Annotated in this window: 101 protein-coding genes; 63 read left to right on the top strand and 38 right to left on the bottom strand. The window is 42.5% G+C overall.

Translation table 11 applies throughout. The features are described 5' to 3' along the window. Positions 1–102 precede the first annotated feature (102 nt). The 14 genes from Nant_RS18735 (at position 103) to Nant_RS18800 (ending at position 17543) form a co-directional block, all read left to right on the top strand. Complete coding sequence (locus Nant_RS18735; RefSeq protein WP_054343136.1) at positions 103–705, top strand: hypothetical protein; 603 nt, start codon at positions 103–105, stop codon at positions 703–705. A 424-nt stretch (positions 706–1129) separates the two neighbouring features. Next, positions 1130–1768, top strand: a complete 639-nt coding sequence (locus Nant_RS18740) for an XrtA/PEP-CTERM system exopolysaccharide export protein (protein WP_054343137.1) — start codon at positions 1130–1132, stop codon at positions 1766–1768. Between the two features lie 28 nt (positions 1769–1796). Beyond that, complete coding sequence (locus Nant_RS18745) at positions 1797–3380, top strand: XrtA system polysaccharide chain length determinant (protein WP_054343138.1); 1584 nt, start codon at positions 1797–1799, stop codon at positions 3378–3380. Further along, positions 3377–4330 (top strand): XrtA-associated tyrosine autokinase, encoded by a 954-nt coding sequence (locus Nant_RS18750; protein ID WP_054343139.1) that lies wholly within the window; start codon positions 3377–3379, stop codon positions 4328–4330. Before Nant_RS18745 ends, Nant_RS18750 begins: the two co-directional genes overlap by 4 nt. 11 nt (positions 4331–4341) lie before the next feature. Further along, complete coding sequence (locus Nant_RS18755) at positions 4342–5763, top strand: TIGR03016 family PEP-CTERM system-associated outer membrane protein (protein WP_054343140.1); 1422 nt, start codon at positions 4342–4344, stop codon at positions 5761–5763. A gap of 152 nt (positions 5764–5915) precedes the next feature. Next, complete coding sequence (locus tag Nant_RS18760; RefSeq protein ID WP_054343141.1) at positions 5916–6800, top strand: XrtA system polysaccharide deacetylase; 885 nt, start codon at positions 5916–5918, stop codon at positions 6798–6800. A gap of 89 nt (positions 6801–6889) precedes the next feature. Beyond that, positions 6890–7918: a FemAB family XrtA/PEP-CTERM system-associated protein gene (locus Nant_RS18765; RefSeq protein WP_054343142.1), complete on the top strand. Its 1029-nt coding sequence runs from the start codon at positions 6890–6892 to the stop codon at positions 7916–7918. Next, on the top strand, positions 7918–9135 hold the full coding sequence (locus Nant_RS18770; protein ID WP_054343143.1) for a TIGR03087 family PEP-CTERM/XrtA system glycosyltransferase: 1218 nt from the start codon (positions 7918–7920) through the stop codon (positions 9133–9135). Before Nant_RS18765 ends, Nant_RS18770 begins: the two co-directional genes overlap by 1 nt. Next, positions 9135–10697, top strand: coding sequence for an exosortase A (gene xrtA, locus Nant_RS18775; protein WP_054343144.1), 1563 nt, complete (start codon positions 9135–9137; stop codon positions 10695–10697). Before Nant_RS18770 ends, xrtA begins: the two co-directional genes overlap by 1 nt. Beyond that, positions 10694–11845, top strand: a complete 1152-nt coding sequence (locus Nant_RS18780; RefSeq protein ID WP_054343145.1) for a TIGR03088 family PEP-CTERM/XrtA system glycosyltransferase — start codon at positions 10694–10696, stop codon at positions 11843–11845. Before xrtA ends, Nant_RS18780 begins: the two co-directional genes overlap by 4 nt. A 28-nt stretch (positions 11846–11873) precedes the next feature. After that, positions 11874–13775, top strand: a complete 1902-nt coding sequence (locus Nant_RS18785; RefSeq protein WP_054343146.1) for an XrtA/PEP-CTERM system amidotransferase — start codon at positions 11874–11876, stop codon at positions 13773–13775. A gap of 40 nt (positions 13776–13815) precedes the next feature. After that, positions 13816–15021, top strand: a complete 1206-nt coding sequence (locus Nant_RS18790) for a TIGR04063 family PEP-CTERM/XrtA system glycosyltransferase (protein ID WP_054343147.1) — start codon at positions 13816–13818, stop codon at positions 15019–15021. 38 nt (positions 15022–15059) lie between these two features. After that, positions 15060–16247: a glycosyltransferase family 4 protein gene (locus Nant_RS18795; protein WP_076495911.1), complete on the top strand. Its 1188-nt coding sequence runs from the start codon at positions 15060–15062 to the stop codon at positions 16245–16247. Positions 16248–16277: 30 nt separating this feature from the next. Beyond that, positions 16278–17543 carry a putative O-glycosylation ligase, exosortase A system-associated gene (locus Nant_RS18800; protein WP_054343148.1) on the top strand — a complete coding sequence of 422 codons (1266 nt, stop codon included), beginning with the start codon at positions 16278–16280 and terminating at the stop codon, positions 17541–17543. A 95-nt stretch (positions 17544–17638) separates the two neighbouring features. Here Nant_RS18800 and Nant_RS18805 read toward each other — a convergent pair whose 3' ends face one another. Both Nant_RS18805 and Nant_RS18810 read right to left on the bottom strand, forming a co-directional pair. Then, entirely contained in the window at positions 17639–19015 is a 1377-nt protein-coding gene (locus Nant_RS18805; RefSeq protein WP_054343149.1) for a glycosyltransferase, read from the bottom strand. A gap of 18 nt (positions 19016–19033) precedes the next feature. Beyond that, a complete protein-coding gene (locus Nant_RS18810) occupies positions 19034–20251 on the bottom strand; it encodes a glycosyltransferase family 4 protein (RefSeq protein ID WP_054343150.1) in 1218 nt (405 codons plus the stop codon). A gap of 81 nt (positions 20252–20332) precedes the next feature. On the opposite strand from Nant_RS18810, the gene Nant_RS18815 reads away from it, so the two are divergent. After that, positions 20333–21334, top strand: a complete 1002-nt coding sequence (locus tag Nant_RS18815) for a polysaccharide deacetylase family protein (protein WP_076495912.1) — start codon at positions 20333–20335, stop codon at positions 21332–21334. A 2-nt stretch (positions 21335–21336) separates the two neighbouring features. Here the strand turns inward: Nant_RS18815 and Nant_RS18820 are convergent, their stop codons facing one another. The 5 genes from Nant_RS18820 to Nant_RS18840 all read right to left on the bottom strand — a co-directional run bounded on the left by Nant_RS18820 (position 21337) and on the right by Nant_RS18840 (position 28310). Beyond that, positions 21337–22038, bottom strand: coding sequence for a tetratricopeptide repeat protein (locus Nant_RS18820; RefSeq protein ID WP_054343152.1), 702 nt, complete (start codon positions 22036–22038; stop codon positions 21337–21339). A 358-nt stretch (positions 22039–22396) separates the two neighbouring features. Beyond that, positions 22397–24325, bottom strand: a complete 1929-nt coding sequence (locus tag Nant_RS18825) for an acyltransferase family protein (RefSeq protein WP_054343153.1) — start codon at positions 24323–24325, stop codon at positions 22397–22399. A 61-nt stretch (positions 24326–24386) separates the two neighbouring features. Beyond that, positions 24387–25562: a glycosyltransferase gene (locus Nant_RS18830; protein WP_054343154.1), complete on the bottom strand. Its 1176-nt coding sequence runs from the start codon at positions 25560–25562 to the stop codon at positions 24387–24389. A 124-nt stretch (positions 25563–25686) separates the two neighbouring features. Continuing rightward, the gene (locus tag Nant_RS18835; protein ID WP_054343155.1) at positions 25687–26856 is read right to left on the bottom strand and encodes a glycosyltransferase family 4 protein; all 1170 of its coding nucleotides are present in this window, start codon (positions 26854–26856) and stop codon (positions 25687–25689) included. Beyond that, positions 26853–28310 carry a lipopolysaccharide biosynthesis protein gene (locus Nant_RS18840; RefSeq protein WP_143773481.1) on the bottom strand — a complete coding sequence of 486 codons (1458 nt, stop codon included), beginning with the start codon at positions 28308–28310 and terminating at the stop codon, positions 26853–26855. Before Nant_RS18840 ends, Nant_RS18835 begins: the two co-directional genes overlap by 4 nt. Before the next feature lie 629 nt (positions 28311–28939). On the opposite strand from Nant_RS18840, the gene Nant_RS18845 reads away from it, so the two are divergent. From Nant_RS18845 to Nant_RS18865, 5 genes are all read left to right on the top strand, one after another. Next, positions 28940–29908, top strand: coding sequence for a glycosyltransferase family 2 protein (locus tag Nant_RS18845; protein WP_054343157.1), 969 nt, complete (start codon positions 28940–28942; stop codon positions 29906–29908). A gap of 567 nt (positions 29909–30475) precedes the next feature. Beyond that, positions 30476–31285 (top strand): AAC(3) family N-acetyltransferase, encoded by an 810-nt coding sequence (locus Nant_RS18850; protein ID WP_054343158.1) that lies wholly within the window; start codon positions 30476–30478, stop codon positions 31283–31285. 29 nt (positions 31286–31314) lie between these two features. Further along, positions 31315–32478: a YyaL domain-containing protein gene (locus Nant_RS18855; protein WP_054343159.1), complete on the top strand. Its 1164-nt coding sequence runs from the start codon at positions 31315–31317 to the stop codon at positions 32476–32478. 224 nt (positions 32479–32702) lie between these two features. Continuing rightward, a complete protein-coding gene (locus tag Nant_RS18860; RefSeq protein WP_202905038.1) occupies positions 32703–34172 on the top strand; it encodes an MBOAT family O-acyltransferase in 1470 nt (489 codons plus the stop codon). 21 nt (positions 34173–34193) lie between these two features. Beyond that, the gene (locus tag Nant_RS18865; protein ID WP_054343161.1) at positions 34194–35240 is read left to right on the top strand and encodes a hypothetical protein; all 1047 of its coding nucleotides are present in this window, start codon (positions 34194–34196) and stop codon (positions 35238–35240) included. A gap of 136 nt (positions 35241–35376) precedes the next feature. Here the strand turns inward: Nant_RS18865 and Nant_RS18870 are convergent, their stop codons facing one another. Genes Nant_RS18870 through Nant_RS18885 form a run of 4 tightly spaced genes read right to left on the bottom strand, consistent with a single transcriptional unit; the run spans position 35377 to position 40687 of the window. Next, positions 35377–36432 (bottom strand): GNAT family N-acetyltransferase, encoded by a 1056-nt coding sequence (locus tag Nant_RS18870; protein ID WP_054343162.1) that lies wholly within the window; start codon positions 36430–36432, stop codon positions 35377–35379. Further along, positions 36407–37609 carry an aminotransferase class I/II-fold pyridoxal phosphate-dependent enzyme gene (locus Nant_RS18875; RefSeq protein ID WP_054343163.1) on the bottom strand — a complete coding sequence of 401 codons (1203 nt, stop codon included), beginning with the start codon at positions 37607–37609 and terminating at the stop codon, positions 36407–36409. The genes Nant_RS18870 and Nant_RS18875 overlap by 26 nt, the downstream gene beginning before the upstream one ends. 7 nt (positions 37610–37616) lie before the next feature. Next, the gene (locus tag Nant_RS18880) at positions 37617–38789 is read right to left on the bottom strand and encodes a right-handed parallel beta-helix repeat-containing protein (RefSeq protein WP_143773482.1); all 1173 of its coding nucleotides are present in this window, start codon (positions 38787–38789) and stop codon (positions 37617–37619) included. A gap of 5 nt (positions 38790–38794) precedes the next feature. After that, entirely contained in the window at positions 38795–40687 is a 1893-nt protein-coding gene (locus Nant_RS18885; RefSeq protein WP_202905039.1) for an asparagine synthetase B family protein, read from the bottom strand. 209 nt (positions 40688–40896) lie between these two features. Here Nant_RS18885 and Nant_RS18890 point away from each other — a divergent pair, with 209 nt between their 5' ends. From Nant_RS18890 to Nant_RS18900, 3 genes are read left to right on the top strand one after another with little or no spacing between them, the layout of a single operon-like run. Beyond that, the gene (locus Nant_RS18890) at positions 40897–41148 is read left to right on the top strand and encodes an acyl carrier protein (protein WP_054343165.1); all 252 of its coding nucleotides are present in this window, start codon (positions 40897–40899) and stop codon (positions 41146–41148) included. Between the two features lie 17 nt (positions 41149–41165). After that, positions 41166–42983, top strand: coding sequence for a hydrolase 1, exosortase A system-associated (locus tag Nant_RS18895; RefSeq protein WP_054343166.1), 1818 nt, complete (start codon positions 41166–41168; stop codon positions 42981–42983). Continuing rightward, positions 42953–44233, top strand: a complete 1281-nt coding sequence (locus Nant_RS18900; RefSeq protein WP_054343167.1) for a glycosyltransferase — start codon at positions 42953–42955, stop codon at positions 44231–44233. Before Nant_RS18895 ends, Nant_RS18900 begins: the two co-directional genes overlap by 31 nt. A gap of 109 nt (positions 44234–44342) precedes the next feature. Here the strand turns inward: Nant_RS18900 and Nant_RS18905 are convergent, their stop codons facing one another. Further along, positions 44343–45578 (bottom strand): pyridoxal-dependent decarboxylase, exosortase A system-associated, encoded by a 1236-nt coding sequence (locus tag Nant_RS18905; protein ID WP_238377190.1) that lies wholly within the window; start codon positions 45576–45578, stop codon positions 44343–44345. Beyond that, positions 45575–47161 carry an acyl-CoA ligase (AMP-forming), exosortase A system-associated gene (locus Nant_RS18910; RefSeq protein ID WP_054343168.1) on the bottom strand — a complete coding sequence of 529 codons (1587 nt, stop codon included), beginning with the start codon at positions 47159–47161 and terminating at the stop codon, positions 45575–45577. The genes Nant_RS18905 and Nant_RS18910 overlap by 4 nt, the downstream gene beginning before the upstream one ends. 139 nt (positions 47162–47300) lie before the next feature. Here Nant_RS18910 and Nant_RS18915 point away from each other — a divergent pair, with 139 nt between their 5' ends. The 3 genes from Nant_RS18915 to Nant_RS18925 all read left to right on the top strand — a co-directional run bounded on the left by Nant_RS18915 (position 47301) and on the right by Nant_RS18925 (position 52156). Continuing rightward, positions 47301–48077: a S1 family peptidase gene (locus tag Nant_RS18915; protein ID WP_054343169.1), complete on the top strand. Its 777-nt coding sequence runs from the start codon at positions 47301–47303 to the stop codon at positions 48075–48077. A gap of 175 nt (positions 48078–48252) precedes the next feature. After that, entirely contained in the window at positions 48253–51051 is a 2799-nt protein-coding gene (gene prsT, locus Nant_RS18920) for an XrtA/PEP-CTERM system TPR-repeat protein PrsT (RefSeq protein WP_054343170.1), read from the top strand. Positions 51052–51247: 196 nt separating this feature from the next. Continuing rightward, positions 51248–52156, top strand: a complete 909-nt coding sequence (locus tag Nant_RS18925; RefSeq protein WP_054343171.1) for a PEP-CTERM sorting domain-containing protein — start codon at positions 51248–51250, stop codon at positions 52154–52156. 41 nt (positions 52157–52197) lie between these two features. Here the strand turns inward: Nant_RS18925 and Nant_RS18930 are convergent, their stop codons facing one another. Beyond that, complete coding sequence (locus tag Nant_RS18930; protein WP_054343172.1) at positions 52198–53049, bottom strand: ThiF family adenylyltransferase; 852 nt, start codon at positions 53047–53049, stop codon at positions 52198–52200. Between the two features lie 310 nt (positions 53050–53359). On the opposite strand from Nant_RS18930, the gene Nant_RS18935 reads away from it, so the two are divergent. Further along, positions 53360–53887 carry a low molecular weight protein-tyrosine-phosphatase gene (locus Nant_RS18935; protein ID WP_054343173.1) on the top strand — a complete coding sequence of 176 codons (528 nt, stop codon included), beginning with the start codon at positions 53360–53362 and terminating at the stop codon, positions 53885–53887. A 97-nt stretch (positions 53888–53984) separates the two neighbouring features. Further along, positions 53985–54728, top strand: coding sequence for a PEP-CTERM/exosortase system-associated acyltransferase (locus tag Nant_RS18940; RefSeq protein ID WP_054343174.1), 744 nt, complete (start codon positions 53985–53987; stop codon positions 54726–54728). 20 nt (positions 54729–54748) lie between these two features. Here Nant_RS18940 and Nant_RS18945 read toward each other — a convergent pair whose 3' ends face one another. Further along, positions 54749–55144: a VanZ family protein gene (locus tag Nant_RS18945; protein WP_054343175.1), complete on the bottom strand. Its 396-nt coding sequence runs from the start codon at positions 55142–55144 to the stop codon at positions 54749–54751. A 527-nt stretch (positions 55145–55671) separates the two neighbouring features. Here Nant_RS18945 and Nant_RS18950 point away from each other — a divergent pair. Next, the gene (locus Nant_RS18950; RefSeq protein ID WP_054343176.1) at positions 55672–57168 is read left to right on the top strand and encodes a TIGR03013 family XrtA/PEP-CTERM system glycosyltransferase; all 1497 of its coding nucleotides are present in this window, start codon (positions 55672–55674) and stop codon (positions 57166–57168) included. Positions 57169–57255: 87 nt separating this feature from the next. Here Nant_RS18950 and prsR read toward each other — a convergent pair whose 3' ends face one another. Together prsR and prsK are read right to left on the bottom strand one after the other, a co-directional pair. Next, positions 57256–58620, bottom strand: a complete 1365-nt coding sequence (gene prsR, locus Nant_RS18955; RefSeq protein WP_179078905.1) for a PEP-CTERM-box response regulator transcription factor — start codon at positions 58618–58620, stop codon at positions 57256–57258. Positions 58621–58639: 19 nt separating this feature from the next. Continuing rightward, positions 58640–60718, bottom strand: coding sequence for an XrtA/PEP-CTERM system histidine kinase PrsK (gene prsK / locus Nant_RS18960; RefSeq protein WP_054343177.1), 2079 nt, complete (start codon positions 60716–60718; stop codon positions 58640–58642). A 174-nt stretch (positions 60719–60892) separates the two neighbouring features. On the opposite strand from prsK, the gene Nant_RS18965 reads away from it, so the two are divergent. The 5 genes from Nant_RS18965 to Nant_RS18985 all read left to right on the top strand — a co-directional run bounded on the left by Nant_RS18965 (position 60893) and on the right by Nant_RS18985 (position 64360). Next, a complete protein-coding gene (locus tag Nant_RS18965) occupies positions 60893–61165 on the top strand; it encodes an NAD-dependent epimerase/dehydratase family protein (protein WP_054343178.1) in 273 nt (90 codons plus the stop codon). 227 nt (positions 61166–61392) lie between these two features. Then, positions 61393–62025 (top strand): hypothetical protein, encoded by a 633-nt coding sequence (locus tag Nant_RS18970; protein WP_054343179.1) that lies wholly within the window; start codon positions 61393–61395, stop codon positions 62023–62025. Positions 62026–62091: 66 nt separating this feature from the next. Further along, on the top strand, positions 62092–62370 hold the full coding sequence (locus Nant_RS18975; protein ID WP_054343180.1) for a hypothetical protein: 279 nt from the start codon (positions 62092–62094) through the stop codon (positions 62368–62370). Next, the gene (locus Nant_RS18980; RefSeq protein WP_054343181.1) at positions 62367–63272 is read left to right on the top strand and encodes an HprK-related kinase A; all 906 of its coding nucleotides are present in this window, start codon (positions 62367–62369) and stop codon (positions 63270–63272) included. The genes Nant_RS18975 and Nant_RS18980 overlap by 4 nt, the downstream gene beginning before the upstream one ends. Continuing rightward, the gene (locus tag Nant_RS18985; protein WP_054343182.1) at positions 63269–64360 is read left to right on the top strand and encodes a nucleotidyltransferase domain-containing protein; all 1092 of its coding nucleotides are present in this window, start codon (positions 63269–63271) and stop codon (positions 64358–64360) included. Before Nant_RS18980 ends, Nant_RS18985 begins: the two co-directional genes overlap by 4 nt. 169 nt (positions 64361–64529) lie before the next feature. Here Nant_RS18985 and Nant_RS18990 read toward each other — a convergent pair whose 3' ends face one another. Continuing rightward, positions 64530–65399 (bottom strand): ExeA family protein, encoded by an 870-nt coding sequence (locus tag Nant_RS18990; RefSeq protein WP_054343183.1) that lies wholly within the window; start codon positions 65397–65399, stop codon positions 64530–64532. A 274-nt stretch (positions 65400–65673) separates the two neighbouring features. Between Nant_RS18990 and Nant_RS18995 the strand changes: the two genes are divergently transcribed. The 8 genes from Nant_RS18995 to Nant_RS19035 all read left to right on the top strand — a co-directional run bounded on the left by Nant_RS18995 (position 65674) and on the right by Nant_RS19035 (position 72215). After that, complete coding sequence (locus tag Nant_RS18995) at positions 65674–67107, top strand: ExeA family protein (RefSeq protein WP_054343184.1); 1434 nt, start codon at positions 65674–65676, stop codon at positions 67105–67107. Further along, a complete protein-coding gene (locus Nant_RS19000; protein ID WP_082400380.1) occupies positions 67104–68003 on the top strand; it encodes a D-alanyl-D-alanine carboxypeptidase family protein in 900 nt (299 codons plus the stop codon). Before Nant_RS18995 ends, Nant_RS19000 begins: the two co-directional genes overlap by 4 nt. Positions 68004–68078: 75 nt before the next feature. Then, positions 68079–68432 (top strand): hypothetical protein, encoded by a 354-nt coding sequence (locus Nant_RS19005; RefSeq protein WP_054343186.1) that lies wholly within the window; start codon positions 68079–68081, stop codon positions 68430–68432. Positions 68433–68573: 141 nt separating this feature from the next. After that, the gene (locus Nant_RS19010) at positions 68574–69092 is read left to right on the top strand and encodes a DUF411 domain-containing protein (protein WP_054343187.1); all 519 of its coding nucleotides are present in this window, start codon (positions 68574–68576) and stop codon (positions 69090–69092) included. Between the two features lie 233 nt (positions 69093–69325). Next, entirely contained in the window at positions 69326–69904 is a 579-nt protein-coding gene (locus Nant_RS19020) for an anthranilate synthase component II (protein ID WP_054343189.1), read from the top strand. 36 nt (positions 69905–69940) lie between these two features. After that, a complete protein-coding gene (trpD, locus tag Nant_RS19025; RefSeq protein ID WP_054343190.1) occupies positions 69941–70963 on the top strand; it encodes an anthranilate phosphoribosyltransferase in 1023 nt (340 codons plus the stop codon). A gap of 4 nt (positions 70964–70967) precedes the next feature. Beyond that, positions 70968–71780 carry an indole-3-glycerol phosphate synthase TrpC gene (gene trpC / locus Nant_RS19030; RefSeq protein ID WP_054343191.1) on the top strand — a complete coding sequence of 271 codons (813 nt, stop codon included), beginning with the start codon at positions 70968–70970 and terminating at the stop codon, positions 71778–71780. Positions 71781–71798: 18 nt separating this feature from the next. Beyond that, entirely contained in the window at positions 71799–72215 is a 417-nt protein-coding gene (locus Nant_RS19035) for an OsmC family protein (protein ID WP_054343192.1), read from the top strand. A 53-nt stretch (positions 72216–72268) separates the two neighbouring features. On the opposite strand, the gene Nant_RS19040 is transcribed toward Nant_RS19035, so the two are convergent. After that, entirely contained in the window at positions 72269–72553 is a 285-nt protein-coding gene (locus tag Nant_RS19040; protein WP_054343193.1) for a DUF4124 domain-containing protein, read from the bottom strand. Positions 72554–72790: 237 nt separating this feature from the next. On the opposite strand from Nant_RS19040, the gene rpsF reads away from it, so the two are divergent. The 4 genes from rpsF (at position 72791) to dnaB (ending at position 75646) form a co-directional block, all read left to right on the top strand. Beyond that, positions 72791–73243, top strand: coding sequence for a 30S ribosomal protein S6 (gene rpsF, locus Nant_RS19045; protein WP_054343194.1), 453 nt, complete (start codon positions 72791–72793; stop codon positions 73241–73243). A 23-nt stretch (positions 73244–73266) separates the two neighbouring features. Continuing rightward, the gene (gene rpsR / locus Nant_RS19050) at positions 73267–73494 is read left to right on the top strand and encodes a 30S ribosomal protein S18 (protein WP_054343195.1); all 228 of its coding nucleotides are present in this window, start codon (positions 73267–73269) and stop codon (positions 73492–73494) included. Positions 73495–73642: 148 nt separating this feature from the next. Then, positions 73643–74092 carry a 50S ribosomal protein L9 gene (rplI, locus tag Nant_RS19055; protein ID WP_054343196.1) on the top strand — a complete coding sequence of 150 codons (450 nt, stop codon included), beginning with the start codon at positions 73643–73645 and terminating at the stop codon, positions 74090–74092. 168 nt (positions 74093–74260) lie between these two features. Next, on the top strand, positions 74261–75646 hold the full coding sequence (dnaB, locus tag Nant_RS19060) for a replicative DNA helicase (RefSeq protein ID WP_054343197.1): 1386 nt from the start codon (positions 74261–74263) through the stop codon (positions 75644–75646). 146 nt (positions 75647–75792) lie between these two features. Here the strand turns inward: dnaB and Nant_RS19065 are convergent, their stop codons facing one another. Beyond that, positions 75793–76224, bottom strand: a complete 432-nt coding sequence (locus Nant_RS19065; RefSeq protein WP_054343198.1) for an acyl-CoA thioesterase — start codon at positions 76222–76224, stop codon at positions 75793–75795. Between the two features lie 51 nt (positions 76225–76275). Here Nant_RS19065 and Nant_RS19070 point away from each other — a divergent pair, with 51 nt between their 5' ends. Next, a complete protein-coding gene (locus Nant_RS19070; protein WP_082400382.1) occupies positions 76276–76908 on the top strand; it encodes a class I SAM-dependent methyltransferase in 633 nt (210 codons plus the stop codon). A gap of 25 nt (positions 76909–76933) precedes the next feature. On the opposite strand, the gene bioA is transcribed toward Nant_RS19070, so the two are convergent. The 6 genes from bioA to Nant_RS19100 form a co-directional block, all read right to left on the bottom strand. Beyond that, positions 76934–78226: an adenosylmethionine--8-amino-7-oxononanoate transaminase gene (bioA, locus tag Nant_RS19075; RefSeq protein ID WP_054343200.1), complete on the bottom strand. Its 1293-nt coding sequence runs from the start codon at positions 78224–78226 to the stop codon at positions 76934–76936. Between the two features lie 92 nt (positions 78227–78318). Further along, positions 78319–79302, bottom strand: a complete 984-nt coding sequence (locus Nant_RS19080) for an SLAC1 anion channel family protein (RefSeq protein ID WP_054343201.1) — start codon at positions 79300–79302, stop codon at positions 78319–78321. Positions 79303–79395: 93 nt separating this feature from the next. Next, the gene (gene tsaA / locus Nant_RS19085; protein ID WP_054343202.1) at positions 79396–80109 is read right to left on the bottom strand and encodes a tRNA (N6-threonylcarbamoyladenosine(37)-N6)-methyltransferase TrmO; all 714 of its coding nucleotides are present in this window, start codon (positions 80107–80109) and stop codon (positions 79396–79398) included. A gap of 58 nt (positions 80110–80167) precedes the next feature. Then, on the bottom strand, positions 80168–80911 hold the full coding sequence (locus Nant_RS19090) for a sulfite exporter TauE/SafE family protein (RefSeq protein WP_054343203.1): 744 nt from the start codon (positions 80909–80911) through the stop codon (positions 80168–80170). Next, positions 80912–82534, bottom strand: coding sequence for a Na/Pi cotransporter family protein (locus Nant_RS19095; protein WP_054343204.1), 1623 nt, complete (start codon positions 82532–82534; stop codon positions 80912–80914). A 93-nt stretch (positions 82535–82627) separates the two neighbouring features. After that, complete coding sequence (locus Nant_RS19100) at positions 82628–83377, bottom strand: ComF family protein (RefSeq protein WP_054343205.1); 750 nt, start codon at positions 83375–83377, stop codon at positions 82628–82630. A gap of 87 nt (positions 83378–83464) precedes the next feature. On the opposite strand from Nant_RS19100, the gene bioB reads away from it, so the two are divergent. The 7 genes from bioB to Nant_RS19135 all read left to right on the top strand — a co-directional run bounded on the left by bioB (position 83465) and on the right by Nant_RS19135 (position 89620). Next, positions 83465–84508, top strand: a complete 1044-nt coding sequence (gene bioB / locus Nant_RS19105) for a biotin synthase BioB (protein ID WP_054343206.1) — start codon at positions 83465–83467, stop codon at positions 84506–84508. A gap of 121 nt (positions 84509–84629) precedes the next feature. Then, positions 84630–85784, top strand: coding sequence for an 8-amino-7-oxononanoate synthase (gene bioF, locus Nant_RS19110; RefSeq protein WP_054343207.1), 1155 nt, complete (start codon positions 84630–84632; stop codon positions 85782–85784). After that, a complete protein-coding gene (gene bioH / locus Nant_RS19115; RefSeq protein WP_054343208.1) occupies positions 85784–86602 on the top strand; it encodes a pimeloyl-ACP methyl ester esterase BioH in 819 nt (272 codons plus the stop codon). The genes bioF and bioH overlap by 1 nt, the downstream gene beginning before the upstream one ends. Then, the gene (bioC, locus tag Nant_RS19120; RefSeq protein ID WP_054343209.1) at positions 86595–87410 is read left to right on the top strand and encodes a malonyl-ACP O-methyltransferase BioC; all 816 of its coding nucleotides are present in this window, start codon (positions 86595–86597) and stop codon (positions 87408–87410) included. Before bioH ends, bioC begins: the two co-directional genes overlap by 8 nt. Beyond that, entirely contained in the window at positions 87410–88108 is a 699-nt protein-coding gene (gene bioD, locus Nant_RS19125) for a dethiobiotin synthase (RefSeq protein ID WP_054343210.1), read from the top strand. Before bioC ends, bioD begins: the two co-directional genes overlap by 1 nt. 168 nt (positions 88109–88276) lie before the next feature. Beyond that, the gene (locus Nant_RS19130; RefSeq protein WP_054343211.1) at positions 88277–88552 is read left to right on the top strand and encodes a hypothetical protein; all 276 of its coding nucleotides are present in this window, start codon (positions 88277–88279) and stop codon (positions 88550–88552) included. Positions 88553–88690: 138 nt separating this feature from the next. Further along, positions 88691–89620 (top strand): putative metalloprotease CJM1_0395 family protein, encoded by a 930-nt coding sequence (locus Nant_RS19135; protein WP_054343212.1) that lies wholly within the window; start codon positions 88691–88693, stop codon positions 89618–89620. Between the two features lie 69 nt (positions 89621–89689). Here Nant_RS19135 and Nant_RS19140 read toward each other — a convergent pair whose 3' ends face one another. From Nant_RS19140 to Nant_RS19165, 6 genes are all read right to left on the bottom strand, one after another. After that, positions 89690–90493: an alpha/beta fold hydrolase gene (locus Nant_RS19140; protein WP_238377191.1), complete on the bottom strand. Its 804-nt coding sequence runs from the start codon at positions 90491–90493 to the stop codon at positions 89690–89692. A gap of 57 nt (positions 90494–90550) precedes the next feature. Further along, positions 90551–91177 (bottom strand): BamJ family beta-barrel-assembly machinery protein, encoded by a 627-nt coding sequence (locus Nant_RS19145; RefSeq protein ID WP_054343213.1) that lies wholly within the window; start codon positions 91175–91177, stop codon positions 90551–90553. Between the two features lie 44 nt (positions 91178–91221). Next, positions 91222–92064, bottom strand: coding sequence for a M23 family metallopeptidase (locus Nant_RS19150; RefSeq protein ID WP_076495913.1), 843 nt, complete (start codon positions 92062–92064; stop codon positions 91222–91224). Continuing rightward, the gene (gene xseA / locus Nant_RS19155) at positions 92057–93448 is read right to left on the bottom strand and encodes an exodeoxyribonuclease VII large subunit (RefSeq protein WP_054343214.1); all 1392 of its coding nucleotides are present in this window, start codon (positions 93446–93448) and stop codon (positions 92057–92059) included. Before xseA ends, Nant_RS19150 begins: the two co-directional genes overlap by 8 nt. 189 nt (positions 93449–93637) lie before the next feature. Then, positions 93638–94600 carry a TRAP transporter substrate-binding protein gene (locus tag Nant_RS19160; RefSeq protein WP_420798938.1) on the bottom strand — a complete coding sequence of 321 codons (963 nt, stop codon included), beginning with the start codon at positions 94598–94600 and terminating at the stop codon, positions 93638–93640. Positions 94601–94870: 270 nt separating this feature from the next. Next, complete coding sequence (locus tag Nant_RS19165) at positions 94871–95821, bottom strand: MBL fold metallo-hydrolase (protein ID WP_054343215.1); 951 nt, start codon at positions 95819–95821, stop codon at positions 94871–94873. A 135-nt stretch (positions 95822–95956) separates the two neighbouring features. Between Nant_RS19165 and Nant_RS19170 the strand changes: the two genes are divergently transcribed. The 4 genes from Nant_RS19170 (at position 95957) to tadA (ending at position 100775) form a co-directional block, all read left to right on the top strand. Next, positions 95957–96742 carry an IclR family transcriptional regulator domain-containing protein gene (locus Nant_RS19170; RefSeq protein ID WP_162224959.1) on the top strand — a complete coding sequence of 262 codons (786 nt, stop codon included), beginning with the start codon at positions 95957–95959 and terminating at the stop codon, positions 96740–96742. Positions 96743–96971: 229 nt separating this feature from the next. Further along, positions 96972–98441, top strand: coding sequence for an IMP dehydrogenase (gene guaB, locus Nant_RS19175; RefSeq protein ID WP_054343217.1), 1470 nt, complete (start codon positions 96972–96974; stop codon positions 98439–98441). A gap of 93 nt (positions 98442–98534) precedes the next feature. Continuing rightward, on the top strand, positions 98535–100115 hold the full coding sequence (gene guaA, locus Nant_RS19180) for a glutamine-hydrolyzing GMP synthase (protein WP_054343218.1): 1581 nt from the start codon (positions 98535–98537) through the stop codon (positions 100113–100115). Positions 100116–100187: 72 nt separating this feature from the next. Then, positions 100188–100775, top strand: a complete 588-nt coding sequence (gene tadA / locus Nant_RS19185; protein ID WP_425319936.1) for a tRNA adenosine(34) deaminase TadA — start codon at positions 100188–100190, stop codon at positions 100773–100775. A 23-nt stretch (positions 100776–100798) separates the two neighbouring features. Here tadA and mltF read toward each other — a convergent pair whose 3' ends face one another. Next, positions 100799–102280 carry a membrane-bound lytic murein transglycosylase MltF gene (mltF, locus tag Nant_RS19190; RefSeq protein WP_054343219.1) on the bottom strand — a complete coding sequence of 494 codons (1482 nt, stop codon included), beginning with the start codon at positions 102278–102280 and terminating at the stop codon, positions 100799–100801. 95 nt (positions 102281–102375) lie between these two features. Between mltF and purL the strand changes: the two genes are divergently transcribed. Beyond that, complete coding sequence (gene purL, locus Nant_RS19195; RefSeq protein WP_054343220.1) at positions 102376–106278, top strand: phosphoribosylformylglycinamidine synthase; 3903 nt, start codon at positions 102376–102378, stop codon at positions 106276–106278. A 77-nt stretch (positions 106279–106355) separates the two neighbouring features. On the opposite strand, the gene Nant_RS19200 is transcribed toward purL, so the two are convergent. The 5 genes from Nant_RS19200 to Nant_RS19220 all read right to left on the bottom strand — a co-directional run bounded on the left by Nant_RS19200 (position 106356) and on the right by Nant_RS19220 (position 108877). Continuing rightward, entirely contained in the window at positions 106356–106691 is a 336-nt protein-coding gene (locus Nant_RS19200; protein WP_054343221.1) for a rhodanese-like domain-containing protein, read from the bottom strand. Beyond that, positions 106688–107023, bottom strand: coding sequence for a DsrE family protein (locus Nant_RS19205; protein ID WP_238377192.1), 336 nt, complete (start codon positions 107021–107023; stop codon positions 106688–106690). The genes Nant_RS19200 and Nant_RS19205 overlap by 4 nt, the downstream gene beginning before the upstream one ends. Before the next feature lie 223 nt (positions 107024–107246). Continuing rightward, on the bottom strand, positions 107247–107840 hold the full coding sequence (locus Nant_RS19210) for an OmpA family protein (protein ID WP_054343223.1): 594 nt from the start codon (positions 107838–107840) through the stop codon (positions 107247–107249). A 189-nt stretch (positions 107841–108029) separates the two neighbouring features. Continuing rightward, positions 108030–108329, bottom strand: coding sequence for a YciI family protein (locus Nant_RS19215; protein WP_054343224.1), 300 nt, complete (start codon positions 108327–108329; stop codon positions 108030–108032). A gap of 11 nt (positions 108330–108340) precedes the next feature. Beyond that, complete coding sequence (locus Nant_RS19220) at positions 108341–108877, bottom strand: septation protein A (RefSeq protein ID WP_054343225.1); 537 nt, start codon at positions 108875–108877, stop codon at positions 108341–108343. Between the two features lie 75 nt (positions 108878–108952). On the opposite strand from Nant_RS19220, the gene Nant_RS19225 reads away from it, so the two are divergent. The 4 genes from Nant_RS19225 (at position 108953) to rluB (ending at position 111919) form a co-directional block, all read left to right on the top strand. Beyond that, positions 108953–109789 (top strand): PHP domain-containing protein, encoded by an 837-nt coding sequence (locus Nant_RS19225; protein ID WP_076495914.1) that lies wholly within the window; start codon positions 108953–108955, stop codon positions 109787–109789. Between the two features lie 71 nt (positions 109790–109860). Next, on the top strand, positions 109861–110481 hold the full coding sequence (locus Nant_RS19230) for an L-threonylcarbamoyladenylate synthase (protein ID WP_054343226.1): 621 nt from the start codon (positions 109861–109863) through the stop codon (positions 110479–110481). A gap of 107 nt (positions 110482–110588) precedes the next feature. After that, positions 110589–110978 carry an H-NS histone family protein gene (locus Nant_RS19235; RefSeq protein WP_054343227.1) on the top strand — a complete coding sequence of 130 codons (390 nt, stop codon included), beginning with the start codon at positions 110589–110591 and terminating at the stop codon, positions 110976–110978. Between the two features lie 95 nt (positions 110979–111073). Beyond that, on the top strand, positions 111074–111919 hold the full coding sequence (gene rluB, locus Nant_RS19240) for a 23S rRNA pseudouridine(2605) synthase RluB (protein ID WP_054343228.1): 846 nt from the start codon (positions 111074–111076) through the stop codon (positions 111917–111919). The last annotated feature ends 182 nt before the right edge of the window (positions 111920–112101 follow it).

The following is a 112101-nucleotide window of genomic DNA, read 5'->3' on the forward strand; positions in this document are numbered from 1 at the left end:
TATCGTACTGTGTTTGGGTTTTTCGATTTGGCATGTTTTTTTCATAGGATGAAACAAGGTAGTAATCACAGTGATGTTTAATAATAATTTTTAAGAGATAGTATGATCATGAGTATTTGTTATGAAATTAGTAATAATCCATTTTTTTTGTCTCAATACTATAAAATTCGCGAAGATTGTTTTAGGTCTGATTTGTGTTTGAGTGACTTTAATGGATCAAAAGACGAGTACGACATGCTTGGGCAGATTTTGATTATACGTGAAGGCGACTTATGTCTTGGCGGAGCTAGGCTAAATGGAAGAAAGCAAGGGGATACCGTAAGACTCCCGATGGAAAGTGAAACATTTGAACTCAGAGATGTCTGTTCTGATATTTTACTTGATAATAATAGCTACTGTCAGTGGTCGAGACTTGCCATAGATCCAAAATTTAGAAAGCGTGTCAATTTTTCACTATTATGTGAAAAAATGTTGGCAGAGGCTATAAAGCTCGGATATTTATACTCTTTTAATGTGACAGGCTCTGTTCGAACACGATTTTTCCAGAAAATTCATCGAAGCTTAGGCTTTAGTTACCATACTCTTAGTCATGTGGATATCCATGCAGAAGATGGATTTGAAGATCTTCCCCACTTGTTGGGAGTGGCTCGTCTTGATAAAAAACCGGTTTTCTCCTCTGGTCGCCTTGATAAAAGTGTAGCTTGATGGGCAAGTTTTTTATATGGACTCATTATAAAGGGCTAAAAGCCCTTTTTAGTAAGCAAGAAATAAGCTCACCTTGTTTTTTGACGTATATATTGCCTCCTCAGATTAATGGATAATAACTGCTGACTATACTCCCTTGTATTTAGTCAGCGGGAGAGCATCACTATCACTAACAGACCTCCTCTCGTGGTTCCATCATTAATATCGCACTTATTTTCTAAAATCGCCTATAGTAAACATGTCTTTTAAACTTAACGTCCCTTTTTGATCTAAAGAAGAAGGGGCTTTGATAGAAAAGATTAATTTTCTATGGGAATCTATACGTTATGTTAAAGTTTGTGTAAAATTTGGCGGTCTGATGCACTGAATACGATACTGTGTGGTATTGGTCGTGCACTTTATAGAATTTAAGGAGAGCTTTAATATGCTTGTCTTTTCAGGGAATGTTACAAAAAGAATTCTAGTGCTGGGTCTGGCATCAGTAGTTTTAGGTCTCTCCGGATGTTCGAGTACTAATTACCCCCAGGTCTCTGAGGAAGAACGTTTTGTTCAGCCAGATTACAATTATGTGATTGGGGCGGGTGATTCTGTGCAGATTTTTGTATGGGGTAATGCTGAATTATCCACTTCGGTAACGGTTCGCCCGGATGGGAAAATAACGACAAATTTAGTTGAGGATCTGGAAGCCAGTAGTAAAACCTCAACTGAATTGGCAAGAGAAATTGAATCTGTATACTCAGAATATATTAAAAACCCAGTTGTAACAGTCATAGTCAATAATTTTGTTACCATTCCTGATCATCAAATCAGGGTTGTAGGTGCGGGGGCTAGTCCTCTTAAGCTCCCTTATAGTAAACATATGACTTTGTTGGATTTGATGATCGCAATCGGAGGTCTGAATGAGTTTGCGGATGGTAATAAAGCAGTACTTATTAGACGTTTTGATGGTGACCAGAGTACTTATGGTCTGCGCCTCGACAGTCTATTAAAAGACGGTGATATAACTGCCAATTTGGCGCTTAAACCTGGGGATATCGTAATTATCCCAGAAGCGTGGTTCTAGTCTCTAATTAACTTGGCGTGTTTGACCTATGCGTGAAATATTATCTCAACTTTCTGAGTATGTTTGGGGGGTCTGGCGTTTTCGCTGGATCGGTCTTGTTATTATCTGGCTTGTAGCAATGGGAGGTTGGACCTTTGTTTCATTGACGCCAGAAAAGTATCTGGCGACGGCTCGTATAGATGTCGATACTAATACCATATTAAGGCCTTTGCTACGAGGCTTGGCTATTCAGCCTGATGTGGACCAGCGAATAGCCCTCATGAGCAGGACATTACTGAGTCGTCCTAATCTTGAAAAATTGATGCGTATGGCAGATATGGATCTTTATATTAAGACTGAGGCAGGCAAAGACAAGATGCTTGATGAAATCCTCCGCTCCATTACATTATCAGGCGATAGAAGAAATACGTCGTTATACTCAGTCTCCTTTAAGCATGAAAACCGTGATATAGCAAAAAAAGTCGTACAGTCTCTCATTACTATTTTTGTTGAAAGTGCTTTGGGAGATAAGCGAAAAGATAGTTCTGGTGCGCAGGAATTTCTGGATCGCCAAATAGCAGACTATGAGCAAAGGCTTGTTGATGCAGAAAGACGTTTAGCAGATTTCAAGCAGCGTAACGTAGGTGTCTTGCCGGGTGAAACGGGCGGTTATTATACGCGTCTGGAAAGTGAAAAAAGCCAATTGGCTATAGCTCAGTTACAGTTAAAGGAATTAGGTACTCGACGTGATGAACTTAATCGTCAAATAGAGGGTGAGGAACCTGTTTTTTTATCGAGCCAGATAGAAAATTCTCCGGAAATAAGAGCGCTGGAGGGTAGGATTGCCGCTCTGGAAGGCGCGCTGGATGGTTTACTTCTTAAGTATACTAATCGCCACCCTGATGTTGTTCAGGCAAATGGCATGATTAAAGTGCTGCGAGCGCAGAAACGCGATGAAGAAGCCCGTGTGCAAGCGACTATGCCGGAGCAGTTTTCGGGTTTGAGTGATAGTCCTGTGTATCAGCAGATGAGAAGTATGCTGGCTGAAACGGAAGCAACAGAAGCAGAATTACGCACGCGTGTTGAAGAATATCAGAAACGTGTAAATGAGCTTGAAGAGAAGGTTGATAATATTCCTCTGATTGAGAGTGAGTTACAGCAACTTGATCGGGATTATGGCGTTATTTCTGCGCAGCATAAAACTTTGTTAAGTCGGCGTGAGTCAGCTTTAATATCTGAAAACGTTGGATTGCAGGCCAATGATGTTAAATTTCGTGTAATAGATCCTCCTTTTGTACCTCAGAGGCCAAATGAACCGAATAAAGTCTTGATGAATGCAGTGGTGTTTGTACTTGCTATTGGTGTTGGTTTAGGTAGTGCTTTATTGTTGTCACTTTTTCGTCCTGTGATAACCACTCGGGATACTCTGGCTCAAATTACAGGGTTGCCTGTTCTGGGTAGTGTAATGTTAATCAGTTCTCCTTTTGAGAAAAAGCGGGCGTTGATAAATAATCTTATGTTCTTTTCCTTATTTGGTTTCCTGGCTGTGGCCTATGTCGGCGTGTCTGTATTCCATGGGTTGGAGTTCTTTATTACAGGCGTGGAAGACGTATTCAAGGCGGTATTTGTATGAGCATTATAGAAAGAGCCGTAAAAAGACTTGATACGAAAAGTGATTCAGAGAAAAACAATCAAAGCTTAATAAAAGATACTGTTTTTTCAGGCACTCAGTCGTCTGAAAAAGTGACACCAGATGAGGTTGTAGTATCTGAGGTAAAAGACAAAATACTAAAATCTCAGGAAGATGATTCTAGTATTGATAATATGGTTCATATTCCTTTTGCGCGTTTAAGTTCGCTGGGGATGGTAACGCCTAATGCGCCAAGTGCGCCTATCGCTGAAGAGTTCCGTTCCATAAAGCGTCCACTATTACTTAATATTGAAGGGAAAGGCGCGGCGCAGGTCGATCATGCTAACCTCATTATGGTGGCTAGTGCGTTGTCAGGTGAAGGTAAGACATTTTCTGCTATTAACCTTGCTATGAGTATTGCCCTGGAGCAGGGAAAATCAGTTCTTTTTGTGGACGCGGATGTCTCAAAAGCGGCTGCAGGTTCTTTGTTAGGTGTTCCCGATAAAGCGCCGGGTTTAATCGATCTTCTTGAAAATAAAGGGTTGGCTTTTCATGATGTCGTTTTAAAATGTAATATTCCAAACCTTAGGATTTTACCTGCTGGGAACTTACATCAGCGCTCTACCGAATTACTGGCCAGCGATAATATGCGAGCCTTAATGATTGAAATTTCTCAACGATATTCTGACAGGGTGATTATTTTTGATTCGCCACCTCTATTGCTGACAACGGAGTCAAGGGTGCTGTCCAATTTTATGGGGCAGATTGTCTTTATAGTTGCAGCAGAACAGACTTCGCAAGAAGCGGTAGTCGAGGCCTTACAGTACTTGAATAGTGACAGTATTGTGGGGATGGTCTTGAATAAAGTACAACGTCAGACTGTAGGGAAATATGGCTATGGCTATGGCTATGGTGGAAGGCAAAGCGAATCACAAAGCGTCACGCTTGAATAAGGAATAGTTATATGTATCCAAGGAGTAAATCAGTAACGGCATGTCTCTTTCTTGGCCTCTTTGGTGCTGAAAATGTCTTGTCAGCGGATTGGCAGATATCTAAATCTATTACCTTAGCAGAGGTTTTTACAGACAATGTTGATCTTGAACACGACAATAAAAACAGTGAATGGATTACAACGGTAACTCCGAATATTTCGGTGCAAGCGAATGGTGCAAGGGCGAATCTTAGTCTTACCGGTTCATTAGAGGCTAATACCGGCGGCGGTGGATCCAACTCAATTAACCCTCGCTTAGGTGCGAGTGCTGATGCAGAAGTTATTGAAGATTTTGTCTTTATTGATACGTCCGCGAACATTACTCAGAATACTGTTGATGCTTTTAGTCCCAGTGGAGTAGATAGTCTAAACAGTACTGAGAACACAACTAATACTTATAATTATAATATCAGCCCATATTTCACTCAGCGCTTTAAGGGCGCGGCTGAAGTGACCGGTCGCTATACCTATAACTATCAATTGAACAGCAGTGCAGATGTTGACGATAGTAGCAGTCAGGCGGTGATGTTGGGGGTTAATAGTGGGTCTGATTTCACCCAATTTACTTGGGGTAGTACGGTTAATTACAAAGACTCTAATAGTGATACGACTGGTAGTGAGCTGTTATCCGCCGGTGCTAATTTCGGGTATAAACTTAATCGAAGCTGGCAGCTGCAAAGTTCTCTTGGTTATGAATGGAATGAAATCGATACAAACATACGTGATAGTAGTAATGGCACCCAATGGAGTCTTGCTGCTGTATGGACGCCGACAACTAGAACATCATTAAGTATTGGTTATGGTGATCGTTTTTTCGGTAGTACGCCAACATTAGATTTTTCACATCGTAGTCGTAAAAGCGTGTTTACTGCGAGTTATTCCCGCGAGTTAACGGACTCAGCAACATTGCTGAGCCAGCAAGATGCATTTTCGACTACCGATGCGTTTGGTGAGCCTATAGATCCTATAACAGGTGACCCATTGCCTGTTTCAAATTCGACGATCAATGTTACCGATGGCGTTTTTGTTGATGAGCGGTTTGATTTGGCTTATACATTAACGGGTAAACGTAGCACGTTCAGGGTGGGTGGAAGTCATTCAACACAACGTTTTGAAGATGGGCGTAGTGATGAAATTCTTCAAGAATATAATGTGGGCCTTACCCGACAACTTTCTCGTACCTTAGACGCTAATCTGGGTGTTACAGTGAGCCAACAAAGCCGAGAAAGTAGCGAAGATACGACAACAATAAACTATGACTTAGGTGTGACACGTAAGGTGGGCGTTGATGGTAAGTTCAATTTATCTTACAGGCTAATTGATAGTAGTTCTGACGATATAACAAATGATTACCAGGAAAACCGACTGCAATTTTCATATACGATGAGTTTATGATGGCTTGGTAGTACCTTCGGTCGAGATTGATGTCCTGCAAGCAGGAAAGAAAAGAGCTAGGGTACGTAGGGTAAAGGTAAGGCTCTAAAGTCATGTGAGTAATAAAATCCTATAATATTTTCTCAAGTAATCAGTAATGAAGAGTGTAATCTATGCAGAAAACTTCGGGATCCATCGTTAATGCGATGACCGTAGATGTCGAAGATTATTTTCAAGTATCTGCATTTGAAAAACAGATATCGAGAAATGATTGGGCTTCACATTCCAGTAGAGTAGAAGAGAATACGGATCGGATCTTAGCTTTATTTGCTATTTATAATGTTAAAGCTACTTTTTTCACATTAGGTTGGCTGGCGGAACGTTATCCTCAAATGGTGCAGCGTATCGTAGAGCAAGGCCATGAAATAGCAAGCCATGGTTGGGATCATCGGCGTGCGACCAGTCAGAGTAAAGATGAATTCAGGCAAGATATTGTACGTGCAAAAGCAATGCTGGAAGATGTGTCTGGGCAAGTAGTTAAAGGGTATCGAGCGCCCAGTTATTCTATATGTGAAGAAAATTTATGGGCACTGGACATTCTTGCTGACGAAGGGCATTTATATAGTTCGAGCATTGTACCCATTAAACATGATCACTATGGTATGCCAGGTGCTTCACGTTTTGCTTTTATGGCAGCCGATGGGCGACTATTAGAAATTCCTGTGACGACTATTCCTATCTTTAATCGCAATATTAATTGCGGCGGCGGTGGTTGGTTTCGTTTATTTCCATACGCTTTTACTCGCTGGGCTTTGAATCAGGTGAATAATGATGAGGGCATGCCTTGTAATTTTTATTTTCACCCTTGGGAAATAGATCCGCAGCAGCCCAAAATTGCAGATATTTCATTCAAAACACGTTTTAGACATTATTTGAATCTAGATAAAATGCATGGTCGACTAGAAAACGTTTTACAGGATTTCAGATGGGGGAGAATGGATGAGATTTTTCTTGATGAATCTGAATCACGGACAGTTTTGACGAGTTTTAGAAAGTAATTAATTGTCATTAAACTGCTTTAAAGTAGCAACCATGTAAGCAATTTTTAATTAATAGACCCAAAAGTAAACACTGTAATGGAGTACTTATGAATATCAATATCTTCGTCCTAAAGAATCTAGATTCATTAAAATGGGATGCCTATGTTGATAGTAGTAATCAGTCAACTTTTTTTCATCGGGCGGGTTGGAAAGAAGTACTTGAAAAAGCGTTTGGACATAAAGCGCACTTTCTTTATGCAGAAAGAAACGGTCAAATAACAGGTATTCTTCCATTAGCTCAGGTGAAAAGTTTGCTGTTTGGCAATAACTTAGTATCTCTGCCTTTTTGTGTTTACGGTGGAATTGTTGCAGATGATGAAGAGACCGCTGATCTGTTACGAAAAGCAGCGTGTGAACTTGCTACCGAGCTGGGTGTAGATACGCTGGAGTTACGCAATACGGAAGCATCAGGACAGGAGTGGCCTGTAAAGTCTCTTTACTATACGTTTCGAAGAGATATCTCTGAAGATAATGACGTTAATATGTCCGCTATCCCGAGAAAGCGTAGGGCAATGATTCGCGGTGGAATTAAAGCGGGCTTACAGAGTGAAGTCGATGATGGCTGGAAGCGCCTTTATAACGCCTATGCAGAAAGTGTCCGTAATCTGGGGACACCAGTTTTCCCCGCTAAATTTTTCAAAGTTTTAAGAGAAGTATTCAAAGAAGATTGTCGAGTCCTGATGATCACACATGAGGAACAAGATGTTGCCGGTGTGATGAGTTTTTATTTTAAAGATCAGGTGCTGCCCTACTATGCAGGGAGTTATGACTCAGCTAAAACACATAAAGCCCATGATTTCATGTATTGGGAGTTGATGAGACATTCTTGTGATGAAGGGATTAAACTTTTTGATTTTGGCCGAAGTAAAGAAGGTACAGGACCTTTTTCTTTTAAAAAGGGGTGGGGGTTTGAACCCAAAGCGTTACATTATGAATACTTTCTGGTTAAAGCGGATAAAATACCTGAAATAAATCCGTCTAATCCAAAATACAAAATATTTATCGATGTATGGAAAAAGCTGCCTTTACCGATTGCCAATAGACTGGGACCTTTGCTATCCAGGAATTTAGGCTAATGAAACCCAATCTGTTATTTCTTTGCCACCGTATTCCTTATCCTCCTAATAAAGGAGATAAAATACGTGTTTATCATTTATTGAAGTATCTCGCAGATCATTACACGATTTATTTGGGAACATTTATTGATGATCCTAGTGATTGGAAGTATGTGGGGAATGTAGAAGCATTCTGTGCAAAAAGTTGTTTTATAAAACTCGATCCGCTATCAGCAAAAATAAAATGTATAAAAGGATTTTTTACGGGTAAGCCTCTTACACTGCCGTATTACGAAAATCATGAGCTTCAGCAATGGATTAATTCCGTAGTACGCGAGCATCATATTGATAAAGTTCTCGCGGTTTCTGCTGTTATGGCGCAGTTTTTGACGGACCCCTCTCTCGGTCTTAATACAAAAATTATTGATATAGTCGACATAGATTCGGATAAGTGGCAACAGTATTCAGACATGAAAATGTGGCCATTGAGTTGGGTTTATCGCCGGGAAGCAAGAACATTGCTGAGCTACGAAAAACAGGTCGCTGATTTTTTTGATATCAGTTTTTTCGTCTCTTCTGCTGAGGCGGAATTATTTAAGAAAAAAGCACTGGGTTTAGAACATAAAATCACTTTTTATAATAATGGTGTTGACAGTGAGTATTTCACACTATTAAACATATGTTCATCACCGTACCCAAAAAATATTTTACCTATTGTTTTTACCGGCGCAATGGATTATTGGCCAAATATAGATGCGGTCAATTGGTTTGCTAAAAAAGTAATGCCTGAGTTAAAGAAAATTCTTCCTGATATTTGTTTTTATATTGTAGGTAGTAATCCCAGTGAACAGGTTCGTCAATTACAGAAAACAGGTGAAGTTGATGTCATTGGCCGGGTCGAAGATATAAGGCCCTATATTCATCATGCTATGGCATCTGTCGCTCCGATGAGAATAGCACGGGGCATTCAGAATAAAGTGCTTGAAGCGATGGCAATGGAAAAAACTGTTGTAGTTTCCACGATGGGCCTTGAAGGTATTAATGCGGAATCCGGAACAGAGATTATCTTGGCCGATTCTGTAGAAGAATATGTAAAAGAAATAAATGCTATTGTGCAGGGCAAGTACCAATCAATGGGATCAACAGCCCGTAAACGTGTGCAAGCTGATTTTAACTGGAGCGAAACTCTCCCTATCGTAAAAACACTACTTGAGAAAGATTTCGGGGGGAATGTTTAATGACATTGTTAGCTAAGGATCAAGCTATTTCAGCAGAGTACAATCCATGGAAGTATTACCTGCCTCTGGTTATCGTTTATTTATTAGTATTTTCAGCTCTTTTTTATGAAACCGTGTGGTCTATGGTCTCCATCTGGATACGATCTGAGACATTTGCACATGCCTTTTTAATACTTCCTCTATCAATATGGTTGGTGTGGGAGAAGCGCGCATACTTGAGATATGAACAACCTGAATTCTCCTGGTTGGGAATGGTGGCACTGTTTGGAGCTGGTTTTCTATGGCTATTTGGCTACTTGGTGGACGCCTTAGTTGTACAGCAATTTACATGGGTGGCTGCGTTTATTGCGGGTATTTGGGCTATTCTAGGTAATCGAATTGCATGGTTAATCGCATTTCCTCTGGCCTTTTTGTTTTTTCTTGTGCCTGCTGGTGAAGACCTTGTACCGGCGATGATGGAATTTACGGCTGACTTTACAGTAGCCTTGGTTAGACTAACCGGCATTCCGGTCTACAGAGAAGGTTTGTTTTTTACACTGCCCTCTGGAAACTGGTCGGTTGTAGAAGCCTGCAGTGGCATAAGGTATTTAATCGCATCTGTGACGTTAGGCTGTTTGTATGCATATCTGACTTATAGCAGCATGAAAAAACGCCTGATTTTCATTGTAATTTCTATTATTGTCCCCGTTATTGCTAATGGTTTTAGAGCATACATTATCGTTATGTTAGGCCATATGAGTGATATGACGATAGCGACAGGGGTTGATCACTTAATTTACGGTTGGTTGTTTTTTGGACTGGTTATTTTTCTGCTAATCACTATAGGCTCCTGGTTTCGTGATCCTGAAGTCGCTGAAAAACCACCCGTTAAACACATTATCAATATACCTGAAAACCACCATGGTTTTCGTCAGGCTCTGCCTTCAACATTGGCGGCGCTAGCACTTATCGCTATTTGGCCGGTTTTTGCTTACGCAATACAAAATAAAGCAACGCTGCTACCGGCGACTCAGATGTCCGCTATTACAGATGTAAAAAACTGGAAAACAGTAGAGCAGAGTCACTGGGATTGGCAGCCTGTTAGTCCTGGATCGGAGGAACTCAGTCAATATTTTGAGCAGCAGAATGTTCGAGTGGGAATGTATTTGCAGTACTATTTTACTCAGCATCAGGGTGCTGAGCTTATTAATTCGCAAAATTTAATCGTAGACCCTACGCTTAAAGCGTGGCGTGTAGCGGGGCAAAAGCCTGTTAGTATTTCCCTTGGTTCTCATAGGGTTGATGTTGATCAAACCCTGCTAAAAGGCCCGAATAGTACATTGTTAATATGGTCATGGTATCGGGTAGGTGATTATTATACGTCGAACAAATACATTGCCAAATTAATGGAAGGGTTGGCGCGTTTAACATTTGATCGCCAGGATGCCGGAAAAATCACAGTGGCCATTCAGCTTGATAAAGAAGGCCAAGAAGCCGAACGTGCTACCCTTCTACAAAGTTTCCTAACAGGTATTCTACCGGAAATTGAGAATACGGTTGATCATGTGGCGGGTGTTAAGTGAAGCGTAAGCGGCAAGAACCACCGCTTATCATGCATATTATTTATGCATTAGGGACCGGTGGTCTGGAAAATGGGTTAGTTAATATCATTAATCGTATGCCGGCTGATAAATACAGGCATGCGATCATTTGCCTGACTCATGCCACTTCTTTTGCAGACCGTATAACGGCATCTGATGTCACGGTTATCGAGCTGAATAAAAAACCAGGTAATGATTTTAAGGTTCATTGGCAGTTATTAAAAATTCTCTGGCAATTTAAACCTGCGATTGTTCATACGCGTAACCTTGCCGCACTAGAGATGCAGTTACTGACGTTGTTAATCCCGGGTACGAAGCGAGTACATGGTGAACATGGCAGGGATATGTATGATTTGTATGGTGAAAATAAGAAATATAATCGCTTACGTAAAATATTGAGCTATTTCATTCATCGCTATATCGCCGTCAGTCAAGATCTGGAAACCTGGCTAATTAATACCGTTAAAGTTCCAAAGAAAAAAGTGAGACAATTGTATAACGGTGTTGATTTAGAACGTTTTCATCAGGTACCTATGGACCTGAAGCGAGCGGTATTACCACCGGGTTTTGTCCGGGAAGATAGTATTATTATTGGCACGGTTGGCAGAATTGCTGCGGTTAAAGATCAACTGTCTCTGATTAATGCATTTGATATATTGCTTAAAAATCCTACAGTCGATTCCGATCGGCTGCGTCTGATTATCGTCGGTGATGGCCCTCTTTATATTGAGCTGAAAGCGAGGGTCTGTACACTGGGTTTGGAAGACAAGGTATGGATGCCTGGAGATAGAAAAGATATACCGGCATTGCTCCGTTCAATGGATGTGTTTGTTTTACCTTCGTTAGGAGAAGGGATTTCTAATACAATTCTGGAAGCGATGGCCACTGCTCTTCCTGTAGTAGCCACTGATGTTGGCGGAAATTCAGAACTTATCGATCAGCATTCTACCGGTGTGTTAGTACCCGTTAGTGATGCTGAATTGTTAGCTGACGCATTAAATGATTTAGTGAATAACCCAGACAGGTTGCGCACTATGGGCAACGCGGGATTCGAAAAAGTATGCCAGCAGTTTCATTGGGATATAACGGTAGCGAATTATCTGCAGGTTTATGATGAGTTGCTTACATAGATTTTTTATAAAAGGATAGTAGAAATCGATGTGTGGAATTGTTGGAGTATTTGATTTACAGGGGAAAAGAGCGTTTTCTCGTGAATTAATATCACAGATGAATGAAACTCAGCACCACCGCGGCCCGGATGAAGGTGGAATTCATATCGAGCCTGGTGTCGGGTTTGGGCATCGTCGTTTATCGATTATAGATTTGTCGAGTGGGCAGCAGCCGTTGTTCAATGAAGATGGCTCGGTTGTTGTTACCTATAATGGAGAAATATACAATTTCTCAGAGCTTTCTGATGAACTTAAAGCGTGTGGTCACATTTTCAAAACGCACTGTGATACAGAGGTTATTGTGCATGCGTGGGAGGAGTGGGGCGAAGCTTGTGTTGAGCGCTTCAGGGGTATGTTTGCCTTCGCCATCTGGGATAGAAACCAACAAACTCTTTTTCTCGCACGTGATCGCTTGGGTATCAAGCCTCTCTTTTATGCCGTATTGCCAGACAATTCATTTGCGTTTAGTTCAGAACTGAAAGCACTTAAAATACTAGATAACCTGCCGCGTGAAATAGATCCTACCTGTATAGAAGATTATTTCACGTTTGGTTATGTGCCAGAGCCTAAAACGATTTTTAAGAACGTCTATAAGCTTCGCCCCGGGCACACATTACTGATTAAACATGGCGACAGCGTTCCAGAGCCTCAAGAGTATTGGGATATTCCGTTTACGCCGGTCAATTATGTTTCTGAAGCTGCCTTAAAAGAAGAATTAATTCAGCGTATGCGTGAAGCGGTGAATATTCGAATGGTGGCAGAGGTACCTTTAGGCGCCTTTTTGTCGGGAGGTGTCGACTCCAGCGCTATAGTCGCCATGATGGCTCAACAACAGGAAAAACCAGTGCATACCTGTGCGATTGGTTTTGATGTGAAGCAGTTTAATGAAACTGAATTTGCGACGCAGGTCGCCGTGCAATATAAAACCGATCACGTTGAAGAGATTGTCGGAAGTGATGATTTTGATTTGCTGGACACCTTAGCAGATTTGTATGATGAGCCGTATGCGGATAGCTCAGCCATACCCACTTATCGTGTCTGCCAGCTTGCTAAGAAGCACGTCACGGTTGCGTTGTCAGGTGATGGTGGTGATGAACACTTTGCCGGTTATCGTCGTTATCGCTGGCATATGAATGAAGAAAAAATACGACAGATTTTGCCTCTGAGCATCAGAAAGCCTCTTTTCGGTGCGTTAGGTAAACTCTATCCCAAAGCTGATTGGGCGCCACGGGTATTCAGAGCCAAGACTACTTTCCAGGGACTGGCACGCAGTTCAGTCGAAGCGTATTTACATACAGTATCATTGTTATCAGATGAACAGCGGGATTCCCTGTTTAGCGACGAGCTAAAAACAGCGCTAAAAGGTTATAAGTCTATCGAGACGTTTAACTATTATGTGAATAAGTCACCCACAAAAGATCCTTTAGCGCTTATACAATACCTGGATATGAAGACCTATCTGGTCGGTGACATTCTTACTAAAGTAGATCGTGCAAGTATGGCCCATGCACTTGAAGTGCGCGTACCGTTACTGGATCATAAGTTTATTGAATGGGTTTCCGGGTTACCCTCCAACGTCAAACTGAAAGGCCAGGAAGGCAAATACATCCTCAAAAAATCACTTGAGCCTTATCTGCCTAATGATGTTCTGTACCGTCCCAAAATGGGCTTTGGTGTTCCTCTGGCTAAATGGTTCAGAGGTCCCTTAAAAGGGAAAATTCAGCAGAGTCTTCTCGGCGATACGATACGCCGAAGTGGTTTGTTTAATATGAATTATGTCGAAAAAGTAATTACACAGCATCAAAGCGGTGCCAGGGATTACAGTGTGATTATTTGGTCATTGTTGATGTTTAATGCCTTTTTAGAACGTGAGCTTGAAGCCGCCGCTTGATGTAGCGGTTTGTGATGTAGCCATAGGGAATAGTTAACGCGTGAAAATACTACATATTCTAGACCACTCAATTCCGTTGCATAGTGGCTATACATTCAGAACACGTTCTATTTTAAAACAACAGCGTGCACTAGGTTGGGAAACCGTACACGTGACTTCGGGTAAGCACACGGCTGAATCACCATTAACGGAGCAAGTAGAAGAGTTTTTGTTTTATCGGACGCCTCTTCAGCCATCATTGATGGATAAGTTGCCGCTGCTGAATCAACTGGCCATTATTAATCAGTTAACCAAACGGGTCTGTGAAGTCATAGAAGAAACCAAACCGGATATTTTGCATGCGCATTCGCCCGCACTCACGGGAGTAGCCGCGTTAAGAGCAGGACGAAAATACGGCCTGCCGGTTGTTTATGAATGCCGGGGTTTCTGGGAAGACGCAGCGGTTGATCATGGTACTTGTAAAGAAGATGGGGTGCGTTACAAGCTTACCAGAGCGCTCGAGACCTATGTTTTTAAGCATGCCGACGCAGTGACGACCATCTGCGAGGGTTTACGTAAAAATATTTCTGAAAGGGGCATCGGGAATAATAAAATTACCGTAATACCCAATGCTGTTGATGTTGAAAAATTCAGCGTGATTACACACAGTGATGCTGTTTTAGCTGAGCAGTTGAATTTACAAAATAAAAAAGTCTTAGGGTTCATCGGATCATTTTATGCATACGAAGGATTGTTGTTATTACTTGATGCACTCCCCGCGATGATCAGACAAAATTCTGATATCCGATTATTATTAGTCGGTGGCGGGCCGCAAAGTGACATGATTAATAGCAAAATTGAGGCATTAAATCTTCAGGAATATGTGATCACCACAGGCCGGGTGCCACATACAGAAGTACAGTCATACTACAGCTTAGTCGACATATTTATTTATCCACGGCTGGCTATGCGGTTAACTGAGCTGGTAACACCGTTGAAACCGTTAGAAGCGATGGCGCAAGGCAAACTTGTAGTGGCATCAGATGTTGGTGGTCATAAAGAGTTAATCGAAGACGGCGTGACCGGACGTTTATTCAAAGCGGGCGATAAACAAGATTTAGCCCGTGTCGTACTGGAAATGTTGGATCAAACGGATGATTGGCCATCCTACAAGCTACAAGGTAGAAGATATGTAGAGCAGGAGCGTAATTGGCCGGTGAGTGTAAATCGATATTCGAAGGTTTATCCGGCATTAATAAAAAGTTAAGGTTTATAAAACCACATAAATAATAAAGGCTATAGGGATTGAAAATACTAACGATATCAACATTATATCCAAACAATATTGATCATAAACACGGTATTTTTGTTGAAAACAGATTGCGTAAGCTTAGAGAAAGACATCCTGCTATCGAATCTGTTGTTATTGCTCCCGTTCCTTGGTTACCCTCTTTTATAAAAGGAATAGAAGAATATGAAAAATATAGAGGGATTTCAAAAGAAGAAACACGCAATGGCATTAAAATCTACCACCCCAGGTATCTCGTGGTCCCCAAAATAGGCATGTTGTTAACGCCTTTTTTTATGGCGATTTCGTTAGTCTTGGCAGTAAGACAATTAAAAAAAGATGGATTCGTCTTTGATTTAATAGATGGGCATTATTTTTATCCTGATGGTGTAGCCATAGCCATCGCTCATATTTTTCTTAAAATTCCATTTGTTTGTACTGCTCGTGGTACAGATATAAATTTAATACCTAAACAGTATTTACCAAAAAAACTTATTCAGTACGTATTTAGAAAATCTGAACATCTGATGGCAGTGTGCCAGGCATTAAAAGATGAAATGGTAGCAATAGGTGCGGATGAAAATAAAATAACAGTATTGCGTAATGGTATAGATTTAGAAAAATTTAAATTCTCTGATGACAATGAACAAAGCAAACTGAAAGACAAGTATGGATTGACAGGAAAAGTTATCTTGTCAGTTGGCGGATTAGTTGAACGCAAAGGGCATTATTTAGTAATAGAAGCGATCGCTTCTATTGAAGGTGCGACACTTATTATTATTGGTGATGGGGTCGATTTAAAAGATCTAAAGCAACAAGTGACTGACTTGAAATTAGAAGAAAGAGTGATATTTACGGGTGCTTTACAACAAGAGGCACTTATTGAATATTATGGGTTAGCAGATGCGATGGTTTTGGCTTCCAGCAGAGAAGGCTGGGCAAATGTTTTACTTGAATCAATGTCATGTGGTTCTCCTGTTGTTGCAACTAAAGTGTGGGGCACGCCTGAAGTGGTTACTTCAAGGGATGCGGGTATACTTGTAGATAGAAGTGTCGAAAGTATTAGAAGTGCTATCGTAGATATATTTGATACACCGCGTTCTAGAGTTTCGACAAGAAGTCATGCCGAAAAATTTACGTGGGATAGTACCTCTGATGGCCAGTTCGAAATATTTAAAGATAAAATTAATAATAAGTACAGTTAGCCAATAATTTAATAGAGAAACAAAAGTTTAATGCGAGATATACTTGTAACACTTATCGTATTTGGAAGCATTCCATTTATACTCAGGAAACCATACATAGGTATTCTGATGTGGGCATGGCTTAGTTATATGAACCCCCATAGGCTGACCTATGGGTTCGCTTATAATATGCCTTTTTCACAAGTGATTGCCATCGTCTTATTTGTCTCCTTTCTATTTTCAAAAGAAAAAAAATATATTCCTATGGAAGGGATAATCATCATTTGGCTTATGTTTTTAGTGTGGATGTGTTTCACCTCTTTTGTGGCTGTTTATCCAGAATTCGCGACTGATTATTATATCCGGGTTTTGAAAATTCAGGTCCTCACCTTATTAACATTAATGTTAATAACAAATCAGGATAAGGTAAATAAATTAGTATGGGTGATAGCGCTATCAATTGGATTTTATAGTATAAAAGGTGGGTTGTTTACTATTTTATCCGGAGGGTCTTTTAGGGTATGGGGGCCTGCTGGTACCTTTATTGAAGAGAATAATGGGTTGGCATTAGCATCACTAATGGTAATTCCTTTGATGGTCTATTTGCACTCTCTTGTGGATAATAAATGGCTAAAGTATTTTTTAGCAAGCTCATCTGTTTTGAGTTTAGTGTCAGTTGTTGGTTCTCAATCTCGTGGTGCATTAATTTCCATTGTTGCAGTAATGGGTTTTTTTTGGTTAAAGACTAAAAATAAAATGATCACAGGGATTATGATAATTTTTCTTGCCGTAGTCGGATGGAATTTTATGCCGGATACTTGGCATAATCGAATGAATACAATAGAAACATATGAAGAAGATGCCTCTGCTATGGGGCGAATAAATGCTTGGATCTATAGCATTAATATTGCTAATAACAGGGTTACAGGTGGTGGGTTTGAGTCGTGGTCAAGAGGTACATATGCATTGTATAACCCTGAGGCCGAATTAATTATCGTTGCACATAGCATTTATTTTAGCGTATTAGCAGATCATGGTTGGATAGGGTTACTCCTGTTTCTTTTGATTTTAATCTTAACGTGGAAAAATTTAACAAAAATTATAAATTTTACAAATAAAAAACCTCTTTATGTTCAGCAGAATATGTTGGCGAGGATGTTGCAGATTAGTTTACTTGCTTATCTTGTCGGAGGTACTTTTCTTAGTCTAGCATACTTTGATTTACCCTGGCATATAATAGCCATTGCCTTTCTTCTTAAAATTCAAGTACTACCAAATGTTAAAAAGATGCCTATTAATCGTCATGTTCGAGAGTGATATCTCACTCATTTCTTAGTGAGTAGATAGAAATAATAATAAATAACTTATCTGTTATTATGAGATTTTAGTTTTAATATACAAGATTTAACTTATTATTTAAGTAATTTATTGAAAATATCAATAAACTGGTATGATAAAAGACGTCTATCAAAAGTGTTTATGAATTTTTCATTTCTCTCATTATAGTTAGTATAATTTTTAATAAATAATTCTAATTCTGACACACAGATTTCTAGATTTTCTACAGGCACTACTTTGCCAATATTGGCCTCGTTGATTATACCATTTGTTGCAGCGCTATCGCTGAGTGCGAAAATTGGTTTCTTCGATGCTATATATTCAAATAATTTCCCAGGAATTACACCATCAGTAGTTTCACCCGTATCAACTATCAATAAAAGAAAATCAGATGTCACCAGTGCTTTTTTTGATGCTTCGAATGAAACATCCCCGTGGAAAATAAAGTTTTCATATAAATTGTATTTTTCAATTATATTTTTATAGTTTTTAAATATGATGGGTTCTATGTCGCCATAAAAATTTACCCTTATAGGCTTTACCAACTCAGGTGATTTATTTTTTATTAAGCCTAGTGATTCAATAAAGTTATAACCCTTGCGGTTTTTAAATAAACGGCCACAGTAAACAATATTTAATTCTTTGTTAGATTTGATTTCAATAGAATTAAACTCACTCAATAGTTCATCAAAGGAGTCTAAATCAAATCCATTTGTAATGGTATGACACGGGATCTTATTATTAACCAGATCGCGAATATAATCTGTTTTTGGTGAAGAGACGGTTATTATGGCGTCCGCTTTCTTTAGATAAGATTTCTCTAAAAATGATTCATATTTAACACGTATTTTTGGTACCCATTCACGTAATACATCACCCGACCATAAATCTCTATAATCGACGATTAAAGGTAAATTTGTCGAATCTTTTAGTTTGGCACCAAGACCTAAAGCACTAAAGGGAGGAAGGCTTACATAAATTAAGTCTATGTTATGTTTTTCAATGATTTCTAATGCTATAGGAAAAGCATTTTTAGCCCAAATGCTATAGTCATCAGGTATGGCAACCCAATTTCGGTAGAAATTTTTATATAAGTGAGTCAGACCTTCAAGCGAGCCACTCTTAATGATATTTTTTTCCTGAACCGGGGTCTCTTCAGCACTGCTAGTGCTTACTGTATTTGGCCTATTGTTTTTTCTTAGTATTTTTTTTGCGATATTTATTAATGCATCTTCTTGCTGGGGGTTATCAACCCGATAGACATGAATATCATCTGGAATTTCAGCTTCCAGGCTTTCTTCATAAGTAGAGTATGTTTTTTCATAGTTAATAGTGAGCACTACTGGGGTATGGCCTGCCTCTTTCCAATGTTGTACTAACTTTGCAGAGCGTATTCTACCAATTGTTTTTAATGGAGGGTATTCGCCAGCGATAACTAAAATATTTGCCATTTTATATACCAGAAAGAGTTATTTTAATGTTTCACATAATGAATTAAATTGTATCGCACATGCAGCAAATGACTTTTCTTGTACATAAACTTTACCCTGTGCCGCTAGCTTTTCGGCAAGTCCGGGATCATCTAGCAATTTTAGCATGGCCATAGAGACCTCATTTTCATTTAAGCCATCAACAGAAATACCATTCAGATCATTAATCACCGCATCACTTGCTCCCCCAGCCCTACCCGCGATTACGGGTATGCCACAAGCATTTGCCTCTAAAAATACTAATCCAAAACCTTCGGTATCACCATCGGGCATAGTACGGTTTGGCATAATAAAAACATCCGCCATATTGTAATGTGCTACTAACTCAGAATGATCAATATTTCCTGCGAAAGTGACGGATGAGGATAAGTTTAGATTGGTAACAATATTTTCAAGCTGATCTTTAATGGGGCCTGTACCTACAATAAGATAATGCGCATCAGGATGACTCTCCAAAACATGAGGAAGGGATTTTATAACGGTATCAATTCCCTTTCGAGGCACTAATCTACCGACAGTGATAAATATTTTCTTATCCTTGAGGTTATATCTATCTCTCAGTGTTAAGCGAGCATTTAATTTATCAACATCTGTAAAATTAGTTGTATTAACACCATTTGTGATAACTGTTATTTTCTGCGGTGAGAGTCTAAACCTATTGATCAGGTAGTCTTTTGTAAAATAACTAACAGCAATAATAGCGTCGGCATCTTTCAGGTAGTTTGAGCGTGCTCGTTGGAAGCTTTTGTAATTTGCTTCTGTTGTAACTTCTTCCCCGTGAATGTAATTTATAACTTTTATATTAGTAAAAATCTTTAGCCATTTACCGAGCCAGCTGAGAGAATTTAAATCGCCAACGCATAATGTGGTGACCTTGTGCTTTTTTACTAACTGAAGTGCTTTCGTAAAAACTTTAATTCTTAGAGGAATGTCGACAAATAATAATAAAAATAGTGAATGAAATATAGAAGATGATTTTATTATCTTTGAACGAAGTAATTTTAGCCTGTAAATAGGGTAGTCAACACTATTATCATGCTCTTCCCAACCATCAATAGTTTTTCCAGTACTATAATTACAAGTGGCCGTTAGTATGATAATTGAACCCTTTTCAAGATTTTGGCAAAGGTTTTCATAAACAACAGCTGATCCACCGTTAATAGGAGCGAAGATACTAGTGATTAATAGACATGACATTTGAATTTACCGGTTACAATGGTGACATAATCTTATCGATGGATTATTATACTTTAAATAAATTATTAAAGAAATTTCTCTATGCTAGAGCAAGTATTTAAAAAATGTTTAGTTTCGAACTCTAATACACTCACCCAATTAATGAGAATATTGGTGCATTTTATTGCTTGCTTCCAGAGTAGAAAAAAAATAACAGCATTAATCTACCATAGAGTATCCCTCGAACCTGCAAAGTTCGACGATTTTAGTCTGCCAGTCGAAATATTTGATTGGCAAATGCGATTAGTGTCGAAGTTATTTAATGTAATAACCATGGACCAAGCGTTAGATTTTCTTGAAGGCGGAGCAATACCTTCCCGGTCTGTTGTCATAACATTTGATGACGGCTACATGGATAATTATACGGTGGCCTTGCCCGTATTGAAAAAATATGGCTTATGCGCAACTATTTATGTGGCGGGTGATGCCATAATATCGGGTAAAATTTGGAATGAGGAAGTGACTCATGCGGTATCCAACACCGCTAAGTTAGCATTGCACTTACCAAAAATAGGTATAGAAACACTCCTTGTAGATAGTTTAACCCAGAAAGTTGAAGCAATAGCTACATTGAAGGCGTTATTTAAAAAACAAAACACTGATGTTCGAGATAGTTTTTTACATGAACTGGTGTTGGAGTCAGGGTCTCCGGTAAGTGAGCGCTACATGATGACAGAAGGCCAATTACAGGAAATAGCTGCTGAACCCTTGATTAGCATCGGCTGCCACTCAATGAGCCACCCGATGTTGAGCTATGTATCCAAAGATGTAGCGCGTGTTGATATACAAAATAGTCTGGATTATCTGCAAGAACTTATAGAACAGCCAGTCGTGCATTTTGCTTACCCATACGGAAAGTACGGTGAAGACTTTCATGCCGAGCATGTAAATTGTGTAGCAGATTTGCCTATTAAAACGGCTGTAACAACTGAGTGGGGCACAATTAGAGCTAATTCTAGTTTTTATTTGCTGAAAAGATTTACCCCATGGAATCTTAATATATTACATTTTTTTATTCAGTTATGTAAAAACTATTATAGGTGATTTCAGTTACAACCACTCTTACAATAACCATGCTTATTTAATTGTCTTTTCAATCCTTTGAGCGGATAACCTAGTTTGTAAGCAATTTTTGCATGCTTTTCGCTAAGGGGGTATTCTTCAAGTTTAACCAAAGTCAGGGCTAAGTTATAATGAGTGTTTGCATAGTTTTTCTGGCCAAGCTCTATTGCTTTTAAGTATGCTTCTTTCGCTTCTTGAAACTTGTTATTACGGTGAAGATGGATGCCATAGATCACATAGGTTTCTGCGTAAGGTGCAAACTTAATTGCTCTTTCAAAATAGCAATTAGCACTTCGTTTCATTTTTTCATAAAGGAACAAAGAAGATTTTGTCGGCGATCGCAGCCTTGCTTCGAGTCGGGATGCTAAGTTGAGTCCCTCTGGATGGTTTGGTATTGCTCTTAAAGTGTAGTCGAGATCACCTGAAATAGTGCCAGTTGCTCTGCCGGTTAATAAAAGCATTTTTTTAGATAAATGGACATTTGTTACTCGTCTGATTTTACCCATTGGATCAGCTCCCGTTGGTAGGTTGCTGTTTGAGTCGTAAAAATCAAAGGGGCCGTAGCCATTTTTTAAGTCTAAACTGCATGCCGCTGACGTATCTGTCGCTACTGCCAGAGTGTTTACCGCTATTAAAACAATTAAAGCGATTTTATTTTTTTTTTGCTTATAATTAACTAGTTTCATATTTTTTCTAATTTATGTTTATAGTATCTAATTATCATAACAGAACTGAACTTAGGAATGGGAGCGTTGTGGCGATATAAAAAGCGTGTCCCCCCCCATTTTTTCGTATTATTGCAGTAAGCTTGCTTTACCAAGGAAAATAATTTTGTTTTTTCTTAACCACTAATAGTCAGAAGGCAGCTATCTCTGTAAATGTAGGTATCATCAAACAATGTCTTTTACGTAGACATGAAAAATCATAATTTATATTTTAACCTTATAAAAGAGATACCTTGCTCTCTCAGTCTACAGTAAATCTACAGCTATATTTAATGGAGCAGTCAACATTCTTGTTTACTGCTTATTGCAGCGATAAGGCTTACTTATCCCAGTCAAAATCACGCAGTATTTTTTCTGAACCGCTAATCGTCAGGTGACCTCCATCGATGTAAATGTAAGTCTCATCAAGCTTGGATTTGCAGGTATCTTCGGCGCATAACAGATCGGACAACCAGGCTATTTTTACGTCAGTTCGTTGTTCCAGCGTCAGAAGGGACTTAATTACTTCTGCATCAGAGGCCTGATATTCAGCCATACTGATATCACAGCTACTTCTTAATACTACCACTCCTTTGTATTTTCGTTCATTGCAGTCGCCGAGATTATGGCCTGAGCGCGGTGGGGGTGAAATTAATATCACCTTCTTCCCTGCTTCTGTAAGTTTGTCAATGGTCACCGCAAGAGATTCAATTGCCACGGCAGCATCCATTTTAACGACCGCGTCCCCCATCAGGAAATACCCGTCTGTCCACTTGAAATATTGTACAAATGAAGAGCTGAGTATGACATGTGTTATGACTTTCGATTCTACAATAGACTGGAATGCCTGTTGATTGTGCTGTTGGCACTTCTGTGCCCAGTCTTTAGTATAGCGACCATAGATAGGAGCAAGATCCAGAAATGGACCGCAGACACTTTTCGTCAGTTGTATAAGGTCTGACTTCTGTGCAATTCCCGGTACCAGGTGCATGGCATAGCTATCTCCCCAGATCGCTAATTTTGGGTTTGCCCCGCGCACGCATTCAGGTTTTATCTCAATGTCGGATAAGTACCTCTCGCAGTCTTCGGAAAGTCCGTTGTTGGTACGTCTCACGGCTTCGAAATTAATGAGTTGAGTTGTTGATGTATCTGAATTACTGAATACGGCTGGCGCTGGGATCAGGAATACCGCCATAGTAGCAGCAGCAAACCAGCCCCATGTTGATTTTGACTGGCTTTTCCAGCCGTACCGAAAAGGCGTTTCAACAAAACGATACTGTGCATATCCTAACAACAAAGACACCATAACCAATACAATTTTGACACTCAGCGGTACCTGCGCTAGATACCCCAAATAGGCAAAAGCAAATAGTGGCCAATGCACCAGGTAAACCGAATAGGACCAATCGCCTAAGCGCTCTATGCAATTGATCACCGACCACTTGGGCAACCAGTTATCCTGCCCGAGGATAATAACGGAGGTGGCGAGTACAACCAACATGGCTCCACCACGAGGATGTATTGAATCTACTGTTATGCAGCTGGCGACAATAATGGTCAATAGCGCCAGCCATTTCAGTGCGGGATTGACATTGATATCGGCATTTTTGAGCATAAACCAGGCGCATACCGAACCTGCCAGTAGTTCCCACGCCCGCGTAGGAAATAGATAAAAAGCCCATTCAGCCACACTGGCCTCGCCGAAGCGCCATAAAAAAGGGGGGGCTTTAGCTGGTTCCAGTGTCCAGCTTATACACCAGGCCAAGCTCCCTGCGAGTAGTAACAGCAAACCGGATAATTGCCATTTTCTGGGTAATAAAAAAAGAAAGAGTGGCAGAAAGAAGTAATACTGCTCTTCTAACGACAGCGACCAGATATGCAGTAAAGGTTTACCCTCGGCGCTGCCGGCAAAGTAGCCTGATTGGGTGGGTAAAACCATGTTGGCCGAAAAACTTACAGCGCCGACAAACTGTTCAATATAGTCATGCCACTGCCCTCCTGTTAGAAATCCGTAGGCTAATAGCGAAGTAAAGGCTAGGGTGCAGTATAAAGCAGGCAATAATCGTTTGGCGCGGCGTAAATAGAAACCTGCAAAGGAAAAGGTATCAGACTCAAGGTCCTTGAGGATAATTGTGGTAATAAGAAAACCGGAAACCACAAAAAAGACGTCGACTCCCAGATATCCATGTGGGGTAATCCCGAAGCCAGCGTGGTAAATGACCACAAATAAAACCGCGATGCCTCTCAGTAGTTGTATGTCACGGCGCATGCTTTATGTCCATATAGGTTTAGTTGATCAGTACAAGTGTTTTTTGATGGGCTTTGCTCAGTTACGAAATCATTTCTAGTAACCATTCCTCGTAGGCATCTACACGTTTTTCCCAGGAGTTTGATAATGCGGTAGCAATTCTTTGATCCGGAGTGCCTACGCCTCCTGTATTTAATGCGTGCTCTAAGGCAAGTTGCCATTCACTTTCATTTTTCGCAATAGCGACTACATCAGAAAAATATTCACAAATGGCCGTTTGAGGTGACGCAACCACCGGCTTTCCAACAGCTAGATACTCGTTAAGTTTCAATGGGTAACCAGCGATAACCCAGTCATCGGGCCTTATACGGTAACAAATGGTAGAAATGTTTATATGCTGTGCGTATGCAGGAATAGCATGTCGGGATTTTTCCCCAAGAAAGTACACGTTACTTAGCTTTTTACATTTCGCTAAACCATCGCGAGCTTCATTATCGGTATTCAGTTCAGCCTCTTCTAACCTGCCAACAAATACCCAACTCCAATTTGGGTTTTTATTAGCGAGTTCCGCTATTAATTTCATATCCATTTTGAGGTTGACTGTGCCTAGATTTGCGATACGTGGATGGGGTATGTCTTTTAGGTCTTCTGGACAAGGCATTCGGTTGGCTAGAAGAAATGGTGTCGGGTCCACTCCATTGTGGAGAATTTTAGTTTTTCCTACGCCGTTTAATGGTAAAGACTCGGCCATACTTGCTGTGGACGCAGTAATCAGATCAGCTCTTTTTACAGTATTTGAAAGCATTATCTCCATGCTCTGGTCCCAATTTGGCATGCCTGAATAGCTGTCATATACATGTAATGCTAAAAATTTTGATTTTAGATAATTAGCATAAGGGTAAAACTCAGGATGAAACAACAAGGTAATACTAGAATTTGCACTTACATCTAAATATTTTTTAATAGATTTCGTATATGTTTGACGTGAGAAATTACTAATTAATTCACTTTTAGGCCAAGTGGGAAATGCTTTGCCTGCTATATGTACGCTGACATTATCCTGTTGCTGATATTGACTCAAATAAGGAGCAGTTTTCCATTTTTCTGTGTTGCGTTGCCATAGACTTAGTGCGCCGGTATTGTACACAATAGGCCATCCTCGCTCGCCTAAGCGGGAGAGTAAATGTTGTCTGTTCATCCATTGAGGTTCGTCCCATGGGTGAGGTGCAAACGCAATAATAGGGATTTTTTTGGTCATTAATTAAAGTGCTTAGTATTTGTAGTGGTATGAAGCTACACGCATATTTTGGCAAACTCAGTTTCTGGGTGAATTATAAGGCCTATATCTGCTGTGTTTTTCATCCCACATAGTTAAAATTAATCTACTTACTATATATTAATTCAAGACTAGAAGCATGTGCTACATCACTGAATTTAGTCTCAACATAATGTCGCCCATGGAGGATGTTATCTCCTTGATTTAAGCATTCTTTATGTGCGTTTAATATTGCATTTTCTAGTGCGGCGATGTCATTTAAGGGTACTAGAAATCCATGCTTACCATTATTTAACGCTTCCCTTGTGCCTGGTAGATCAGTTACCACAGGCACTCGTTTTCTGGCTAGAGCTTCGATGAGGACCATTCCAAATCCTTCACTAACGCTGGGTAGGACAAGTACACTAGAGTTATCAATGGCCTCTTTTATTTTGTCTTCTGTTTGCCAGCCTATAAATTGGGTGTGTAATTCAAGTTTTGTGGCCTGTTTTTTAATGCTTTCTTCAGTTTTTCCTTCCCCAATAAATGTACAGTTGTAAGAGATCTGTTTCGAGGATAATAGTTTGAGAGCACTGAGTAACCATTGATGATTTTTAATAGGTACGAATCCGGCAATACATACAATAGAAAGCCTTTTTGCGGGGGGAGTAGTATCTTCCAAAAAAATTGGGTTTATAGCGTTATTAAGAATTGATGTTTTGTTGATGACAGAGGGGCATGACTCTGTTATACGATTCATTATAGACTTAGACACGCACAAAATTTCCTTTATTCGCGGATTCGAGATTTTGCGCTCCCAGCCCTGATCAACCAATATGTCACTGCCGTGGGCAGTAAATACAATAGGTATATTTAGTATGTCGGCTAGAGGTATGACATATTCCAGATGCCAAGCAAAATGTACATGAATTAGATCTGGTTTCCATTGTTGAGCTATTCTAAGAATGTTATGCCAATGGATTGCTTTATTTGTGCCAATATACTTTCCGAAGAATTTCCACTGTGCTTCGTCATTGATATATTGACGATATGGTTCATTGAAAACCCCCTTAAACTTAAAGATAAGATACCAGATAAGTGTTTTGAATGGGGTGTTTGGTTTATGAAAAAAACCATTGTAAATAACCCATTTTGATGGTTTTTTAGAGGGCAGTCTCGTAATAAGTTTTATTTCATGGCCTCTGTTTTCGAGGGATTGTATTTCTGACTTAATAAAAATTGATTTTTCTGGATCTACGCCACAAACCATGAGAATTTTTTTATTAACTGATTTCATTTTTTTAATTTTTTCGTATCAAATTTAGTGAGTATTTTTTTTACGGCTGTCTTTAATTCTGAAGCAATTGGATTTTTAGTTATAAATAATGCAGCTATAAAAGAGATAGCCCAAACTGAAGAAGTAGTGATTAACATAAATAGTGATTTTTGGTCTTCAACAAGATGGAAGCAGAGGGCAGTTGGGCCCATGCAAATTACCGTTAATAGAATATTTTTAAGCGTTATACTCATAAGTTCGCTCAGAGAAACAGATATTAGGCGGTGTAGATAGTGGTGAGTTAAGATGAGATACAAAAAATAATAGATTATTTGGATACCCGCCACATACTCCAGGCCGTAGAACGATGCATAAATAGTGGCTGCAATTCGAACAGGTTGAATAATAAATTGAATTTTCAAGGCACAATCTATTTTTTGCATGGCAATAAGGCCTGGATATGCAAATACACTGAGTGCCTGGAGAGAGAACGCAGCGCATAAAATCGGGACGATAGGTGAAGCTTGATGCCATTGCTCACCATAAAGTATATCTATAATTGGTAGGGGCATTAGTGCAAGTAGTGAATAGAAAGGCCAGGCTAAGGTGCTGAAGTACATGATTCCTTTTAAGTAACTTTCTTTTATGCTTATGCCATTACGTATGCTGTTTGAGAAGGATGGCAGTATCACTGGTTGGACTGCGGACGTAAGTGCAAAATTGAAAAGCTGGACAACACCGGCGCCTCTGCTGTAGTAGCCAAGACTTTGCATACTTAAATTTTTACCGATAGATAAGTCAGCACTACTTTGGCCAATTTCTGACAGGCTGGTTGCAATTGTAGAATACGTACCAAATTTCAAGATTCCTTTTAACTCTTTGAAAGATGGTATAAATTCAGATTGGGAGTCTCTCAATAGTATGCCAACTAAAAGAGTCGTGGCTGCACTTGAAACTGATGCCCACGCGAGGCTTGAAAAACCGAATCCATTGTATGCTAGTAATATTGCAGTTAATGCATTCGCTAGGGAGCTGCATACATTGATAACCATTAATCGTTTAAAGTTCAGATTACGTCTTAATAGCCCTAAAACTGTAGAGTTAAAAGGAATAAAGAATAAGCTAATACTTAAAACTGTTATAACTTCATTTATGCCGGGTTCTGCGTAAAACTCCGCTATAACGTTCTTCATCAACAGGAGGATAACGGCAATAGACCATGCAGTTATGAGCGTGATTCCCAATGCGCTGCGTATTTTTTGTTTGGTTAATTCCTTCTCTTGAATTAGGTAATTAGAAATTCCAAAATCACGTATCATTTGAACCAAATTAACTACGACAATTCCGACAGAAAATATACCAATTTCTTCAGGTGTTAGGAGTCTCGCAAGGATCATCGTTGCCGTAAATTGGATAACTAGAAGGCAATATTTGTCCAAAAAAGATATAGCTAGTGATTTTCTGATTGAGGTCACAAGTAGTCCGTTAATTAACCAGTGGCAGCACCTGAGCTATTTTAGATTCTGCTCAGGTAATATGGGATGCGCAAAAGCTTTGCCCTGCCGGGATTCGAAAATAGATAATATCACTGCTATGGGCCGTATGTGAAAATACAAGCCAGCCATTCACGTTGCAAGTGTACAGGCTTTTTGTACGACAGCATAAAACTTTAAAAAGTACTAAGAAAACGGACATTACTAACGGTATGCGTTGAGGGGTGATAGGGAGGATTCCGTATAATAAAAATTATATTATTGCAAATATAATCTTTCTGAATACTGCCGTAAAGCTCAAAAACTCTCCCGAAAAAGTGCTAGACTAAGATTTTTCTTCTTAGAATAGGGGCCATTACTTGCCTTAAGAATAAGGGTAACCCGCTATCAATCACGTTTGGATTAGTGGATGAAGAGTGCCACCTTAAAATACATTTAATGGTATTTGAGTAAATTTTTAGATTTTGGCCGGATCAATAATTCTGGTCTTCTGATAATTTATCTGTCTGTGTTTGAAGGTTGCTGGCTCATCTGTCTGGTGTTATCAGGTCGTTAAATGGGTGCATACGTAAAACAGTAAAGCATTAGATTTTTCAGAGAGCCATGAAAGAATGATAAATAATAAGATATCGGCCATAGTCACGACCTATAACCGAGGCGAAGTTTTATCAGATTGTGTAGGTGCTATGGCATCTCAAATATTCAGACCGATAGAAATAGTGATTGTTGATGATGGAAGTACGGATAATACTTGTGAAATTGTCAAACAGCTTCAGTCGGAACTAGATATATCTATAAAGTATATAAGACAATCGAATGCAGGTCCCTCAGAAGCTAGAAATGCAGGATTTGATGCAGCTATCGGCGATTATGTTGCCTGTTGTGATGATGATGATCTTTGGCATCCTCAGCATTTAGAATGGGTGAATGATGCTATTAATTTATTTCCCGATGCCCGTGTTTTCAGTGGCTATATTGGTAGAGACTTTTCTGAGAAATCATTAGTTAAATCAAATAATAAACATTATTTCTCGACCTACGTCAAAGTGCCAAATACAACCATTTTATATAGGAAAAAACAGCTATTAAAAGCGCCGTTTTATACGCCTTGTTTTTCAACAGTAGTGATTCACAGTGATATCATCAGAAAAATCCGTGTTGATAAAGATCTTCAGTGTAGAGAAGATATTGATTTTTTCTGGAGAATTTCAGAAGTTACGGATATCGTACTAGATGAACGGATTCATGCGATGGCTTTACAGTTGCCCATAAGTCATATGTCTGTTGCGGCAGATGCCGATGAAAATCTTCAACTCGAACTGCAGATTAAACGTGGGTATTGGGGTGTTCTACTTATGCAGAAAACCGTTGATCGGTATCCTGATAATCGTGTCTTTAAAAAATTGTTGGCTCAAGACTATCTAGGGTACGCTCATTATCTGTACATTGCTCGCAGAGATAAAGAAGCCAGATTTAACTTAGTTAAATCAATTAAGTCTGCCCTTATCTTTAATCAGATTAAATTGATTCTTAGAATGCTGTTCGCAATAAGGCCGAATGCTTCCAGTGTGCTTAGGTAATCCGGCATTTCAAAGCAGTGAGGCACAATATAATATATCATTGACGTGGTATATTATGGATTTCTCATATAGCGTGAAAAATTGACATATTTGACCTGTCGTATATGTCAATTTTGTTATTTATAATCTTGCGCAATTTCAATTCCCAAGTGCGGCGCGTACCTATTTATCCCAAGGGGTGTAGTAGGAATATCATGTGGCTACTGAAACCTGAGACACTTTCTTTACCTTAACTTTTTTGGCTTGTAGCTGTTCAGCTAATTCATCACTTCGCGGGCGTAAATCTGTTTATTTCGGAATCTAGGCCTATATCTGTATTGCTGCCTGAATAGGGATTGCGCATAACGCAGGATTTGTTCTTTGGCCAATATCGACAGAGTAGGGTGTGCCAGGTGATCAAATGATAGATAATTCTGTCCGCAGACCGGGAAAATGGGTGCTATGTCGAAATCCGATTTGGATTAAGGTGTTTTTCCGTAATGTCATTTTATGGAACTTTACTGCTCTATTATAAAATAATTGTTAACATTGCTAATGTATAATGAATGTCTTTTGAGAAATATAAACATGATAGATATTCACCAGCTGAAAAAGTCTTTAAAGAAAATCCTGTTCAAATATAATGCACAAAAGTTATCCAAGGCTCTTGATCGCTTAGGGATTCAAGAAGGGGATGTGTTGATGGTGCATTCTTCATGGCTGCCTGATAATGGTTTTGCTGGCACAGCTAAACAGTTTATTGATTCATTGAAATCTGCAATAGGAGATGATGGATTGTTGGCCATGATGTCTATGCCTTATCAGAATGAATCAACGAAACAGTATTTATCGAAAAATCTCGTCTTTAAAGTGAAAAGAACACCATCAAAAGTAGGTTTGTTAACCGAAGTTTTCAGACGGGGTAAAAATGTTGTGCGAAGTTTTAATTCTGCACACCCTGTTGTTGCCTGGGGGGGCGGTAGTAAAACTTTTGTAGCGGATCATAACTTAACAGAATGTTCATTTGGAAAAGGTAGCCCGTTTGATAAACTTGCCCAGCTTGATGGTAAAATACTCCTAGTTGACGCACCTTTTAATACGATTACCTTTAATCATTATTTAGAATCACTTAATGAAGCAGACTACCCTGTTCAATTGTTTGATCATGAGGTTGTAAGAGGCCGTGTGCTGGATGAGGACGGGGCTGTTGTTGGTTTTTCTACTAAGGTTTTGGCAAAAGAGTCATCTGGTTACCGGATCGACGACAGGCTTGAAGCAGAAATGGATAAACGTGGACTTATACGGCGCCTAAGGGTGGGTGGTACCCGCCTCATTTTAGTAAATACAAGTGACTTAGTTTTATGTGCTTCTGCATGTGTACAAAACTGGGAAAAGTAAATTTATCTGCATGAATAGCGCGAGGGATTATGAATTTAGTTAAAACAGCACGTGAGCTTTACGAAGTACATAAAGACAAACAAAATGTGATCACGCCAAAAGATGATCTTGTACATTTGAAATCCGCTATGGACTGGCTGGTACGTGCTCACGATGTTACTGCTGATAATGGGGTTGCCCAGACATATTTAACTAAATATAAAAAGTGGGCTAACTCATATCCAGAGACGACTGGTTACATTATTCCTACTTTCTACCGTTATTATCAAATGACGGGTGATGATAATTACAAGTCCAGAGCTATTAAAATGGCAGATTGGGAATGTGATATTCAGCTTGATAGTGGTGGTGTGTTAGCCGGTGCTATGGGTGATTCAGAATTGCCAACTGTTTTTAATACAGGGCAGGTTCTATTTGGTTGGGCAACTGCTTATGAGAGCGAGCAGAACGAACGTTACTTAAACAGCCTTAATAGAGCTTCAGATTGGTTGTGTGACATCATGGATGATGATGGCTGTTGGCGGCAGTTTGGTTCACCTATGACCTTGACCGATGGCGTTAACTTATATAATACCCGTACGGCATGGGGATTGATTAGAGCACATCAGATTTCCGGAAATTCAAGATATTTAGAATCTGCCTGCAAAAATTTAGAGTGGGCGCTTTCAAATTGTTCTGATAATGGTTTCGCTGAGTTCAACTGTCTCCAGGATCGTACCCAGCCGTTTTTGCACACCATTGCCTATGCAATGAGGGGCTTTTTAGAGATTGGTGAGTATGCCGGGCGTAAGGACTTTTTGGATCAGGCAATATTGATGGGTGATGCTTTACTTCCACATGTTGGTGTAAATGGTCATATTCCAGGCAGGTTTGATAAAGATTGGAAGCCTACTGTCAAATGGGCGTGTTTGACAGGCAATGCGCAAATTAGCATTAATTGGTGCCGTCTTTATCAGATTACGGGCGAAACTAAATATTTAAAAGCGGCTCGAGCTGTGATGGATTTTACAAAATCTACTCAGCTGATTGATTCCGAAAATATAGATATTAGAGGGGGAATAAAAGGCAGTCATCCTATTAATGGGGGCTACCATCCTTGGCAATACCCGAATTGGGCTACTAAGTTTTTTGCCGATGCTTTAATGATCTTGATCACCATAGAGTCTGGTGAAGGTCCATATTCACAGAAATGATATTCATTCTTAGCAGAATTTAAATAATATGCATTCTTCCTTTTGTTGATAGAGGTAAATAGTAGTGGCTGGATGGAATTGGCTCTTAACATTAAAGCTTTCAGGCTGTTCTTTGTTGGGTGCATTAAGTAACTATGCTGTTTAATTCCTATACGTTTATTTTTGCGTACCTGCCGCTAACTATGCTGATTTTTTTTGCATTTAGTCGCTTAGGTAACATAACTATGGCGCTAACTTCATTAGTGGCCTGTTCACTTTTTTTCTATGGGTGGTGGAATCCGGCTTATCTGGGGTTAATAGTCGTATCTATCGGATGGAATTATTTTCTTGGGCGGCTCCTGGAAAAAGATCGGATACAGCGTAAAGCTCTGCTTTGGCTTGGAATTGTCAGTAATATTGCTGTGTTAGGGTACTTTAAATATGCCAATTTTTTTGTTGAAAACCTGAATCTTATATTGGTTAATGACATTCATCTGGAGACAGTGGTATTGCCGCTGGCGATCTCTTTCTTTACATTCCAGCAAGTCGCCTACTTGGTTGATGCATACCGCGGTGAAACCAAAGAACATAGCTTCTTGCACTATTGCCTTTTCGTGACCTTTTTCCCGCAGTTAATTGCAGGCCCTATTGTGCATCATAAGGAGATGCTGCCTCAGTTTTCCCGTCCTCAAACTTACCAACTTCAAGCCTCAAATATTGCCATCGGTATGACCATTTTTTTTATAGGCTTATTTAAAAAAGTGATTATAGCTGATGGTTTTGCCCGGTGGGGTTCGCCAGTGTTTGGTGCGGCTGATGCGGGCCAAACCATATCACTTCTGGAGGCGTGGGCAGGAGCGCTCAGTTACACTTTACAGCTTTATTTTGATTTCTCAGGTTACTCAGATATGGCGGTCGGCCTGGCACGGTTGTTTGGTATTAAGCTGCCGATCAATTTTTTCTCCCCTTATCGCGCTCTGAATATCAGTGATTTTTGGCGTCGCTGGCATATGACATTATCCCGATTTTTACGCGATTACCTCTATATTTCCCTGGGTGGAAACAGAAAAGGGCCCGTAAGACGTTATACAAACTTGATGGCTACCATGGTGTTGGGAGGGATCTGGCACGGCGCAGGATGGAACTTCTTTATTTGGGGTGGTTTACACGGTTGCTATCTGGTGATCCATCAGTTGTGGCAGGCGACTTTTGCTACCACGTTGATCGCTACTTATAAGAAATATTGGTTTTACCGTTTTCTTGCCTGGTTAATTACTATGCTGGTAGTAGTCGTGGGTTGGGTGTTTTTTAGAGCGGCAAGTTTTGATGGTGCCGTTAATATCCTTTCAGGAATGTTTGCAATTAACGGTTGTTCTCTTCCCGAACATTATTTAATAGCGACTGGCAGTGTCGGTACGATATTGAATGATTTGGGCTGTAAACCCGTAGCAGAATTAACGTATTTTTATGGCCTACTTCAATTGGCTACCTTGGTAGGCTTTATGTTGGTTGTTGTTTGGTGGCCTAATACTTACGAGTTGATGGGGCGTTACCGGCCTGCCTATGACTTAGGTAAGATACTTTACCGTGATAAGAGCAGAGGTTTCTGGCAATGGAGGGTAAGTCGAAAATGGGCTGCCATGACGGCCATTGTTGCATTAATAGGCATTCTTGCGCTTGGGAGAGTGAGTGAGTTTATATATTTCCAGTTCTGATAAATTACATGCAGGTTGATAATGAAGCTTAACAAGGGATCAGACGAAGGTGGCCGAGTGAGCAGTCAGAATCAGCTTTGGGTGCAGTATTTAAAAAGCAGTATTTTTTTATTGCTGTTGTTAACTGTGTTCGTCTCAATATTTAATTTTTGGGTTAATCCCTACAATTTGTTTTGTGAAGATTGTTCAGAACCACGCCAAGCTGAATCAACTAATCAACGAGCATTCAAAATGTTTGATCTGATTAGATATCATCCTAAACAATTGTTGCTAGGCACCAGTAGAGTTGATTACGGTGTTAATGGTAAGGATTTAAAACCGCTGCCTTTTTATAACGGCGGTTTATCAGACGCCAGTATTACTGAGATGTATTCATTATTACAATCAGCAAATGTTATTACTGGTTTAGAAAAAGTAGTTTTGTTTCTGGATATTTCATCCTTTGATGAAGCAAGTAATAACGGTACAGAGAAATTTCGACTTGATTTAGGTCAGAGTGTCAACGAGCTTAAATTATGGAGCTACTTTGGAATAGAAACTACCCGTTCTATTGTGAGTCTGGATGCTGTGCTAGCGAGTATTGATGTATTAATGACAAGAGATCAGCGCTGTACAGGGACAAGAGTATACGGCCAGGCACAAGGTCAGGATAAAGCATGCCATGCAACTCAAGCTGGGCGATATGATGCATTTATGGAAGCCGCACATAGTTTAGCCAGTAAGTACGGTCGTGAAGGTGATGATCATCTTCAGTTAGGGTTAACGGTTTTTGAGTCAATTTTGGAGTATTGCCGCATCAATGCTATTGATCTTCAGATAGTATTTCCACCGGTGCACGAAGAGGTTTTGAGAATATCTCGTTCATTATCTTCAGCTCCTGTATTTCCTGGGTGGAAAGTCAGTATTGAACAGCGAATAGAAATCAGTTCAAAAAAACCGTGGAAATCAGTTTTGCAATTAAAGGATTTAACCTCGATTCCTGGTGTGACAGATGAAGCAGTAGGAGAGAACATGCAATATTGGTGGGAGGCTTCGCATTTTAAACCTGAAGTAAAACTACAGCTATAATTTAATAGACGTTAGTATTCTTATTATGAATAATTAAGACACATATAATAAAAACTTTGTTGATAATTTATTTAGCCATATTATAGAGTGCTGCATGCAATGTTGAGCAGTTCCTATGAGTTTGTTTTTCTCATGGTTATGAATTTTTAAATATGTTTCTAATACGTCTTATTTTCTTTATCGATGGAAGTTGAAGGGTAATATGATACATGTCGCGTATTTCGTTAGTCCACTTTGTATGCCATTCCATTACTCTGCCGTAAAATTCAATACGTCTGAATGATGTATTGTTGAAGATATATTCAAATTCTTCCTTTCTCATAAGTGTAGATGGTGATGTTTTTGAATATTCCTCATTATATGTTGTCTTAAGAATAATGATCGATGTTTCATTTTCTATACAGAGGTCGGAGGCTACCACTATATCGTTATATTTATATTGGAATATTTTTGCTAATCCTTTATTGGCAAATAACGTTAGCATATCAACATAGAATAATCCTTGTTTGTTGTTTATATTGATTGCTGTGTTTTCTTTAGATTTCCATCCCGCACTTTCCATCTCTCCGAATATTTCTACAGCATTTTTTATGTCTTTTGGATTTTCAATAATAGATAGATTGGCCGTAATACCATTACGCTTGAGTTTATTTGATTGTTTAGAAAAATTATTCCGAAGGTTCTTTCCTCTGTGCATCCAGTACTCGGAGAACTCTTCATGTATGGTTATACATGCTGTATCTATATAGTGGGATGTGGTTAGCGTTTTACTTTGGGGCGGAATGGGCAGTAAATCACTATCTTGCTGGGTAATGCTGAATACCAGTGATGGAAATGGCAGTACTTTTCTTAACTCGCGACCTAAGTATTCAGTTGAATTTTCAGTTGTTTGTAACCAGCAGCCTAATGGTGCCTGAGATGGTTGAAAAGTACACCAGCACCCTAATTTCACAGGTTCTATTATTGCCATGGCTTTAATCTTAACGCCTTCTCTATAGATGGCCAGTTTTTCTTTTCCTGTACCAAAATGCTTGAGTAAGGGGAGAATAAAGTCACTTTGTAAAACAGCTGTGTTTAATGTATTAAGATTGTCCCATTCATAGATATAGGTATTGAGTTCATTTGCATTGTATATCGACCATTTTAATTGGTTCATATGAAGAGTATCAGCATATTGTGTTTTTGATTTCACTAATCATCCAGTTTATTTCATCTTCAGTTAAATCCTGGTGGCATGGAAACTGAAATATATGTTTTGAAAGCTCTACGCTCATAGGAAAATTATCATTAGTGATTTCAGTACTTAACATCTCGCCAAAGCGCCAAATCGGTATGCCTTTAGACTTTAATACTGAAAAGCTTTCTTCAGGATAATCTACATATAAAGGATACAAAAATGGTACTGTTTCGGCACTTATTGTTTTATAGAGAGGATGGGAATTTTTAAGGTTTTTTAGTTCTTGATGTAGCGCGCCATAGTTTTCTTTTCTTTTCTTAATGATTTCATTATGGTCGCTATATTTGATAATAAATCCAGATACTTTAGTCGATTTTTTATGGATCCAATCTTCTTCTAATCCATAGCCTCCATCTGAAGCAGCGGGCGTTATTGTTATGCTTGATTTACGATGACTAAATGATTTTATTATTTCCCATAAGCTTTCTTTTACTATTATCATTTTTTCTGAAATTTTATTAAGCTTATTTAATCGGTTGTAATATATTGATTTTTCTATAATGTTGAAAAATGATTTAACTTCAAATAAATAGGGTGAATTTTTTAATGGTATATTTGATAAGTCTTTGCATGATGAAGCTAGAATGCCGCCATCATAGCAAGGAAAAAATTTCATGCTGCTTGCAATTGAATAGTCCCCTTGTTCGCCAACACTGATGCCTTCTTTGGATCCAAAGAAGGCATGAGCACAATCTTCGATTAGTAGAATATTCTTGCTGATGCAGTACTGCTTTATTTCTGTTAGGTTTTGCATGACCCCAAAATAATGTGTAATTATTATTGCTTTTGTATTTGGTGTTGTTTTAGTAATAATGTCAGAAAAATCTATGTTGGTATCGGACAAAATATTAAAAAAAACGGGAGTAGCTTGTACCCATTCTACCGGGTGAACCATTGATAGACTGTGATAGGCCGGAATTAGAACTTCATCTCCTTTCTTTATGCGCGCGTGCTCAAGGGCTATAGCAATAGCTGATCTGCCATTTGTCAGCTGTAAGATATGTTTACATGACAGTATAGAATTTTTTTTTGTCTTGTTTTTATTTTTTTTAAATAGATTAAATGTAAACACCGGCGATAGCGGAATAGCCGGTTTAGGGTATTCCGGCACTGTTTCGTCCGCTATATTCATGACAACTCTATTCTTTAGTAGATATTTTTTGTGGGAGAAGTGGGTAGGGTTCTAAGCCAGCTTCTTCACGTGTTTTAAAAAACAGATTAAAACCTGATAGTTCAGGTTGTTGGCTTGCAATAATGATGTTATTTCTGATGTCGGTGTCAGTTAATGAATTTTTTTGATGCAGTAGTGTATTACCGGCGTTACGTTCCAGAATGAAAATATTATTAATAAGCTGTATTTTGTTAATAGAATGTCTACTTTTTTCAAGCGCATAGCCGATCATGTCGCCATTTTCTGAGGTAGGGCCTTGCTCTAAAACAGAGTTTTTTATTTCTAAAACTCCACCATCTGGAATGTCTATTAATCGGCTATCAAGGGAGGAAAAAGAAGCAATAATACTGTTGTTGATTTGTGTGAGCTCTGCACGAGATTTGATTTCGTGACCTTCGCTCTTTGCCGCAATAAAAAGGCTATTATTAATTTTAAGCTGGCCTCCTCCGATGTACACACCATGAGCTTGTCCATTTTTACCCAGTTGCTCGAATCGGCTATCATTAATTTCTACTATTCCAGGCTTACTGCCTGTTAGAAGGCCTTGTTCGCTATTGTGAAAATAGACATTTTGCAGTGTAAGATTGATTCCTTCATGTCTTACACATGAGCCGTTTTTATCTCTGACTTGTATGTTCCGACATTCAATATTTACAATGCGGGTATTACTACCTTTGGTTATAATTGCACCTTTTCCTTCGGCTTCAGTGCTTTCTAAGATGACATGACCGTTTCCAATTACTGTAATATTATTTGCTTTAATGACGAGTGGCTCTTGGTATAAGCCTTCTCCAATAATCAGCGTATCTCCATCTTTTAACGCTTGTGCCGCTTCCTTAAGTGAGCTATACAATTGATCATTAATTTGAATCCCGAGTAAAGGCAGCTCGGGATTATTTATAAAACTCCAGGTAGGAAAATTTTCTGCAATCTCTTCTTCAAGTGTTTTTTCTACCAGTATATGGTGTCCCGATAACTGACTTAAAAAAGGTATGTGCTTTTTAATTTTGTCTGTTGCGAGGGTATATCCTTTTTTCACTATCTCAGGCTTTGCTATATAGAGTGTAAATAACATCAGGTGCCCTACAAGGCCGGCACCAGCAAAATACAATATGATAAGTCGAGTCGTATGTTTCATCATTACCTCTATTCTGCATTATGGCTTTCAAGCCATAACTCAAATACCATTAATATCCAGATTAGCTCCCCATAATAAGCAGCGTGTCCTTCGCGGTGTAATTTAATTATATTATCGAGAAATTCAGGCTTGAAGTATCTGCGTTTCTTTAATTTAAGTAAGCTTTCATACGCCAGATCTTGCAATGGTTTATGAGTTTGCATCCAGACGCCAAAGGGAAGACCAAATCCCTGTTTTTTCTTTGTGATTGTTTCGTTGGGAAGCCAGTTTTTCATGGCCTCTTTATAGAAATACCGGAGTTTTTGCCCTTTCAGTTTCCAGTCATCAGGTATGTCGCAAGCGAGCGCCAGCATAGTATCGTCAAGCATTGGATAAGCTACTTCTATCCCTGCGAGTGCGCACATGTGGCTAACTTTTCTAAGGTCATTATCCGCCAGTGTAAATTGCCAGTCGAGATACAACATCCTGCTTAACGAGGTAGCATTTTGAGGCTTTTGATAAACAGATTCGAGTAGCTCTAGCGGGTAGTTGGTTGATACCTGATCAATAAAGCTGTCGCAGAATATTTCTTTAGGCGCGTGCTGGTTAAGGAAATTATACGTTTGCATGCGGGCGGGCAATGAAATGTTTGCTTGATTGACGTAACTACGCGCTTTATCTGCCAAAGGAATTTGGCCAGGAATTAATCGCAGTAATGGTTCTAAGATACTGCTGCGTAAAGTTTTTGGTAGTGTTCCATATAACTCAAACACTTTTTGCTTTGCATAGCGCTCATTTCCGGCAAATAGCTCATCGCCACCATCACCGCCTAATAACAATTGCACGCCATCTTTTGCAGCTTCTTTAGCGCAGAAATAGGCAGGTAAAGCCGATGAATTACCAAAAGGTTCATCATAGCTGGCGACAATTGTTGGTAGTGCATCCACGATATCTTCTGGTGTTACATAGTATTCGTGTAATTTAACGCCGAAATGCTTTGCGGTAATACGTGCATAAGCCATTTCGTCATAGCCTTTAGCCGAAAAGCCGATGGAGTAGGCATGTGCTTGGCTGTCGCTGAGCTCGGAGAGCATTCCTGTGACTGAGGAACTATCCAGCCCGCCGCTCAGAAATGCGGCGACTGATTTGTTTTCCGGCATGCAACGTTTTACTGAGTCCTTTAAGGTTGCCCTTAGTTCAATACACTTGTCTTCAAACCCTGCCGTTTGAGTATTTTTAAAAGTGGGTATCCAGTAATGATTCAGGATTACGCTCGCGTCTTTCCAGAAGAGGCTATAACCCGCCAGCAGCTTACTCATATCTTCATAGATAGGCGTTGGGCTTGGTACCATATGAAAGTAAACGTAGTTATAAAGTCCTTGATCTCTTAGCTTTGTCTTAACCGATTCGTGGGCGAGTACGCTGCCTGCTGACGTGCCGAAAACAATGTGGTTTTCAGATTGGGTGTAGTAAAGAGGGATGCTGGCTAAGCGGTCAACGCCTGCAGAGAGTGTTTTTTGATTGTTGTCGATAATAATATAGGCAAAAGACCCCTGCAGTTCGCTCGCACAGTCATTGCCTTTACGGTTATAAATTTCGAGGAGGGCTGCTGCATTGCTCTGCTGTTGTGCTATTTTTTGTGATTCTGTCGTAGACCACCAGGGTGTACCAATAATGGTTGCGATAACATTGTTAGCTTCGTATACCTCTGAAGTAGACCCAAGCAAGCATTCATCAGGGTTGTTAGTTAAAGACGAAAACGTTGACGCATTTTTCAGTGCATCTTGCATGTTCTGAGCGTTCGCAGCGGCAGAAACACCTGATCCAGACAGATTAAAGCAGCCATAGAGTGCCGGTGTTAATAAATGAGTATGGTTTAAATGTTTATGACTAGTCGCGGTGCTTGCTGTATTCCCTGTCATTTTTACGGCCTTACTGTCTATATCTTAAGGAAGTGTCATGGTATTACGGACACGGAATTTAGTGTATCGCTGTTTATTACGAATGTCCTTAGGGTTTGGCTTATCCTTTGGGTGTTTTTTGCCTGAACTGTTTTGCTGCTTTATCTGTAGATGCTAACATGGCGAACAATTATTTTACCTTATTGGCTTTCAAGTAACAGGAGATTTGCGTGATTACATTGGATGAAGTGAAGCAGATTGTGGGTGATGCTTTACAGTTAGGTTCGCGGGTTGATGAGTATGATGAATCAACGCCTTTACTGGGCAGTATTCCTGAATTTGATTCTATGGCGGTTGTGATGGTTATTACTGCTATTGAAGAGAGCTACGATATTACCGTCGAAGATGATGAAATTAGTGCTGAGGTATTTGAAACAATAGGGGCCTTACACCGATTTATCAATTATAAGCTTACGGCATAAGTCTTAATTAAGCCTTTATGATACCTCAGTTTATTTCAGGACCCGCCGGTCGTCTGTTTATCTCGCTGTATTCACCGATCCAACATGTAACGGATGAATGGATTATTCATTTACCCGCATTTGCGGAAGAGATGAATAAATCCCGTAAAATGATGCACGATCAAGCGGCTGCATTTTCTGCTAAAGGCGCCGTTGTTATTGTGCCTGATCTTTATGGTACCGGAGATAGCGAAGGTGATTTCGGAGATGCCAGCTGGGGTGTGTGGAAGCAAGATATTCGTTATCTTGTCGAGTGGGCTAAGACCCGCGGTGCACAAAAAATTACGTTGTGGGGGAATCGGTCGGGTGGCTTAATGGCGCTCGATCTGATTCGTGAAGGGTTGAATGACGTATCACATTTGATTCTTTGGCAGCCTGTTCATAGCGGTGAGCAGTTGATGACACAATTTTTAAGGTTGCGTATGGCTGCCGGAATGATTTCTGGTGAGAAGGAGACAGTCGCGCAACAGCGAGAACAATTGAAAACAGGTAAAATGCTTGAAGTTGCAGGTTATGATGTTGGGGCTGCTTTATTGCTGGAACTGGATAGCATCTCGTTAAAGCAGATGATATTACCTGTTTCATTGCGCATTGACTGGTTGGAGGTTGTTTCGAGCTCAGAGAGACCTTTACTCCCGGCCTCACAAAAATTGTTAGCGTTGTGGCAATCACAGGGAATTGATGTTCACAGTCAAACGGTCGTCGGTGAGCCTTTTTGGTCCACACAAGAGATAACTTCTGTGCCTGCCCTTGTTCACGACACCGCACTGTTGATTTCGCCGCTATTAATGGCTGTTGATAGTTCTGCTGAATTATCCCCATCCAGGCTGACCTCGTCTGAATCCTTATCTAAGCATGAATATAAACAAGAATCTAAATCAGGGCTTCTATCAGCGCCTGAATCAGAGCATCCCTTTGTGTTTAGCTGTGAAGGCGAGGAGTTGGTGGGTGTAATACATTTACCTGTGTCGTCTGCATCTACTGACATAGATGAAGATACAGGCGTATTAATCATCGTCGGCGGTCCTCAATACCGTGCAGGAAGTCATCGCCAGTTTGTGCATCTGGCACGCCATTTGGCAGAACAGAATATTCCTGTAATGCGTTTTGATTATCGGGGGATGGGAGATTCATCAGGCGCTTTTGTAGGTTTTGAAAATATTGGGGTGGATATTAAACATGCCATCGATAGTTTCATGGAGCGGGTTCCTACACTTAAAGGCGTCGTTTTGTGGGGGCTATGTGATGCGGCTACTGCCGCGTGTTTTTATGCGCCTGAGGATAAGCGGGTATCCGGATTGGTGATATTGAATCCCTGGGTGCGAAGTGAGGCCGGAGAGGCCACAGCTTTCCTGAAACACTATTATTTACAGCGTTTTTGTTCAAAACAGTTTTGGCAAAAAGTGATTAAGGGCGAGTTTAATATTTCTGGCTCTGTTGCTTCTTTGCTGTCGATGCTTAAGCGTTCTGCTGGTGGTAAGGCAGTAGAAGCTGATATTGCTGCGGACCTTATAAAGGTAAGTGAGATAACAGCAATTTCTTCTACTAATCTGGCAGAAAAAATTGAATCTTCTTTGGGCGCATACCGCGGGCCGGTTCAATGTATTATCAGTGGGAATGATCTGACCGCAGCTGAATTTGATGATGTTGTTAAGCGCTCTAAAAGCTTTACTCGCTTGCTTAAACAAAAACGAATCAACCGTGAAGACTTAAAAAGTGCCGATCATACCTTTTCAAAACGTGAATGGCGGGACAAAGTAGCGGCATGGACAGTCAACTGGATTCGCACACTATAAATAACGTTCTCCTGATCGCTTTTCATTACCCTCCGGTTAAGGTGAGTAGTGGCGTACAGCGCACCTTGGCTTTTTCCCGATACCTTCCTGAAAATCAGTGGCAGCCATGGGTGCTGACTGCACACCCACGCGCTTATCCTTCAATCAGTGATGACCAGATAGGCGATATTCCAGAAGGTGTTGTGGTAAAACGTGCATTTGCATTGGATTCAGCACGTCATTTGTCATGTAGAGGACGCTATTTGGATATTCTGGCACTGCCTGACCGTTGGATAAGCTGGTGGATGGCAGGGGTGATCGGGGGATTAAGAACCATTCGTCAGAATAAAGTGTCGCTCATATGGTCGACCTATCCTATCACCACGGCTCATTTGATCGCGTTAGTACTGCAGCGTGTGACGGGGTTGCCCTGGGTAGCGGATTTTCGTGATGCGATGGTGGACGACGTTTATCCTGCACCAGGTATCCGGAGACGATGTCATGCATGGATTGAGAAAAAAACAGTGGAGGCCTGTGCGGCCGCGGTTTTTACCTCGCCGGGAGCTATCGCTCTGTATCGGCAGCGTTATCCGACTATGGCTGAGAATAAGTGGCACTTAATCCCTAATGGATATAACGAAGAAATTTTCGCAGAAGTTGAAGCAGACATGAAGCCTGAAGCCGGTAAGGCAGGACGTGCTTTACGTCTCATTCACAGCGGTGTGTTATATCCATCAGAACGCGATCCAAAGCCATTCTTTGAGGCGATAGCCGAACTGAAAGTGCAAGGTTTGCTTTCGGTCGAGCGTATCAGGATTATCCTTCGTGCTACCGAGCATGATGAACTTTACCAACCGCTGATAGATGCTTTATGCATTAATGATATTGTAGCGTTGGAACCGGGCATTTCTTATAGAGAAGCATTGTCTGAAATGCTTAATGCTGATGGATTATTGATATTTCAGGCGGCTAATTGTAATCACCAAATACCGGCCAAACTGTATGAATACTTTCGTGCTAAACGACCCATTTTTGCTTTGACGGATAGCCATGGTGATACTGCGAGTGCATTACGGGCCGCGGGTATCGATACCTGTGTTGCATTAGATAATAAAGAGGCGATTAAGGTGGGGCTGCTCAGCTTTATTAGCGCTTTGGAACAGGGGACAGGTGCGGTTGTGTCACAAACCGATGCTAACTATTATTCAAGAAGAGCTTTTACGAAAAACTTAGGGGCGCTCTTTAATCAGGTCATTGCAGCGGCTAAGTGAGTCTGATAAATCGAGTTTTGTGAAAATAGAGATTAGTACAAATAGTGTAAACCCAGCGGGCAGCGTGGGTTTACACTTTTGACGTTCAGAGCATTTTTAAAACATGAACTTAAACTAATATTTCCATCGGATGGGGATGGCTCAGAAAATCTCGTGGACTGGCGGTAAATCCATATGCGCCTGATTGATAAACGGCAATCAAGTCCCCTACGCAGATTTCGGGTAGCGTCATTTTATCCGCAATAATATCCAGCGGTGTACACAGTGGGCCGACGATACTGATTTTTTCCAGGCGATCACTTGTCACGCGGTTAGCGACACTCACCGGATAGTTTTTACGGATCACTTGTCCAAAATTTCCCGATGCAGAAAGATGATGGTGTAAACCGCCGTTGGTAATAGCGTATTTTTCACCGCGTGACTCTTTGCACTCAACCACCTCGGATATATACAACCCAGCTTCACCGACAAAATAACGGCCTAACTCCATCACTATTTCAGCTTCAGGAAGGCGTTGTTGTGCTTCAATAATCAGCGGCTTGAGATTTTCGGCTATTGCATCTAATGATATCGGCGTTTCACCCGGGAAATAGGGGATGCCCAGGCCTCCACCGATATTCAGCCAGGTAATCGGCTGTGGTGCAAACTCAGCGAGCCGGTAAGCCAGCGCAAAGGTTTTTGTTTGTGCTTCAATGATGGCTTCGGGGCGCAGATTTTGAGAGCCGCTGAAGATATGAAAACCTTTGAAATTCAGATTCAACTCGCCGCAGCGCTTCAGCATTTCAGGAACACGTTCAGCATCAACACCAAAAGGCTTAGGTCCGCCGCCCATTTTCATGCCGGATGTTTTTAATTCAAAATCAGGGTTAACACGAACAGCCACATTGGGAAGAATAGAGAGAGCGTTGCCTAGCAGGGTAATGCGCTCCATCTCGCCTTCAGATTCCATGTTGATAATAATACCGGCGGCAATCGCCGATCTTAATTCGGCATCGGTTTTGCCCGGGCCTGCAAAGCTAATCGTCAGGGGATTGATGCCCGTATTGAGTGCCACCTGCATTTCGGCAACTGACGCAACATCGATACCGTCTGTCAGCTGTGAAAGGTGTTGTACAACGGCCGGCATCGGATTGGCCTTCATAGCATAATGAAGATGCAGCCCTTCGGGTAATACTGCGCGTAATTGTTCAACCTTTTGCGTCATGATGGAACGATCATAAACGTAAAAAGGTGTCTGGCCTACGCGAGCCGCTAAGCGGGTAATCGTTTGTCCTCCAGCGTGTAGGCAATTATCGATAACCGGAAACCAATCCATGTTGGCATGTTTAGGGGCTGCTTTGATCAAGATGTAGACTCCTGAAATATATCTTTGTATTCGGTAGCAAGGTTTTTGCGATCAAGCTTGCCGTTCTGATTCCGCGGTAACATATCTACAAACAAAATCTGTTTAGGTAGCATAAAATTAGGTAACTCTTTCTGGCAGTAACGCAGAAGCTCTGTTTCAGAAATATCTTTGCTTTTAATAGCGAGCAACAGAATCGCTTGCCCCAGCAAGGGGTGAGTAATACCCAATGCCGCCACTTCTTTAATCAGCCCCGAGCTATAGAGCACTTCTTCTATTTCGGTTGGGCTGACCCTATAACCGGAAGTCTTAATCATTTCATCTTTACGGCTGATGAAATAGAGATAACCTTCGTCATCTTTACGCACTTGATCGCCGGACCATACCGCTATTTCTGTTAGTGGTATTTCAGGGTGTCGGCCTGGAATAGGCTTGAAATGTACGGCTGTTTTGGCAGCATCATTCCAATATCCCAGTGAGACCAGAGAGCCTCGGTGAACCAGCTCGCCGGGTTCGCCGGGTGCGCATTCGCTGCCATCTTCTCTTAGTACCAGAATTTCTGCATTGGGAATGGCTTTACCCATGGAGTCCGGGCGTATAGCTACTTGCTCGGGAGGCAGGTAAGTCGACCGAAACGCTTCTGTTAAACCGTACATCAAATAAAAGTCAGTGGTTGGTAATACGTTTGACAGTTTTCTGGTGGTTGCAATCGGCATAGCACCACCGCTATTGGTCAGGTAACGCAGAGAATCTGCCGCTTCTGCCGGCCACTCGAGTTCAGCCAGTTGGTTCCACAAAGGAGGGACGGCTGCTAACCCCGTAATCTTAAAGCGTGTAATCGCACGAATAACATCACGTGGTAGTAAGTAATCCATCAGTACCACAGAGGCGCCGACCGAGAATGCCGTAGTTAGTTGGCTGAGTCCGTAGTCAAAACTGAAAGGCAGCACCGCGAGTAAGCGATCATCAGCAGAATTTTTCAGGTAGCTGGCAACACTGAAGGCACCGGTCATCATGTTGCGATGAGTAAGAACCACGCCTTTCGGGTTGCCTGTGCTGCCTGATGTATAAAGAATAGCGGCCATATCAGTATCTATACGCCGGGGATGTTCGGGTGTCCTCTGTTGCTGAGGTGCCGAATACCATCGAGCAAGTGTGACTGTGGAGAGTAGGTCGTCGGGTATTTTGCCTTCGTCAATCACCACGACGGATCGCAGATCGTGACAATCTTTAAGTGCTTCGCTGACTAACCTGAGACGATCTGAAGAAGTGATTAATATACGGACATTACAGTCTTTAAGAATATAGGCAACTTGCTGAGGTTTCAGGAGAGGGTTAACCGGTACAAAAACCCCACCTGCTTTAGATGCCCCGAAAAGGGCAAACACCGTTTCAGGTACTTTAGGTAAATAGATAGCGACGCGTTCACCGGGTAAAATGCCTAGTTCCAGTAATTTTTGGCTGCTCTGGTCTATATGTGAGGCCAACTCAACATAATTTAAGACATTATCTTTATGAATTAAGGCGCAGGCCGTTGGCGTTAGGTGGGCTTGCCTGTGGATCAAATCGTCTAGTAATTCCGGCATGTTACATCCTTATTCTCGGAAAACGGTATGAATAGCGCCATTTTTCAGCCTATTATAACTTTTTGAATTCAGCTGTATATGCAGACTTTCGGGGTTGTATACTAGCTATATTTAGAAAAGTAAGATCAAGGAGGTTTTTATGTTGGGAAAAAATATTTTTATAGGCTGTGCAGGGCTTTGGGTAGCGATCTGCAGTGTGAGTGTTAGTGCGGAACTTGCTGATACCATTGATCAGATTCGTGGCAGTATTGTAGCGGTCGGTAGTCTATATCCGAATAAAAGAACAAGCGCCAATCGGCCTAAGGCTACTTATAGTGGTACCGGATTTGTTGTAGGTAATGGGCATCAGGTTATTACCAATTATCATGTCATTAGCGCAAAAGAATTGGATGTCGCTAAGGGTGAGAAATTTGCAATTTTCAGTGGACGTGGTAAGGCGGCTACCGCTCGTAGTGTCAGGGTTGTTCGTACTGATGTAGATCATGATTTGGCATTGTTGGAGTTTGATGGGCCGGCATTGCCTGCCATGAAGCTAGCAGGAGCAACCTGGCTGCGTGAAGGTCGGGAAGTTGCGTTTACCGGGTTTCCTATTGGAATGGTTTTGGGGTTATACCCGGTCACGCATAAAGGCATTATTTCAGCGGTTACGCCTATTGTTATACCCGCGCAATCTTCAAGGCAGCTCACTGCTGCTCAAATTAAGCGACTGCGCTCGCCCCTTGAGGTCTATCAGTTAGATGCTATCGCTTATCCTGGCAACAGTGGCAGCCCGGTTTACGAACAGGACACGGGTAAAGTGGTGGGTGTAGTGAACAGCGTCTTTGTTAAAGGGACAAAAGAATCTGCGCTGGAACATCCTTCAGGTATCAGTTACGCCATACCGGTTAAATATGTACAGCAATTAATGAATAAATAAAATACATACAAGTGAGAGCTAAACAATCAAAAATGGTAAAGTAAAAGCATGATTTATATATAAATTGAGTGGTTAGGATGATGGTTTTTTTAATTAAAGATTAGGTTTTCACTATTGTAAGCGATATGAGTCAGTAAGTTGTGATAGGAAACGTAATCAAATCAAGGACAATATTATGCTAAATGGTTGTAATATAAGCTCAAAAATATCACTAGTTAATTCTTTCAAGAAAAAGTGTGCATTAGTATGTCTCAGCTTTTTGGTATTGCCAGGCTGTCAGGCGGATAAAACGGATATCGAATACGTTGATTCGGCCAAAAAGTTTGCTGTTGCTGGTGACATGAAATCTTATGAGATTTATTTGAAAAACGCTTTGCAGCTTAATCCGGACAATGTAGAAGCAAGGGTCCTATTGGGAAAGCGGTATTTATCAGCTCAGATGGGCGCTTTGGCCGAAAAAGAATTTCAGCGGGCTATTGACGCTGGGTTTGAGCGTGCTGGCATCTTAGCTGAGATCTTACAATCCAAGTATTATGAATTTCAATATAATGAAATTATCGAGATCCCATTGAGTGAGGTTGCCCTCGAGGGTGAAGATAAGGCCCGAGCATATTTGTATCACGGGCTTGCTAACCTTAATTTGAATAAAAAATGGGAAGCTGAAGCAGATTTTAAAGATGCAGCCAGTGTTGGTGGGGAATCTCCTTCTGTGATTTTAGCTCAGTCCTACGTATTATCCTTAGAGTTGAAGTATGAAGATGCCCAAAACCTGCTGGGTGGACTGATTGTAAAAAAACCTGACAATACCGAAGCGCATATACTTTCCAGTCGTTTATTCGAGATTTCCGGCGATTATGATAAAGCCATTGATGCAGCCAATAAAGCCATAGCGCTTGAGCCTTCAAGGCTTAAGTTGTATGTTTTCGCAGCAAAAAACTATATTAATAATAAACAGTTGGATCTGGCAGAGCAGTATCTGGATAAGGTTTTGAAGGCGGCTCCTAATCATTTGTTATCCAATTTAATGAAAGCCAATTTGCGACTACAGGCTAAAGATTGGGAAGGTGCTAAAAGTGCAGCTCAGGTTGTGCTGGCTCAGAATCAATTAAAGGAAGCATTGCTGATCGCAGGGATATCCGATTTTTATTTACAAAATTGGGAGCTTGCACGAAATAATTTGAACATGGTTAAAGCTTCTTTGAAGCCAGATCATTTAGCGCACCGTTTGCTCGCGTTTGCAGAATCAAAATTGGGATATGAGCAATCAGCTGATTCTATTCTAAACTCAATGGGTAAAGTGCAAGCTCATGATGGAAAATTATTATCCTTTTTTGGTGGCGAATTCCTTAAAGAAGGGCGTAGAGATGAGGCGGTAAAGGTTTTTTCCGCTGCCGCTGCCGCGGATCCTGAAGATTTGAAAATATTATCAGCATTAGGACTGTTAAAACTCGAACAAAATGATCCAAGTGGGATAGTAGACCTGGAAAAAGTGTTAGAAAGTGATGTTTCTTCCTCTTGGGCTCGGGCAGCCATTGTAAGGAATCATCTGCAGAATGGTCGCAATGATGAGGCGATTGAAGTTGCTCAGGCTTCAGTGGATTCGGCACCTGAAAAGAAAGAAGGGTATTTGTTATTAGCCAATGTTTTTGCAGAGTTGAAAGATATTACGAAAGCAAAAGATCTTCTGAATCAGGCTCTTGAAAAAGAAGGAGATAATAAAACTGTATATCAACGTCTATTCCAAATCGCCGTTGCTGAAAAAAGTTTTGAAGCAGCCGCTATGTTTAATAGCAAGGTGCTTGAAGCTGAGCCTGCGAATAAAGTAGCGCTTATGAATAAGTATCGTTTAGGCAAGGCCGCAGGTGATACCACTGATGCGATACAGGCTATTGAAGCTGTCCTTAAAGATAATAAGAACAATGAAGAGTTACAGCTTTTGTCCGCACTGCTCTATATCGACTCGGGTAATCGGGAAAAGGGCTTTTCAGCGTTGAAAAGCATAAAGACAACCTCCTCATTTTATGATAACGCTCAGGCTGCGTTAGGGGGAGTCTATGCAAGAGAAAGGGAATATGAACAAGCGATACCCTATTTTAGGGAGTGGGTTGTAACAAGTCCGGCTATGCTTACAGCGCATCAGGCACTTATTACTGCGCAAATAAAAGCAGGCAAGTTAGAAGACGCGTTAGCGTCAAATCAACTGGCATTGCAGCAGCTACCAGACAATCGCCTCTTAGAGCTTAGTGAAATTAGAGTATTACTGGATTTAGGTAATAAGGACCAGGGGCTCAATAAAGCTAAAATTTTTAAATCTAAATATTCCGAGAGTCCAGAGCTTGATTTCAGTTTGGGGCAGTTTTTTGCAAGAAATAAAGACTATTCAGAATCATTGGGTTATTTTCAGGCAGCGCATCGTCAGGCAGGTACCAGTCGTTCGGTAATAGCTGTTGCTGAAATCCAAAATATTATGGGTCAAAAAGAAAATGCTACTAAATTGCTGACCGAGTGGCTAAATGAAAAGCCAAACGATCAGGTGGTGAGGCTTTATTTGGCTAATGCCAGTTCTACTAGTGACCAAAATAATGCTATTGAGCAGTACCGTAAACTTATTGAACTAGATGGAAATAATTACATAGCTTTGAATAATTTAGCATGGTTGCTTGGTGAGAAAGGAAATCTGACAGAGGCAATTTTACATGCAGAATCAGCAGTGAATTTGCAGCCTAAAAATGCGCAAGCATTGGATACGTTGGGTTTTTTATTGCTGAGGGCTGGTGATATAGCCAAGGCCAAAGATGTATTAGAAAGTGCGCATATGCTTGATAAGTTGGATTCAACCGTTGCTTACCATTATGCATTATCGTTGAAAGAAAATGGTGATATGGCCGCGGCTGCAGGAATATTACGATCGTTGCCCGCGCAAGACTTCCCGGAAGCTCAGGCGGCGAAGACTTTGTTAAATGAAATCGAATAAAGAGTAAAATTAAGTTTTTTCCATTATTTTTCATTAGAAAGTTGTCAGGTTTTTTTACATTTTTCGAATTTTAAATAAGGGTATAAATAAAATATCATTTAAAATCAACAATTTGTAAAAGTGGCACGGTATCTGCTTATTCTAGTTAGGCGCTAAATAAGCGTAATATATCTAAACTTATTATAGGGAAAGGGATATGAAAATTTTTAATAAAACAGCCATCGCATTAGCTTTAGTTCTCGGAGCTAGTTCATCCGTATATGCTAGCCCAATGCAGCTTGATCTTTCGAGTTTTGGTGGTAATCAGCATGATGCAGGTCGTTTCATTGGAACGGCTGATGCGAATTCTTCAACGGCAACTTTTACAGAGTTTGGTTTTAGCCAGATGTTGGCTACATCTGCATATGATATGACAGACGGTTCTCTGTTAGGATCGTTTTATGATACCAATATTCCAGCTGAACTAGCTGCCCTTGGTGTTCCTACCAGTGGCATTGCGATGGATGGCGTAACTACAGTTAACCTGGCTTCGCCACTTTGTGCTGCTGGTGGTGGTCAATGTGACATTGATGCATTGAGCCCTATCGTTCCTCCTTTGGCATCAGATAACGAAGGTTTCCTTCAGACTTGGGATTTGCAAGTAGCGTATCATTTTGATGGTACATTAACGGCAGCTGGTCCGTCGTACACAGGGGGTACTTTTGAGGTATTCTTTAACTCCTTCCTTGATGATAACTTAGATGCTCTGGCTTTTTCCGGAACGCTGACAGGCTCTACTCTTAGTGCCGCCAATCTGGACCTGTTTTTTGATATTACATTCGCTGCTGATAATTTCCTGAATATTTGGAATGGTTCATCATGGGTGGATGCTCATGATGCTATAGCAGCAGGTGATGTGCCAACGTTGGCGCTTGATACGAATGTTAATCCACCAATCCCAACATTAGATCAGCTTCTTTTAGTGGGTGATAGTGCTATTCGCCAGACCACATTGGATGGTTCTGTAACTGCGAATATTCCTGAACCTGCTTCAATTGCATTGTTTGGTCTTGGATTGTTAGGTTTTGGTGCCGCTTCTAGAAAGAGAAAAGCAGCACAGGCTTAATAAGTAGTACTGATTAAAAAGGAGCTAATTAGCTCCTTTTTTTATTTCAGTAATATTCTTTCTGCAATGCGTAATGTAATTTTTTGTAGAGGGTTTTTGTTTCCGCCGGGCCTCCATGTTTTTGTAAGTTTATTTTTGTATGCATCAAAATGTAACCCGTAGGGTGCCGCAATCACATCTCCTCTTTTTAATAGAATCTTAAGCGCATTTGAACCTGCTATTCCCGCACACAAGTCAACAGCCATTGGAGTTGAAGGGCCTTTTTTGGCCTTGAAATCGGCGCGTGTCATATCGACGAGGTAAGATTTTTGCAGCATTGAAGGCGATAACCCGATTAAAAAGCGTATCAATTGCTGTTCTTCTGTATGTCCTTCTAAACAAAAATAATCTTCAAAAGAGAGCTTTCCAGGCAGGAATGCTAAAAAAGCACAGCCCATGCCTAAGGGTGCTGCAGTAATGGCGGGGATTTTTTTCTCGGCGCATTTACGAAAGGCAAGTTTTCTGGCATCAAGAGCGAAAAAATCTAAACTATCGACGTACAAGTCTACACCCTCAAGAAATTCATCAATGTTGTTGCTATCAACGCCTGTTGGAAAGGAGCGTATGTCAGATGAGGGGTTTATATCAAAAACTTTATCGCGCATAACATTTAATTTTTCTTTGCCGACAGTACTCATCAAAGCCCCGTTTTGTCGATTCATGTTATGAACTTCAAAGGAATCAAAATCAGAAATATTGAAGTTGGCGATACCCAGTCGTGCAAGTGTGACTAAATGAGCCCCGCCCACTCCACCCAGGCCGGCTATGGCTACTCTTTTATTGCGTAATAGATTTTGTTCGTCCTCCGTAACCCATCCAATGTTTCTTGATACGGCTGAATCATAGTTGTACATGGCTTCACCAAAATCCTTCCCTTGTTGGGGATATTAAGTTTTTGTATAAGTAAGTGTAGACTTTAATTGTTGCTGCTAACAGGTGACTTTGAATCGCTTAAATCAATAGCCTTTGTATTGTGTATGAGAGTGTTACTACATCCTAAATATATAATATTGCTACTCTGGTTTGATAGAAAGTTAATGATCCGCCAAAAGGTGGGTAGTGTTACGTTATCGTTCTTTATAATGTTAATATTGATGAATAATAGATTGTTTCAATATAGTGCCAGTGTGTGAATGAAGTAAACACTAATAAAAGGCGTGATTCTTGTTTTCTAAAATAATTAAAAAATATTTTTCAAATAAGCCTGTTGTGAAAATTCTGGTAGTTTGCCTTGAGAATATTTGTCGATCTCCCGTTGTTGAGGGCGTACTTAACCAAGAAATTTCTCGGCAAGGTCTTGAGGGGCTGGTAAGAGTCGATTCGGCAGGTGCCCGTGTGTCAATGCTCCGATCTAGACCTGATGTTCGGGCAGTGAAAGTTGTCAGTCGTCATGGCGTTGATATTAGTGGGGGACGTGCACGGCAAATTAGCGGCAGTGACTTTATTGATTATGATTTAATTTTTGCTGTGGATAAGCAGGTATTGGATATGCTTCTCACTGTTTGTCCAGCGACGTGTCAGAGTAAGGTGACGCTTTTAATGGGTTTTGTAGGGGGGAGTGGAGATATTCCCGATCCCTACTTTGGCAATGAGAAGGGGTTTGAGAAAATTGTAGAGTTAATAGAGGGTGTGAGTCATGATTTTATTAGACAGGTAAAAGTTGATTTCGCATCAAAAATTAACCATAAATAGAAATTAATCTTATGTAAAAACCCGCAATGTATTTTTATTAGACTAGAATGAACAGAAGAAGAGATTCAGAAAAGTAGTTTAAGCGGAGTTTGGTGTTATGGCTATTTCAATTGCCGACAATTTTCAAAAGTATTTTTCCGTGCAATTTGCTAATAACAAAGAGCTTATAGATAAAGTATATAGCATTCGTTATCGTGTTTATTGTGAGGAGTTTGGGTATGAATCGTTAGATGATTTCCCTGACGATAAGGAATCAGATTCCTTTGATGCTTTTTCGTTGCATTGTTTGATTACACATAAAGAAACTGGTTTGCCGGCAGGTTGTGTCAGGCTTGTACCTGCTGGCCTTCAAACTTTACTGCCGTTTGAGGAGTATTGTTTTGATAGCCTGGATCATGAGTTTATAGATGGCTTGAATGTGGAGCGCCAAACTGTTTGCGAGATCTCAAGACTGGCTGTTGATGGAGCATTCCGTCGCAGGCCGCACGAGGAAAAAGATCGCTTTGGTTCTGTTCATGGATTTAAGTTTGCAGCTGAAGAGCAGCGTGTTTTTCCTTTGATAGCGGTGTCTGCTTTTCTTGCAGCTATGTCGCTGACAGTATTGACCGGTAGAACTAATGTTTTTGCTATGATGGAACCGTTTTTGCCTCGATTGTTACGTAAGTCAGATATGCACTTTAATCGAGCAGGTAATGATATAGATTATCATGGGATTAGAGCACCATATTTTGGTGCTACTCAATCGGCCGTAGAAAGTATGAGGCCTGAATTAAAGGAATTGTACGACGCAATTCATGCCAGTATTGGCGAGGAGTACTCCGCTTACGTCGCGTCCAAATGATACTTATGAGAAAAGTATTTTTAATTTGTCTTTAGCTTCTTACGCATCAGGCGTTGGTAAAGTGGAATTATGAATACTAAAGACGCACCTAACGTGTCTAGTGCAACATCTGACATTGAAGCATATCTTCCGGGTACACTTATTTGATGATATTCATCGATAACACCGTAGAGAACAGTAAAGAAAAATGCTGTAAATATATGTGAATAGCGGCGTGAAATATATCTCTTTAAGCTATAGACCCATGCTAACGCAAGGCCAAAGAATAACGGGATATGTAATAGGTTTTGTAAATTGGGTGTTATCCATAAAAAGGTGCTCTCCAAAATGTTCTCTGGATTGCTGGTGTCACCAGAGATCGATGAGAGCATGAAGATAAATCCCATATATAATATTGGAATCGATAGTTTGGACATTATAAATTTTTCCCTCAATAGGGGTTAACCTTGTAAGTGAACTGAAAAGTATACATGCATGTATTTTGTGTCGGCTTACGATTTTATTTTTGTTCTAATGATCTCTGGTGGATCCTTCGATAAAATTTCTAATTGGAAACCTAAAGCAATAGCTCCGTGAACAGGATTATGGTGGATAGGACTCCATGTTTTTTGCCATGAAATAGATTGAACCTAGTAGTGGGATTTCGTTTGATGTCTGTGTGTAATGAGCTTAAGGTACCTGTTTTTATGGTGATGGCATCTTAGTGTCGTTTAGGCTCACAATATCAGGTGGCAGCATCATTATAAAATAATTTTTAGTCGAAATATGAAAAAATGCGACGTCTGATGTATATTTGCAATTCAGTTGCAGGTGATTTAGATGTGGCATTTTAAATCGTCATCGTAATATTTGATCTATACTTACAGTTTAAAGTGCTGAGTTTCATTACATAATGAATCATTGATGACTTCAATTCTATCGTAGTTAATTGGGAACACTGTTCATGGATAAAATTAATACTCATTATGAAGAATCGGAAAAAACTTATGAGACGGAAGGGCCAAAACTGCCGTCTCCGCGGGTGAAAATGCGATTTTGCCATGGGAAATTCAGAGTTTTTGGGCATTATGTTCATGCTCAGTTCTTATTATTAGCACTATTCGAATTCATGTTATTGACCTTGCTTAGCTATCTTGTTCATCTGTCCTTCGCGGTTGTTGATCAGTCTGTTCCGTCATTTTTCGCCAATAGCGCAAGTATTTTGTTACCGCCTGTGTTGTTGTCATTTAATTTAGCCGCTATGGGGTTATACGATACCCGCCAAAGACAACGTTTAGTAGGCGTCTTATCTCGCTTGGTCGTGGCGACTTTTTTTGGGATCAGTATAGCTATCGGTATAAATTATTTTTTCCCTCATACCTATAGTGGATATGCTGTATTGCCTGTTACTGCTTTGGCATCGCTTGCAGGGTTAATATTGATAAGAACGTTATTTTATAGTTTTGTTGACGGTAAAGTTCTACGTCGGCGTGTGCTTGTTTTAGGTGCGGGGAAAAGTGCTTCTTATATCGATAACCTACGTCGTCAGAGCGATATGAGAGGCGTTAATCTATTGGGTTTTATTCAGCTTGATAATGCTGGGAAAAGTGGTATTTCTGCTGAGAAACTGGTTTCTCCTGGTGATTGTTTGTGTGCTTACGGCTTGAGAAATGATGTTGATGAAATCGTCATCGCATTAGATGATCGTAGGCTAAAATTACCGATCAAAGAATTGCTTGATTGTCGCATGAGCGGTATTGATATTATTGATATGCTTGATTTTTTTGAGAGAGAAAGAGGGCTTATTCAATTAGATTTGCTGTATCCTGGTTGGTTGATTTTCGCTAAAGGTTTTTCTCCTGACGCGTTCCGTACATTGAAAAAACGCATAGTTGACTTGTGTGTTGGCTTGGTTCTACTGGTCGTATTTTCTCCGTTTATGTTATTGACCACATTGGCGATTCTTCTCGAAAGTCGGGGAAAAGGATCAGTGTTATATCGGCAACAAAGAGTTGGGCGAAATGGTGTTGTCTTCAATGTTATTAAGTTCAGAAGTATGAGGTCGGACGCAGAGGCGGATGGTAAGGCTCAATGGGCGAAAAAAGATGATTCCAGAGTTACCCGTGTGGGAAATTTTATCAGAAAATATCGTCTGGATGAGTTACCCCAATTGTGGAATGTGCTGGTGGGAGATATGAGTATTGTTGGCCCTCGGCCTGAAAGACCCGAGTTTGTTTCCAAGCTTAGTCATTTGAATTCGCTATACGATGAAAGGCACCGCCTTAGCCCTGGAGTAACGGGGTGGGCGCAGTTGTGTTACCCCTATGGTGCTTCTGATGAAGATTCAATTCAGAAACTTCAATATGATCTCTATTACATAAAGAATCATAGTGTTTTTCTGGATATGTACATTCTTATACAGACAGTAGAAGTTGTACTCTTCAAGAAGGGCTCTCGTTAATAATACGTAAAACATCCTCTTGATTAGTTGTCAGGGCGGAGTGCAATTTATTGGCTAATGCCGGATAAGATGTATTTTACCTGTCGATTAATCTAGTTTGGGGTGCAGGTTGTGTTTTTCCAGTAGGGTATACAGTGTGGGTCTGGTTATTCCCAATGCCTTTGCAGTATCCGAGATACTTGAGTCTGCATGGCTTAATGCTCTTTTAATGGCTTTTTTCTCTGCTTCTTCTCTTATTTGTTTTAGGTTTAACGGGATTGCATCTACATCCAGTGAGCTTAGTTCCAGATCCTCAGTGGTAATGTATGAGTTGTCCGCCATGATAACGGCGCGCTTGATTCTGCTTTCTATTTCACGGACATTGCCTGGCCAGTCATAGGACTCTATTGCTGCTATTGCTTCGTTATCAAAGCTGCTAATTGTTTTTCCATACTCTTTGTTAAGGCGTATCAGGAATGATTTTGCAAGAAGCAAAGCATCTCCTTCGCGCTCTTTTAAAGTGGGAATTTGTATAACAATTTCGCTAATCCTATAATACAGATCTTCACGGAAACGGCCTTCTTTGATATGAGCTGTCAGATCCTGATGCGTTGCGCAGATGATGCGTACATCAACAGGTATTTCTTTTCGTCCTCCAACGCGTTCGATGACACGTTCTTGAAAAAAACGAAGCAGTTTTGCTTGGAGCTCAAAAGGAAGGTCGCCAATTTCATCAAGAAATAGTGTGCCTCCGTGGGCAAGTTCAATTTTCCCGATAGTTTGTTTACTCGCGCCGGTAAACGATCCCTTTTCATGGCCAAATAGTTCACTTTCGAGCAAGTTGGCGGGAATGGCAGCACAATTAATAGCTACGATTTTTTCTTTAGCGCGCGGACTAAGTTTATGAATAGCTTGTGCAAATAGTTCTTTGCCTGTGCCGCTGGCTCCTAATAATAGAGTTGTGATGTCGGACGGTGCAACCTTTTCAATAGTGCGGCATATTTTCAGCATAGGAGGGCTTGAGGTGATAATGCCATCCAGAGGCATGCTGTGACAGCTCTGCTGTAATTTTTTGTTTTCTAATTCGAGTTCATAGACCCGGTTTGCTCTCTCGACTATCAGAGTTAGAATCTCAGGGTCAGCAGGTTTTTGATAAAAATCGTAGGCACCCAAAGCAATTGCTTTTACTGCATTAGTGCGATCATTATCTCCAGTCACAACGATAACTTTACACTCTGGTATGAGTGAGAGAATTTCTTTCAGTGTAGCGAAGCCTTCGGTGACGCCGCCTGGATCAGGAGGTAGTCCAAGGTCTAGTAAGACTACGCCTGGTTGAGTGCGTCGGAGTTGTGTAATGGCATCTGCACGGTTTCCGCATATGGCAACATCAAAACCATCGAAACACCAGCGTAATTGACTTTGCAGGCCTTCATCATCTTCAACGATAAGCAGGTTTTTTTTAATTCCATTCATGTATAGCTCCTTTATTAGTTTATTCCGGTTTGAGTGGGTTTTCATGGTACAGCGGAAGGGTTACTTTGAATAAAGTTCCGGTGCCCAATTCGCTTTTAACTTGGATGTCGCCGCCGAGCGAGCGAATAACTTCGCGACTTTCAAAGACGCCTACCCCCATTCCGGTGAGCCCTTTGGTTGAATCAAAGGGCTTGAATAGCCTGTGTTGAATAAAGTCCTCATCCATACCGCAGCCATCATCTTTAATTTCAATGATGGCTTCATTGGCTGAATATGTTAACTGTACATCTACCTGACCGTTGGTGTCAGTAGCCTCTTGTGCATTTTGAATGATATGTCCGAAAACATTAGATAATTGTTCATTGTCAGCAAAGACGACAACGCGGATATCAGGTTCGATAAAAGTCGGGTTAGGTAAATGCTTTTCATAGCGGTGAGATATCGTTTTTAATAGAAGTCTCAAGTCCAGAGGTACAGGCGCTGTGCCACGCATTCCATTTCGCATCTGTTCCATTAAGCGTGTCATTCTGGTGACTGAGTTGCTTACCGTCAGGAATACATCGTCAACAAATTCCGGATTGTGTCTATGTTTTTCCGCATTTGAAACAATAAGTGATTGTTGTGCCAGAATATTTTTTAGGTCGTGTACTATATATGCCGACAAGCGGTTGAATGCTTCGAACTGTTGCGCTTGAATGAGTGCTTGGCTGGCTTGATGTTGTGCTAGCAAACTAGCTGCTTGTTTACCTGCAATTTTTAGTAGATCCCGATCTTCCCAGTTAATATTTTTTTGAATGTCGGAGTGTTTTACGAGAACGAAACCGTAGACTTCGGCATTGAAGAGTAACGGAATAATAAGCCAAGCATTGGGTATGTCCAGGATTTCTTCAGGAATGCTAAGGTTTTCATAAACACCGGGTGTCAGTCTGTATTCATCTAAGTCTATTACCCATTCTGTGCGTTCAAAAAAACCACTTATAGTATGCAGGTTGGCTGTTGATATATCCGGTGGAGGCATCTCCCAAGTGGTTAATAATTGGTAAGTTGAGTGCTCGTCTCTTCCCCATATAATACCTCCTTTACTCTGCACCAGAGATCCGATTGCGACACAGATTCGTTCAGGTGTTTCATGATGCATTTCTGAAAGCTGGAGTGTGAATTTTTGCCATTCATCACGGTAATCATATTTATAACTAAAAAAATGTTTGCTCAACAGAACGCGAAAGCTGGCGCGGATTTTGTCTGAAAAGAGTAATACGAAAAGCAGCAGCCCTGCGCCAAAAAGGAAGGTTATTTGTAAGACGGATCCCCACGTTCCTCCATAATATTGAATGAAATAGCCAGCCGCAGACATGAGAACAAGGTAAATTCCGGCACCTGTCAGTGTTGCAGTGTGAAATACAACTTTACGTGAAATTTGAATATTGAGTGCCAAATTGGGATTTCTGATAAGGGATGTCGCAATAAGAGGTGCTGCAATACAGTTAATAATGCCGCGGGCTTCCCATAGCTGCTGGTCGAGGTGCTTGAATAGTAAGGCATCGGCATACATGAAAAAATCATAGACGAAAATACTTCCTAGTCCTAAGCATAGGTGCTTTAAAAACCAGTGCTGATCTTTGCTGGAGTTTCTGTAAACCTGCTCTAAGAGAAGAAGGCCTATGATTGAAAAAGCCATCCAGGCAATTAATGGGATATCTGTTGCTGAATTGCTAAACATAATGTTTTGCAGTGATGAGCTCGTTAATATGATCATAATACTGAGAATGATCAGTATGCTAATCAGGAAAAATGGAGTGTTCACATATTTTTTGAACAAAGAGCACGGATCTTTTTTATTAGGAGTAATGATTTTCAATAAAAAGAAGAACCATGTTGCATTGCGCACGATTTCGGTTACTTGTATCGCGTATTGAGGTACGTGGCTTGATGAATATGATGCGGTGATAACGATCGCCCAGATAGCGGTCGATAATGTGGCAATCTTGATCGGCGTTCCTGATTTGTCGGCTTTTGGTGACGTTAATAAAAGAATACCAAGTATCAAGTAACCAAAAAATGCGAATAAATAACTATAAAAGCCGACACTCTCAAACATTGCCTATGTCTCTAATAAATATAATTAAATTGAGTATACTGTGAAGTGATTAATATCACTCAGTTTTTATGTTTAAAATAGTCTAGTCACAGAGCCTTGATGTTGTAAAAATAGAGTGCAGCTGTTATTTTTCAGCTAATTTTTAAGGGTTATATTGATGCGGTTTGTTGATAAATGACTGTATATAAGAATGTTAAGAACAGCTTGGTAGAACCGCCACGTACTTGCTTAATAACGGGCGTTGCAGGTTTTATTGGTTCTCATATTCTTGATGAGCTTCCTTCCGCCGATGAAGTAGTATTGGCGGTTGCTCATAAAAGCTATCATAAACTCAATGTTGAAGATTTTAATCAACTTGTGGGTGATAATGTTGTAGTAATGGATGTAAAATGCCTGTTAGAAAGGAAAACATTCGCTGATGCAAATATTGATCTATGGCGATTGTAAGCTAACATCAATTGATTTTTATTTTCTGGGATGGACACGCAGCAAAGTGTCAGGTTTTTTTACAATGATCGGTGTGGTAATGGTGAGTAGCAACAGATAGTTTAAAAAAGTATTTGATAATCATGTGTTAAGTTTTTTAGGCGTGCATCTTGCATTCTTTATATTAATGCACATGAATTACTGCCCCAATACGTTATTTAATAGAGTTTAAAGATAGGGTTGCTCAAATGAAGGATCAAATAGATCGTCTAAACGAGAAGGAATCGGCAATCGATCAGCTTGCTGATACTGAAAATGGTACTAACAACAAGCCTGCGGGAGTTGATGCCTCTCGTCGTCGTTTGTTTGGTGCGGGTATTGCTGCGCCTATTATTCTTACTATGTCTAGCCGTACAGCATGGGGTGGTGCGTTATGTTCTCCCTCTGCCTTTAATTCAGCGACGTTTACTTCTCATCATCCTCAACCAAATGAATGTACTGGGACTGCAGGCTATAGCCCTGCGTATTGGCTAATAAACCTAGCTAGTTGGCCTGTAAATATTTTGCCTGGCAATCGGTTCGACTCTTATTTTGCTTCTTCTCCTGCTCCTCTTTCTGCAGACTCAACGTTGCAACAGGTGCTCGAAGCGAGTTCTACTAGTATTGCGTCTCATGCTATTGCCGCGCTGCTGAATGCTGAAGCGAGCCTTATTTTGCAGGGTGATGCTAATGCTGTTACTACAGTTATAGACATGTTTAATGCTTTCTTGGTTGGTGATGGTTATACGCTTTCTGCTGGTACGGTAGTGTTTTGGGATAGTCCTGTTGATTTCTCAATGAGAAAGTTCTTTACTGACTATATAGATAAGCCATACATGTAGTAATGATTACTCTCTGATTTTAAAGGTTTTTTAAAGGTTTTTTAAAGGTTTTTTAAAGGTTTTTTAATGGTTTATTATAGTGCAGTCATCGATTTAAGTACGGCTTTGGTCGCTAACTTTGATGACATGTCGGTATTGCATAAGCCTGAAACTGACCAATTACATGTACTAAGTTCTCCAGTAGTTACTCTATTAAGAATGGTTCAGGGTAGTCGAATATTGGAAGCAGAAGTGCTTGAGTTAATAAAAGAGAATTGTTTTGACGTTCATCCTGTTTCTGAAGAAGATTGTCAGCAATACTTACAGCTTTTAGTTAGTCAGGGCATATTTGAAAAAACGCAATGATAGTCTCTGATATTTCGCTGGACGAATGCACTCAGCATCTCCGCAGTACTGGTTTAAAACTTAATGTTGGTCCTTTTTGGTGTGATATCAAGTCGGCTCTTCCTTCTGTTGCGCATCATATTACTGAACTTTACCCTGATGCCTTGATAGATCAGGAGAGAGTTTTTTCAGATTTTCCGATAGAGATCGCCCGAAAATCAGGCGTACGTGGTTGGATTAAGCCGTTGGTGGAGTTTACCTTTAACGGTAATATTCCCTTTACCCCGTTGTCATTGGATCAGTCTCCAGCATTAACTGAATGGGGTATTAATTGGTGCGTGTCAGGTCATGCTAATCAATATCTTATACTGCATGCTGCTGTTGTCGAAAAAAATGGGAAAGCCGTTATTTTGCCCGCTCCTTCAGGTTCAGGGAAAAGCACGCTATGTGTCGCGTTAGTGAGTCGTGGTTGGCGCCTATTGTCGGATGAGCTGACATTGATATCGATTAAAGATTCGATGCTGCAACCGCTCCCTAAGCCGATGAGCCTTAAGAATGAATCGATACAGGTTATTCGGGATTATTGGCCACAATCTGTGTTTGGGCATGTTTGCACTGATACGGTTAAAGGTTCCGTAGCTCATGTGAAACCGCCAGTTGACAGTGTGAATTCTGCCGCTATTATGGCGAAAGCTGCCTTCGTTATTTTCCCAAAATACCAGCAAGGCTCATCTCTGCAGTTGGTTGAAAAAGAGAAAGCGTTCGCCTATATGTCTCTTGTTGAAAATGCATTTAACTACCACTTACTGGGAGCACACGCTTTTCACGCGTTATCACGACTGGTAAATCAGGTAGAAGCTTATGATTTTTTATACAGCGACCTGAATGAAGCTGTGGCCCGGTTTGAGTCATTGGTTACATGACCTTACGTAAATTTAAGCCTTTATGTCTATTGCTAATCGGAGAATGTGCGGCAAAAGACTTGTCTCTGAGCGAGTGGAACCTGATTGTCCAGCAAGGGCGCAGTGCGCAAGTGTTGGGTATGCTTTATTCGAGACTTGCGCACCGTAATCAATTAGCAGATATTCCGCCTTCTGTTATTTGGCATCTTGAGGCTGCATCGATTGTGGCGGAAAAATATTTACGTGACACTCAGTGTGAAATCAAATATTTTCTTCCCCTCTTCTCCTCTTTAGAGCAGCGGTTTATTTTACTCAAAGGTGCTGCTTATGTCGCATCTGGAAAGGCGTGGGCCGAGGGGCGAACTTTTTCTGATATCGACCTTTTAGTACCTAAAGAGTGTCTTACTTCGCTGGAATCTTCTCTTCAGTGGTTTGGTTGGGCAGGTACGCATCAGACACCTTATGATCAACGCTATTATCGTGAATGGATGCATGAAATTCCTCCGCTGGTGCATGTTACACGACAGACAGTTATCGATATTCATCACACCATTTTGCCATTAACGGCTGCACTTAAGCCTGTAGCTACTAAGTTTTTTGAGGATGTTCAGGAAATCGCTGAAGGAGTATGGACGCTTTCGGATATCGATATGCTCTTGCATAGCGCCACTCACCTGTTTATGGATTCTGAATTTGATCATGCTTTTAGAGATCTTCTGGATTTTGATAGTTTAATCAGAAATGCTCTGAATAACGGGCTTGATTGGCAGATGTTGATCAAAAGAGGACAAGAGATGGATTTAATTCCTCCTCTGTATTATGCGTTACGCTATAGCGGTCGTATCTTTAATACCCCGGTTCCTGAGGATGTTCTGCATAAATGCGGGGAAGTATGGCAACCATATATTCCTGTTGTCCTCATGGATATGTTGTTTGAGCGGGTGATTGTGCCGCCACACCACAGTGCCCGTAGAGTAGGGGCGTCTTTAGCAAATAGGGCGTTGTTTATACGTGGGCATTATCTGAGAATGCCGTTCGGGCAGCTTGTTAGGCATTTGTTTCAGAAAGCATTTATCTCTCCTTACGAAAAGTCGTCATCTAAAGTTTAGTTTCCTTATTAACACTGCGCATAGTTAAGGTCAGGTTTATCGGATCTTTTTCGTGTTTTTCAGTGGCTGATTCAGCAGTGTAATGATTTCTGACACAGCCAAATGGTCCGATTCAATACCTGTATCACGAAGTTCATTAGAAAAGCCTTTATGGAAGCGTTTTAGCCGCTTAACTCGTTTTCAACGTGTTACTGTGTTTGTCTTGTGAATGCAGCCGATTCATGGGCAAAAGCTGTTCCTCCCGTAGTTCATGAATAATAGTATGAATATCCTGAATATTCAGCGTATTTTTTTTTGTGAGCCAGCCATGCATAAAGAGCCGGCTACATATCAGGTTAATCACCCGGGGTATGCCATTACTGAATCGATGGATGTAATGAAATACTTTACTGTTGATTACAGGCGTATTTTGCCAATTACACTGTGATAATCGGTATTGAATATAGCGCTGTGTATCGTTTTCATTAAGTGTTTTCATATGATAAGAGGCAATAATTTTTTGCCGTAATTGTGTTAAATTAGGTGCGGCTATGAGAGTCTGGAGCTTCTCTTGTCCTACTAGAAAAATTTGTAAAAAAGGTTTGTTATTACTCTGTAGGTTAGTCAGCAGAGGTAGTTCCTCCAGAGCCTTTTCTGACAGGTTTTGTGCTTCATCAATGATCAGTAATGTATGTTTTCCAGCATGTTGCTGAGCTAAGAAAAAAAGATGCAAGGCGTTCAAAAGTTCAGTGCTATTGCCTGAAACGGAGCTGATTCCAAAGTTAAGGCTGATCAGAGAAAGTAAATCTTGCGATGAGAGTTGAGATGAAGTGATCTGAGTAAATGTAATGGTTTCAGGAAGGTGAGCTATCAAATCGCAGATGAGAGTAGACTTTCCTGTGCCGGGTTGGCCTGAGATCACAATAAAGCCTTCCTTGCGACGTAAGGCATATTCCATCGCTGCCTGGGCTTTAGTAAATTCAGAATGCATAAAGCACAAGTCCGGATCGGGAGTTAAGCGAAAGGGGTCAGCTGTTAAGCCATAATATTCTTCGTACATATGATCTCCGTGCTCAGGGTCTGCAATTATACCCAAGGTGGCATTTTTTGTTCTGTACGGAGGCTCGTATTATAATAAAAGCACAATAAACAGCGCCCTTTTAATGTATGTCATAATTATCGTGCGATAATATGTAAAGGTTACCCGTTCAAATGCGGTGGCTCAAGTATGATTCTCTGTCCGAGCCGGGATTTTTTCAGGGTAAAAGATAAGTAGAATAATGTGTGAGGTGATTAAATCACTCTCGATGCTTTTAGATTACGGAATAATACTGATGTACGAAGCTTATTATCACCTTACAGAAGAACCTTTTCGTTTAAGTTCTGATTTTCGCTTTTGTTATGCGCATAAGAGCTTTGTGAGAGCCCGCGCTTATATGCAGTATGCGTTTGAGCGAGCTGAAGGGTTTGTCATGATTACCGGTCAGCCTGGAACGGGCAAAACAACGCTGGTTAATGATCTTGTTCATAGTCTTGAATCAACCAGTAGCGTTAAAGTAGCGATGCTAGTGACAACGCAAATGGAAGCAAATGACCTGCTTCGAATGGTGGCTTATTCTTTTGGTATTAAAGAGCAAATATCAAATAAAGCCGTCTTGCTGCAGCGTATGTCAGAAATGCTGATTAGTAATCATAGGAACGGTGGTCGGGCCTTATTGATCATTGATGAAGCGCAAGGGCTCTCTGTATCTGCGCTTGAGGAATTAAGACTTCTCACTAATATACAGCTTAGCAGTGTCCCTCTTATTCAGATTTTCCTATTAGGCCAGGAAGGTCTACAAGACTTGATTCATCGTCCTGATATGGAGCAGGTGCATCAGCGCTTAGTAGCCACTTGTTTTCTTAAGCCCTTGCTTGAAAATGAAACTAAGGAATACATCAGGCATCGTCTGAATATTGCCGGGTGGAAGAACAATCCCGCTATTAGTGAGGTTGTTTATCCTATTGTTTATAAATACAGTCAGGGTATACCAAGAAGAATCAATCTTATCTGTAGCCGTTTATTCTTATACGCTAGCCTTGAAGAGTTAGATAAGATTGGTGTTAAGGCTGCCGAGTTAGTGGTTTCTGAGCTCAGAAGTGAGCGGTTATTGCCGGTGGGTATTGATGCGGGTAATGAATTTGATGCGGTAGATGTGTATGAATCTATAAATACAGATGCTGTGGAAGATGAGCCGATAATACTGCCAGAACCAGAACCAGAACCAGAACCAGAACCAGAACCAGAACCAGAACCAGAACCAAAAGTTGATTCTGCGTCACTTGCTGATGTGGATTTTCAATCAAAAAGTGTTTTTGATAGCCGCTTTGAGAGTGACGTATCTTCTGTCGCAGATGTTAGCTCAGAGGTTAACTCAGAGGTTAACTCAGAGGTTAACTCAGAGGCTGAAGACGCGTTACCACTCACACAGAGTGCGCGTTTAGACAGGGAATATAGTGCGTCCAAAAGAATTGATGCTGCAAATATCTCTGGGGGCGTGGCAGTAGTAGGTCGATCGGTAGGGAGGACTGATAATAGTAACTTTGGGTTGATTTTAGTCGCGGTTGGCGCTGCTTTATTGACGATTATGATCGCGTTTTACCTGATGAGTCCGGCAGTATTTATTGAAAAAGTAATTAAGGCTAAGGGATGGGTTGAGCAGTCGCTGAGCCAGGCGGAAGTTTCCCCGCTGAGGGAACTGAAACAAGATGATTGGCAGAAATCATGACGGCAGACAAGCGAAGAGTTTTCATGCTAGCGGCATTGTTGTTTTTCGTTTGTATGAGCAGTAGTGTGACTGCCAGTATGCCTTATATTGTTGTGGAGGCTGAGTCAGGAACAGTTATTAAGCAGTCCGATGCCGATGTGCCGTGGTATCCGGCCTCTTTGACCAAAATGATGACGCTCTATCTCACTTTTCAGAAGCTTAAAAACCACGATATTTTGTTGGGTAGCTTATTAAATGTATCAGATAATGCGGTACGGCAACCGGCAGTAAAGCTGGGAGTGCAGTCTGGTGAGAAGATATCTGTTGAAAAAGCGATCAAAGCCCTATCCACTGTTTCTTCGAATGATGTTGCTGTTGTTTTAGCTGAAGCTATTAGTGGTAGCGAAGAAAAATTTGCAGAAAAAATGAATGCTCAAGCTCGTATCATGTCTATGAAAGATTCTTTTTTCAAAAATGCGACAGGCCTGCCTGATGCAGAGCAAATTAGCAGTGCGCGTGATATGGCCATTCTGGCGCGCAGGTTATTACTGGATTTTCCTGAGTATTATCATTATTTCTCGAATCGATCACTGGTTCATAATGGTGCAGTATTCGTTTCACATAATGGTTTTTTGAGTGCTTATCCGGGAGCCGATGGTTTTAAAACCGGTTATACCTGCGGATCTGGTTATAATCTGGTTGCCTCCGCGTTACATGACGGTAATCGGTTAATTGTTGTTTTATTCGGGGCAGGAAGTTCCGGAGAGCGAAAGAAAACAGTTAAAAAATTGATGGATCAGGGGTTTGAAATGGATTCAGATGCGCCAGGGTTGCCATTATTGTCGCTCCGAGGGAGCGTGCCGGTACATTTGGGAGCTCCATCTATCATACAGGGGGCTCATTGCCAGTCATTATAACCAGCACAGGATAAGTGTTGAATCAAATAACTAATCTTACACAATGCCAGTATCAACTATTTTGGGACGTCTCAGATGCCATTTACAGCACATAAACTTGCAGTCGTGATCTTTATGCTGATAGCGCTTGCTACTCAGGCATATGCGTCTGCTTTTGCTGCGGATCGGCATAGCTTTGGACTGGCTTCTCCTTTTCAAGAACAGTCGATGGCTGTGCATCATGTCACTTTAAACGATACGGAATGTGCTGATTCTTGCTGTGAAGATGACCCCGATTGCTCTCCTGTCCATTGCTCTTACTTTACCGGGTGTGCTGTTTTCTCGTTTCGGCCTGATACTCAAGTAGTTGCTCGTGGCTGCTTCACCGGCAATTCGCTGATATTATCTCAGTGCGTCGGTTCTCTTTACCGGCCTCCTATATCCCTTTGATCTGAATTGGTCGTAGTTTTAAGGCCAGCGTTTTCAGCGGGAGTGTTTCATGCTCCCGGCTACAAAATGCCCATTTGTCTATACAGCCGCTTTACATGAAGGCTGGTTGGGTGTGTTGCTATATTATCGGGGAATATTACTATGTCTGTATTTTTAAAGCCTGCTTTTGGTCTGTGTGTGCTTGCCGCTGTTGTGCTCACCGCTTGCTCTGACTCATCTGAAACACGTGAGACTAAGAAGGAAGTGGTCTCTGTATCTTCCGATATTGAGCTGGATGTCTATAAAAGTCCTACCTGTGGTTGTTGTGTTAGTTGGGTTGAGCATATCGAGAAACACGGTTTTACTGCAAAAACAATCCATCCGGCTGATCTCTCTTTGGAGAAAAGCCAGCGGGGTATCCAACCTATATATCGTTCTTGTCATACAGCCGTCTCACCTGATGGTTATGTTTTTGAAGGGCATATCCCGGCGAAATATATTAAGCAGTTTCTTGCTGAAAAGCCGGTGGATGTCATTGGTCTGTCTGTGCCTGGTATGCCGGCAGGAAGCCCTGGAATGGAGGTCGGTGATATGTTTATGCCTTATCCGATATTATTATTAAAAAAAGATGGCAGCAGTGAAGTTTATGCTCAAGTGAAGTCTTTGGAGGACCAGCGTTAATGCGAGCCGCTTAAAGAGTGGTTTGAGGCGCCGGTTGATAAATCAGCTGAGTTGTTTTTGATTTCTCAGCTGATGCGTTCTCAGTTGGTGATTGGCAGATGGTTTTGCTCCAGCCGCGTGTGTATTGAAAAATATGGTACGATTCTGTTTTTTTATAGTTGTGTCGTGTACGTGTCAGTCTATAAGTGCAACAGGCTGTTAATACTTGGTTTTGGCGATAGAGCAGGTTATACATGCTGTTGATGATCGATAATTTCGATTCTTTTACCTTTAATATAGTGCAATATCTGGGCGAATTGGGTGCCGATGTTCAGGTTTATCGTAATAATGAGATTACCCTCGATCAGATTAAAGCGCTTAATCCCAGCCATCTGGTTATCTCCCCGGGGCCGTGTTCGCCCAATGAAGCCGGTGTGTCTTTAGCGGCGATAGATTATTTTGCGGGCAAGTTGCCTATCCTGGGAATCTGTCTTGGGCATCAGAGTATCGGGCAGGTATTTGGTGGTATGATTGTGCGTGCCAGGCAGGTAATGCACGGGAAAAACTCCCCGATATTACATCAGGATAGGGGGGTGTTTAAGGGTCTGAATAACCCATTGAATGTTACGCGATACCATTCATTGGTTGTTGAAAAAAGTTCCTTGCCTGACTGTCTTGAAATAACGGCATGGACTTTAACACCCGCTGGCGATATTGATGAAATCATGGGTGTGCGACATAAAGAGTATGATATTGAAGGGGTGCAATTTCATCCCGAAGCGATTTTGACAGAGCAAGGGCATGCGTTACTGGCGAATTTTTTACGCCGCTAGCATTAGGCTCGCAAAGAATAAGATGAGGAGCTATTGGTGGATATTAAGCAAGCATTGACGGCGGTGGTTGAGCGCCGCAATCTTTCTATTGAAGAGATGCGGGAGGTCATGCATCAAATTATGTCCGGGCAGGCAACGGATGCTCAGATAGGTGGATTATTGATTGCACTGCGCATGAAAGGCGAAACTGTTGCTGAAATTACAGCAGCGGCGAGTGTGATGCGTGAATTGGCGATTCCTGTTGTTATTCAGGCAGAAAATGCGGTTGATATTGTAGGCACCGGAGGAGACAGTGCTAATCTGTTTAATGTGTCCTCGGCGTGTGGGTTTGTTGTGGCGGCGGCGGGAGGCTGCGTTGCTAAGCATGGTAATCGTTCCGTATCATCCAGCTCAGGTTCAGCAGATTTGTTGGAAGCGGCGGGTATCAATTTATCGCTTTCACCTGAGAAAATCGCACGCTGTATTGATGAGGTCGGTATCGGTTTTATGTTCGCCCCTCAGCATCATAGTGCCATGAAATATGCGATAGGTCCTCGAAAAGAGATGGCATTACGCACAATTTTTAATGTGTTGGGGCCGTTAACAAACCCTGCTAGTGTGAAACATTATCTGTTAGGCGTTTTTGATAAATCCTTGTGTAAGCCTCTGGCCGAAGCATTAAAAGCTCTGGGTGCACGTCATGCGCTTGTCGTGCATGCTGCAGAAGGGCTTGATGAGATCAGTCTTGCGGGAGAAACCTACGTTGCTGAGCTAAAGCATGGAGAGGTGAGCGAATACAGTATCTTCCCTGAAGATGCCGGGCTGCTGCGACAATCTTTAGATGGGCTGCAAGTTAACAGTTCATCTGAAAGCCTGACGCTGATCAACGCCGCGTTCGCTGGTGAGAATGCTAAGGCTATCGATATGATTGCGCTGAATGCGGGGGCCGCATTATATGTGGCGGATCAGGCTGAGACTCTGAAAGAGGGTGTTTCTTTAGCTAAAGCCACTATTCTGAACGGTTCTGCTGCACATAAAATGGCCGAGTTGGTTGAATTTAGCCAAGGATTAAAAGAGTAAATATATGTCTGATACACCCACAATATTAAAGAACATATTACAGCGTAAATATGAAGAAGTTGAAGAGCGATCAAGTGTTATTTCTTTAGCCAATCTGGAACAACAGATTAAAGATCAGGCACGCGATAATGATATGAAACCGAGAGGTTTTACTAATGTTATGGCGCATTCTATTGCGGGTGGTTTATCTGCTGTGATTGCGGAAATAAAAAAAGCCAGCCCTTCCAAAGGCTTGTTGCGTGATCCTTTTGTACCTGCGGAAATAGCAAAATCGTATCAGTACGGCGGGGCGAGCTGTCTTTCTGTGCTGACGGATGCAGATTTTTTTCAAGGCCATGAAGATTATCTGAAAGCCGCGCGTGCGGCGTGCTCGCTGCCGGTTATCCGTAAGGATTTTATGGTAGATCCTTATCAGGTATTTGAAGCGCGTGCTATTGGTGCTGACTGTATCCTCCTGATTGTCTCGGCGCTTGAAGATGCGCAGATGTTAGAACTGAATCGCATCGCGCATAAGTTGGGTATGGATGTGCTGGTGGAAGTGCACGACGGTGACGAATTAGAGAGGGCCTTAAAGTTAGACAACAGATTGCTGGGTATTAATAATCGGAATTTACATACCTTTGAGGTCTCTCTGGATAACACTTATGAGTTGCTGCGTTTTATTCCTGATAACCGTATCGTTGTCACTGAAAGTGGTATCCATACACGCGATGATGTAAAAGCGATGCGCGATCATAATGTCTTTAGCTTTTTAGTGGGCGAGACATTTATGCGTGCAGACGATCCGGGTGAAAAATTAAAAGAGCTGTTCAGTTAAGGGGCGACAATAGTGACCATGAATGCAAAAGTAAAGTGGGATGGGGATGTTCGTTTTAAAGGAACAACAGGGTCTGGCTTTGATATAACGCTGGATGGTGAGTTAAAAGCCGGTCCGCGCCCTATGGAGTTACTTCTTTTAGGATTGGGTGGATGTACCAGTTACGATGTTGTGGGTATTTTGAAAAAAACCCGTCAGGATGTTGTCGATTGTGTCGCTGAAATATCTGCTGAGAGAGCCGATGCTGTCCCTGCTGTTTTTACAAAAATTCACGTCAAATTTATTGTTAGCGGACGTGGCTTAAAAGAGAAGCAAGTAGAACGTGCTGTTAAACTGTCGGCAGAACAGTATTGCTCCGCATCACTCATGCTAGAGAAAGGCGGTGTGGAAATCACACACAGCTTTGAAATTGTCGAAGTAGGGTCAGTGGAGTAAATAGGATCGATAATAGCAGCACTAATATGGGCGATTGGGAATTAGTGTTGCTTTTATTCTGCGGTTTTTGATGAATCAGTTTCAATTGCGGGTTTTAATTTATAAACAGGTGTTTGCTCATTTAATAACTCTCCCTGTCGTGGTGGGAGGTTCTCGTCAGCTTTTCGTGCCGGAGATAAATTCCTGTACTCTTCTCTGATTGCATTCGGGCCACAAGGGAAGCCACTGAATACTTTTTTGCCATCAGCGTTCTGGCATTTGTAGACAAAGTCTGCATTAGAAGCTGAAGATGCCAGAAATAGTGATATCGCTATTAGCAGCGGTTTTAAGTGGGTCATCTCGCAGTCCTCATTGCATACTCTGAAAGTATGGGATGTTGTAATAATCCTTAGTTTTAAAATATAGCACATTCATTTATTACTGCTTTAAACGATTTTCTACGTATTGCATATATCCATGGTAATACGTATAATTTTGCGCTCTCTTTGAGAAATACTATTAACCTCCTTGCTTTCGGCTTTGTATATTTTTAAATAGCTTATTAGTCCGAGGGCTTCAAACCGTAAGGAGCTACAATGCGTCATTACGAAATCGTATTCATGGTTCATCCGAATCAGAGCGAACAGGTTCCAGCAATGGTAGAGCGTTACACCGGCGTTATCGAAGGTGCTGACGGTAAAATCCATCGCATGGAAGATTGGGGTCGTCGTCAATTGGCTTATCCAATCAACAATGCACATAAAGCACACTACATTCTTATGAACATCGAGTGCAACCAGGAAACTCTGGATGAACTGGAAAGTATGTTCCGTTATAACGATGCAGTACTGCGTAACATGATGATTCGTCGTAAAGAAGCGGTCACAGAAATATCTCCAATCAAAGCATCTGAAGCACGTGAAGAGCGTAAGCCTCGTCGTACTGAAGAGCCGCGCCAGGAAGAAAAACCTGCTGCTGTTGCGCCTGTTGCTGAAGCGCCTGCTGTTGTTGAAGCGCCTGCTGCTGTTGAAGCACCTGCTGCTGAATAATTTAAAAATTAGGAGATATTAAGATGGCTCGTTTTTTTCGTCGTCGCAAATTTTGCCGTTTTACCGCTGAAGGTGTTATCGAGATCGATTATAAAGATCTGGAAGTACTGAAAGGTTATGTTAGTGAAACGGGTAAAATCGTACCAAGCCGTATCACTGGTACTAAAGCTCGTTACCAGCGTCAGCTGGCTACTGCTATCAAGCGTGCCCGTTTTCTGGCACTACTGCCTTACTCTGATAGCCATCAGTAAGTCGGAGTTAGTTGCCTCTGCTTTATGAGGTGAGTAGCGCTTAAGTGATTACGGGGCTAGCTGATAACTGCATTAATTAGATAAGTTGTTAGTTAGCTATGAATTAGTACTGTAGTGAGTAAGCTACAGAACAAATGAGGTTTACGAGATGGAAGTTATTCTACTCGAAAAAATGGGTAAGCTCGGTTCACTAGGCGATAAAGTGTCTGTGAAGTCTGGTTTTTGTCGTAACTACCTGTTTCCACAGGGTAAAGCAGTACGTGCTACTGCTGATAATGTTACAAAATTTGAAGCACGTCGTGCTGAACTTGAAAAAACAGCTGCTGAAAAAGTAGACGCTGCTAACGCACGCGCTGAAGCTTTGTCAGGCCTGGTTGTTACTATCGCTTCTAAAGCGGGTGACGAAGGTAAGCTGTTCGGTTCAATCGGTACTCGTGATATCGCTGAAGCGCTGGCTGCTGCTGGTCAGGTAGTTGATAAGAGTGAAGTTCGTTTGCCAGAAGGTGCTCTGCGCCACACAGGTGAATTCGAAGTAGCTCTGCATCTGCATGCAGACGTGAACACTACTGTTACTGTGGCTATTGTTAGCACGAATTAATTCGTAAAAACATTCAAGTCATAAAAAGCACTGCGTAGAATACTACGCGGTGCTTTTTTATTTCCGGGTACTTACTTTCAACGCACTTGTTTCAAAGGTGCTAGTTTTAAAAGTGTTTTTTAATAGCGCTTGATTTTAAAATTCTTATTTTTAGAGGTGAAAATTTCGATGGAATTTGCTGATTTACATGATGCAGAGGTAGCGAACGTTAAGGTCTCGCCTCATTCTATCGAAGCGGAGCAGTCCGTGCTTGGTGGCCTGATGTTGGATAACAACACCTGGGATACTGCGTCCGAGATCGTTACTGAAGAGCACTTTTATCGTCATGATCATCGTCTGATTTTTAGGGTGATGCAGAAACTGGTTAACAATCAGCAACCTGTAGATGTGGTAACGCTGTCTGAAGAGCTGGACAGGACAGGAGAGTTAGACAAAGCAGGTGGCTTGGATTATCTGGTTAAGTTAGCCCGTAATACGCCCAGTGCATCAAATATTAAAGCTTATGCTGAAATTGTACGTGACAGAGCATTGTTGCGACAGATGATCGGCGTTGCTCACGAAATTGCCGAAAATGCGTTTAGCCCGGAAGGGCGAGGCTCGGAAGAGATTCTTAACGACGCTGAACAAAAGATCTTTCAGATTGCGGAAAGCCGCCCGAATCAGGGAGGTCCGGAGCCTGTTAATCCACTCTTAAAACGCGCTGTTGATCGTATTGATTTTTTGTTTAATAACAGCGATCAAATAACCGGTGTTACAACAGGTTTTGATGAGCTGGATGATCGTACAGCCGGATTGCAGCCATCCGATTTAATTATTGTGGCGGCGCGCCCATCGATGGGTAAAACCACCTTTGCGATGAACTTAGTAGAAAACGCCCTGATGGCAGAAGAAAAGCCCGTGTTGGTTTTCAGTCTTGAGATGCCTGCTGATCAGCTGATTTCTCGTATGCTATCTTCCATCGGGCGTATTGATCAGAGCAAGGTTCGTTCGGGGCAGTTGGATGAAGAAGATTGGCCGAAATTAACCACAGCGGTCAATATGTTGCGTGATAAGCCGCTGTTTATCGATGACACTTCGGGTATTAGCCCCAATGAAATGAGAACCAGAGCGCGTCGAATTGTGCGTGAGCATGGTGAGTTGGGTATGATCATGGTCGATTATCTTCAGTTGATGCAGATTAAAACGGGTAAGGCTTCTAACCGCACCGAAGAAATATCAGAAATTTCGCGCTCGTTGAAAGCCTTGGCTAAAGAGATGAAATGCCCTGTCGTGGCGCTTTCCCAGTTGAACCGTAGTCTTGAGAACCGTCCTAACAAACGTCCGGTTAACTCAGACTTACGTGAATCCGGAGCGATAGAGCAGGATGCCGATGTCATCATGTTTATTTATCGTGATGAAGTGTACAACGAAGATTCTGTGGATAAGGGCATAGCTGAGATTATTCTGGGTAAGCAGCGTAACGGCCCTATCGGTTCTATTAAGTTAGCCTTCATTGGTAAGTACACGCGATTTGAAAACCTGGCCAGAGGCAGTTACAGCGATTTCGATGAGTAGCGAATGTTGCTTAAGGGTGCAGTTGGTTAGGATCAGTTAGTCAGAGCAGACTTTAATTAGAGCAGGTGTTAATCAAGGCAGTTTTTATTTTAGAGAAGTCATCAGGATAACGGAAGATGACTGTTATCCTGATGTCTGACTCTCTGTCAGGTATCTTTTTGCATGCAGGCTTTAAATCCCTCTGGTACGGGTATCACCTTGCGCTGCTTGTAATCAAAAAAGACAATACCCGTTTTGGCGTGAGCAATTTCTGCCGCGGTTTTTTTATTAGAAAGCAGATAGTAGATGTCACAGCCATACTTATTGAAATCCCCTACGGCTACATCAATCTGTATTTGGTCTCCGTGGAATCCTTCGGCTCGATAGACAATCGCAGAATCTGTCATAATGATACCGCCACCTTCAACATCCAGTTCTGTGTAGTGGTAATAATTCAGAAAACGAATTCTTGCTTCATGTATCATCGACAGAACAGCATCATTGCCTAAATGCCCGCCATAATTAATGTCACTGATGGTAACGGGAAGTTCAGTCGTAAATGTATAATTATCAGGCATATCAATTTTAATACGTGCCATATAGATTCCTTTTTAACTTATAGCAATTTATAACATCTTATCAGAGGGTGCATGATGATGAACCTCTATAGGCAACATATTTTCCCTTATTTGCTGGATAAGGTATCGAGAAAGCTGGATGCCGACAGACAGCGGATTCTTCCCTATCTTCGTGGTGATGTGCTTGAGTTGGGCGCGGGTACTGGCGTTAATTTTAGTTTTTATTCTCAGCAAATAAACTCATTAATTGCGCTCGAGCCTGAGCCTGCTTTGTTGCTTATGGCAGCGCAGCAACGTTCTTCATTAGAGGCAAAACAGGCCGGGCGGTTTTACCTTATTCAGGGTGACGGGCATCATCTGCCACTGGCGTCTAATAGCCTGGATGTAGTGCTCTGCTGTTTGGTATTGTGCTCAGTATCTGATCCACAGCAAGCGCTGTTGGAAATTTATCGGGTGTTAAAGCCCGGCGGTACATTAGTGGTATTTGAACATGTGAGAAGTGAGCATGTCTTCACCAGAGCTTGTCAGCAGCTAGTAAATCCACTATGGAAGCCACTGGCCTGTGGCTGTCATTTACAGCGACATACTTTTCAATACATAGAAGAGGCAGGCTTCACAACTGATAAACTGGAAACATACCGGCATCAAGCCCTGCCAGCACTGGTAGGAACCGTGCTGGAAGGTGTGGCTTTTAAGCCTTTTTAGATGTTTTCCTTTTTGAAATACTGTCTTATTTCAAATAGCGATGTAATACCTCGATGATGCCCGATGTCAGGGTATTCAGTGTTTCGTTATCCATAATATAGGGCGGCATGATATAGACAAGCTTACCAAATGGCCGCACCCAGATTCCCTTTTCGATAAACATCTTTTGGATGCGAGCGCTGTCTACAGGTTGGCTTAATTCGACTACACCGATTCCGCCTAAGCAACGTACTTCTGCTACACCCTTTATTTCGGACGCTGGGTTCAGTCCTGTTTTAAGTGCCGTTTCTATGCGTTGAAGATTAGATTTCCAGTCAGACTCTATCAGTAACTGCAGACTGCTGTTAGCAACCGCGCAGGCGAGCGGGTTCCCCATAAATGTCGGGCCATGCATGAAGCAGCCCGCACCGCCAGCAGATATGGTTTCTGCGACTTGAGTGGTCGTTAATGTGGCAGCTAATGACATATAACCACCGGTGATGGCTTTGCCGAGGCATATAATATCGGGTACCACATCCGCGTGATGACAGGCGAGCATTTTACCTGTTCTGGCGAATCCGGTCGCAATTTCGTCGGCGATGAGTAGCAGGCCGTATTCATCGCATAATGCGCGCGCTGCTTTAAGATAGTGCGGAGAATAAAAACGCATACCGCCGGCACCCTGAACAATTGGTTCGAGGATCAGGGCTGCCAACTCATGATGTTGCTGTTCGATAATCTGTTTTAGTGAGGCAATATCCGCACTGTCCCATGCCTGATGAAAACCAATCTCAGGCCTGTCTGCAAAATGGTGTTTGGGCAGAACGGCAGTAAAAATTTCATGCATTCCATTGATGGGATCGCAGACCGACATCGCACCAAAGGTGTCACCGTGATAGCCGTTTCTGATCGTAACCAACTTATGTTTTTCTGGTTTTTCCAGAGCATGCCAGTACTGAATTGCCATCTTAATGGCGACTTCAACGGCGACAGAGCCTGAGTCTGCAATAAAAACTTTGTCCAGAGCGGCAGGTGTCAGCTCGACGAGTTTGCGCGCCAGTTCAATGGCCGGTTCATGAGTAATGCCGCCAAACATGACATGAGACATCTGATCAATTTGTGCATGAGCGGCGGCATTCAATACAGGATGATTGTAGCCGTGGATAGCCGACCACCAGGATGCCATACCATCTATGAGTTCCCGTCCATCAGACATCTTAAGGCGGACACCTTTGGCTGAAACGATGGGGTAAACCGGCGAAGGATTAGTCATTGATGAATAAGGATGCCAGATGTGATCGCGATCATAGCGGATCTGTTCGGCGCTAATGCTGGTCATTCTGAATGCTCCTAGATAGAAAATCGGGCTCCATTAGAGCCCGTTATCCGGTGGAGTGCAACAGGGTGTCGGTTGGCTATAGGATGATGTTTTTAATCTGCCTGGAAGAGACTGCCGCTGATAATGCCTTTAACGGTTTTATAAAGTAATAAGGTAACGACCAGCGAGACAATCCCTAGCATCAGGTAGCTAAGTGTTAAAAATAAGGGTGCTCCGGTTCGCGAATACATGATTTCGGAGGTGATAGTGAATGCCGCCAGCGGGAATGAGTAGGCCCACCAGGATATGTAAAACTGGATGCGGGAAAAACGGCTGAATTGAGTCATGAGTAATAAGACTAAAAAAGCGGCAGCGTAATATAGAACACGGCCAAAACTATCTAACACGTCATGATTGAGTTTCATGTAAGAGATAAACCCAACAGCCGGCGGCGCAATCAGGATAAATAGCGTGGGCAAGAGTCTTTCAGGTAGAGGCTCATGAAAGATAATTCTGTTAAATATCAGTGTCTTTAAAACGATCCAATAGATAATGCCAATGCTGAAGAAAAACCAGGAAACTTCATAGAAGCCGTGTTCGACCCCGGAAATAGGGATGAGGATGTTGCCCACAACCGGAATAAACCAGGCAGGTGTGCTGTGGGTTATTTGAAAATGCCGGTGATGAATCCACCGAGTCAGCGCATTCAGTGTGAAAATCAATTGCAGCGTGCTGCCCAGTATCCATAAAAAGCGGGATAATTCGGTTGATACCTCAAGCGTGGCAATGCTCATCAGGATGATGCTGATAGAGAATGCCGGGAAAAAACTCATGGTTATCGGGTGGTTAAACTCGGCAATGACGGATGATGAGTGACGTACTATTTTTAGCAGATAAACGCTGACAATGATCGCAAACAAGGTGGCTGAAACAATCAGTAATACCTGTGAGATGATAGTCGGTAGTGCAAGGACATTAGCAGATTTCTGCCATGCGAGCGTTAGGCCCAGTGTGCCCATGATCATAGAAAAAAATGCCACCGGGAAATGTTGTAGACGGGCGATAGCTATTTTAGGTGGGGAGGGTAGCTCAGTCATATGCTTTCCAGATATTAGTTTAGAATATTCTAATATAATAATGTGTTAGTTGCTTTTCGCCAATAGCCAGAACCAAGAGCCAAGCCAGTTTTATCAAAGCAGAGATGCATCGACAGAGTCGACTGCGTGTACATATATGGCCTCATCTTCGGCGATAGACCAGCGAATATTGTAATCATGCAGGCGAATTCCATACTCTCTTTCTGCAGAGCGCTGATAAGCCGGGCGAGGATCACAACGTAGTACTTCTGTAATTTGTTCCGCAATAGGCAAGCTTGTCGCCTGAGTGATCTGTGCACATTGTGCTGTTGCTTGTTCGCTGAAAACAACCGGAATTTCCAGCCCGCGATAACTGTCTGCCAATGTGAAATGCGCGTCAGGTAATGCATCTGAATAAGGTAAATAGGGTTTAATATCGAGAATCGGCGTTTGATCCAGCAGATCCGCACCACTGACCATTAATTGTACTTTACCCTTAATGCAACGTATGTCATCCAGTTTAACGGCCGACAGACCAATGGGGTTAGGTCTGAAAGGAGAGCGGGTCGCCAGTACTCCTACGCGCCGGTTACCGCCGAGTCTGGGTGGACGAACCGTCGGATGCCAGCCTTTGCCAACACAGGCGCTGAAGATGAAAATCAGCCAGATATGCGAGCATCCTTCAAGCCCCCGCACAATTTCTTCGCTGGCGTATTCCGGGAGCAATTCAATAGTGGCTTGCATCGATCCGGCTAAACCGGGCTGTCTGGGGATACCAAACTTTTCTTTAAAGCCAGAATGGATAACGCCTATAGGCTCAAGGTTCATAGCTGCCTCGTAACGTAAATTTCATCAATAGTATTAACCGTTGTCAGGAGTAGAAAGCCTAGAAAAAGGCGTCAAATAATAGTTTGATACCCATCAAAAACAAGAATGAATAACATATCTGATAGAACCACACGTCGCTGATTTTATGGTGTAAGCGCACACCCAGTAAAACCCCGATGGGTGCGAGGATAGCCAGCGTGGCCGCTGTCGTTAATGTTTCATAGGTAAATTGCCCGAGCAAGGTGTACGGCACAAGCTTAATGAAGTTGACGGTTGCAAAGAAAATAATGGTGGTGCCAACATAATCATATTTAGCTAATTTCAAGGGCAGCAGATAAGCGTTGAGTGGTGCACCGCCGGCATGTACACCAAAACTGGTAAAGCCTGCGATGGCTCCCCAGAAACTACCACGCATCCGGCTTGGTGTTTTAGGCTCTCTGTTTTTAGGTTTCAGCCAGAAGTTTAAAGCAAAAGTGACGGCGATAAGGCCGACGATAATACGGATATGATCTGCTGAGAAATACTTGAATGTCAGCGCGCCAAATATGATGCCGATAGCGGCGGCAGGCAGTAATGTCTTTAAGCTGTGGCGGTGGCCTTTGCCGCGAAAGCTCCACAGGCCGACGAGGTCCATCAGGCATAAGATAGGTAGCAGGATAGCTGCTGCTTGTTGAGGTGCGATTACCAGTGCCATCATAGGGACGCCTAAAAGCCCTAAACCACCACCAAATCCACCTTTGGATATGGCCGTAATGAGCACAGCGGGTATAGCTGCAGCATAAAACCAAGGATCGGTGATCATCTATTTTCCTGCATTCCTTGCATGTATGGGGAGCATGCTGCTCCAGTAAGTCGAGGCTTTTTCGGCCTGTTCGGCCAGTCGGCGCAAGTGGCTGAGGGCGTCCAGCAAGGTAACACACTCCGCCGCCTCAAGCTTGCCGGACGTGGCTGCATTGAGAATATCTGATTTTAGTGCCTGGTAATCGTATTCCAGTGTATGCAGTAATTTTCGGGGTGGTTCGCTTTCGGTATTACTATTTTCATCGATTCGACATTCATTGAGGAGCGTAGTGATATCTTTCTTAAAATTAAAAACGCTTTGGCGAATGCTGGAATCAGAGATGTTTTCTAAGCTATCGTGGTAATCCACAAGGCGTGTAGAGAGTCGTGCTACCTCATTTAGATAGCGGGCTACGCGTAGTGACGACGGTAAAATATCAGTAATATCAGGATTCAGGTTTTGTTGTGCAATTTTCTGGTTGAATTGTCCGATAGAAGATACCAGCGCCATGATACTCGACAAATCTTTTTCAAGCTGCGGTGGATTGCCATCTTCTTCACTTACGGCCGCCAACGCCATAGCGGTGCAGAGTCGGCTGACCCTGCCCAGTTCCATGCTCATCGCTTCCAATGCCAGATAGGGTGTAGTGAGTATATTTTTATCCAGATACTGTGGTGTGCTGATGTTTTCTTCCTGAGAGAGAAAGCGCTTCGCCAAAAAATTAACCATAGTGTTTGTTAAAGGCCACATTATGCATACACCCAGTACATTAAAGAGCGTATGAAATAGCGCCAGCAGTATCACGATGCCGATAAAACCATTATTCAGATGGTTGACCTGTGAAGAGAAAAGTATTAACAGTAAAAATCCGACAGCACCTGTTATCAGATTAAAAATGACATGCGCTGCAGCTATTCGTTTCGCATTGGGCGTGGCTCCAATGACAGCGAGCATGGCTGTAGAGGTGGTACCCAGGTTGGCACCGATGACTAGCGCGGCGGCTGCCGTGATGTTAATAGAACCGGCGGCGGCGAGTGATAGCGTAATCGCCATGGAGGCTGCAGACGATTGCATTAAGAGCGTCAGAATAAAGCCGGCGACTAAAAACAGGAGTTCGCTTAGTGGTAAATTGCTGATAGCTGTCAGGTTAATGTGTTGTTCCAGGCCCTCAAAACTTTCTTTGAGAAAATCGAGACCAATAAAAAAAACCCCAAACCCCGCCACTGCAAATCCTATTTGTCGAATCCGTTCTGTGGAAGCGACGACATTCATGAGCATCCCAAAAGCAATTAAGGGTAATGCAAAGACGCTGATGTTAATTTTGAAGCCGATAAGGGCTACCAGCCAGCTGGTCATGGTAGAGCCAATATTGCAGCCATAAATAACGGCAACCGATTGCGGAATGGTTAATAAACCGGCATTAACAAAACCGATAGTAGCCACCGTTACCGCGCTGGATGATTGTACGATCGCGGTAATCAGCGTGCCGGAAAGAAGGCCTTTTAAACGGCTTTGTGTCGCCGCCTGAAGAACGCTTTTTAATGACTTGCCGGCCGCTTGCCTAAGCCCTTGCGTCATTAGATGCATTCCTAGCAAAAATAATCCTATGCCGCCAGCAAGGCTACCTAAAATAGCGATATCCAATAAAGGGCTCCTCACTTATGTCAATGTAAATACTCATAATAGTCGTGAACGCGATGTGTAGCTATTGATCCGTGAAACATTATTGAGTCGTTGCTAATCCGGTGCAGGTGTACGCGCGATGACCCATATGTCGACACGTTCAATACCTGAGTTTTTCAGTATTTTGCTGATTTCTTTTATCGTCGTTCCTGTGGTAACAACATCATCAATCAGGACTACATGTCTCAGAATCGGGCCGTTATAGCTGAATGCATTATCCAAATTGGCTCTGCGTTGTTTAGCGGTTAATCTTGATTGTGATTTAGTGTGTTTTATTTTTTGCAGTCGATTCAGTAATAAAGGTATTTTCAATTGTTGGCTCAGATAGCGGGCAATCATTGTCGATTGATTAAATCCTCTGCTCATTAATCGGAAAGGATGCACGGGTACCGGAATAATCGCCTCTGGCCAGGCTTGTGGTCGATCAAGTAAGCGTTTTAATAAACACTGGGCCAGCCAGGTAGTATGGTGCAGACCGTGGTGGTGCTTTATTTTTGGAATAATCGCACTGATAGGGAATCGATAATAGAAAGCTGCTTGAGTATTAGAGAAAGCGGGCGGCTCTTTAATACATTGGCCGCAGATCAGAGGTTTCTGCTTTGAGTCTGTTTGTTCTAAGCCCCGTGCTTCTATGTTGAGTGTTTCTGAACTCAGTGGTAGAGCGCAAACATAGCAAGCAGTGGCGAGCCAAGGGAGATCATTAAGACAGTTTTCGCAAAGCGGGTGTGAAATGTGTGTTGATTCGCCGCATAAAGCACATTTATGCTTATTATTTGTACAGATGTTTTTAAATATTGCTAGCATAAGTTGACAGTTCCTTCTGTCGATTTATCATTGTCAGTTATAGCAGCATATCAATGTTGAATGTCATATTTAAAAGGGGAAGTACGCATGACAGTTAAAGCACCCGTTCGTAACAATTGGACCGTAGAAGAGGTGCGAGACCTTTTTGAGCTTCCCTTTAACGACCTCATGTTTCAGGCGCACACGGTTCACCGCCAATACTTTAAGCCAAATGAAGTTCAGGTCAGTACGTTGCTTTCCATCAAAACCGGTGCTTGTCCGGAAGACTGTAAATACTGCCCTCAAAGTGGGCATTATAATACCGGACTGGAAAAAGAACGTTTGATGCAGGTCGATAAGGTGCTTGAAAAAGCCCGTCAGGCAAAAGCATCAGGGTCTACTCGTTTCTGCATGGGGGCTGCCTGGAAGCATCCGGCTGATAAAGATATGCCGTATGTGGTTGATATGGTGCAGCAGGTTAAGGCTCTGGGGTTAGAAACCTGCATGACGCTGGGTATGCTGGACGAAGGTAAAGCCGGGCAGTTGGCCGATGCTGGTTTGGATTATTACAATCATAATTTGGATACGTCTCCTGAATTTTACGACAAAATCATCACGACGCGTTCTTTTCAGGACCGTCTGGATACTCTGAAAAATGTTCGTGATTCCGGGATGAAGGTCTGTAGTGGCGGGATTCTCGGCATGGGTGAAACGGCTACCGACCGTATCGGGCTGCTGCGTCAGCTGGCGAATTTGCCGGTTCAGCCAGAAAGTGTGCCGATTAATATGCTAGTAAAAGTGAAAGGAACACCGCTGGAAAATGTCGATGATCTCGATCATTTAGTCTTTATTCGCACGATTGCGGTTGCCCGCATTATGATGCCTGCGTCACATGTGCGCTTATCAGCCGGCCGTGAGAGTATGAGCGATGAAATGCAGGCGATGACATTTTTTGCAGGCGCAAACTCTGTATTTTATGGCGACTGCCTGTTGACGACGCCAAATCCTGAAACGCATCGTGATCTGCAGCTCTTCAAGCGCTTGGGTATCAATCCTGAGCAACGTATTTCTGTTGATGATGATGTACAAGAAGCGGCTATCATTAAAGACCTGCAAAAACAGCAGGACAGCACACATTTCTACGAAGCATAACTGTCATTAAGGCATCTAGGCAGCGGCTCAGTAAGCGCTGCCTTTTTCAGCTTCTACTGCATTGATAGATAGTAAGAGTCGATAGATCGTCGTTAATAAGAGCATTCTGCGGTGAATCACTATGTCATTTGATCAATTAGCGTCTGAGCTACAGGTGCGTAAAGCCGCCTCGTTGTATCGCGGGCGTAAAGTGCTACAGAGCCCACAGCAGCCAGAGGTTGTCGTGGATGGTAAAGCGTATCTGGCTTTTTGTTCAAACGACTATTTAGGTCTGGCCAATCACCCTGCCATTGTCAGTGCTTTCAAGCAGGCGGCAGATGAATACGGCGTCGGGGGAGGCGCATCTTCTTTAGTCAGCGGGCATAGTTTTCATCATCACGCATTAGAAGAAGAGCTGGCTGCTTTTACGGGGCGGCCACGGGCATTGTTGTTTTCAAATGGTTACATGGCAAATCTCGGAACAGTGAATGCCTTGTTGGGTAAGCAGGATGCCGTGTTTCAAGATCGCCTTAATCATGCCTCATTGTTGGATGCCGGCTTGCTTAGTGGTGCGCGCTTTCAGCGTTATTTGCATAATGATGTTGATAGCCTCACCCAGCGCTTGAGTAAAACTCAGGCGCGTCGTTCGTTGGTGGTTACTGATGGTGTGTTTAGCATGGATGGCGATATCGCCGACCTGCCTGCCATTTGCGATGTGGCTAATCATCACAAGGCCTGGGTCATGGTAGATGATGCGCACGGCATCGGCTGTCTTGGGAAAACGGGAGCAGGGTGTGCTGAGCACTTCGGCCTTAGTGAACAACAATTACCGATATTGATGGGCACATTAGGCAAGGCGTTTGGTACCTCGGGTGCTTTCGTAGCGGGCAGTGACGTCTTGATTGAAACCTTGATTCAGCATGCGCGTACCTATATTTATACCACCAGCATGCCGCCTGCTGTCGCTGCGGCCACCAGAGTCAGTCTTAAATTGGTGCAAACCGAACAATGGCGACGTGAGCAGTTGACTAGTTTGATCCAGCGCTTTCGTCGTGGCTGTGAACAGCTGGGTTTGAGTTTGATGGACTCGCCCACGCCAATACAACCGATCATGATCGGAAATGCGGATAAAGCGATGGCAATGAGTGCGGCGTTACGCGATAAGGGGTTGTTTATTACGGCGATTCGTCCGCCGACTGTACCTCATGGCAGCGCACGACTTCGCGTCACGCTCAGCGCCAGCCACACAGAAGTACAGGTTGATCGTCTGTTAGACGCATTGGATCAGGTTAAATAATGGCGATATATCATCAATCTTTTGGTTCCACAGATAATCCCGAACTAGTCTTACTGCATGGTTGGGGGATGAGTTCTGCCATATGGCAAACCTTAATGTCAGAGCTTACCATGTCTTTTTATGTAACATTAATCGACTTGCCAGGGCTGGGTCGCTCTGCCGGTGTTGACAGCGTTAAAAGAGTTGAAGGGACGCTGTCGCTGGATTCTATAGCTGAACAAGTCGCTGCTGTGGTTAAACAACCCGCCTATTGGTTAGGCTGGTCGTTAGGGGGCTTAATCGCAACGCAGATTGCTGTGCAGTATCCGGAAAAAGTGAAAGGCCTTATTACGGTAGCGTCCAATCCCTGTTTTGTACAAAAAACAGACTGGCCGAGTGCCATGGAGCGTGGCGTTTATGCTCAGTTTAAGGAGGCCGTTGCGGTTAATCCTGAGAAAGCCTTAATGCGTTTTGCCATGTTGCAAGTGCAGGGCAGTGAGGCCGCAAAACCACTACTGAAACAGATTAAGGCGGTGTTGGCAGAAAGCCAGCCTACGCATTTACTGGAGACCTTAACCTTACTGGAAAATGATATCCGCGAGCGCTTGTCACAGTTACGTTGCCCTGTGTTACATATCTATGGCGCCGCCGATCAGCTAGTGCCTGTCTGCATCGTATCTGCCGTTGCTGAGCTTAGTTCAGAGCTTAGTTCAAAGTTTAGTCCGGCGCATCAGATTGTCTGCTTTGAATCGGCAGGACATTTGCCTTTTCTATCGCATCCGGAGGCATTTATGCAGTCACTACTGGATTTTACCCGAAGCGCTATCATTCATGGGTGAGTTGATTGATAAGCTGCGTGTAGCAGAGTCCTTCAGTAAAGCCGCGTCCACTTATGATAGTGTGGCGGCCTTGCAGCGAAATATTGGCCATCAGTTATTGGAGATGCTTTCCAGTCACAGTCAAGACAGCCAGAGCGGACATACTGAGCCTGCCTCTATTCTTGATCTTGGCTGCGGTACCGGATATTTTACCTCCGTGTTACGGGATCGGTATCCCGATAGGCCATTAGCAGGACTGGATATAGCCTCTGGGATGTTGGCGTATGCTCGTACGACAAGAGCATTAGACAATGACGTTACCTGGATTTGTGGCGATGCAGAAAGTTTACCGTTAAAAAATCAGTCCTACTCCTTAGTTTTTTCCAGTTTGGCAATTCAGTGGTGTGAAAATAGCTCAATGCTGTTTGCTGAAATGTCACGCGTCCTTAGTCGCGATGGTATCGCTTGTATCGCGACATTGGGCCCGCAGACGCTGTGTGAATTAAGAGATGCCTGGTCTCGGATAGATGATTATCAACATGTAAACCAATTTCAATCGCTGGCGCAGCTTTGTAAAGCGTTGCCTGATGATCTTGAGTTAATAGAGACAGAATGCGAGATGCGTGTGCTGCACTATCCGCAGCTCAAAGAGCTGACCTGTGAATTAAAAGGGATTGGTGCACATAATATGAATGCGGGTCAGGCAAAAGGTCTAACCGGCCCCGCCCGTGTAAAAGCCTTTAAAGCGGCGTATGAGCTTTTTCGCACCTCAGAAGGTTTGTTGCCAGCAAGTTACGAAGTTTATTATCTGATTTTGAGGAAGCGTTAATGGCAAAGCGACAGTTTTTTGTAACAGGAACAGATACGGATGTAGGCAAGACGATCGTTACCGCAGGCTTACTGGAAAAAGCCAATCAGTTGGGGTATCGCACGATTGGTTTAAAACCGGTAGCCGCCGGGTGTCTACACACAGAAAATGGCCTGCAGAACAGTGATGCCCTTTTGTTGCAGCAAACAGCCAGTGTTGCGCTGAGTTATAGCGAAGTAAATCCTATTGTGTTTGAAGCGGCGGTGGCACCACATATTGCGGCTGAGCAAACCGGCAAGCGTTTATCGGCGGACAGAATAGCCGCCTTATGTCGTGGTGCAATGATGAACCCGGCCGACGTCGTACTGATCGAGGGTGCGGGTGGATGGCGTGTGCCTTTCAACAGAACCGAAACCTTTGCCGATGTGCCCAAACTGCTTAATACGCCTGTTATTCTTGTTGTCGGGATAAAGCTGGGGTGTATCAATCATGCGTTGTTAACGGCCGAAGCAATCGTTAGAGATGGTTTGTCGATAGCAGGCTGGGTGGCCAATCGTATTGATCCTGATATGAGCTGTTCTGACGATAATGTAGCCACATTAGAGACCCTATTACAGACTAGGTTTCGTGCACCCCTGTTAGGTGACATTCCATTTCTTCAGGCGTTAAGCCCCATAATAGTTGCTGAGTATCTGGATGTGCAGGCTCTTTTTGAATAGCCATGTGTGAATAACAGAGCTATTTCACTAAATGAATACCTCTGAACCAAATGCTACTTAAATTAATGGTTGCTTTAGTACTTATGCTGATCAAAAAATAGTCAAATTTAAAATTGTGGCCTATACTTACAGCACTCTGAATTTTAATTTAACGTGCAGGTGAATGCCATGAACATCTCAGGGACAATGCAATCAGGCGTTATCGGTTTAAACCGTATGCTGGATAATACCCTGAAATCACCCAGTGATCAGCTGGGTAATGGTAAACCAAGCTCATCAGAGCAGGCTTCAGGGCAGGCACTCAGTAGTACCTTAAGTAGCGCGGATAATACGGCGACGGCTAATAATAGCAACGCTGTCAACGCGAATGAACAAGCACAAGCAACCAAGGTAGTCACGGATGCTGGTGAAGTATTAGGTACGAATATAGATACGCGCGCATAGTTATATATAACGTTTTTCATCTTGGACTTTGTGTTTATTGTTTTGAAAGTCCCGGCAATAGTAGTCGTTAGAAGAACAAACAGTGAGCAAAGGCGGCAGATCACCAAAACAAACAGTTAACAAAGAAAGGATATCAGGGTGATTATTAACAATTACTCTTCCAGTATGATCCGATCAGCGTCGCACGATTCATCTGCGGCGGTTAAGTCTATTTCGTCTAATCAATCGTCCTCAACGACCTCCTCTTCAAATACGCAGATACAAAGCGCTTCTTCTGATCCGTTACAGGGGCAAGATAAATTCTCCAAACAAGGTGCTGAGATTAGTCAGACGACAGTATCGGCCTCAGAAGCGTCCACGAATCAATCTTCAGATAAACGAGTTGAAGAAGCGAATAGACAGATTGCTCAGGATCTTTCCAGACGTGACCTAGAAGTCAAAAACCATGAACGGATTCATGCGTCGATCGGTGGCGCGTTTGCTTCAGCTCCAAATTTTGATTATGAGCGTGGCCCGGATGGCCAGCTCTATGCTGTTGGGGGAGATGTGCGTATTGATACCTCTCCTGTATCAGATGACCCCAGAGCGACGCTGGAAAAAGCGCAAGTTATTATCCGTGCTGCGCTCTCTGTTCCTGAGCCATCAACGCAAGATCGGCGTGTTGCAGCTCAGGCACGGGTGATGGCAACGGAGGCTCAGGCCGAGATTGCTAAGCTTGAAGCACCCGTTCAGATTTCAGATCAAGACACGCGTAGTGAGAAATCGGATAGCCAGGAAATAGATAGCCAAAAAGCAGCGTTGGCAAATGAGGCTGCCGCATTGGAAGACGAAAAAAATAAACTGCGCAGTGAAGAAACTAAAGATAAGCAATCTGAAGATCAAAAAACGTTAGCAGAACGTAACGAAGAGCAAAATGCTTCTGGTCGCGCGGTTGCATCGCTACAGGAGTTTAATAACCGACTCAATGATCTCAATAAAAAGCTCAGCGACATCAACCTTCGTTTGGTTGACGCGGGCGTTTTTCAGAAGCTTTTTCCTGAAGGCTCGATTATTGACAAAAATATCTGATGTATTAAGTGGATGATAAAGGATTCAGCATCTAATCAATATAAGCAAAGAATGCGTTAGATTTTTATATCAAGCCTGTAAAAAATTGATCAGTATTTTCGTAAAGATGGCAGGCTTTTCCGCATGTGGCCAATGACCAGCGCCTTGAATTATTTTGTAGGTGGCTTTAGGGAAGAGTGCCAGAATTCCGTCGCGGTGGTCTGTCTGTATGTAGTGTGATTCCTCACCTTTGATAAACAGTGTTTTACCATTAAACGGATGTCCGGTTGGTGCTGCACTGATGTCGTCATAGTGTTTATCTAAAACCGGCAGGTTCATGCGCCATTGGAATTGTTTGTTCTCATCGCGGTAAAGGTTTTTCAGTAAAAAAGCTCTGATACCTGGTTCAGGGATATAAGCACCGAGTTGTTTGTCGGCATCTGTACGCGATTTTATGTGCGCCAGATCAATCGAAAAAAGTCCCTTCAATACATCCTTATGATGATGTTCGTATGCAACAGGAGAGATATCAACAACAATGAGTTTATTTAGGCGCTCGGGATGCGTCAGTGCTAGTTGCATGGCAACTTTTCCGCCCATGGAATGCCCCATCAGATTTACTTTATCCAATCCTAAATCATCTAGCAGGTTAATGATGTCGTCGACCATGAGGGCATAATTCATGTCGTCGGTGTGTGGACTGCGGCCATGATTTCTCAGATCAACGGCGATCACCTGAAAATGTTCAGAAAGCGCTTTAATCTGGCTGCCCCAGTTTTCCAGCGTGCCGAATAAGCCGTGCAAAATAACTAAAGGAGCTCCGTTGCCATGGAGTTGATAGTTAAGAAGAGAGTTATGAGGGGAGTTAAGTTGCATGGTTTGTATTGGCTTCATTAAAGGTCCCGGCAATATAAAACCGGGCAAAAGCATTGCCCGGTTTGTATTACGACATTAGAGAATGTCGAGCAGTTCTATATCAAATATCAGTGTTGCAAAAGGTGGGATTCCACCAGGTGAACCCTGTTCACCATAAGCAAGAGAGTAAGGAACCGTTAAGCGCCATTTTGCGCCAGTGTTCATCAATTGAAGAGCTTCAGTCCAGCCTGCGATTACGCCGCCTACAGGAAATTCAGTTGGCTGACCGCGATCATAAGAGCTATCAAAAACTTTGCCATCTGGGAATGTGCCATGGTAATGCGTACGTACGGTTGAATCCGCTGTTGGCTTTTCGCTTGCAGCGTCACCTGCTTCAATGACTTCGTACTGCAGACCTGATTCAAGAACGACAACGCCTTCACGTGCAGCATTTTCTGCCAGAAAAGCGGCGCCCGCCTCGTTAGCTTCTTTGGCTTGCGCTTCGTGAATTTCTTTCATACGACGGTTCAGTTCGTTAAAAGCTGTCTGGATCTCAGCCACAGGCACTGCAAGTTCTTTGCCCAGGTAAGAATCTTTGATACCCGCTGCAACCGCATCAAGATCAATGCCTTCAAAGCCGTTTTGAGCCAGTTGGTCGCCCATTTGACGGCCAACACCATAGCTTGCATGTTGTTCTAGTGTTTCAAATTTTAGTTCAGACATTGTTTTTTCTACCAATAAAAATGAAAAGGGATGCTAACACGTTTTTATGGGGCTTTTTTAGAGATAAACAAGAGCGGATCAACACGCGTATTGTTTAAACTCACGCTCCAGTGCAGGTGAGGCCCCGTCACACGGCCGGTTTTGCCTATCTTGCCGATGATGTCACCGGTTTTAAGGATGTCACCTTTTTTTACATCAATCACACTCATATGGCAGTACATGGTTGTTAAGCCGTTACCATGATCTAAAATTACAGTGTTGCCATTAAAAAAGTAGTTGCCAACAGCGACGACGCTGGAATTGGCGGGAGCCCAGATGGGATCGCTCATTGGCGCTGCTATGTCCAGACCGCTGTGGGGGTTACGTGGTTGTTTGTTGAAAAAGCGTTTTAATCCAAAGGGACTGCTAAAAGGCCCCTTTGCCGGCAGAATAAATTCCGTGATCGTCTGCTCAGGCGTGGTCCATAGTGTAAAAGCGGTTTTCATTTCTGCTGATTCACGTCTCCAGCGTGCCACTTGCTCGGGATCTGGATTAACATGCTTTTTATTTTTAATAGTCAGATACTGCGCTTTATATTCCTTGTCCTTAATCGTAAAAGGAAAGGAGATGCCATTGGCGACTAAAAGCTGCTCTTTGCCGGGGTCGGCTTTTAACGGAATGCCAATCACCGCCAGCCACTTGGCTTTGTCCGCATAAGGCGTCTCTAAACTGGAAACGACCATAACCCGGTTGCTTCGGTACCAGGCGTTAGGTAAGCGTTCTTTGTCTATTCCTTGTAATGGCAAGATGACAACCCCGCCAGGGGTGTCGGATGCCTCGGGTAAGGTGAGTGCGTAACTGTTTAACGAGGCTAAAAGGCCGATAAATAGTATGAAGAATCTAATCATGAGTGTTCTCGAAGTCGTTAGCTGTATTGTCTGAGTTGTTATCGATATAAATAGTCTCAACGCGACTGCTGAATGATCCTTGGTGTAGCCGGTTGATCAGTACATCGCCTGTTTTGACTTGCTGCGCTTGTGTAACCACTTTACCTTTATTGTCTTGAATGATGGCATAACCACGCTCCAGCGTTGCTAGCGGGCTTATGGCGTTAAGACGTGTTGCCAGCTGACCTAATGCATAGCGCTTTTGATCACGATGTTTATAAAATTGATGCGTTAAGCGCTCTTCATTCCTGACCAGCCGCAGACTAATTTGTTCAATCTGTCGACGCGGATGAAACTGTATGAGTTGCTGTTCAAGTAAGGAACTCTGGTGTTTTGCTTTTACAAGCCGGTGGTTGATGGTGGCCAGTAAACGCTGTTCAAGATTGCTTAGTCGTGCTTTCTGCTCTCTGATGCGATCACCGGGATGACGCAGACGCTGGCGAAGGTGCAACACCCGCTGACGGTGTCGGGTAAGGGTTTCTTTGAGCTGTCTATCCAGACGATTCGCTTGGCGATCCAGTAATATGCGCAATGCATCCTGATCGGGGCTGATTAGCTCTGCGGCGGCAGAAGGGGTTGGTGCGCGAAGATCCGCTACCAGATCTGAGATGGAATAATCCACTTCATGGCCAACAGCACTAATGATCGGTAGTGTGCAGGCAAATAAAGCGCGCGCCAGCTTTTCATCGTTAAACGGCCATAGATCCTCTAGCGAGCCGCCGCCGCGGCCAATAATAATCAGGTCTGCTTGCTTATGGCGTTGGGCAGCCTCTAGGGCGCTAATTAATTGGGTTGCCGCACCGGCTCCCTGAACTGCAGAAGGATAAACCGTCACAGGAAGGCTCGGGAAGCGGCGCTTTAAGACGGAGAGTATGTCGTGAATGGCCGCCCCTGTTGGAGAGGTGATAACACCAAGGTGCTTGGGATGGGCGGGTATTGATTTTTTATGCGCGTTGGCAAAGAGACCTTCTTTGGCCAGTGATGTTTTGAGCGCTTCAAAAGCCTGCTGCAGCTGACCCTCACCATCGGATTCCAGCATCTCGCCGATAAGTTGATAGTCACCACGCCCTTCATAAAGGCTGACTTTAGCGGTAAGCACGACCTGATCTCCATCTTTAGGTGAAAACCTGACGCGTAGATTGCGGTTGCGAAACAGGGCGCATTTAACCTGAGCCTTGCCGTCCTTCAGTGTGAAATACCAGTGGCCGGAAGCAGGTTTGGAGAAATTTGAAATTTCGCCCTGTACCCTTACTTGTAAAAAAGACGATTCCAGAAGCGATTTAACCTGGCGGTTAAGCTCTGAGACAGTAAAAGCATGACGGTTATGATCTGAGTATGAATGCATGGCGTTATATTAATCGATTCTTTGCAGGATAGTCATTATGTTAGAACAGCAAAGAGCTAAACTCGATTCCTCTATAGAGCGAATATTGTCAGCCTACTCTCAAATTCAGGCTTGTTAGTACAGTAGGTCAACCTCAATCGATCACTAATAAAACTCTACTGTAATCTGAACTACCGGGATGTTAGTTTATTAACGGTATGCTCGGGCCGTATCCCTCAGTTCGATTAATGCTGCTTCTGCATCTATCCCACGATCTTTAACCGAGTCTATCCACTCCTTATCCATCCCTTTGGTGAGGCGAACAAACTCACGATAAATCGGGTCACTTTTTTTTACGTAATTTATCACAGCACCAGTACTCAGAGCAGTTTGATACCCTTCCTGATCAGCTTTTTCCCACGTGTAACCAGCTAAAGCAGAAAGTTTTTCGCCAGAAATTTTTAAAATAGCCACTCGATCCCTCTGACTCAGGGACGCTAAAAAATCAGGGTTAATGAACATACTGAAACTACCTAAATACATTCCTCCTTCTAAAGCAATAATATGCTTAGCCAACTCATTTAAGCGTAAACTTTTTTGTACTGAAAACGGAATGAAAGCACCATCAATTAACCCTTGTCCCATCATCTCATATATATTATCAGCGGGTGCTGAAACAGAAGTCACTTGCATTCGCTTTGCAAGATATCCCTGCACTCCTCCTCCGATTCGAATTTTTTTATCTTTGAGTTCAGCTAGTGAGGCGATAGGTTCAACAGTATGTATTTGGGCGGGCCCATGTGTAAAAAGTGCGACTAACACTAGGCCATTATGCTCATCAGCTTTGGATAGGTATTTTTGATGAATGCGCCAATAAGATACCGAGGCGGCTTCAGCATCTGCACCTAGCATGGGTAATTCGACAATTGATGTAAGTTTAAAGCGCCCGGGAACATAGCCATGAAAGCTCCAGCTCGCATCAACTACACCATCTTCAACCAGATCAAACATAGATTTCGGATGCCCCAAACCATATTCAAGCTTAATTTTTACACGTCCTTCAGTCGCTGCTTCAATCCAACTTCCATAAGTGGGCCAAACTATACTGTTTTGCAAGTGTGAGGGGGGGAGCCAGCTAGCGACATGCATGATTGTTTCCGTCTCTGCTAGCACCGAGCGAGACGAGGGGAGGGCAGCCGAAGCAATAAAGATTAGCTTTACTATTAAACGTAAACGCACTATCAAAGCCTGCTGGTTACTATGGATTAAAATGAGACGGGGTGTTAATCATTATAATCAACTGTATTAGATTGCAGGTTGCAACGTGAATAAACAACAGGCTGAGAAGAGTCGTCATTTTGAATATTGAAATTTAGCTACTAAGTCACTGATGTTTTTTGAGTGCAAACACCAGTGATTATCCCTTAATAAATTAACTCAGGATCAATCTATTTCAAGCAGATCTTTACCAACAACAACCTCACCCTGATAGTGCTTTCTAATACCTTTTATCCATAACTCAGGATTATCAAATGCAGGTAAGCCAGTGGGGACGAAATGATTTAACACGAGTTTCTTAACTCCCGCCGCCGCCGCGACCTCTCCTACTTCTTCCGTTGGTGTATGAGCTTCGATAATATGTCGTTTAAGAGCATCGTTACCTGGATCTATACGGTTAACAATCGCCTCTACACCATGAATGCTAACAACTTCATGAACTAATACATCAGCGCCTTTTGCTGTTTTTATAAGATTATCACTGCGAGCCGTATCTCCTGAAAATACAATGGAGCGATCCGGGGTGTCGAAACGGAAACCATAAGATGGTTTTGCTGCACCATGAGGAACTTCAAATGCAGTTACAGTGATGTTTTCATCCTTGTATATAACACCATCTCCTTCAATATTATTGGCACGCACGAGGCTCTGTAATGGAACTCGGTTTTCATCTCTTATTCTCAATTTTATTTCCCAATCCATATACTCCATATATGCATTCGTCATTTTTTTAAGTGGTGGAGGCCCAAAAGTATCAACGGGTGTTTTTAAACCACTCAACCATGCACGTAATAACAAAGTACCATAGTCGGCATTATGGTCTGTATGATTATGTGTAATGAAAACTGCACGTAGTTTCTTTGCCGAAATACCTGCTAAAGCCATTTGCCGTGCAACTCCGTTCCCTGCATCAACAATATACACGCTGCCATTAACAATAACGGCATTTGCAGGTTGCGCTCTCGCTTTCTTAATTGACGGCCCTCCTGCGGTACCAAGCAGAACCAAACGAGTTCCAGAATTTTCTTCTGCCTTTATTTGACTACTTATTAACCCGAAGGAGAGCAATGCTATAAGTATCAGCCAGGTTTGATTTTGCTTAAATATACTATTCATTTTTTGTACCTTATTATTATTAATTTCATCTTGAGACAACCTTTGTAAGGCTATTAAAAAAAAATCAGTTAAAATACTCCCTTGTTTCACTAGGTGAAACAAGGGAGTATTTAAAAAAATTACAGGTATATGAATTTGAGTGAAGTTAAAAAAATACGAGCACTTGCTCGTGGGCTGCAGGTAGTCGAATTTTTAGGTAAAAGATCTAAAACATCACTAAATGAACTACATTTGGCGACTAAGTTACCAAAAGCCACTTTATTAAGGATTTTATCAACCTTTGAGGATCACGGCTGGGTATATAGAGGATTGGGAGATAACCATTATAGAATGAGTGTGAATGGACCAAGATTTGACACAAATAACGGGGAAGAAAATGAGCTGATCGAACTTTCAAGCTCGATCTTAATCGAGTTATGTAACAACGTGGGATGGCCTTCTGATCTTGCTATTAGAAATCTTACAAAAATGAAAATTATTGATTCGACGCGCCGTCAGAGCTTACTAACAATTAATAAAGATGTAGTGGGTTTTTGCCCACACATGCTTTGGTCTGCTCTAGGTCGAGCTTATCTCGCTTTCTGTCCTCACTCTGAGCGAGAAGAAATTATTATCTCCTTGAAAACGTCGGAAGAGCGTTTTGATCAGGTATCTTTAGACGGTCCTTGGGTAGAAAAGCTACTCAATGAAACAAGAGTTCGTGGGTATGCAACACGTGAAACAGGGTATTGGGGGCATATTGTCGATTACCCTAGTAATGTGGACGCCATCGCGGTTCCCGTAATAAAAAATAACAAGCTAATTTGTTGTATTAGTATCGCTTGGGCTTCAGGTGAAGTTACAAAAAATCAAATAGAAACAGAGTTTTTTCCCGCGCTCAAAGCCGCTTCTGACCAGTTAGTTGGAAAAATCACCTATTAATAGAAGATTCCAGAAGCGATTTAACCTGGCGGTTAAGCTCTGAGACGGTAAAAGCATGACGGTTATGATCTGAGTATGAGTGCATGCCACTATCTTAATCGAAGCTTTGTCGAATAGTCATTACGCAAAGGTATTTCGTTTCTTAAAATGTAAATAAGATTGTTCGGATATGCCTAAATCTGTATAATTTATCGTTTAAATTTTCTAAAAGATATGGGTTGTTTAGATCATGTTGCGAATCGTTGAAGAAGCACTGACTTTTGATGATGTTTTACTGTTGCCAGGTTACTCAGAAGTTCTGCCGAAGGACGTTTCTCTGAAGACACAGATCACAAAAGGGATTTCCCTGAATATACCATTGGTATCTGCTGCAATGGATACAGTAACAGAATCCCGTCTGGCCATTGCTATGGCGCAGGAAGGCGGTATTGGTATCATTCATAAAAACCTGACGATTGATGAGCAGGCAACGGAAGTTCGTAAAGTCAAAAAATACGAAGCCGGTGTTGTCAGCGACCCAATTACTTGCTCATCCGATATGACGGTGGGTGAGTTACGTCGGATGGCCGCGCAGTTAGGTTTCTCTGGCTTTCCTGTGGTTGATAATGGCGAGTTGGTAGGCATTGTTACCAGCCGCGATATGCGTTTTGAAAACTATCTGGACTCAACCGTCGCTTCTGTTATGACGACCAAAGATCGTTTAGTCACAGTAGAAGAAGGCGTTGATAAAGATAAAGTACGCAACTTGTTGCGCAAACATCGCATCGAGAAAATTCTGGTCGTTGATAGTGCCTTCAAACTTAAGGGTATGATGACCGTTAAAGATATGTATAAAGCAGAAGCTTTCCCGAATGCAGCCAAAGACGGCAAAGGCCGTTTGATTGTGGGTGCAGCCGTGGGTACGGGCCCTGAAACAGCAGATCGTGTTAAAGCACTGGCTGATGCCGGTGTCGATGTTATTGTTGTTGATACTGCGCATGGTCACTCTAAAGGTGTGATTGACCGGGTTACATGGGTTAAGCAAAATTTTCCACAGGTACAGGTTATTGGTGGAAATATAGCAACAGCTGCGGCCGCCATCGCGTTGGCCGATGCCGGTGCTGATGGCGTCAAAGTAGGTATCGGTCCGGGATCTATCTGTACTACACGTATCGTTTCCGGGATTGGTGTTCCGCAAATTACAGCGGTTGCCAATGTGGCAGAAGCATTAAAAGGCCGTGGTATTCCATTGATCGCTGATGGTGGGATTCGTTTTTCCGGTGATATTGCTAAAGCGATTGCCGCTGGTGCATCGGCTGTAATGGTCGGTTCTATGTTGGCGGGTACAGATGAAGCGCCGGGTGAAGTTGAACTTTTCCAAGGGCGTGCTTATAAATCATACCGTGGCATGGGATCTATTGGAGCGATGGCGCAAACGTCGGGATCATCTGATCGATATTTTCAGGATGCGTCGGAAGGTTCAGAAAAACTGGTACCCGAAGGTATTGAGGGGCGTGTTGCCTGTAAAGGCCCGATGGTGGGTGTTGTGCATCAGCTAATGGGTGGGGTACGTGCTTCTATGGGTTATACCGGAAGTCAGGATATTGAAGAGATGCGTACTAAACCTGAGTTTGTACGTATTACGAGTGCAGGTATGAATGAAAGCCACGTGCATGATGTGAGCATCACGAAAGAAGCGCCTAATTATCGCGTTGGCTAAGTTTTTATTATTTTATAAAGTGGGGCGCTACTATGGTTGCCCCATTTTTAGTTTTAAGGGCTGATAATCAGCCATTCGGTGGAGCCACTGAGCATGACTACAGATATTCACGCACAACGCATTCTGATTCTTGACTTCGGATCTCAATACACGCAGTTGATCGCACGTCGTATACGTGAAATCGGCGTATTTTGTGAGATTCGGGCCTGGGACATGGATGAAGCAGAAATTCGCGAATTTAATCCCAAAGGTGTCATCCTTGCTGGTGGTCCTGAGTCGGTAACAGAGAATGACTCTCCCCGTGCCCCCGCGATTGTTTTTGAGTTGGATGTCCCTGTACTGGGTATCTGTTACGGCATGCAGACCATGGCTGCTCAAATGGGCGGTAAGGTTGAAGGGTCTGACCAGCGTGAATTTGGCTATGCCAAAGTACGCTTAGCAGGGAGTTCTAGCCGTTTGTTAGAAGGTATTGAAGATCATATCGCTAACAACGGTTCTTTGTTGCTGGATGTCTGGATGAGTCATGGTGATAAAGTCACAGAATTACCTGAAGGCTTTAGCGTTATTGCTTCTACTGATTCGGCGCCGATTGCTGCTATGTGCCATCCGGCGAAGCATTTTTATGGCTTGCAGTTCCATCCTGAAGTGACGCATACCAAGCAAGGCGGGCGTATTATTGAGCGTTTTGTCCGCGATATATGCCAGACTGACGCTTTGTGGACCGCTGAAAATATTATCAGTGACCAGATTGAAAAAGTACGTGCGCAAGTCGGTAATCAAAAAGTACTACTGGGTCTTTCCGGTGGTGTCGATTCCTCTGTAGTGGCGGCACTGTTGCATAAGGCGATTGGCGATCAGTTGACATGCGTGTTTGTCGATAACGGACTACTGCGTAAAAACGAAGGTGATCAGGTAATGGACATGTTTGCTAAGAACATGGGCGTTAAGGTTATTCGTTCAGATAGTGCCGACCTGTTTCTGGGGCGTTTGAAAGGTGAAAACGATCCCGAGAAGAAACGTAAGATTATTGGTAATGCCTTTATTGAAGTATTTGATGAAGAGGCGACAAAGCTTAAGGATGTTAACTTCCTGGCGCAGGGGACGATCTATCCGGATGTAATTGAATCAGCGGGCGCTAAGACCGGTAAAGCCCATGTGATTAAATCGCATCACAATGTCGGTGGTCTGCCTGATGATATGAAGATGGATCTGGTTGAGCCGTTACGCGAATTGTTCAAGGATGAAGTGCGTAAAATAGGTCTTGAACTAGGTTTGCCGTATGACATGGTTTATCGTCATCCGTTCCCAGGCCCGGGTTTAGGCGTGCGGATTCTCGGTGAAGTGAAAAAAGAGTACGCTGATATTCTGCGTGAAGCGGATGCTATTTTTCTTGAAGAGTTGCATAAAGCGGACTGGTACCATAAGACCAGCCAGGCGTTTGCCGTATTTTTACCGGTAAAATCTGTCGGTGTCGTAGGTGACGGGCGTCGTTACGAATATGTTATCGCTATTCGTGCAGTCGAAACGATCGACTTTATGACGGCGCGTTGGGCGCATCTTCCTTATGAGTTGTTGGAAACAGTGTCTGGTCGTATTATCAACGAAATACCTCACGTTTCTCGTGTGGCCTACGATGTGTCAAGTAAGCCGCCCGCAACGATTGAGTGGGAATAAGCAGATAGCTGGATATAAAATATCGAAAATAAAAGCTCACGTAATGTGAGCTTTTTATTGCAAGAGAGTAACGTGGTGGTGCAAAAAAAAGATACCCAGGCAGCAAATGAACAGACGCCAAAAGAACCGCTGGATGTGCATAAACCCGAGTCGCAGTTAACAGAGGCGCAGCTGAAAATTGATCAACACTGGATGTTGCAGGCTCTGTTGCTTGCAGACCGAGCGGCTGAATTGGGTGAAGTGCCCGTGGGTGCTTTGGTGGTGTTAGAAGGTGAGATCATAGGACGCGGTTGGAATCAGCCTATTACTCAGCATGATCCTACCGCGCATGCCGAAATTATGGCGTTGCGTGATGCAGCTACTCAGGTTGGGAATTATCGGGTAGTAAACGCCGATCTATACGTAACGCTTGAGCCGTGCTCTATGTGCGCGGGTGCCATGGTTCATGGTCGTATTAAGCGCGTAATTTTTGGTGCTTATGAGCCTAAAGCGGGTGTGATCGTAAGTCGTCAGCATTTCTTACAGCAAAATTGGTTGAATCATCATGTAGCATTCACCGAGGGCGTGATGGCTGATCTATGCGGAGATAAAATAAGTCATTTTTTCAAAATGCGTAGAGAGCAGAAGCGGCTGGAAAAAGAAAAAAATCGTCTCGGCTAATAAAATCCGGATGCTACGCGGATTTAAAGTGTAGCGGGTATGATCTTTAGCTCAATAATAGTAGCAGGTTCCATTTTTTCTTTTTCTTCCGCACGAATAGAAGCATCCCGTGCTTGGCGGATCTGTTGGATTTGTTTTTCCCATTCCAATAGCTCAATATATTTTTTAATATTTTTTACATACTTAACCGGCTCCTGTCCGCGAGCATAGCCATATTTCACGGTCGAAAAATACTTTTCTTTGGACAGTAACGGTAAGAACTCTTTTACATCTTCCCATTTATCAGAATCTTTGTTGGCGCGTTGCGTGAGTATACGCGCGTCTTCTAAGTGACCAAAACCTATGTTGTAACCCGCTAATGCAAACCAGGTGTGATCTGGTTCGCTAATCCGTTCAGGAATTTTATCTTTTACATTGAGAAGGTATTGAGCTCCACCAAGAATACTTTGTATAGGATCGGTTCGATCAATGACACCTACTTCTTTTGCAGCCCCGTGAGTCAGCATCATAATTCCTTTTACGCCGGTAGGTGATACCGCATCTGCTTTCCAGTGAGATTCCTGGTAAGCAATAGAGGCTAATAGCATCCAGTCAATGTCCGTTTCCTGTTCAGCCATATAGAAGTATTGCTCTAATGTTGGAAGGTATGTCTCCATGTCCTGTTTAAAAGTGACGGTGTCAAAGTAGTTTAAAGGATTGCGCTTAGTTAAATATTTGGCTTTTAATTTTTTAATGAGCGCTAGCGTACGCGGTTTGGAGAGAAATTTATTGACGGCGCGCTTAATAGATCCGTCCTGATTTGGGGTGACAACCCAGGCGATAGGCTGGGTGTCTCCTATCGTAAATGCATCTCGCAGTCCTGGATAAAATGAGCTTTGCGAATCATAAACGGTTGAATCGACAATGGCGTAATCGGCTTCTTCCGTAAATATCTTATCTAGAATATCGGTATTGGTTAGCTCGCTGGTTTCACTCCACGCCAGATCCTGATAATTGTTTTTTAGGGTGTTGAGTTGCTCTGCCTGAATCGAATTTGCCAGAACTAAGATGTGCTTACCTATTAAATCCTCCACCGTTTCGGGTGCTGGTATGCCTTGCTTTAGTCGGTAAATAACAGTGGAGATACTTTCATCATACGCTGTCGAGAACTCGAAGTTTTCTTTGCGATTTTCTGAAATATTTATGCCTGCTGCAACAATATGCGCATCGCGCTTTATGATTGACTGGAAGAGGCCGTCAATAGTATCCGGAATTATCAGTTCCATGGCTACGTTCAGGTCATCGGCAAACGCTTTTGCCAATTCGTATTCAAAGCCGGCAGGTTCGCCTTTATCGATATAATAGGCGCTGGGAGTGTTTCGTGTGGCAACGCGAAGAGTCCCCTTTGTCTGGATGACTTCAAGTTGAGTCATTGAGTTATAACTGACCAGCGCAGGCAAGCTAATAATCACAAGGATCGTCAGCAGGTGTAAAACATCTTTTTTTCTGCGTAAGTCAAATAACATAGGGTCCTTTTCTGGCACTTGTGCAGTAGTTTCAGGTAAAATGCCTGCTTACTTTTCCTGTCTGTTTTGGCTCATTTAAGAGGCTCGATATCAACATGCTAGTAATGCGTGGAGCGCCTGCTCTTTCTGCCTTCCGTCACGATAAACTATTAGCTGCTTTGCAGAGCGAAGTCTCTGTTATTACAGCGGTTTATGGTGAATTCTATCACTTTTCCGATACCTCAGAAGCGTTAACCGACGACGAGCAAAGCGTGCTGTCACGCATCCTTCGTTATGGCCCTAAAGCTGAGATTAAAGAGCCAGCAGGATTATTGCAACTGGTTATTCCCCGGCCCGGCACTATATCGCCTTGGTCCAGTAAGGCTACTGATATTGCCAGAAATTGTGGATTAAGCAAAATCAAACGTCTTGAGCGAGGCATTGCTTATTCCATTGAGTCTTGCGTTGCATTGTCTGACGATCAAATACAAACCGTCGCGGCACTATTACACGATCGTATGATTGAGCACGTTCTTGGCAGTATAGATGAAGCGAGTGAATTATTTGTTCGCACTGAGCCAAAGCCTTTAAATATCATTAGTATTCAGGGTGACGGTCATAAAGCGTTAGCAAAAGCGAATATTGATTTAGGTTTGGCGCTGGCTGAAGATGAAATCGATTATCTGGTATCTAGCTTTGTCGCCTTACAGCGCGACCCGTCTGACGTTGAATTGATGATGTTTGCGCAGGCAAACTCAGAGCATTGCCGTCATAAGATATTCAATGCTTCGTGGGATATTGATGGTGAAGCGCAGGATAAATCGCTTTTTTCAATGATTCGTAACACCAACGAACTGGGTGGTGAGAATGTATTATCCGCCTATTCTGACAATGCTGCTGTCATTGCCGGTAGTAAGGCTGGGCGTTTCTTTCCTGATCCCGAAACCGCTGAATATTCTGCTAATCAAGAAGATATCCATATTCTGATTAAGGTAGAAACACATAACCACCCAACCGCTATTGCACCGCATCCGGGAGCGGCTACCGGTTCTGGTGGTGAAATTCGCGATGAAGGTGCGACCGGTAAAGGCGGCAAACCCAAAGCGGGTTTATCTGGTTTTACGGTATCCGATCTTAATATTCCGGGCTTTGGTCAGCCGTGGGAATCTCAGTATGGTAAACCTGGCAGGATTGTATCCGCGTTAGATATTATGCTCGAAGGGCCTATCGGTGGTGCTGCATTCAACAATGAATTTGGTCGCCCTAATCTAACTGGTTATTTTCGTACATTTGAACAAAAAGTGAATGGCGCAGCCGGTGAAGAGGTGCGTGGTTACCATAAGCCCATCATGATTGCTGGTGGTATGGGTAATATCCGTGCCGGACATGTTGATAAAGGCCAAATCAGTACGGGTGCTAAGCTCATCTGTTTGGGCGGTCCTGCGATGTTGATTGGTTTGGGTGGCGGTGCGGCTTCATCCATGTCATCCGGTACCTCTTCTGAGAATTTGGATTTTGCGTCTGTGCAGCGCGGCAACCCTGAAATAGAGCGCCGTTGTCAGGAAGTTATCGATCGCTGCTGGCAGCAAGGTGACAATAATCCGATCGCGTTTATCCATGATGTAGGTGCTGGCGGTTTATCTAATGCCTTTCCTGAGCTGGTAAAAGATGGTGGCTGCGGCGGTCATTTCGAACTGCGCAATGTGAATAATGACGAACCGGGCATGTCTCCACTGGAAATTTGGTGTAATGAGGCGCAAGAGCGTTACGTGCTGGCGGTTAAGCCAGAAGATATGGCGCGTTTTGAAGCCTTGTGTACGCGTGAGCGTTGTCCGTATGCCGTGGTGGGTGACGCGACAGAAGCGCATCATCTAACCTTAGGTGATACGCACTTCGAGAATAAACCAGTAGATTTACCAATGAGCGTGCTGTTTGGAAAACCACCCAAAATGCATCGTTCGGTCGAACGTATTAGTTACCAGCTTCCTGAGTTTTCAACTGCTGATATTCAGCTAGACGAAGCGATTGAGCGGGTCTTGAAATTCCCGGCGGTGGCTTCTAAGTCATTTTTGATCACTATTGGTGACCGCTCTATTACCGGACAAGTTGCGCGTGATCAGATGGTCGGGCCCTGGCAAGTGCCGGTTGCCGATTGCGCTGTTACGACGGCCGCTTATGATACCTATGCCGGTGAAGCCATGGCGATGGGCGAGCGTACGCCGCTAGCACTGATCGATGCCGCTGCTTCAGGACGCATGGCTATTGGTGAGGTCTTAACCAATATCGTGGCTGCACCGATCGCTGATATTTCAGACGTGAAGTTATCAGCTAACTGGATGTGCGCAGCAGGGCATCCGGGTGAAGATGAAAAACTTTATGACACAGTAAAAGCCGTGGGTATGGAGTTGTGTCCGGAATTAGGCATCACTATTCCTGTTGGTAAAGATTCCATGTCTATGCGTACTGTCTGGAAAGACGGAGACGAAGATAAAAGTGTGACGGCACCCTTGTCGGTGATCATTTCCGGGTTTGCCCCCGTGACAGATGCGCGCTTGGTGTTGACTCCGCAATTGCATACGGACCAGGGTGAAACTGATCTTATTTTACTGGATCTGGGTAATGGCAAAAACCGTTTAGGTTTGTCTGTATTGGCGCAGGTCTATAACGAAGTAGGCACCAGCGTACCTGATGTTGATGATGCGCAGCAGTTGGCTACTTTCTTTGCGGCTATTCAAGAGTTGAATAAGCTTGGCTTGTTGCTGGCTTATCACGACCGTTCTGATGGCGGGTTATTAGCAACGATTACCGAAATGGCTTTTGCCGGCCATGTGGGTGTTGATATTAATCTGGATATGATGGCTGCCAATCAGGCTGAATGGCTAGCGGCGCTCTTTAATGAAGAACTGGGCGCTGTCGTTCAGGTCAAACGTGAAAATACTGAACAAGTATTAATCGAATTAAACGCAGCGGGTCTGGGCGATGTTGTCATGGTGATTGGCTCGACCAATCAGGATGATGAAATTCGTCTACATTTTGAAGAAGACGAAATTTACAGTGCTTCCAGGGTTCAGTTACAGCGCTGGTGGTCGGAAACGTCTTATCGTTTACAGGCATTGCGTGATAATTCTGCTTGTGCGGATCAAGAATTTGACCGTTTATTGGATAAAGAGGACCCGGGTATTCAGGTGGCACTGGCATACGATATCAATGAAGATGTTGCTGCTTCTTTAATTACTGCTGGTACGCGCCCGCGTGTTGCGATATTGCGTGAGCAGGGTGTCAATGGCCAGATAGAAATGGCCGCCGCGTTTGATCGTGCTGGCTTTGCCACCATTGATGTTCATATGAGCGATATTCTTGAGGGGCGTGTCTCTCTGGATACCTTTAAAGGACTGGTTGCCTGTGGCGGTTTCTCATACGGTGATGTATTGGGGGCAGGTGAAGGATGGGCTAAGTCTATTCTCTTTAATCAGCGTGCACGTGAGCAGTTCAGCGCGTTTTTTGAGCGTAAAGATACCTTTACTCTAGGGGTATGTAATGGCTGTCAGATGCTGTCGAATTTGCATGAGCTGATTCCGGGTGCAGATTTGTGGCCACATTTTGTGCGTAACATGTCTGAGCAGTTTGAAGCACGTGTCGCGACGGTTGAAGTGCAAAAAAGTAGTTCTATCTTTTTGCAGGGAATGGAAGGCTCGCGGATGCCAATCGCTGTGGCGCATGGTGAAGGCTATGCTGAATTTGCTTCAGCCGAGCAATTAACAGCACTACAGGCGTCAGGTACTGTTTCTCTGAAATATGTTGATAACTATGGTCAGGTAACAGAAACATATCCACTCAATCCGAATGGTTCGCCTGGTGGTATTACCGGTCTGACTACGCCGGATGGACGCGTCACTATAATGATGCCACATCCTGAGCGAGTATTCAGAGCGGTTCAGAATTCATGGGCGCCTGATGAATGGAGTGAAGATGGCGCCTGGATGCGTATGTTCCGTAATGCGCGCGTATGGGTCGGTTAATTAGGTCAGTTGATCGTCTGAGCTAAAGTAACACCTTAAAAAGGCAGCCGTAACAGGCTGCTTTTTTGTGCGCGCTGTTATAGAGTCGGGTAATTTTGTTGCCACCAGGCACGCATTCCGCCGCTTAGTTCATACACATCATATCCGTGTCGAAGTAATTCTCTGGCGACCGGTGTGCTTCTGTGTGCCGTCAGGCAGATGCAGATAATCGTTTTATCTTTTGGGATTTTGCTGATATTGACATTAAAAACAGGAATGCAATGGCTGGCTTCAATATGGCTCAGCTTCCATTCTGTGTGACTCCGAACATCAAGAAGAAAAAGTGATCGATGCTCAGACTTTAGCTGTGTATGTAAAGTTTCAGCTGAAATTTGCGGCACAGGTTTAAAGGATAACCAGTCTTTTATTTTCATGGCCGTACGTATATATAACCTTTCTGCTGCAAATCAATGATAGTCGGCAGGCCCGCTTGTACAACATCGTCTTCCTCAACATCGTAGAGATCTTTGCGGGTAAGTTTGTATCCATCAAGAGTGTTGCCGCAGATGATAAATTGGACATCCCGAAGGCGTAACGAGTCGAGAGTGATTTGTTTGGCTTGGTCGTGAACTGCATCCATAAAGTATTCTATGGCTTTGCCGTGTACCACAACCTTAATATCGATATGGTCTTCGCCTAGTGCTTGTATATGGTTTGAAATATTGGTCATTGTTTCAGCAATACGGCTCTCATCATGATAATTCATGTGATAAACAACTTTCTGATCATTGTACTGATTGTCTGCAAAGCTAAGCGAGCTTATTAATAAGCTTACTATCAGAAAGACTGTTTTGAATATATACATGAAGTCACCTGTTACAAAACCCGGTTGCAAAATTCGCTTACAAAAAAGTGTTAAAAAAAGGTATTACAAGATTTTGGTTAAAAAAAAGGCCGACACAAGGCCAGCCTTTTCAAAAAAGTAATTATTACTTCTTGCCAGTGATTTGAACGTCAACGCGACGATCAGCACGCAAGCAGCTGATTAGTGCAGCGCCACGGCCAGAACACTGTGCGATAGGTGCAGTTTCACCCAAAGCATCAACAGTCATGTTGTCAGAGTTAACGCCGGCATTACGAAGAGCCGTTGCAACGTTTTCAGCACGACGTTTAGATAGTGCATCGTTATAAGCGCTTGAGCCGATGTAATCAGCGTTACCGATCAGCTTGATGCTATTAACTGCAGCCATACCATTAACGTAACTAACGATATCAGAAACGCTATCAACTGCAGCGCTATCGAAATCGAAGAATATAGCGAATTTTTTATCAGCCGCCATCATTGCTGGTGCAGGTGCAGGTGCAGGTGCTGGTGCAGCAGCTACTTTCTGGTAACCATCACAACCTTCAACTGTTGCATCATCCTGTCCCCAGAAACCAGTATGCCAGCACTCACCAAAACCTGTGCGCCATACAGTATCGCTAGAGTCGGTAACATAACCACTGTTAACTGGATGAGCCAGGGCAGCAGCAGACATGCTCATTGCAAGCGCGAAACCTGCGGTCATAGCAAGCTTTTTCATAGTAGTATCCTTGTGAATTGTGGGTTATAGCATTCTTAATATTTCATGAATCTAACCCATTGTCCATTAACGCATCGTTAATGAATGAAAAATGGGAAATGGTTCACATACTTAGCTATCTAGCATTTTACTTCGACTGCCGTAAGTATGGAACCATATTGTCAGTAATATTATTAAAAATCAGAGGGTTTAGGGTAATACTTTCTTATAAGGCTTAACGACAACGCTGGCATAAACGCCAGACGAGAAATAAGGGTCGGCATCTGCCCAGTGTTGAGCGTCTGAGAGAGAATCAAATTCTGCTATAACGAGGCTGCCGGTGAACCCTGCTGCACCGGGATCTTCTGAATCAATAGCGGGGTGCGGGCCTGCTATTAATAGCTTGCCCTCGTCTTTTAATGCGACGAGCCTTGCTAAGTGCTCGGGGCGTGCGGCAAGGCGAGCATCCAATGTGCCGGGGTGATCTTCTGCAATGATGGCATAAAACATAAATAAGGCTCCTAATCTGTGTTCTTTATATATTTGGACATATAAAGACCCTGGATAACAATGAAAATGACAGTCAGGCCAAGCATTCCAAATAATTTAAAGTTGACCCACGTCTCTTCTGAAAAATTATAAGCAACAAACAGATTGATGATACCCATAGAAAGGAAGAAAAAAACCCACGCAAGGTTTAAGGTTCTCCATGCATTAGAAGGTAATTCAATATTGGCGGCCATGATTCTTTCAATAATTGTTTTAGGGCCAATAAATTGGCTGCCAAGAAAAGCCATGCCAAATAACCAGTTTACTACGGTAGGTTTCCATTGAATGAAAGTTTTATCCTGAAATATAACGGTTGCGCCGCCCATTATCACTACAAGTGCTAAGGTGACCAGTTGCATTTTTTCAATTTTATGCTCCTTGATCCAGGTGTAGAGGAGTTGTATTAGAGTAGCCGGTATCAAAATAGCGGTAGCCATGATGATGTCGCCCGTATATTTGTAAACACCGAAAAAAATAATTATCGGTAAAAAGTCGAGAAGTAGTTTCATCGGAAAAGCCGTATAATTACTTTATGGGCCTTGAAGTATATAGGGCTGTCCTCTGCTTATAAACCCGGAATTGATATGGTTATGCATTCTTATGATTTTCACACCCATTCGACTGCTTCGGATGGGACATTAGCGCCTGAAGTACTGATTGAAAAAGCGAGTGCTGCGGGTGTGAAATTGATGGCATTAACTGATCATGACTCGATCAGTGGTTATCAAAGTATAGCAGGCATGTCATTTTCTGAAGATATCAGGGTGATTTCTGGTGTTGAGTTGACATGCCGGCTGGATAAGCAGGTCGTCCATATTGTTGGTCTGAATCTTGATACCGGAAATGACCGGTTGCTAATGCATCTGGGTGCGCTAGACACGCTTCGTATGGAGCGGGCTAAAGCGATAGCGTTGCGTTTAGAAAAGGCAGGTTTACCCGATTTGCTGGAGGCTGCTATTAATTGTTCGGCGGGTGGTCAGATTGGACGGCCGCATTTTGCGCAAGCGATGGTCGACCTGCAATTGGTAACTGATCAGCAACAAGCGTTTAAAAAATACCTTGGCGCAGGTAAAAAAGGTGATGTAAAGGTAGAATGGCCAGAGCTTGCTTCGGTTATAGCGCTTATTGGTGAAGCGCAAGGTTTGAGTGTTCTGGCGCACCCGACAAAATATAATCTGACACAGAATAAAATCCGTTTTCTTGTGCAGCGATTCAGTGAGTTAGGTGGGGATGCTTTGGAAATAGGTTATCCAGCGGTGACGCTGGATCATCAGCGGGCACTCTCGTTATTGATAGAAAAATTTAAGTTATTGGCTTCTGGTGGAAGTGATTTTCATAACCCTGCGAATCATTGGACCGGGCTGGGACGTTTTCCTAATATTCCTGAACATCTGCCGCATGTATTAGATGTTGTTAGTTAGCCGATAATAATGTCGAGGCGATGTCATTAAAGATGTTGTTAGTTAGCAGATAATAATTTCGAGGTTCTATTGTGAGTCAGTTTTTTCAGATACATTCAGAAAATCCGCAGAAAAGGCTGATACAGCAAGCGGTCGATATCATTAAAAAAGGTGGGGTTGTTGTTTATCCGACTGACTGTGCTTACGCTTTAGGTTGTCATTTGGGGGATAAGTCAGCCTTAGATAAAATTAAGCGCATTCGTAAATTAGATGATAAACATAATTTCACCTTGGTGTGTCGGGATCTTAGCGAAATAGGAACTTACGCAAAAGTTGATAATCAGGTATATCGGTTTTTAAAAGCCCATACGCCTGGTGCCTATACGTTTATTCTTAAAGCTACAAGCGAAGTACCAAAGCGTCTTCTGCATCCCAAAAGACGGGCAATTGGTTTACGTATACCGGATAACAAAATTGTTCAGGCATTATTAGAAGAGCTGGGTGAGCCTATAATGAGTACGTCTTTAATTATGCCTGGTGATGTAGAGCCGTTATCAGATCCTTATGAAATACGGGATTTATTACAGCATGAAATAGATTTAGTAGTTGATGGTGGTTATTGTGGCACTGCAGCAACTACGGTTATTAGTTTTTTGGATGATCAGCCGGAAATTATCAGAAAAGGGGCTGGTGACGTATCTGCATTTGATTAATGCTTACTTTTTCAAATAATATTAACTAAAAATTTTTAATTTCTTGAAATAATCATTTTTTTGACCATAATACTCCTGAAGTTAATTAATAATTATTGAGTTAAATAATGACCGATATCGTAAAAATTTTAACACGTAAAAATTCTCTGCGTAAGCAGTGTCAGGATTTATCAATAACGGACATTGAAAAAATTATCGTTGATCTTTCTGATATATTGAAAGAGAAAGAAGCCAGTGAGCTAGAGAGAGCTGAAGCTGATCGTGAGAAAAATGCGAAAATAGATATGATTCGCAAAACGATGCAGGATGCAGGTATAGGCTTAGACGATATTAAAGATTTAGTAGTTGCTTCTCCTAAGAAAAAAGTAGAAGCCAAATATCGTATTACGGATGCTAATGGCGATAATCATGAATGGTCTGGTCGTGGCAGAACGCCTCTGGCTTTCCAGGAATACTTTGATAAGAATGGTGTAACTAAAGACGATTGCTTAATTTAATCGTTCTTATATCAATTGTCTTATATAGATAAGAGTTCAGGCTCTTCAGCTTTATGCTGAGGGGCTTTTTTGTTTTATGCTTTTAGGAGCGTCACATGTCTGATGAAAAGTTACAAAAAGTGTTGGCGCGCTCTGGATATGGCTCACGTCGTGAGATGGAGCGCTGGATAGAAGACGGCCGTGTGTTTGTTAATGGGCGCACAGCTAAGTTAGGCGATCGGGTCACTCATCGCGATCAGATTCTACTGAATGGTAAAGCAGCGGAAATTGTTTCTGAGGCCGATAGTCCTCGTCGTGTATTAATTTACAACAAGCCTGTAGGTGAAGTGTCGACCCGACATGATCCTGAAGGACGTCCAACCGTTTATGATCATCTTCCGCCGCTTAAGACGGGACGATGGATTGCGATAGGGCGTTTAGACCTTAATACCAGTGGTCTGCTGGTATTTACTACTGATGGTGAATTGGCGCACATGATGATGCACCCTTCTGCCAATATTGATCGGGAATACGCTGTACGTGTTCTTGGTAATGTTCCAGATGAGATGTTGCTTCGTCTTAAAGAGGGTGTGTTGCTCGAAGACGGCATGGCTAAATTTACAGATGTTCGCTTCTTTGATGGTGACGGCGCCAATAAATGGTATCACTGCGTTGTTATGGAAGGTCGAAATAGGGAAGTTCGCCGTTTATGGGAGTCTCAGGGGTTGCAGGTTAGTCGGTTAAAACGCGTGCGTTATGGTTCGTTGTTTTTGCCGAGTGATGTTAAAGCCGGTACCTGGAAAGAGTTGACCTCAAAAGATATCAAAGTGCTGTCAGCTAAGCTTGGTTTGGATGATAAGAAACCCATGCGAATGAAGCCAGCAGATTGGGCTAAGTTAGAGCGTCGCTATAAGCATCAACAGGTTCGTCATTCTGTTGGGCCAAAGCATCGTAAAGACTAGTATCAGCAGGTGTATCATTCTGTTGGGTCTGCCAAGACACCGTAAAGACTAGAATTATAAAGAATAAAAAACGCAGCCAATTGAAGTGACCCCCAATAGTTGGACATTCCAATTACTGGGGGTCTTTTTATGCCTAAATACAGTAGAGCATTCAAGCAACAATTAGCAAAGCTTGCTCAACA

The organism is Neptunomonas antarctica (genome assembly GCF_001305295.1).
Taxonomy (GTDB): domain Bacteria; phylum Pseudomonadota; class Gammaproteobacteria; order Pseudomonadales; family Balneatricaceae; genus Neptunomonas; species Neptunomonas antarctica.

Bases quoted from the DNA above. Each gene is read 5' to 3' on its own strand.
- Nant_RS19070 (WP_082400382.1), top strand. From the start codon at position 76,276: ATGATGATGAACCTCTATAGGCAACATATTTTCCCTTATTTGCTGGAT.
- Nant_RS18950 (WP_054343176.1), top strand. From the start codon at position 55,672: ATGGATAAAATTAATACTCATTATGAAGAATCGGAAAAAACTTATGAG.
- Nant_RS18925 (WP_054343171.1), top strand. From the start codon at position 51,248: ATGAAAATTTTTAATAAAACAGCCATCGCATTAGCTTTAGTTCTCGGA.
- Nant_RS18910 (WP_054343168.1), bottom strand. From the start codon at position 47,161: ATGCCGGAATTACTAGACGATTTGATCCACAGGCAAGCCCACCTAACG.
- Nant_RS19205 (WP_238377192.1), bottom strand. From the start codon at position 107,023: ATGAATTATCATGATGAGAGCCGTATTGCTGAAACAATGACCAATATT.
- Nant_RS18990 (WP_054343183.1), bottom strand. From the start codon at position 65,399: ATGTACGAAGAATATTATGGCTTAACAGCTGACCCCTTTCGCTTAACT.
- Nant_RS18805 (WP_054343149.1), bottom strand. From the start codon at position 19,015: ATGGCAAATATTTTAGTTATCGCTGGCGAATACCCTCCATTAAAAACA.
- Nant_RS18735 (WP_054343136.1), top strand. From the start codon at position 103: ATGATCATGAGTATTTGTTATGAAATTAGTAATAATCCATTTTTTTTG.
- Nant_RS18915 (WP_054343169.1), top strand. From the start codon at position 47,301: ATGTTGGGAAAAAATATTTTTATAGGCTGTGCAGGGCTTTGGGTAGCG.
- Nant_RS19035 (WP_054343192.1), top strand. From the start codon at position 71,799: ATGAATGCAAAAGTAAAGTGGGATGGGGATGTTCGTTTTAAAGGAACA.
- Nant_RS19100 (WP_054343205.1), bottom strand. From the start codon at position 83,377: ATGCTAGCAATATTTAAAAACATCTGTACAAATAATAAGCATAAATGT.
- Nant_RS18855 (WP_054343159.1), top strand. From the start codon at position 31,315: ATGAATTTAGTTAAAACAGCACGTGAGCTTTACGAAGTACATAAAGAC.
- Nant_RS19005 (WP_054343186.1), top strand. From the start codon at position 68,079: ATGCCATTTACAGCACATAAACTTGCAGTCGTGATCTTTATGCTGATA.
- bioC (WP_054343209.1), top strand. From the start codon at position 86,595: ATGGGTGAGTTGATTGATAAGCTGCGTGTAGCAGAGTCCTTCAGTAAA.
- mltF (WP_054343219.1), bottom strand. From the start codon at position 102,280: ATGTTATTTGACTTACGCAGAAAAAAAGATGTTTTACACCTGCTGACG.
- Nant_RS19140 (WP_238377191.1), bottom strand. From the start codon at position 90,493: ATGAAGCCAATACAAACCATGCAACTTAACTCCCCTCATAACTCTCTT.
- Nant_RS18945 (WP_054343175.1), bottom strand. From the start codon at position 55,144: ATGTCCAAACTATCGATTCCAATATTATATATGGGATTTATCTTCATG.
- Nant_RS19215 (WP_054343224.1), bottom strand. From the start codon at position 108,329: ATGTTTTATGCCATCATTGCAGAAGATCACCCCGGCACATTGGATGCT.
- Nant_RS18930 (WP_054343172.1), bottom strand. From the start codon at position 53,049: ATGTACAACTATGATTCAGCCGTATCAAGAAACATTGGATGGGTTACG.
- xseA (WP_054343214.1), bottom strand. From the start codon at position 93,448: ATGCATTCATACTCAGATCATAACCGTCATGCTTTTACTGTCTCAGAG.
- Nant_RS18875 (WP_054343163.1), bottom strand. From the start codon at position 37,609: ATGAATATAGCGGACGAAACAGTGCCGGAATACCCTAAACCGGCTATT.
- Nant_RS19020 (WP_054343189.1), top strand. From the start codon at position 69,326: ATGCTGTTGATGATCGATAATTTCGATTCTTTTACCTTTAATATAGTG.
- Nant_RS18975 (WP_054343180.1), top strand. From the start codon at position 62,092: ATGGTTTATTATAGTGCAGTCATCGATTTAAGTACGGCTTTGGTCGCT.
- Nant_RS18820 (WP_054343152.1), bottom strand. From the start codon at position 22,038: ATGAAACTAGTTAATTATAAGCAAAAAAAAAATAAAATCGCTTTAATT.
- Nant_RS18860 (WP_202905038.1), top strand. From the start codon at position 32,703: ATGGCGCTAACTTCATTAGTGGCCTGTTCACTTTTTTTCTATGGGTGG.
- Nant_RS18895 (WP_054343166.1), top strand. From the start codon at position 41,166: ATGATACCTCAGTTTATTTCAGGACCCGCCGGTCGTCTGTTTATCTCG.
- Nant_RS18740 (WP_054343137.1), top strand. From the start codon at position 1,130: ATGCTTGTCTTTTCAGGGAATGTTACAAAAAGAATTCTAGTGCTGGGT.
- prsT (WP_054343170.1), top strand. From the start codon at position 48,253: ATGCTAAATGGTTGTAATATAAGCTCAAAAATATCACTAGTTAATTCT.
- Nant_RS19150 (WP_076495913.1), bottom strand. From the start codon at position 92,064: ATGATTAGATTCTTCATACTATTTATCGGCCTTTTAGCCTCGTTAAAC.
- guaA (WP_054343218.1), top strand. From the start codon at position 98,535: ATGACTACAGATATTCACGCACAACGCATTCTGATTCTTGACTTCGGA.
- purL (WP_054343220.1), top strand. From the start codon at position 102,376: ATGCTAGTAATGCGTGGAGCGCCTGCTCTTTCTGCCTTCCGTCACGAT.
- Nant_RS19210 (WP_054343223.1), bottom strand. From the start codon at position 107,840: ATGAAAAAGCTTGCTATGACCGCAGGTTTCGCGCTTGCAATGAGCATG.
- Nant_RS19040 (WP_054343193.1), bottom strand. From the start codon at position 72,553: ATGACCCACTTAAAACCGCTGCTAATAGCGATATCACTATTTCTGGCA.
- Nant_RS19225 (WP_076495914.1), top strand. From the start codon at position 108,953: ATGGTTATGCATTCTTATGATTTTCACACCCATTCGACTGCTTCGGAT.
- Nant_RS18845 (WP_054343157.1), top strand. From the start codon at position 28,940: ATGATAAATAATAAGATATCGGCCATAGTCACGACCTATAACCGAGGC.
- rpsF (WP_054343194.1), top strand. From the start codon at position 72,791: ATGCGTCATTACGAAATCGTATTCATGGTTCATCCGAATCAGAGCGAA.
- Nant_RS18835 (WP_054343155.1), bottom strand. From the start codon at position 26,856: ATGAAATCAGTTAATAAAAAAATTCTCATGGTTTGTGGCGTAGATCCA.
- bioD (WP_054343210.1), top strand. From the start codon at position 87,410: ATGGCAAAGCGACAGTTTTTTGTAACAGGAACAGATACGGATGTAGGC.
- Nant_RS19090 (WP_054343203.1), bottom strand. From the start codon at position 80,911: ATGATCACCGATCCTTGGTTTTATGCTGCAGCTATACCCGCTGTGCTC.
- Nant_RS19010 (WP_054343187.1), top strand. From the start codon at position 68,574: ATGTCTGTATTTTTAAAGCCTGCTTTTGGTCTGTGTGTGCTTGCCGCT.
- Nant_RS18825 (WP_054343153.1), bottom strand. From the start codon at position 24,325: ATGCGCCGTGACATACAACTACTGAGAGGCATCGCGGTTTTATTTGTG.
- Nant_RS19080 (WP_054343201.1), bottom strand. From the start codon at position 79,302: ATGACTGAGCTACCCTCCCCACCTAAAATAGCTATCGCCCGTCTACAA.
- Nant_RS18765 (WP_054343142.1), top strand. From the start codon at position 6,890: ATGAATATCAATATCTTCGTCCTAAAGAATCTAGATTCATTAAAATGG.
- Nant_RS18755 (WP_054343140.1), top strand. From the start codon at position 4,342: ATGTATCCAAGGAGTAAATCAGTAACGGCATGTCTCTTTCTTGGCCTC.
- Nant_RS18760 (WP_054343141.1), top strand. From the start codon at position 5,916: ATGCAGAAAACTTCGGGATCCATCGTTAATGCGATGACCGTAGATGTC.
- Nant_RS18970 (WP_054343179.1), top strand. From the start codon at position 61,393: ATGAAGGATCAAATAGATCGTCTAAACGAGAAGGAATCGGCAATCGAT.
- Nant_RS18770 (WP_054343143.1), top strand. From the start codon at position 7,918: ATGAAACCCAATCTGTTATTTCTTTGCCACCGTATTCCTTATCCTCCT.
- Nant_RS19235 (WP_054343227.1), top strand. From the start codon at position 110,589: ATGACCGATATCGTAAAAATTTTAACACGTAAAAATTCTCTGCGTAAG.
- Nant_RS18985 (WP_054343182.1), top strand. From the start codon at position 63,269: ATGACCTTACGTAAATTTAAGCCTTTATGTCTATTGCTAATCGGAGAA.
- Nant_RS18830 (WP_054343154.1), bottom strand. From the start codon at position 25,562: ATGACCAAAAAAATCCCTATTATTGCGTTTGCACCTCACCCATGGGAC.
- Nant_RS18995 (WP_054343184.1), top strand. From the start codon at position 65,674: ATGTACGAAGCTTATTATCACCTTACAGAAGAACCTTTTCGTTTAAGT.
- Nant_RS18800 (WP_054343148.1), top strand. From the start codon at position 16,278: ATGCGAGATATACTTGTAACACTTATCGTATTTGGAAGCATTCCATTT.
- Nant_RS18865 (WP_054343161.1), top strand. From the start codon at position 34,194: ATGAAGCTTAACAAGGGATCAGACGAAGGTGGCCGAGTGAGCAGTCAG.
- rpsR (WP_054343195.1), top strand. From the start codon at position 73,267: ATGGCTCGTTTTTTTCGTCGTCGCAAATTTTGCCGTTTTACCGCTGAA.
- Nant_RS18850 (WP_054343158.1), top strand. From the start codon at position 30,476: ATGATAGATATTCACCAGCTGAAAAAGTCTTTAAAGAAAATCCTGTTC.
- bioA (WP_054343200.1), bottom strand. From the start codon at position 78,226: ATGACCAGCATTAGCGCCGAACAGATCCGCTATGATCGCGATCACATC.
- Nant_RS19200 (WP_054343221.1), bottom strand. From the start codon at position 106,691: ATGAAAATAAAAGACTGGTTATCCTTTAAACCTGTGCCGCAAATTTCA.
- Nant_RS18745 (WP_054343138.1), top strand. From the start codon at position 1,797: ATGCGTGAAATATTATCTCAACTTTCTGAGTATGTTTGGGGGGTCTGG.
- Nant_RS19165 (WP_054343215.1), bottom strand. From the start codon at position 95,821: ATGAATAGTATATTTAAGCAAAATCAAACCTGGCTGATACTTATAGCA.
- tsaA (WP_054343202.1), bottom strand. From the start codon at position 80,109: ATGAACCTTGAGCCTATAGGCGTTATCCATTCTGGCTTTAAAGAAAAG.
- rplI (WP_054343196.1), top strand. From the start codon at position 73,643: ATGGAAGTTATTCTACTCGAAAAAATGGGTAAGCTCGGTTCACTAGGC.
- Nant_RS18750 (WP_054343139.1), top strand. From the start codon at position 3,377: ATGAGCATTATAGAAAGAGCCGTAAAAAGACTTGATACGAAAAGTGAT.
- prsR (WP_179078905.1), bottom strand. From the start codon at position 58,620: ATGAATGGAATTAAAAAAAACCTGCTTATCGTTGAAGATGATGAAGGC.
- bioH (WP_054343208.1), top strand. From the start codon at position 85,784: ATGGCGATATATCATCAATCTTTTGGTTCCACAGATAATCCCGAACTA.
- dnaB (WP_054343197.1), top strand. From the start codon at position 74,261: ATGGAATTTGCTGATTTACATGATGCAGAGGTAGCGAACGTTAAGGTC.
- Nant_RS19000 (WP_082400380.1), top strand. From the start codon at position 67,104: ATGACGGCAGACAAGCGAAGAGTTTTCATGCTAGCGGCATTGTTGTTT.
- Nant_RS18940 (WP_054343174.1), top strand. From the start codon at position 53,985: ATGGCTATTTCAATTGCCGACAATTTTCAAAAGTATTTTTCCGTGCAA.
- Nant_RS19065 (WP_054343198.1), bottom strand. From the start codon at position 76,224: ATGGCACGTATTAAAATTGATATGCCTGATAATTATACATTTACGACT.
- xrtA (WP_054343144.1), top strand. From the start codon at position 9,135: ATGACATTGTTAGCTAAGGATCAAGCTATTTCAGCAGAGTACAATCCA.
- Nant_RS18965 (WP_054343178.1), top strand. From the start codon at position 60,893: ATGACTGTATATAAGAATGTTAAGAACAGCTTGGTAGAACCGCCACGT.
- guaB (WP_054343217.1), top strand. From the start codon at position 96,972: ATGTTGCGAATCGTTGAAGAAGCACTGACTTTTGATGATGTTTTACTG.
- bioF (WP_054343207.1), top strand. From the start codon at position 84,630: ATGTCATTTGATCAATTAGCGTCTGAGCTACAGGTGCGTAAAGCCGCC.
- Nant_RS18880 (WP_143773482.1), bottom strand. From the start codon at position 38,789: ATGATGAAACATACGACTCGACTTATCATATTGTATTTTGCTGGTGCC.
- rluB (WP_054343228.1), top strand. From the start codon at position 111,074: ATGTCTGATGAAAAGTTACAAAAAGTGTTGGCGCGCTCTGGATATGGC.
- Nant_RS18785 (WP_054343146.1), top strand. From the start codon at position 11,874: ATGTGTGGAATTGTTGGAGTATTTGATTTACAGGGGAAAAGAGCGTTT.
- Nant_RS18810 (WP_054343150.1), bottom strand. From the start codon at position 20,251: ATGTCATGTCTATTAATCACTAGTATCTTCGCTCCTATTAACGGTGGA.
- bioB (WP_054343206.1), top strand. From the start codon at position 83,465: ATGACAGTTAAAGCACCCGTTCGTAACAATTGGACCGTAGAAGAGGTG.
- prsK (WP_054343177.1), bottom strand. From the start codon at position 60,718: ATGTTTGAGAGTGTCGGCTTTTATAGTTATTTATTCGCATTTTTTGGT.
- Nant_RS19145 (WP_054343213.1), bottom strand. From the start codon at position 91,177: ATGTCTGAACTAAAATTTGAAACACTAGAACAACATGCAAGCTATGGT.
- Nant_RS19220 (WP_054343225.1), bottom strand. From the start codon at position 108,877: ATGAAACTACTTCTCGACTTTTTACCGATAATTATTTTTTTCGGTGTT.
- Nant_RS18815 (WP_076495912.1), top strand. From the start codon at position 20,333: ATGCTAGAGCAAGTATTTAAAAAATGTTTAGTTTCGAACTCTAATACA.
- trpC (WP_054343191.1), top strand. From the start codon at position 70,968: ATGTCTGATACACCCACAATATTAAAGAACATATTACAGCGTAAATAT.
- Nant_RS19130 (WP_054343211.1), top strand. From the start codon at position 88,277: ATGAACATCTCAGGGACAATGCAATCAGGCGTTATCGGTTTAAACCGT.
- Nant_RS18885 (WP_202905039.1), bottom strand. From the start codon at position 40,687: ATGACAGGGAATACAGCAAGCACCGCGACTAGTCATAAACATTTAAAC.
- Nant_RS18980 (WP_054343181.1), top strand. From the start codon at position 62,367: ATGATAGTCTCTGATATTTCGCTGGACGAATGCACTCAGCATCTCCGC.
- Nant_RS18900 (WP_054343167.1), top strand. From the start codon at position 42,953: ATGGACAGTCAACTGGATTCGCACACTATAAATAACGTTCTCCTGATC.